Genomic DNA, 115,343 nt, shown 5'->3' on the forward strand with positions numbered 1-115,343 from the left:
CGCTCCTTTCTCATCTATTTTGCGCTTCTCGCAATAAAATTACTCTCCGGTGTTTCGTTTTGCAAGAACCTCATTAGTTCCCCTTTTTTTGCGGTCTCACATGGGAGTGAAAATTCGTGAAGCCTCAACAGCTTGTTCACGTGTTATTACCCCCCCATATAACCTATACCAATACCTACGGGGATGGGTGAACCAGCTCCCCCCCATTTTTTGAAGTTCAAATGCACGAACAACTGGGCTCAATATGCTCAAACTACCCACCCCTTTTATAGCAACGCCGGACAAGCCTTCACCAATGGAGACGGTATTTGCAGTACCCGCACGACCAATACTATTTAATTTAGCTTGCATTGCTTCTCCTTTTGCGATCTGTGATGCTGGTGTCTGCATGGGAGATATAACTTCAACTGTACTTACACTATTGTCTGACCAGACGGCTGCAACGTCAGCTCTTTGAAGGCCAGCAGCCGGATTTCCAGTGATCGCTGAAAACGGGCGATTGTAATGCACCTCTTTAGCGCCTTGTTTTGACAATTGCTCTCCAATCTTGGCACTCGCTTTGGCGTGTCCACTCCTGTCATTTGGGTCAGTTTTTTGGGGAGTTCCGTAGTGTTTACAACCATTGCCATCTGTCGTACATTCAGCTCGGCCGTTAGGATCAATATACCGATACGGATTATTAGATGCATAGACATAGCGATTAAATCCAGTTCCGGTATTAGCATCCGTGAGCACCGGATCTTCACTCAAGAATCGTCCCGCCGCAGGATCATAGTACCGCTGCTGCATATACGTCAAACCGGTGTACACGTCATTCAGATTTATTACAACCGACTACAGAACGTATACAGATGGTATACAGACGTGTTTCAAAGCGTATTCAAATGTGTTTCAACGATAGGCAGAATCGGGTTCAACAATAGACAAAGCCGGTGCTGTTGCCAACACCGGCTTTTATTTTATTGCGCACGTCTCACGATTGATCTGATGCTTTACGAGTCTGAGATGTTGGGCTTCGCTTCGTTTTTCGCCAACCTGCGTTAGCCCGGCTATGCTTGTTATGGCACATGCACAGAAAGAATTTCGAAAGCATATGCAGAGCCTTCTTCATAAACGCGCACGACCAACGCCAAATCGCTAGCTCCTTCGTCCACAGTGTACAGATCGACCAATGCATCCCAATATCCGATCATCCACTGACATGCCGACGTCCGCCACGTATCTTCTGGCAAACTGGTCAATTGAGCGCCATAGCGCTTTATGTTGCCAGCAATTCTGGCTGCATCTTCTGCGGAAATCTGGCGAACTCCTTCCACTTTTCGCACAAGATCGAAATTCTCTTCTTTCAATCCTTCCACGATGTCAGCAAAGGCACGTCTCCACGCAGTTGGAATCGAACTTTGGTTATGCTCATCTTTCAAAACAGGTACGATTTCGCTCATATTTACTTTCCATTATGAAGTTCGGTATGACAAACTTTGCAAACCTCTACGTGATTTTCTGGTGTTGTGGGTCCTCCATCGGCATGGCGTATTTCGTGATGGCCGGTCGAGTTTGACTGATCGATGTCTGTCCCACAACCGTTTCCGCATTTGTTACCTTGCTCTCCTCGTTTCGCTTCACGTTCCCCTGGGGTGAAAAAGCGCTTCGGGTCTCTTTCATCATTAGGTACGCTACCTGGCCCTGTTGGTGGCTTTGGTAAAGAGCTCGAAATACCGACATCTGCCTTCGTGTCGCTTTTATCACCTGTCTTTGGTGCATCAGATGCATCATTTTTCTTAGGCTCTGATTTAAAGACATCACTGTGAACAACATCCCAAATTACCGTCGCAATTAAACCACCAAGAATCGGTGCGCCTAGTGCTGTAGCTGTTTCGTAACCAGCCGCATAGGCCAAGCGAAGAGCCCAAGGATTTCGTCCATCAGGATCAACAAATTTGTAAGGGTTATTATTTGCGTAGACATAGCGATTAAATCCGCTACCAGTATTCGCATCCGTAAGAACGGGGTCCTCAGATAAAAACCGAGCAGCCACAGGATCATAGTAGCGCTGCTGCATATAAGTCAAACCGGTGTCAGCGTCATTCACATGACCCGTGAAACCGATCGTCGGCACGTCACTGCCCGCCACCGTCATGCCATAGGCTTCGTATTTGGTCTGGGTAAGACGAGTCCCGTTTTGATCCGTCTTCGCTACCGGACTGCCTAATCCGTCGGTGTGAACATAGATGACGGTTTCTGCGCCGACGTCGTTGGTGTGGATGATGCCTTTGCCCACAGCGCCTGAACTCGTCGTCTCGGCTAAAACCTGGCTAATCCCTCCTAGGGCTAAGCTCAGAGTCAGGATCAGGCTTATGCTCAGTCTCGAACTCAAACTAAGCAACAAGCCCGTTGTTTTAAGCGTCTGTTTTTTCATATAAGTGACGAAGCTCATTGCGTTACCTCTGCTATCACGTGACGGTTTAAATAAATGTAGTTCGTCTGCTTACCGTTATTGGGGCCACCGGTTTGTTGTATCGTGAGTAATTGTCCTGCTGGGCTGTAAATTTGTAGTTGGCTGGTGCCATCGACGTGATTGACTCTGAGGCGGTGACCCAGTGCATCATAAACATAGTCAGCTTTGCTCGTGGCACTGGTCATGCGGTTGCCTTGGTCAAAGATGTATAGCTGATTGCCTCGTTGTTTGATGTTGCCTTGGCTGTCGAAGTCGTAGCTGTAGTAAAAATTACTGATATTGCTACTGATGCTGTTGAGCCGGTTTTTTGTGGTGTCGTAGCTGTGGAGGTTGGTGCGGCTGCCAACGGTGCTTGTGAGCAGGCTGTCTAGGGTGTCGTCGCTCATGCTGCGCGTGGGGAATATTCGTTTAATCCATGACGAAAGCAGATACTCCCTCTGTTTTTCTTCTGAAATGGCTGAGTATCCATATTTTATCTAGATGTCTTTAATATGCTCATAGGGAGTATATTATTTTTTATAGTCTTCAGTCTTACCAAGACACGCTTTTACGTTTATCACAGGCATCGCATTATTGTTCTGATGCTCTAAAGGTTTGAGATGTTGGGCTTCGCTTCTAGATGCGCCAACCTAGGTTCATCTGCACTACGCTTGCTGGAAATTGTGTCTCCCAACATGCCACGAAAACATCAAAATATTTGCGGATGAGTCTGACAGGACAGGTGGCGTACATATCGAATCAGCCTGAGGTAATCCATCGCTGCGTTTCATAACGCAGTAGCAGAAATGTCGGGCTTGAATTTTATTAATTGACTATTTCATAACATACAGGAATACTATTCCCGGTTAGATATCGAAAATCTACAGACTTCCGGAGATCGCAATGTTGCATAGTATTGAAGATAGAGTTCGCGCCTGCGAACAAGAAAATGTCCGTTTACGCAAGCGGATTGCCCGTCAAAACATGTTTTGGGTGAGCGTGTTGTTGCTTGTTGCTGGCGGCGGCGCATTTGCCGGCTCCAGTCTGAAAAATGCGATTTTTGATAGTATTAAAGCGAAAGAAGTCGTTGTCGTAGATGACAAAGGTGTGGTCCGTGCCCGTATGGGTGGCGATTTGCCCAATGCAGTGATGGCTGGCGGACATGTTGCTAACAGGGGGTCGAAGGCAGCCGGTTTTATTATTTATGATGAGGAAGGTATCGAGCGAGGCGGCTATGCCACCATGGACAATGGCAGCAACGCCATGTTGACACTCGACTCAAAACATAAAATGGCTGCCATTCTCGTTGCTGGCCCATCTATAAATCAGGCAAGTGCTCTGACATTAATTACGCAAGCTAGTGCCATTGAACTTAGGTCGGATACGGACGGATCCCGTCTGACAGTGACTGATCCGAAGGTGGGTATAACATTGCAACAACCAAATATCGCCGCACTTTCTACAACTACTTGCACAGACTACAAGGAGCTAGCGACAAAATACCCTGGAGAGAAGATATGTCAGAGGAGGTTTGCGGATTCGACTTGTAATGCCTGCTTTAAAACTGAGTAAACAGTAAGCCTGCATCAGTCTGACAAAAGACCTTTCCCAAGAAACGAATCGTCGGGCATAGCGTATGTTATAAAGTACGCAATCATATGGCTAGCCCTTCGTGTGATCAATTACTGGGGGCGCCTTTGGTGCACCTAATTGAAATCTCGGTTTATCCAGGAAAGTCAGAATTTTTGCTGCACTTGAGTGCATAAATTCCAGTATAATCCGACCAACTTAGCATATGACAATGCATTAATTTCATTGAGTATTTTTTATTTTAAACGCCTCTAGGTTTTGGTTTACAACCCTTAGATTATGGGTTCAAATCCCGACCTCGCAACTAAACAATGCCTAGTCCTTGATTATTCAAACTCAAGGACTTTTTTGTTTTCTGCCTATCGCTTCTCCCTTGGAATGCATAAGCTCCCCGGGATGAGCAACTTAGCTCTCTCAGCCACGCTATCGTGTCGTGTCGTGTCCCACATTATGAGAAAAATGAGGGGAGTGCTAGACTGCGTTGTCCCTATAATTATCTGATCGCTTTCTGGAACACCTCCCATGACAAATCCTAGTTTATTCAATACCCTGCCCTTATCAGCCCCGTTACTGGCTAATCTGGAGAGTCTCGGTTATTTAGAGATGACGCCGATCCAGGCAGCGAGCTTGCCCCTGATTCTGGAGCAACGTGATGTGATTGCGCAGGCCAAAACAGGGAGTGGTAAAACAGCGGCGTTCAGTCTAGGCATCCTTGCCAAGCTCAATCCACTCTATTTTGCGGTGCAGGGTCTGGTGATCTGCCCGACGCGTGAGCTGGCGGATCAGGTATCGAATGAGTTACGTCGTCTGGCTCGCTCAGTAGAAAATATCAAAGTTTTGACCTTGTGCGGGGGTGCGCCGATGCGCCCGCAAATAGCCTCGCTGGAACATGGCGCGCATATCGTGGTCGGAACCCCGGGACGGATTCTGGATCACATCGGCCGCGGGAGTATCAATTTAAATACCGTACAGACGCTGGTACTGGATGAAGCAGATCGCATGGTCGATATGGGGTTTTATGAAGATATCTACGGCATTGTTGCGGCGTGTTCACCACGTCGCCAGACGCTATTATTTTCTGCTACTTACCCTGACGACATCCGCAAAGCCAGTGCGCAATTTTTGCGCGATCCGGCTGAAATCAAAGTGGAATCGCAACACACCGGCAGCCATATTGAACAACTGTTTTATCTGGTCACACCAGAGGAACGCAATGCGGCGGTAGCGCGCTTGTTATCGCATTACAAGCCGGTTTCGACGATCGCTTTTTGTAATACTAAGGTCCATTGCCGCGAACTGGCAGATGAATTGCAAGCGCAAGGCATCAATGCGCTAGCGCTGTATGGCGATCTGGAGCAGCGCGAGCGTGATGAAATCTTGGTCCGTTTTGCTAATCAAAGTTGTTCGGTACTGGTCGCCACCGACGTTGCTGCACGGGGTCTGGATATCCAAACTCTGGGCGCTGTCATCAATGTCGATGTCTCCAAAGATACTGAAGTCCATATCCATCGCATAGGCCGTACAGGTCGAGCTGGCGAAAAAGGTTTAGCGCTCAGTCTGGCAACACCGAGTGAGAAAAAATGGGTCAAGCTCATCGAAGAATACCAGGGGCAGTCGGTGCAATGGCATGAACTTGCTGAACTGGATACAACCTCTGACACCACCCTACAAGCACCAATGGTCAGTATTTGCATCATGGGCGGAAAAAAAGACAAGTTGCGTCCCGGTGATTTGCTCGGCGCCCTGACAGGTGATGTTGGTTTGCGCAAAGAGCAAGTGGGCAAGATCAATGTGTTTGAATTTATGACTTATGTCGCGCTAGACCGACAGATCGCTGAACAGGCGCTGGATAAATTAAGCCGCTGCAATATCAAAGGGCGTCAATTCAGGATGCGGGCGATTTATTGAGCTTAGCTATAGTCCACTCAGTTTTTTTAAACCTTATTTCATCGATTTTTAAACCCAGAGTTTTCATTGGAACAGCGACAAGTGTGCCTTTGGCGGACTGACTGGCTGCACGCGACGACGACGCAAGGCAATTTGCCAAAGGTGCAATTGTTGCGGTAGCGCTCACACTCAAATCGCGGCGGTGCTGCACCTCTGAACATCGGATGCCGTCTGCGTTTTTTGCGGAGTGGTAGCGGTCTAATAGAAAACCTGAGTTAAATATACTCCCCATTTTTATAAGCTATTTAGCCATATTCCCCAATAAATCATTGGGGATTTAAAAAATACATATAGGGAGTATCATTTTAATGATAGACAAATTGCAAACGTGTGGCGCTGCAATAAATCCTTTTCACCGATGGATCACCACCATTAGCGCCTTCGCTTCCGTCTTGCCAATATTGCGGATTGCGTGGTTCTTATCCGCCTCATACCGCGCTGTGCCGCCGACTTTGAGTTTTTTCTTGATACTGTCTACTTCTACTTCTACCTGACCATTGAGCAATGTCAAATGCTCGGTCGCACCGGGGTCATGTGAATTAGACACTAACGCACCGCCCGGAGCCAGGATCAGTTCATACCACTCATACTTACCTGCCAGTTCCATCGGGCCTAAAATTTTTAACACATAACCCGCGTGTTCACCTGGCAAAGTTGGTGTCTCATGCGGTTCCAGCATACGGATGACATCGACCTTGGGCGCTTCGGCTGACAGCAATTCGGCAATACTGACGCCTAGTGCATTCGCCAGCCGCCACGCAACGGCAATCGTGGGATTGGCTTTTTCTCTCTCTATTTGTGACAGCATCGATTTAGAAACACCGGCTGTACGCGATAAATCGTCCAGCGTCAGACCACGCTCCAGACGCATTCTTTGCAAAGTAGCGCCTACTTCTGGCGGCGTATTACTCAAAATTTTTTTCATATTGCCTCTTGCATAGTTGAACAAGCACAGATAATATCCACTATATCGAACTTTAGTTCTTCATATCGAATATTTTAATTATTTGAAAACATCTTACCAGAGCATTACGATGGGTGGGTTAGTTTTAAATCCAGGATTTGCATAAACTTGTTCCAGCAGTATTGCTGAAGCGATCTTGTGTAAGTCCTGAAAAGTCATAACATAGTTTTACACAGCCACCAGGAGCCAAACATGAGCGACATCACCGACACATCCAGTAAACAATCATTTTTTAGCGGTCTAAGCCAGAACTTGGATGGCCTGCGCGAACAAGGCTTATATAAACCGGAACGGGTGATTGCGTCGCGTCAGGGTGCCGAAGTCACTTGTGATGATGGTCGCCAACTGATTAATTTGTGCGCCAATAATTATCTGGGCTTGTCTGGTGACGAAGCGATGGTGCAGGCATCAATCAAAGCGACCGAACAATATGGCTATGGCTTATCCTCAGTCCGTTTTATCTGCGGCACACAAACGGTACATAAACAATTAGAGCGTGCGATTGCTGATTTTCTGGGTACTGAAGATACGATTTTGTATGCGGCGGCGTTTGATGCCAATGGCGGTGTATTCGAGCCTTTGTTTGATGAGAATGATGCGATTATTTCTGATGCTCTGAACCACGCATCCATCATCGATGGTATCCGTTTATGTAAAGCCGCCCGCTTCCGTTATGCCCACAACGATATGGCGGATCTGGAAGTTCAATTGCAAGCTGCGGCAAGCAAACGTCATCGCGTGATTGTGACCGATGGGGTGTTCTCAATGGACGGCACGATTGCCCAGCTCGACAAAATCTGTGATCTGGCCGACAAATATGATGCCTTGGTCATGATTGATGAGTGTCACGCCTCGGGCTTTATGGGAGCAACAGGTCGCGGTACACATGAGCATCACAACGTCTTAGGTCGCATCGATATCATCACCGGTACATTGGGCAAAGCCTTAGGTGGTGCGATGGGTGGATTCACCGCAGCGCGTAAAGAAGTGATCGACACCTTGCGTCAAAAATCCCGTCCTTATTTATTTTCTAATACCTTAGCTCCATCCATTGCAGGTGCATCGCTGGCGGTGCTGGAACGCTTATCGACTTCTACTGAATTGCGAGATCGCTTGCATGCCAATACTGCACACTTCCGTCGTGAAATTGCAGCGCTCGGATTCACTATCAAACCCGGCACACATCCTGTCGTACCAGTGATGTTATTCGATGCTCCAGTAGCACAAAAATTTGCTGCGCGTTTGTATGAATTGGGTATCTTAGTTACTGGTTTCTTTTATCCGGTGGTACCGATGGGTCAGGCACGCGTACGAGTGCAATTATCCGCAGCGCATACAACAGAACAACTCGATACCGCCCTCGCCGCCTTTGCGCAAGCAGGCCGTGAACTTGGTTTAATTTAATAAAGGACAGCACATGGAACGTATTTTAGTCATCGGCGCGAATGGTCAAATCGGTAGTGAACTGGTTGAAGCATTAGCCACACAATATGGCGCAGACAATGTCATTGCGGCAGATATCAGCCCTAACAGTTTGTATGGCGCAAAAATCTATGAAGTCATCGACGTGTTAAACACAGCCCGTCTTGCAGAGGTCGTAGAAAAATATACCGTGACTCAGGTGTACCAACTGGCTGCATTATTATCTGCCACAGGCGAGCAAGCACCGTTAAAAGCCTGGACCTTGAACATGGATGGCTTGCTGAATATTTTAGAACTGGCACGTATCCGAGGTGAAGCGGGTAAACCTTTAAAAATATTCTGGCCGTCCTCCATCGCTGCATTTGGTCCTAACACGCCAGCCGTCAACACACCGCAATATACGGTGATGGACCCAAGTACGATTTATGGCATCAGCAAATTAGCGGGTGAGCGTCTGTGCGAATATTATTTCCAAAAATATGGTGTTGATGTTCGTAGCATTCGTTATCCAGGCATCATTAGCTACAAGTCGCCACCGGGCGGCGGCACGACTGATTATGCGATTGCGATTTTCCACTCCGCTTTGCGTGGTGAATCTTATGAATGCTTCCTGGAAGCTGAGACAACATTGCCGATGATCTATATGCCTGATGCGATCCGGGCGACGATTTCTTTGATGGATGCACCTGCCAGCAAACTTTGTATACGTTCTTCTTACAATGTCGCTGGTTTAAGCTTCAATCCACGGGAATTGGCCCTTGCAATCAAACAAAATTTGCCCGACTTTGACATACACTACGCGCCAGATAGCCGCCAGGCGATTGCCGCTACTTGGCCACAGAGCCTTGACGACAGTGCCGCCCGCAAGGATTGGGGATGGCAGGCAGAGATCGGCATGACACAATTAGTCAATGACATGTTGAAGAACGTAAAGATCAGCACTGGAGCACAAGCCCAGGCTGCATAAAAATTTTTGAGACAAAGTGAGGTTTGGTATGGACATGCGTGTATTTGATTTATTTAAAATAGGTGTAGGTCCATCCAGCTCACATACCGTCGGCCCGATGCTTGCGGCGCGGCGGTTTTTACTCGAATGTCCTGAATTATTTAAAGTCAGTAAAGTACAAGTTGCCTTATACGGTTCGCTAGCGTTAACGGGGCATGGTCATGCCACTGACAAAGCAGTATTACTCGGCCTGATGGGCGAGACACCGCAAGATGTGATTCCCGATACGATTGAAGATAAATTGACTGCGCTCGCAAGCAGCGGCAGTATGAATTTGCTGGGGGAGTATCCCGTCAAGTTTGACATGATGGACGACCTCTTATGGCGCAAACAAGAAGTTTTGCCAGGACACCCAAATGGCATGCGCTTTACCTTGACGCGTAACGATGGCACTAGCTGCGATCAGGTCTTTTACTCTACTGGTGGTGGTTTTATTTCGACTGAGGCAGAGTTGCTGCAATCGGCCAACGCGGATAATGATCACGCCACGTCCTCCCGACCTTTTCCATTCGGCACAATGGCAGAGTTATTGGCACACGGTCAGCGCACTGGGCTGTCCATTGCCGCGATGCTGCGGGCGAATGAGATCACCCATTGCAGCGATGCAGAACTCGATACAGGTATCGATAAAATCTGGGCTGTAATGAAGGGATGCATCTCACGCGGCTTGCAAATCTCAGGTGAATTACCTGGCGGTTTGCACGTGAAACGACGTGCAGCAAAATTGTGGCGCAGCGCCAATGAAAGTGCGGACGTTTTACCACATGACGGCATGCATAAAGTCAGCTTATATGCGATGGCGGTAAACGAAGAAAATGCTGCAGGCGGTCGCGTCGTTACCGCCCCTACCAATGGTGCCGCGGGTATTATCCCAGCTGTATTGCGCTATTACGCAGAAGACTGCAAACCAAGTAATCCAGAATTAGGTATCCGCAATTTTATGTTAGTTGCTTCGGCAATCGGCATGCTTTGTAAGAAAAACGCTTCTATTTCTGGAGCAGAAATCGGTTGCCAGGGCGAAGTCGGCGTAGCCTGCGCCATGGCTGCTGCCGGGCTCACCGCAGCGCTGGGCGGCACTAATGAACAAATCGAGTCGGCAGCCGAAATTGGTATCGAACATCACCTAGGCATGACCTGCGACCCGATCGGCGGCCTGGTACAAATCCCCTGCATAGAACGCAACGGCATGGGTGCAGTTAAAGCGATTACAGCAGCATCACTGGCGCTCAGAGGCGATGGCACGCATCATGTCAGCCTCGATCAAGTAATAGAAACCATGCGACAGACCGGCGCGGACATGCAAACTAAATATAAAGAAACCTCACTCGGTGGTTTGGCTGTGCATGTCATCACAGTCAATCATGCTGCCTGCTAATTGCGGTACTCTGCTCTGCGACTATTGTTTTATTGCACTCATTAAGATGTGACCTCTGCGACCCGCATTTGCAACATCACACTGTGCTTAACAGCTATACCAGCATAGAAAAACTATACAACTAAACCTACACAAATAAACTTACTTTAGTCAATGAAGAAGCAGAATCAGATCCTGCTTCTTCATCGAGCTTATGCAAGTCTTATGCAAGTCGAGTAGGTCTTAGTAAATATCCTTGACTATATACTCCCCATAAAATTTCTCCAAAACCCTCTATTGTCCAATCTTTACCTGGACAATTAATATATACAGGTAGAGAGTATATTTTTAACTCTGGTCTGAATGGATTTGCTCTGTTCTCTTTTTTAACGATGAAATATAAATACGTTATCCAAAAAATAATCAAAGTTGCAGTTAAATGAAATGGGTATACGCTTAGTTATATAACTTAGCCACATCACTTAGTTTTTATCGCTTAGCTTTGTAATCTTCGATCAGGAGTACGCCATGTCATACAAGACCATACTCGTCCATGTGGATGAATCCAACCGCTCCCACCTGAGAATCCAGGTCGCGGCCGAACTTGCGATTGCAGAAAATGCTCACCTGATTGGTACTGCCGTGACTGGCGTATCGCGTTTTATCTACCAGGATGGCAACATCAGTATGGGTGACCCTAACTTAGTGATTCATTTAAACTTGCTACGTGAGCGTGCAGAAAAAGCTATTTCTGGTTTCAATAAAAGTATGCAGGAATCTGGTGTGCAATCTTTTGCCAGCATGATTGCCAATGACGAGGCTGGTGGTGGCATTGGCTTGCAAGCACGTTACAGCGATCTGGTCGTGATCGGACAAACTAATAATGATGAGCCATCGCCATCGGTTTTACCTGATTTTCCAGAATACATCATCATGAACTCTGGACGTCCTGTGCTGATCATTCCCTACACGGGTGATTTCACGTCAGTAGCAAAGCGTCCGCTTATTTCATGGGACGCCAGTCGCGAATCGACGCGCGCTGTGACTGATGCAATCCCACTGCTCAAGCGGGCAGAATTAGTACAAGTGGCGATCTTCAATCCCAAGTCCACACCCGACGCACATGGAGAGCAACCTGGTGCAGATATCGCTCTGTATCTGGCTAGACATGGCATCAAAGTTGAAGTGTCAGTACATAAAACATCTACTGATATCGGCAATGCGGTGCTGTCGCTGGCACATGATCTGGACAGTGATTTACTGGTGATGGGTGGTTATGGGCACTCGCGCTTCCGCGAGATGATTATGGGTGGCGTAACCAGAACCATTCTTAAAAGCATGACTATTCCTGTGCTAATGTCGCACTAAGCTACACTGAGGCGTACGAACATTTTTTTATAATGCGTCATTCATGCGTTGTTCACGTTTAATTTAGACCTTGTAAGAAAAGTGATTTATGTCTATTTCGGCACTACAAACTGGTCTGTCAGGACTTCAATCTTATCAACGGGCACTGGATAGCTCGGCTCACAATATTGCAAACGCCAATACGAATGGCTTCCAACCCCAGCAAGTACAATTTCAGGAAGCCACAAACGGCGGGGTAAATAGTAGTATTACCAGCTTTAGCAATAGCTCGGGAGCTACCGCGCCAAGCGCCCCTAGTGGTACCGACCTCGCCACTGAACTTGTACAGTCTTTAGAATACAAAGCGGGCTTCGATTTTTCAGCCAAGATCGTTAAAACTGCTGATCAAGTTTTAGGAACATTGATCAACATTACTGCTTAAGTTTGAAATAATATTACCGATTTTTAATTTACAACCAGAACCAAGAAACTAACATAGCCCGACTAAGCATAATAAGTATGCGAAATAAATGAATGTAATAAGTAAGTATAAAACCAGGCAATAAAAAAGCACCGCGAACGGTGCTTTTTTATTGAGCAAAATATTTTATTCAGTAGCGTTAGAAACAGGCGCAGAAATCAAAGACTTATTGATCGTTACTTTACCCTTTTGCTTCAAAGCTTCTATATAAGAATAAACATCTTGCTGCGCCAAAGCATCAGACAATTGCTGTTGCTCAGATTTACGTCTTGCTACATCAACCGTGCCAGCAGTGACCTTGCCAATACGGTAGATCGTATAACCAGCACCGGGAACATCAATACCGACAAACGCGGGTAATTTTTGGACATCCGCTTTCATCACCTCAGCAAACGCCGCTGGAGATATCTCTGGATTCTTCAAACGAGAAAACACTTTTACATCTGAAAAACCAGCTGTGCTATCAGCGGCTTTCAAGGACTTCAATTTATCTTCGCCTGCTTTTTTCGCCAGCGCCACAGATTCAGTTTGAGTGACACGGGCAACGATCAACGCTTTAACTTCATCAAAAGGACGTTTGCTTGCTGCTTTATATTCAACAATACGTCCTGAAATCAAGGTACTCGGGGCTACTTCTACTGCTTCAGTATTATGTTTTTTCTTGATGACATCATCAGAAAAAATTGCTTTTAAAAACTTAGCATTATTAAATAAAGCTGTCGCTGGCAAAGCTGGATTTGGCTGACGCGTCAACGATGATACTATTTCGATTTTTAATTTAAGTTTGTCAGCAACATCTTTCAAACTATCGGATTGCTCATACACGGAGTTTGTAAAAGTCTCGGCTGCATCTGCATAAATTTTTGCTGCTTTTTGTTTTTTGATCTCAGCAGTAATCTGAGGTTTAACTTCATCCAAAGACTTTACGCTGGCAGGCTTTATCGCAGTCAGCTGGATAACGTGATAACCGAAATCTGTCTGTACCACATCACTGATATCACCCTGCTTCAATTTAAAAGCCGTATCCTCAAAAGCCTTCACCATAGCGCCTTTGCCAAAAAAATCTAAATCGCCACCACGTTCTGCAGAACCCGGATCTTGAGAATTTTCTTTCGCTAACTTCGCAAACAATTCAGGATTCTTGCGCAAGCTTGCTAGCAAACCTTCGGCCTTTGCTTTGGCCGCTGCTTTATCAGCAGCGCTGGCGTCTTTCTTAGTCGAAATCAAGATGTGGCTGGCACGACGTTGCTCTTCAGTTGAGTACGCTTTTTTATTTTGTTCATATAGTGCTTGCACTTCCGCGTCTGTCACGGTGATTTGCGAACTCAGTGCATCGGTATTCAACACAACATATTCTGCTTTGATCGACTCAGGAATTTCAAATTGTGCAGCATTTTTTTCGTAGTACGCTTTTAAGGCTTCATCAGTAATTTTTACTTGAGCAGCAAAATCACCTGATTGGAAATTCAAAGCCTGGACTTCACGCTCTTGCTCATTGATCGCAGAAAAACGCTCGGCAACTGTCTTAGGTACAAACGCAGTTCCCTGCACTGCCGTCAACAACTGCTGCAAAGACATATCTTGACGCAAACGCTCCTGATACATCATCGGCGTCATACCTTGCGCCGCCAATAGTGTTTTGTATCTCTCATTGTCAAAACTACCGTCGGCTTTGGTTAAACCAGGCGTAGCAATAATTGTCTGCTGCAAAGTTTGATCTGCCACACTCAAATGCTGGCTAGTCAGCTCAGCCGTTAAGGCTTTACGGGAAATCAATTCATCCAAGATCGATTGACGTGCTTCTGGCGTGTTAAGTAATTTGGAGTCAAATTGAGCACCGTAGGTTTGGCGCAGACGTTCGAGCTGATCACGCTGTGCTGCATCAAACTCTTGCTGACTAATCGGCTGCCCAGCTACGGTAGCAACCGCATCACTCGCGCCGCGTGAACTTGTATAACTTTGCAATCCAACAAATGCGAACGACGGAAAAATAATGAGCAGCAAGAGAAACTGCATCAAGCGTTGGTGTGTACGAATATACTCAAACATGGTCAACCGATCACTCTGACAAACTGTTACCGAATATGAAAAAAGGTGAACTGATGTTCACCTTTTAAATTTTGGTGGATTGCACGGAACTAGCTAAAAACTGAATCCGTCTCAACGACCGCCATCATAATCAAGGACTTAGTAACAGCATTAATAAAAAGTAACAGAAAAAGTATTTTAGATTCTGTTATTACTGTTAAACGACTGCAGATTTTATCAGTGTTTCAATGATTCTTGTGCTCCAGTCATAAAAAAAGCACCTGATAACGCATTTTTATTATTAATTTGAAATTATAAAACTCAGTTGCTTATTTTTGAATTGTATTCAGTTGAATGCAGTCCAAGATATGCCAGGAAAAAGTTCGGATACTAACAAAGTCAAAAAGCAAAAAAGCCCTTAAATATCAAGGGCTTTTTCATAAAACTGGCGGAAGGTGTGAGATTCGAACTCACGGAGGACTCTCATCCTCGCCAGTTTTCAAGACTGGTGCATTCAACCGCTCTGCCAACCTTCCAAGCCCAATATTATAGCTGCATTTTATGGCTTTGAGACATTTTTCTTCGTAAGGGTTATTGTTAATCTTGGCCACTATGTAAATTACACAACAAACCGAAAATCACTTGAAAGCATTTGGGTTAATTGATCGGGGCTGACTGGGCGAGAAAACAGATATCCTTGAATTTCGTCACAGCCCGCATTTTTTAGAAAAGAGAACTGCTCCCAGTTCTCGACCCCTTCTGCGATCACTTTATGTCTAAGCTTTTTTGCCATGCTGATAATGGCATCGGCAATTGCGCAATCATCATTGTCTGTTGGTATTCCTTGGATAAATGATCGGTCAATCTTCAACGTATCGATAGGAAACCGCTTTAGGTAAGACAAGCTAGAGTAACCTGTACCGAAATCATCTAGAGATAAAGTCACACCTAAAGCGGTGATCTCGTCCATGATGGTGATAACGCTTTCGGCGCTCTGCATCAGCATACTTTCAGTGATTTCTAACTCTAGCCAAGATGGTGCAATTTGATAAAACGATAGGGCTTGGCGCACTCGACTTGGCAGGGTAGATGTAAATTCTTTTGCGGAGACATTGACAGCGATACGCAAAGGAGAAATATGTAAATCCTGCCATTTTCTGGCTTGCTCACAGGCTGTTTCTAGCACCCACGCATCAATCTGTAAGATCAGTCCTGTTTCTTCCGCAATTGGAATAAACTCTGCTGGAGAAATCAATCCCCTTTTAGGATGATTCCAACGAATTAATGCTTCGACACCAATCACTCGCCCAGTCGCAATATCGATTTTTGGTTGATAGAGTAAAGAAAATTCATCATGCTGCAATGCCCGGCGCATACCTGATTCCAGATATAAACGACCAGCAATAGTACGATTCATTTCATTATCGTAGAACGCGTAACTACCGCTAGCGCGTTCGGCGTTGCGCTTAGCCTTAAACATGGCAATGTCTGATCTCTGTAAAAGCTTGTCTGCCTCCATACCATCTTGCGGATACGTACTGATCCCGATGCTTGCTCCGATACGCAACTCCTGACCATCAATAAGGAAGGCATGATCTAAAGTTGATAATAATTTTTGCGCGACCAAACCTGCATGAAAATGCTGTGGGATTTCTAACAACGCAATTGCAAATTCATCGCTGCCCAAACGAGCGATCACGTCATTTTCGCGCAAGGCTACGCGAAATCGTTCTGCTACTTGTTTAAGTAATAAATCACCGATCGCATGTCCTAGAGTGTCATTAATTGGCTTAAAGCGATTCAGATCAATAAACAATAAAGCACCGATAGAGTTATTACGCTGAGACTGTAGCAATGCCTTATCAACTAATTTTTTAAACAAAGTGCGATTAGGTAAATCGGTCAGGAGATCGTAATAAGCCAGATGATTAATTTTCTCTTCTGCGTGCTTACGTTCAGTGATATCGCTTAAATAACCGATAATTCCCACAGGTTGAGTGTTGGCATCACACAATGGAGATAAGCTTAGACTGGCCCAAAAGACTTCGCCTGATTTTTTGCGACGGCGAACTTCCATCTGACGGCCGCCTTGCTCCAAAAAAGAATCAAACAAGCGCAGGCCGTCTAACTCTTCATCTTCATATAAAAATAAAATATTCCTGCCGATGACTTCGTTTGCACTGTAACCAAACAGCACTTCTGCGCCACGGTTCCAACTGATAATAAATCCTGCCAAATCCATGGTGATGACGGACTCATGAATTTGATCGAGAATTTGCGATTGCTGTAATTGGGTTTCTGCTGAGGCTTTATAACGTTGGTCCAGTTGTGCTTTAGAGGCAAATAAATGCGCCGTCAATTCGGCTAGTTTATTGAGCTTTGCGACATCACTTTCATTATAAATTCCGTTTTTGCCGCTCAGAACATAAAACGCTTCTGCTGATACAGCGCACTGCAACTGTTGAACATTGCTCACATCCGCCGCGGACCTCACTTGCTGAACGTAAGCAGCATCTGACGTATTGAAAATGGCCTGAACAATCCGCGTCAACTCGGTCTCTAAAGAATGGCCGTCCAGGCACAACACGGCCTCACCCAAGGCCGCGCCCAGACTCAGATCATTATCCAGATCAATGTTTAGATTACCCGTGTTCGCGCGTGACTTCATCTACATGTCCTGACAAACCTGATTAACCCAAACATAAGCCTTGGTCAGGCTGTCGTAATACATCTCTGCATCAAGACCAATTTTTTGTAATGTTGCAACATCAAGATTGGCGGTGATGCGGTCTGCCTGAGTAACGAGTTGCAGTTGCGCGCCCATAACACCCTCGTGATTTAACAGGGCGGCCAACACATCATCGATCAAATTCAATGGCAATAAAATTTCAGCTAGGGGGCTTCCAAATAAGGTATCCAGTAAAGAGAACATACCGACCATGAAAGCACTATCTTGCTGATCTCTGTTGCCGCCATTTTTTTGGCAAATCACTTCCATCAAACTGGCGCGAAATGCAGCGCGCAACATCAGAGGATTAAGTGCGCCCCCATTATCATGAGGACGGGCATACAACAGTAACTGCAACCATCGTTGTAATTGCCGCCGCCCGAGCAAATTAATGGCCTGCCCAAAGCTCGATACTTTGACTGTCTGCGCAAATGCGGCAGAACTAACCATCTTAAACAACATAAACGACAAGGTGGTGTCTTGCTTAAATAGCTCCTCCAGTTCGCGTGACTCTGCATCGCGAGATACTAATCCGAGCAATTTCAATAAACGGGTTCTGGCAGTTGCGTCGCCTGATTTATTATTCGGCGCAGGATGAAAGGCATAGTCGCCGCAAAACGAGCTAAATCCCATATCGGATGCTGCTTGCAATTGTGCTGCTGTATTCACATTTTTAGCGATATGCAGACCCTTGCTTAAACTCGCTAGCCAAGGCTTTATTGATATGGGCATGCCAGCGGTGCAATCGACACAAACAGTACTAGATCCATCCCAGACTAACGTAGTCTGAGAAGCAAAATCGTCAACGACAATTTGCACACCTTTAGACACTAAATAGTTCAGTTTGGTTTGCGCATCAGGACTATTACAACTTGCCTCTGGAATGCACAAAATAATTTTTGAGGCGGCAATACGAGTATCAATATCTGCTGGTAATGCAATGACGTCATCGATAGGCAGAAGGAGCGACAGCGAGGATAACTGATCAAAAAAATCACTACTTTTAAAGTAATGTAATAACTGCAAAGAATTTGCAAGGACAGCGGTATCAAAATGAACGCTCAAAGCAACCAGTTGCTGCTTGTTGTTAACGATCGGAGTCAGTGGAGAAATTGGTAACGTCAGGCCAGTCGCATTGGTCATATAAACAATTTTTGATCTTAGTTGGATTTTCTATTTGCTTTCTGCTGCCTGATCTTACGAAAACTGATGCAATGAGGTTTTAGCTCTTTGCAAAAAAACATTTTTACATAAGTCGTAAGCAGCTTTAAATACTAAGTTGAAAATTAATCAATTGCAATATTATTTAACGTTTTACTTTAAGTATTACTCTAGTGTTGTTCTAAGTAAGCCATGAATAAGACTGTTTTCACAACAGTGAGCTTGTAATAACCCTAAAGCATGCGAATAAAGAACAATCAGCTGTCGCGATCACTCTTGGTCTTTTAAAAACAAGGTCTGTAAATCATTTAAAAACCGTCGCCCCAACTCGGTTGGACGGACGTACTGATGATCCCGGGTAATCAATCCTTTTTGCTCTGCTATCGATAACTCCTTTTCAAGATCATTAAGTAAAAGACCTGTACGTTCATTGAATAGATTGACGGCAAAACCTTGATTTAGTCGTAAAGCGTTGAGCATAAATTCAAAGCCCATTTCATGGCGCTGTATCTCAACGCTTTCTTGCACAGCTGCTCCGCGCAGACTCTCTTCCATATAGGTTTTTGGTTGCTTATAACGGACTTGTCGCACCACTTTATGAGGGAAAGAAAGTTTGGAATGGGCGCCAGCACCGATACCCAGATAGTCGCCAAAGTTCCAGTAATTCAAATTATGACGTGATTCTTTACCTGGCTTAGCATAGGCAGAGACTTCGTAATTACCATAACCAGCTTGCGTCATTTTGGCCTGGATCAAATCCTGCATTTCTGCGCTCAGATCATCGTCGGGTATCACTGGCGGGAATTTAGCGAAGTAGGTATTCGGCTCCAGCGTCAGATGGTAGAGCGATAAATGTGGCGGTGCGCAGGCAATCGCGGTTTCGACATCGGACTTTGCCTGCTCCAAGGTTTGCCCTGGCAGTGCAAACATCAGATCAAGATTAAAATTATCAAAATATCGTTGTGCGATATCGATAGCGCGCCTAGCCTCATCGCCATCATGAATGCGCCCCAGCGATTGCAGATGCCGTGAATTAAAACTCTGAATACCAATCGATAAACGGTTGATACCGCTTTGGCGATAAGAGCGAAACTTTTCAGCCTCAAACGTCCCCGGATTGGCTTCCATTGTAATTTCAGCCGCGCCGTCAATTGGCAACAGCGTTCTGACATCCGACATCAGGCGATCCAAACCTGCTGCCGACATCAGACTAGGCGTGCCGCCACCAATAAAAATGGTGTAAATCTTACGCCCCCAAATCAGAGGCAAGGCCGCCTCTAAATCAGCACGTACGGCGTCCAGATAAAGGGCTTCATCAAAACTACTTTTTACCTCGTGCGAATTGAAGTCGCAGTAAGGACACTTCTTGACACACCAAGGAAAATGGATATATAGCGATAGTGGGGGCAGACTAGTAAAATTAAACTGTCCTGCTCCCAAAAAATGACTAACGACATCTTGCGGCACGGAAGAAAGATCGATGGTTTTTTTCTTAGGCGTCAGTAGTTGAATAGGCTTAATCGGGATCATCGTAACTTCTCTAGCAGCACACGCAAAGCTTGCCCGCGATGCGACCATTGGCTCTTTTGTTCGGGACTGAGTTCTGCCACTGTTTTACCTAAATCCGCTATCCAAAAATGCGGATCATAGCCGAAACCATTATTACCTTTTGGCTCTGCCACGATCTCGCCATGCCAAAGCCCATCTGCAATGACCGGCTGCGGATCATGTTCTGAACGCACGTAAACCAGCACGCAATAGTAATAAGCCGACTTGTCGTTTGAGGTGGCAAGCTGGCTGATCAAGTGCGCGTTATTGCGCTGATCGGATTTAGGTTCACCTGCAAACCGGGCAGAAAACACACCGGGCGCACCTTGTAGCGCATTTACACAAATCCCTGAGTCGTCGGCTAAAGCGGGCAAACCCGTCAATTTGGCAGCGTGCCTAGCTTTGGTGAGGGCGTTTTCAATAAAGGTGAAATACGGTTCTTCAGCCTCGGGCACATCAAATTCAGATTGCGCGCGCAGTGTGATGCCTAGTGGCGACAATATGTGGAAAAACTCTTTGAGTTTGCCTTGATTATTCGAGGCTAAGACAATTTTTTTGGCATTCATTTTACGATTTTTTTACTAAGATAAAACATCTTCAGAGGAGGGTCTGATAACATTTAAATCGGAGGTGCGAGCAATTCTAAAAAATATACTCATCATGAGTATATCTTAATCGTCCAGATAATTACTGGACAATAAGGCATATTCTATAAAAATAAGGGGGAGTATATTAAATCTCCCTCTATATTTACATCAATAAAATCGAGACTCCGCTGACTATAACAAGCCTAATACCTGTTTCTGCAATGCGATTAAATCCGTAATACCTTCATGCGCTAAATCGAGCAAACAATCCATGGTAGCGCGATCAAATGCCACACCTTCAGCCGTGCCTTGCACTTCAACAAACTGACCTTGGTCTGTCATGACGACATTCATATCGGTGTCGCAAGAAGAGTCCTCGGGGTAGTCCAGGTCTAACACGGGCATCCCTTGATACACACCGACAGAAATCGCTGCCACAAAATGTTTGACCGGCACGGCGGCAATCGCACCGCGCTCCACCAGTTTTGAAAAAGCATCATAAGCCGCCACCATGGCGCCGGTGATCGCGGCCGTACGTGTACCGCCATCGGCTTGAATTACATCGCAATCGATATGCAAGGTGCGCTCACCAAAGGCCTCCAGATCGAACGCTGCGCGTAAGGAACGACCAATCAGGCGCTGTATCTCTTGCGTGCGTCCGGATTGCTTGCCTTTGGCGGCTTCACGATCCATGCGAGTATGTGTTGAACGCGGCAGCATGCCATATTCAGCAGTCATCCAGCCCTGCCCTTTACCTTTTAAAAAACCAGGCACTTTATCTTCAATACTAGCGGTACAAATAACACGCGTATCTCCAAACTCAATCAATACCGAACCTTCGGCATGTTTGGTGAAGTGACGATTAATGACGACAGGACGCAGGGCATTGGCCGAGCGTCCGCTAGGACGATTTGATTGAGGCATAGTAGTAAATAAAAATTGAGTGAAATTTAAGAAAATATATAACTAGGATTAAGGCCAAGTTAGCGACAAATTCCATCAGGGCTTGGTTGTCACGCGAGACGATTTATGAATTGCGTTGCGGATTTCTGCAATCGCCTTTTCTATTTCCACCTCATTAAACGCGTCGGCCTCGGCATTGTCTGCCTCGCCAGGTGGTGGTGCTTGTATCGTCGTTGTGACTGAGCCTATAGGCAAAGTATTAGTGGAGATAATCGAGGAATCTTCAAGCTTATCATCGCCTTCCCACATCATCACCAATGCGGTCACATTATCGCTTTGTTTGCCAGCGATATCGACGGCAGACCGAATCAATTCCGGTACAGCCCGCACGATCGTGTGGTCGTTCAAACGTTGCGCGAGCATATGATCTGGCAGTACCGACCATAAACCATCTGAACACAAAAACAGCAGGTCACCAGCTTGCAATGTCGCTCTGCGCGATAGCTCCACAATCGGCGCATTTGGCGCACCTAAGCAGTTAAATAGCTTATTACGATCAGGATGAGTATGGCGCTCTGACGGATCAACCTTGCCTTGTGCGATCAATGTCTCGAGCCGTGAATGATCCTTGGTACGCAATAGGATTTGCCCTTGGCGCATCCAGTACAAGCGCGAATCGCCGCAATGCGCCCAGTAAGCATAGCCATTTTGAATCAGGCAGGCAACGATTGTTGTGCGTGGTGTTTCGGGCAGATTGTGCATCTCTCGATAGCGATGTATTTCTTGGTGCGCAGCGAAAAAACTGTCTTCCAAAAACCGCTCCGGCCGTCCTATCATTGGGTGGGCATTTTGCTGGAATAAATTACCGATTGTTTGCATCGCAATCGTCGCTGCCATTTCTCCCATAATGTGACCGCCCATACCGTCGGCCAGCAGCAACAGGATGACATCACGGGTAAAGCTATAACCCATACGATCCTGATTGACCTTACGGCCACCGATATGACTTTCTTGATAGACAGAGAAACGCATGAGGTATCTAGTGTAATTACTATTGTTTAGGTTGAAAATTACAGCAAACAAAAAATATCTGCTGCTCAAACCGATTAAAAACATATCAATATTATTGCGAAAAACGACTATACCTACCCCAGGGTATTGTCCTGTATTGTGGTGTCGTCATTGAGAGTCTTTCTTTTTTTCCCCGCAGCAAACAAGGCTGTAAGTTTGACCTTCGTTTTTTCAAATACGCTTAGTTCTTTTTGCGGCTGCTTTTGCAGTTGCAAAGCTTTTTGCAAAGCGAACACGCTTTGTGGACGTTCCAGCGGATCCATTTTCAAACACCAGCGCACTACTTCGATCAATTCTGGAGAATACAAACCGTCCAGCTTGCGGTAGTGGTTTTCCATCTTATCGCCACTTTTACGCTGATCTGAAGGTTGTGGTGGCGCACCAACCATACATGCAAAAATGGATGCGCCTATGCTATAAATATCCGTCCACGGACCAAGATTACCATTTTTAGAATATAACTCTGGAGCAGCAAAACCTGGGGTGTACATTGGATATAGCTTTGGTAAATCTGTTTTTAAGGTTTGGCGCGCCGCACCAAAATCCAACAAAATTGGCGTTCCATCAAGACGTAAATAGATATTGGCTGGCTTCAAATCCAAATGTAGTAATTTATTGGTATGCACCTCACGCAGTCCATTCATCACATGGTTAAACATGCGACGAATAAAGCGCTCAGATACCAACGGTTTCTCGCCTTTGTCGCGGCGACGCAAGATATGTTCTTGTAGCGACCGGCCCGATTCGTAGGCCATCACCATATAGACTGTCTCATTCGCACGGAAAAAATTGATCACGCTAACGACATTAGGATGTGCGATGCGCGCCAGTGCCCGACCTTCCTCAAAAAAACATTTAAGACCAATACGATAAATCGGCAGATTTTCTGACGAAATGGAGGGCACCAATTCACCTTGCTGTCGCAAAGCTAAAGAGCTGGGTAAATATTCCTTGATAGCGACGGCATTACCGTCTTCATCAGACGCCAGATAAACAATACTAAACCCGCCAGAGGCAATTTTCTTTACAATGCGGTATCCAGCAATCTCAAGACCGTCCGGCAAGGGTGCGTTATTTTGTGCGGCCATATCGTCCTATATCCATTTATATAAAGGATTGTGTTGATGTTTGGTGATTTTGTAAAGGATATAGATAAAGCAAATACAGTGGTTGCCACATTAGCGATGCTTGGTTAGCCTCGTAACTATTCTAGTTAGTGTGTGTAAATAACGCTCAAGTCAACATCGGACAGATCACCTCTGACTAGCCATCCCTCTACTTTGCTGGCTGCGCTCTAACTCTGTTCATCAATATCAAAAAAACCGCAAAATCCAAATCATTAACATCTACACAAAATTGTGTCCGCAACATACAGTAGCAAAAATAGCCCGAATCTCGAACAAGGCAAGCAAACGGCGCCATCCAGGTTCTGCGTAAGCTTTATAATAAAATTAGATGTCCGTCCAGAAACATACAGCATACCAAGGAAATAACGTGAGTATTTATAGCATGACAGGCTACGCCGCCAGCACCCAAGAAACCGATGCCGGCACGATTACTATCGAAATCAAGAGCGTCAACTCGCGTTTTTTAGATTTACAATTTCGGATTAACGATGATTTCCGCTCGGTAGAACCACTCTTCCGCGAAGCGATTTCCCGCAAATTAAGCAGAGGAAAAGTGGAATGCCGCTTCAGTTTTGGCAAAAAAACCAGTAGCGGTAATGCCAAAGCCTTGAATGCAGAGGTTTTATCGCAAATAGCTCAGTTCCAGGCCAGCATCCTTCAACAATTTCCCAATGCGGCACCGCTGACCAGCAATGAGTTACTGCGCTGGCCCGGCGTGATTGAAGAAGCAGAAATTAATGCGGAGGCTTTGCAATCCGTGATTACTAGCGGGATCAGCTCCACGCTGGATGCCTTTATTACTAGCCGTGAGCGTGAAGGTACGGCACTAGCACTGGTGCTTACCGACAGGATTGAGGCGATGGAGGCAATTGTGCTGCGAATCACCCCGCTGGTACCGCAAGTTGTTCAGCAATTCCAACAAAAAGCCACAAGTCGCATGGAAGAAGCGCTAGGTTTGGGCCAGCACGTGGGTAACGCCAGCAACCAAAGCATCACCCGGGAAGAAGCACTGGATCGTGTTCGCCAAGAAGTAACGCTTTATGGCATCCGCATTGATGTCGCAGAAGAACTGGCTCGCTTATCTGCTCACCTGACAGAAACCAGACATATTTTAAAAAAAGGCGGACAAGTCGGCAAACGTCTGGACTTTATGATGCAAGAGTTAAACCGAGAGGCAAATACGCTGGGATCAAAAGCCGCCCTCAAAGAACTGGCCGATGCCTCAATGGAATTAAAATTACTGATAGAGCAAATGCGTGAGCAAGTTCAGAACCTTGAGTGACTTTTAATGAATTTTACTATTTACATATACTGCCACCTGTATATTTTTATGTCCATATGATTACTGGGGATTAAGGTCGCTTTTACCATATACCCCCACTATTTTAATCATTTTATTAAGTAAATTCAGTGAGCCATTATGCAAACATCCACCACAACATCAGGTAGCCTGTTTATGGTTGCAGCACCATCGGGTGCTGGTAAATCAACCTTGGTAAATGCCTTGCTGGCACAAGAGCCAGCAATTAAGCTCTCGATTTCCTACACGACTCGCCCACCACGCCCGGGTGAACAAGACGGACGGGAATACCATTTCACCTCAGCAGAAGACTTTCTAAAGCGAAAAGCACAAGGAGAATTTCTAGAGTCAGCCGAAGTGCATGGAAATTACTATGGCACCTCCCGGATTATGATCGAGCGTCAAATGCAAGCTGGCACCGATATTTTGCTAGAAATTGACTGGCAAGGAACACAACAAGTTAAACGGCAATTCCCTGACGCGGTACGGATTTTTATCCTCCCGCCATCGATTCCTGCACTGGAAGAGCGGCTAAAAAAACGGGGACAGGACGAACCGCATATCATTACCAGACGTATTCTAGCTGCCGGCGGCGAAATGGCGCACGCGCCTGAGTTCGAATATGTTATTATTAATCAAGAGTTTGCAACGGCATTAGCAGAATTAAATGCCGTTGTTAAAGCGACTCGCTGTCGCTTTGCACAGCAAGCAACCCGCAATGCAGCGCTGTTTGCCCAATTGGGCATTCATGCCAATTCATAATAGAAGGAAAAAAGATGGCACGTATTACAATTGAAGACTCACTGAAAAATATCCCTAACCGTTTTCAACTGACGCTCTGTGCGACTTATCGCGCGCGCCAACTGTTGCAAGGTCATACTCCAAAAGTAGACTCAAAAGACAAACCAACCGTAATCGCTTTGCGTGAAATCGCTGAAGGCAAAATCGGTATCGAAATGTTGAAAAAAGTACCTGGTTAATTCTGTTCAGAACGACACCATGAAGCGGCTTGGAGCCGGGAACCTGACAGAATGAATCTTACTGAAACTAATTCTTCGCTCCCCGCCTCCGCTGCTGAGAAAGTAATCTCACGACGGGTTGTATCCACAAGTTCATCTGCAACACCCTCTGCAAGTTCTTCCAAAAAAAATATCGCTCCTGCCTCATCCTCCATAGCAGAAACACCTGCACCACGCGCACCTGTTGCTGGCGTCGCATCGATCACTGACTTAACCAATCGTCTTGCAGAATATCTATCGCCTGCTGATCTTAAATTGGTCAAAGAAGCGTATCGCTTTTCCGATGAGATGCATCTTGGGCAAATCAGAAAATCTGGTGAACCCTATATCTCGCATCCCATTGCGGTAGCGGAGATTTGCGCCGAATGGAAGTTGGATGTACAGGCCATCATGGCTGCGCTGCTACATGATGTGATGGAAGATCAGGATGTAAAAAAAGAAGAACTGATAGAGCGCTTCGGTGCCCCGGTGGCCTCCTTGGTCGATGGCTTATCCAAACTGGAAAAAATTGAATTCCAGAGTCAGATAGAAGCGCAGGCAGAAAACTTCCGCAAAATGTTGTTGGCGATGGCGCGCGACGTACGCGTGATCTTGGTTAAGCTTGCCGATCGCTTGCACAATATGCGCACGCTAGGTGCGATGCGGCCAGAAAAGCAGCGCAGAATTTCAGGCGAAACGATGGAAGTATATGTGCCAATCGCACATCGTTTGGGTTTGAATAATATTTATCGTGAACTACAAGATTTAGCGTTTGCGCATCTCTACCCGATGCGCTACCGCACTTTATCAAAAGCAGTAAAAGCAGCACGCGGTAACCGACGCGAAGTCGTCAACAAGATTATGGAAGCAGTCAAAACAGCGCTTAAAGACGCTGGATTAAATGCGCAGGTATATGGCCGCGAAAAAACGCTGTATGGCATTTATCGCAAAATGCACGACAAGCACCTGAGTTTTTCTCAAGTGCTTGATGTATATGGTTTTCGTATCGTTGTCGATAATTTCCCTAATAGCTATTTTGCGCTGGGGACTTTGCACGCGCTGTACAAGCCGATGCCGGGTAAGTTTAAAGACTACATCGCCATTCCCAAAACGAATGGCTATCAGTCCCTGCATACAACCTTGATCGGCCCATACGGTACGCCGGTGGAATTCCAAATCCGTACTCAAGATATGCACCACGTTGCAGAATCTGGAGTGGCTGCGCATTGGCTGTATAAAAATGAAGAAGGCAGTCTGACAGATCTGCAACAGCATACACATGCATGGCTGCAATCGTTGCTGGATATTCAAAAACAAACCGGTGATTCAGCAGAATTTTTAGAACATGTGAAGATCGACTTGTTTCCTGATTCGGTCTACGTCTTCACACCAAAATCAAAAATTATTGCGCTGCCGCGAGGTGCGACAGCACTGGATTTTGCGTATAACATCCATACAGATATTGGTGATCAGGCAATCGCCACACGCATAAATCATGAACCAGTGCCGTTACGATCTGAGTTAAAAAACGGCGATATCGTTGAAATTATTACTTCGCCAAATTCGCGCCCCACACCGAACTGGCTAACATATGTGCGGACAGGTAAAGCACGATCCGCAATACGTCATTATCTGCGTACCATCAACCTCAATGAGTCCACTGAACTAGGTAAACAATTGCTGTCGCAAGCACTACTGGATGTTCACCTCAATCCAGTGTTACCTTCCAGCTTAATTGAAAAATTACTCAATGAATCCACGGCCAAAACTCTGGATGAAATATATACCGATATTGGCATAGGCAAACGTATGGCAGCGCTGGTAGCGCGTCATATATTAGATTTGGTTGAAGACGATTCGTCATCGATTCCATTTCAAGAACTGGCTGGAGAAAAATCCGGCAAACGCGATCCTGTCATCATTTATGGCAGTGAAGGTATTTCAGTACAACTGGCGCCATGTTGTATGCCGATTCCGGGTGACGGCATTATCGGACAGCTCAAGCGCGACCAAGGATTGGTTGTTCACACAGACGACTGTGAAAATGCCAAACGCATGCAAGTCAAAGAACCAGATCGTTGGATTGATGTCAGTTGGGGAGATGAATTAAACCGTCGCTTTGACAGCCGCATTGTCGTCATGGTGAATAACGAACGCGGTGCGCTGGCAAAAATTGCAGCTGAAATTGGTGAATGCGATGCCAACATTAGCCATGTCAGCATAGAAGATGGTCAAGCCAACGATATGACCAATATCCATTTCACGATACAAATAGAAGATCGCATCCACCTGGCTCGCATGATGCGCAATATCAAGCATCTGGCGGGCGTTACCAAAATATGGCGAGAGCGCGGTTAAGTACATAGCCAATTGCGCGACTAACAATTGTGTGACTAAGTTAAAGCGACCATATTGCGCAAGCTCTCGACACTTCCTACCGCTCGTTCTGAGCTTGATACCAACTACCAAGCAACGATCTTATAAAAATTTAGCAGAACTTACAGAAATTCTCCGGATTCAATTACTCCGGATACTGCACGTCGGTAATCGTTAACTCGTCCACACCAGCAGGTGTCCGCAATGTAACGGTATCACCTGTTTTGAACTTGGTTAATGCCCGTGCAACTGGCGATACCCAACTAATTCTCCCCGCCAGCGGATCAAACTCATCAACGCCAACGATAGTAATTGTAAGCTCCTCGCCATGTTGATTTTCGTAGGTGACGGTGGCACCAAAAAATACTTGATCCAAGCCATGATGCACTCTGGGATCAACGACCTCTGCCAAATCCAAACGCTTGGTTAAAAACCGTATGCGTCTATCAATTTCACGTAACCGACGCTTACCATAAATATAGTCCCCGTTTTCAGACCGGTCGCCATTCGATGCAGCCCAATGGACAATATTCACTACCTCAGGTCGTTCTACATCCATGAGATGCAAAAACTCTGCCTTCATTTTTTGATGTCCGTCTGGCGTCATATAATTTTTTACGCCAGCAGGTATTTCAGGCATGCCAAATTCCTGATCGTCGTCCTGCTCAGTTTCTTTTACAAATGCTTTATTCATCTTTCTATTGTAACGGACTTAGGTAAAATTCTTCTGCTCTAACTACCACAGCAACATTAAGCCTTATAGAATAGGGTGGATACACTCTCTTCGTTTAGAACTAGCCCTACAAGGTCCATGCATGACAGATACCACCGCAATTAAACTTATCATCGTCGACGATCATGCAGTTATACGAGAAGGTCTAAAGCAAATTATTGGTAGCACCGAAGATATCGTCGTCGTTGGCGAGGCAGAAAACGGATTTGATGCCATTAAACTGTCACGACAGCTTGAGTACGACATTATGTTGTTAGATATTTCTCTACCAGATAAAAATGGCATTGAAGTCCTGAAACAAATCAAAAAAGAATCTCCACAAATATCCATTTTGATGTTTTCCATCCACCGAGAGGATCAATATGCGGTGCGCTCCCACAAATCCGGTGCTTCCGGCTATTTAAATAAGCAAGCCAGCGCAGATGAAATTCTGCGTGCGATACGACAACTAGCGTCGGGGCTTAAATATATTAGTCCAGAACTAGCGCAAGAAATGGCAAATAATTTAAATCAAGAGTACGAAGGTGAGCTGCATAAGACTTTATCCGACCGTGAATTCCAGACCATGACCATGATCGCCTCCGGTAAAAACGTCAGCGATATCGCACGGGAACTATCACTATCCGTAAAAACCATTAGCGAGTATCGCGCAAGAATATTACTTAAAATGAAACTACGCCATAACGCTGAATTGACTCACTACGCGATTAAGAATCAGCTGGTCGAATAAGCTAAAGAATTAAAGTCTTTTCACACAGGAATTGTACAAAACTCCATCTTAAAAATAAACTTGATTCAAAATTAGAATAAAATCTTTACGCAAGGACATTCTCTCTTACCTGAAGCATTAAGCGCGGAAGCATCATGTCAAATAATCAAAATAATTCGCAATTTAAAAACCCAGCAGATATCGCTAAAGAGACCTTTAAACGTTTGGCGATTCAAAGAATTGCACCGACACCTGACGCTTATAAAAAACTATACCAAGAAATTTCAGGTGTTACAGATCCGGTAGAACTTGAAACACCCCCTGCCCCTCAAACTCAAGAAGAGAAAACGCAGGAACCGTCTGCAGCAGAAACCCTGCTACTCAGCTTTGCGCAAAGCCTGCAACAATCTCAGGGTGATCTGGCCAACTTTGGACATCGCTTTAGCCGCGCAATAAAAATTGGGGATTGGGAGGATTACAGCAAAGGCCTGTCCCAATTGGCAGAAAAAACAATGGTAAAACCAGCTAGTTCCATCAGCTTAGTTGACCCAATTGCACCCCCAGTAGCTAACAAAATCTCTCTGGTGGATGACTTACCCTTAGAAGATGGACGTCAACGCATCTTACAAGACATGCTGTACCGCACGCTCACGCTGGCACTAGCCTCCGTACTCAAATCAACACCACAACTGGCTGCAGAGTCAGAGTCAATTGGTGTTGCAGTACGCGACGCCGATAATGAGCCTGCACTCAATGTAATAGCTACTCGCCTGAAACAACTATGCTTTCAAATTGAATTAAAAGGCGGTGATACAGGAGAGCAGCAAGAACTATTGCTTCGTCTCTTTGGACTGTTACTAGATAACGTGCACGAACTACTAGACGAAGACAATTGGTTGCGTGGACAAATCGAAGTGGTAAGAACTTTGATCGCTGGGCCAATAGACCATCGTACGCTGGAAGAAGCGACGCGCAGCTTAAAAGATGTGATTTATAAGCAAGGCGTACTCAAACATAGTATTGACGAGTCAAAAACATCCGTCAAAAATATGATGGCGACTTTCATCGATCGCTTAAGTGTAATGGCTGTGAGTACTGAGACCTATCATAGCAAGATGGATGGCTACTCCCACCAGTTGAGTAGCACTAGCAACCCCAATGAAGTCAATCAATTGATCGGTGCCATTCTCAACGAAACGCGTACCGTCCAGTCAGAAACAATGCGGTCGCATGAAATGATGCTGGGTGCGCAAAAAGAAGTCAAAGAAGCAGAGACCCGTATCAAAGAATTAGAGGACAAGCTTGCCCACATGAGCGAGCTGGTGCGAGAGGATCAATTAACCGGCAGCTTAAATCGCCGAGGTCTAGACGATGTATTTGAACGGGAAGCAGATCGTGCAGATCGTCGCGGCGCCCCGCTCTGCGCCGCCATGCTTGATCTGGACAACTTCAAAAAATTAAATGACACCTACGGTCACTCGGCCGGCGATGACGCCTTGGTGCATCTGGTACGCATCGTCAAACAAACATTACGCTCAATCGATGTGATTGCCCGTTATGGTGGAGAAGAATTTTTAATCGTCATGCCAGAAACAAGTCTCGATGAGGCTGCCTTGGCGATGACCAGAGTGCAGCGAGAATTGACCACTCATTTTTTTACTGCCAACGAACAACGATTGTTCATCACATTTAGTGCAGGTGTTGCATTACGTGCGCCCAAAGAGCCACAAGATGCGGTTGTAAAGCGAGCAGATAAAGCGATGTATGAAGCAAAAAAAACAGGGAAAAATAGGGTCGTGAAGGCGGCGTAAATAACTTGATTCTGCAATGGATGTGCGACTAAGTTCTAGAGTAATTTTTCGACTATTGCGTTAAGCACGCTTCAGAATTCTTTCCCAAGAAAGCTGATTCTGATTGTAAATACCATCATTTAGAACAAACGAAACACGCTAGTAACGGTCACTACCCGGATCAACAAATAGCGTCATATCAGCGACCCTGCAATTCAGTATTAAAAATACTCACCAGGAGTATATTTTAATCACCGATATAATATCTGGACAATAAGATATTTTTTAAAAAATAATGGGGGAGTATGTGAATCAAACTGTTTTAGTCTGCATTAATCAAACGACATTCTTTAGTGCCAATTTTTGCTTCGCTATTTATCCCACTCGCCTAAACAACTTGCATAAACAGCGCTGTTCCCATCACAAAAGCAGAACTAATCCTATGATAATTCTGAAGCAGATATTCGTCCCCCGCTTTTTTTGGCCCATCACCGTAAGGCCACACATAATCATCGATCACTATCCAACCACCTGATACAACAAACCCTGTCCACGCATCAACGTCTGCCTTTGCGGCTTCGTAACTATGATTGCCGTCGATGTGAAGAATTGCTATTTGGCCCGCATAATCAGTTGACCCGAACGACTCTGTTGTAGCATTTTTCGTTTTAACGTAGTGCGTTGCTCCCTCAGTTGAAGGCATGCGCAAATAATTAATATTATTAGCGTTGTAAGGCAATAAGTTCATTTCAAATACCCTCAGTGCCTCATCACAATCATATTGCGCAATACCACTGTCGACTAAACCGCCTTCGTCGTTTTGTACCAGATGTGCACTAGACCATGGATCGACACATAGTGTTTTCCCTATCTGGTAGCAATGTGCAAGGCGTGCCAAAACAAACGCTGACTTTCCCCACCAGCTGCCTATTTCTACAACATCGCCTGCGACGCTAAACCGGGCAATCTCGCACAAGGCACTGATTTTTTCGTCATCACACATGCCTGAGATCACATTTCCATGTCTGAAAATTGTCGCAATTTCAAGAGCGGAGATCAGCGGTTTGGAGGCAATGTCAGAGGCAACGAATAAAGGGCTGTCGATTACTTTCTTCGCCCTTGCAGATGCAACGCGATAGCCACTGAGTTCATCATTGACCGGTGAATCATTGACCATCTGGACATCAGGATTAATACCCTTCAACTCACGTTTTAAATAATTCCAGGCCACCGGATTAGGACTAAAAATGCCACCGATGCCAAGGCTTACTATGGCGAGTTTTAAAGCATCATTAAAATCTGGCTCGGTGATATAGGGCAAAAACGTCCATGCAGCATATTTATCCTTAGACACATCGTAAGCCAACGACGAAGAACCGATTACTGGCTGGCCTTCACGTTGGCATTTCTCAAGAAAATCCAATGAGCGTGGCATACCAGCGGGGAAAATCAAAATAGGTTTCAATCCAGACTGTTTAGCTGGGTTATCCATAGAGTTTCCTTGGTTAATCATTTGTAAAATAAGTTATAGAGAAGCTGTTTTTTAAAAAATGAGTTTCTTGATCAAGCGTGATTCATCAATACCAAGATCCAAAAAAGATTGATAAATTAAGGGCAAGTTTTGAACGGCAGCAATAACGACAGGAATATCTGATTTTAATAAAGTATCGGGACCTACGATTTCATGCCCCATATACCATTCCCCAATCCGCGATAGTCTGGAATCAATAAAATAAGCGACATCAACATCTTTAAAAAAAGCAGATTTTTCTATCAGGTACTTCGATTGCCAACCAGCCCCCCAAATTGCTACGGATTGGTAGTCAGAGCGGTCAGCCAGGATGTGCGACAAACCCAGATCTTGTAAGGCTTGTTTAATGATCTGTTCCGACTCGCCATGAGCATCGCTGAGACGCTGCCTCAATAAGTCATCAAAAAATACCAGAGGACAGTGCGCGTCTGATAATAAACCATACATAGCAATCATGGAAATAACCGCATCTAAGGCAATCGTCTCATGTTTAAAGTCGCAACTAATTTGAAAGTTACAATCGGTCAGCTTGTATTCATGCACTAGAGCGACAAATGCCTTCACTTCGTCTAATGAATAGTTACCTTCAGTAAAAATATATTTAACCGTCACCTGACTAGGATCGGCATCTGCATATTGATGTAAATTCGTCATGGCTTTGTACAACAGACTCGCAATACCGCGAACCTGAGTGTAGGTCGCCTCAGTACCAGCATCAATACTGGTCGTAACGGTCACTTTTTTTTCTGCGAGCAAGCGTTGCACGGTGTTGTTATGTTTTACTGCGTTCGTTAGCACGCGCTGTTTCGCATTAGGAATACGCTCTACGGTTTTGTCCAGCATCACGTCAAAATCTTTGCCTATTACAGGTTCTCCACCGCCCCAAACGATGGTGCCGCATTGATCTAGCGCATGACTGTTTAAGAACTTATCTAGCAAGCGGTTGACATCATAGTTCGCTTGTTGGCCGCCATAATATGTATCACTGCAATAGCTGCATTTAAGATTACATACAGAATGATATTCAAACGACAGATATCTCACATCTAACTTATCTAGTGCACCCCACTCCTTAAACTCTAAGAAGGGGCATTTATCACAAGCAGATGCCTCTGCACGATTAATTTTTGTATGTAAATCGCGCTTCGCTTTTAAGATACGCTCAGGTGTCACCGGAATTAATTCACCTAATGGCACATCCATCAATACAACATCGCCGCGTATTTCGCCATCGACAAAAAAGCGTTTACAGCAGGTACGTATTTGATCTGGCGCGAGAAACACCGAGTGATGCAAATCAATGCAACTCCAACTTTTATTCATCATTTGATCTATAAACTCGTGAATGGATGTAGCTCTCTGTACTAGCGAGAGATTTGTAGCTTGCATCATCCGCATAAAGTGACTGGCTATTTGACCGTATTTTGTTTGCGACAAAACCAAATCATTTTGCAGATCGGTCTGGACCGCCGCAAACTCCTTATTTGCGCCAATACGCTCAAAAAAATAGTCGTATAAGGCAGCTTCTTGCGTAGGAGAACCTGCTCTTAAATAAATCTCTCTAAGGCGCGTAGCAACAACACCCGTTGTGCCTTGACGATAATAGGAAACAAGCTCTGTCCAATTATCGATATGCACTAACTTACTAAATTCTGCAATGCTGTTCCAGGCGCGAATAAAGCCATCAATATGCTTAAACGAAATCGTATTAACAATCGACTCTGCTCGCCATTTTTTTAAGTACAGTACTTGATCAACATACGCGATCTGCCTTGCATACCAATACGCCTGATAAATATAATCAACGTCTTCATGATACCCAGCTGCAAACATCAACCGATGATCCATCATCAGTTGCCGGCGGATGGCGGTAAATATCACCGATCCATCCATATGCAAGGACAGATATTTACTTAACAAATCTCGTTTATTTAATTTGAATGCCGCTTGATCGCGTCGACCTGACGTTGGCAGCATCGTAGACGGAATGCTGAGACTGTCATCAAACGCCCAGTTATAGGCAACTATGTCCAGGTCATTGGTTTGTGAATCAATCAAACGCTTTAATGTCGTCAACGCATCCAGATCTAATGTATCGTCGCTATCAAGAAAAATGATCCATGAGCCATTTGCATGATGAATGCCAATATTTCTGGCGATCCCTGGACCGGCGTTTTCAGGCGCTGAAATTACGCTCAAATGGCTGAAGTTGCCTGCCATGTCCAATGCAATCGAAAAAGTAGCATCCGTAGAACAATCATCAACTAAGATGACTTCATAGCTGTCTCTGTCGAACGTCTGATTAAGCGCGCTGCTTAAGCAACGTTGAACATCCTTTGCTGCATTGTAGGCAGGGATCACTACCGAAAATTCTAATGAACGGTGATTAACATGCGGAATAATCGTAGCGACAGAGTTCATTTCATTTAGCCTTAGTCGTCAGCTTGTTGCGAATCAACCCGACCAAGCCTCTTACAGAGCGAAAATCGTCAGTTTCTATATCAGTCTCATTTATTTCAATATCAAATCTAGATTCCAACTCAAGAATAAATTTAATAATACCAATTGAGTCAACGATGCCTTCTTTAATAAAGTCACTGCCATCGTTAAATTTTTCAGGCAGCTTCGATTTTTTTTCTAATAATCTCAGAATGAAAGATTTGATCTCAACGTCAATAGAATTTTCACTATTTAGATTATGGTGTTGATCCGAGACATCCTGCAATGCCGCCAATACTGGAGCAAGCGCCCCGTGAGAACTTCCTACCGTTTGCCATGCGCGTGTTTTTGCTGATGCGACCATTGCCTCGAGAAAATACATTCCCTCCAACGCTAACTCTGCACTAAACACCTCCGTTGAATGCCATTCACCCTTATTCTTAAATAGCTGCAAAGCATCCGCGATATCAGCGTATAAATTGGCAAAGGCTTCAACAAAACCAGCAGGATGTCCCGCCTTAAAACGATTGTAGCGACGTTGATTGGTAACTTCGACACTTGCTGCACGGTCTAAAACCTCACGTCGACCATCTACATAGGCAAGCATCAATTCTTCAGGATGAGATTGCACCCATTCGGCAGAACCCTGATCGCCATAAATACGAATTTTTAAACCGTTTCTATGTCCTAATGCCGATTTACTAAACCATAGCTGGCCTTGAATCTCGCTGGTGTAACGACATAAACAACTCGCATTATCGACAACTCCAGAAAACCAGCCGTAATGGTTTTGATCTGATACTAACTCTAGCGGCTTTTGTTTCGTCAAATAATAAATAATCTGGTGCAAGTGCACCGCTAAATCTAAATGTAAAGTCGGAATATCGCCGTCAGATAAGCGCCAGGACTGTGGCGCTGGCTTATTGCCATGAGCATCTACCCGGATAAAACCTTCTTGCGGCATTTCTGCTTGAAAATGAATCACCTTCCCCAACTTGCCATCAGAAATTCTTTTTGCCAGTTCACGCAACATCGGATAACCAGAGTAGTTATAGGTGACAGCTAAGAACGCATTCAATTCATTGCGTACATCCAGAATCTGACGCGCTTGCTCGCTGCCAACGGCGAGAGATTTTTCACAGATGACAGCAAAACCAGCACGCATACAAGCAATGACACTCTCAGAATGATCTGGCGTCGGCGTTAATATGACGATGGCATCAAGCTGCCCTTTTTCCTTAGCCAGCATGGCTTGCCAAGTATCGTAAAGATGCTCTTTGCTGACACCATAAGCGATCGCTGTCTCATTATTTGTAGACGTATTTTTTGAAAAACATCCTGCCACTAATTGCCATCGTCTATCCATTCCGCTAGAAATGAAGTGGGAATACCCAACTGCAGAGTGAATAGAGCCGCCGATAAAACCTAGTTTTAACGGAGTTGCAGATGACGCTGAAATAGTAGTTTGCATTATTTTTATATCCTATTCGCTCTTATTACCCAGTGTCTGTACTAATTGGAATTTCATGAGCTTTCCCATGCTATTTCTAGGTAACTCATCTACGACAAAAAATTTTCTTGGCTGCTGAAAATCTGCTAAACGTTCACTGCAATAAAAGCGAAGCTGCCTTAAATCAAAACTATCTTTATTGACAGGTACGACAGCAAGCGCAACAACTTCTCCAAGCCGGTGATCGGCAAAAGCAAACGCGGCACTCTCCAACACAGTATCAAACTGTGCGACGACCTCTTCAATATCCGAGGGATAAATATTGATACCGCCAGAAATGATGATGTCCTTAGTACGTCCAAGAAAATAAAGAAAACCGTCTTCATCCAACTTACCAGTATCTCCTGTTTTAAAATAGTCTCCCCACATCGCAGCGCTGGTTAAATCTGGTCGTTTAAAATATCCTCCAAACAACATCGGCGTCTTACAAACAATTTCACCTTCTTGACCTACACCCAATACTTCGCCATTTTTATCAATGATCTTAATATCGACTCCAAGAGCAGCCGTACCTACCGATTGGAGCTTGATCTTGGCAGCAACGCCATCTAAATTTGAGGCGATGGCAATTTCAGATGCGCCGTAACACTCATGAAATTCGCAATCAAACTTTTCTAACAGATCCGCTTTTACCGAATGTTCAAGTAGTGCGGATGAAGAAACAATGCAACGTAAACTAGAAATTTGATTCGTATTGGCGTCACTCTTTTTCATTACGCTTAACTCTTCCGCGATCAATTTCAGTTGCGAAGACACAGCGATCGTAAAAGTCACCAACTCGGTTGCCACGCACTTCAGCCATGTCGTGGCGGAAAACTTAGACATCAACACGCAAGTTCCACCGGTCAATAAAGGGATCAGAACTAGTCTCTCAGCTAAAGAGTGATAGAGCGGCGTAGCGGCTAATGTCTTGTCCTCTTTTGTCACACCATAGATCGCAATTGCAGCAGAGGCACGATTAAATTTAGTCCGCTGAGTCAACACAATGGGCTTGGGATCACCCGTAGAACCAGATGTCATCGTGAGAATAAAGGCATCTTCCGCTAGCGCTAAATTGTTTGGCTGTACCTCCACTGGAATACTGTCCAGCACATGACTTAGTTGTTTCGCATGGTTAATGGCAGTGTCAACACTCAACCACAATCCATCTATTTCCAGCCAATTTAATGTGGATTCTGGTGCATTCGTGGGATCAAATAATGCTCGCAATAAGCTAGCGTTTGACACTACATGTTTTACCTCCGCCGCATCAAAAGCTCGTCGCGCTGCATTCGGCGTCAACGACGTGTTTAAAGGTACTAATACTGCACCAAGATCCGCGGCGACCAACATCAATGCGACAAACTCAATGCAGTTAGGCAAGATCACTCCAATATGATCACCTCGCTTAACATCATTGGTCAACATTCCATGCGACCAGCGACAAACTAATTCACTTAATTGTCGGTAGCTTATTGTCTCGCCCTCACACCAAATCGCTTGTTTTTCGGGTGTGCTCTTGGCATAACTAAAAAATAAGGGCGCAATTTTGGCTGTCGCTGACTCTTCAATATCCGTTTGGAGCAAAGCACCCTCCCAGCGCTGTAATCGTCCAAATCAATTCAATCAACCAAGTAATTGGCTAAATTTAAGAAATGATTGACTTTTTAATTTTAAAAGCTGACCCGCTTCTGACAAATACACCTGATCGTTTTCTGTACTTTTATTGATCAGCGTGTTTGCAGCGATAAAATTTCTAGCCCCGATGTGCACGCCATGACCTACAGAGGAATTAACACCAAAAAAACAAGCTTGCCCGATACGACATCCGCCAGCAATCGCAACACCAGAATTGATCCAGTTAAATTCATCCACATTGCAGTCGTGTCCGATATTGACATTGCTTGAAATAAAAGTACCTTGCTTGATTCTACATCCGGGGTGAATAGAAACATGATCGAGAATCACGCAATTATCCTCAATAATCACATCGTCGTGCTTGGTTACTGAAGCATGGATAAAGCTGGTAAATACATAGCCTTTGTGGATCGCTTCCAGATATTTTTTTTCGCGCAGAGCATTCATATCGACGAAGCCCATTGCCATGATCATGTTGTAATGATCGGGTGCAAATTGCTCTTCTACGCGAGTAAATGGAACTAGGGGTAAACCTAAAAAACTATCCGTATTATCAGCAATACAAATATCGTCCACTGTAAAACCTGCAATATTCATACTATGACGCGCGTATGAAAAAACTAATTTTGCGATCGCCCCATTTCCGTAGATGATTGTTTTCATAAGCTGATCATCAACTTTTAATCAGATCAATAATCCGCTCAATTTGAGACAAATTCAGATCAGGGTAAATCGGTAAACAAATCACCTCACTGGCAGCCTTGCTGGCAACTGGTAGATTAGTATGCAGGGCAGAAGGGATACTACGATACATTGGAAATTCGCTGATCAGCGGATAAAAATAACGTCGCGCATAAATTCCGGAATCACGCAATTTTTGATATAGCTCATCTCTTTTCAGCGGATAGTCTTGCTGAACCAAAATTGGAAAATACGAATAATTAGCAATGTCCTCACCAGCGTCAGGTACGCAATGGATACCAGCAATACCTACCAGCCCGCGCCGATAAGCTCTATCGACTTCCTTGCGCTGTTGCAGCGCATCATCGATACTTTTTAGTTGCAACAAGCCAAACGCAGCATTGATCTCACTCATCTTGCCGTTGATACCTGAGGCCACTACGGTTAATTCATCAACGAAACCAAAATTTTTCAGATGATCAATCCGATTTTTGGTTTTTGCATCGGGACAAATAATAGCGCCACCCTCAAACGTATTAAAAACCTTAGTCGCATGAAAACTCAAGACTGACAAATCACCATAATTCAATACGCTACCGCCTTTACATTGGACCCCAAAACTGTGAGCCGCGTCGTAAATTACTTTTAAATTATAGTCGTCTGCGATCTTTTGTATCCGGTCTACATCGCAAGGATGTCCATAGCAATGCACTGGCATAATCGCAGTAGTTGAGGTTGTAATTGCTGCTTCGATCTTGTCTGGATTCATATTAAGACTAACCGGATCAATATCGACAAAAACAGGTTTAATCCCATGCCACAACAAGGAGTGTGCCGTCGCTACAAACGAGTAAGGCGTAGTAATTACCTCCCCGCAAATTCGCAATGCCTGCAAGGCAGTTAATAACGCCAACGTGCCATTTGCAAACAGACACAAGTGTTTTACACCGAGATAATCACATAGCTCTTGCTCTAATTGCTGATGAAAAGGTCCACCATTAGTCAAAATTTTATTCGCCCAAATTTGCTCTAGGTACGGCATAAATTCCGCTAGTGGTGGCAGCAGAGGTTGCGTAACATAAATTGGGCGTGGTGGCGTGAAGTCACTCATAACTACTCCATTTTTTTGCGACATTCAATTCTGCTTCCTCAACGACAAAAGATTCTGCAGCTAAGCCCTTGCACCATCTCTGCCACATTATTTGCATCGCCCGGTCGAGACCTGCGGCGATAAGCTCAGGCTTAATCAACGGTGAGTTTCTCATCCTATCCCTTAAAGATGCTCTTAGTTGCGCCAATTCGTCCAAATGTTCAACCCAATACACACCCTCTTTAACGAATTCTTCATCATTAGATACGGCGCATCGCTGTAAACCAACATGAGATAAAAGTCCAATACCTGTCCGCGCAGACACGGTAGAACCCGCCTTGGTTAATGTCGGTACGCCCATCCAGAGTCCGTGGAGGGTGGTTGTCCCACCATTGTAGGGAAAAGTATCCAGGCAAATATCAATCTTTTGCAATTGTTTAAGATACAAAGTCATCCCGCACCGGCCAAAAAAGCTTAACCGATCGCGAGAAATCCCTCTGCTAGAGAAAGCATCAATCAAATGCTGAAAACTGGCGTCTTGTGGCATAGCGCCCAAAAACAACTTACTAGATGGCACTACGTTTAATAAGTTTGACCATACTTGAATCACATCATCCGTTATTTTCCCGATTCGATTAAAGCTCCCAAAAGTGACATAACCGTTTGTTAACGCAGGTAAATCATTTACTTCTGGAGATTCAGGCGACGGAGAAAACGGAGCAATCGCAGGTAGTCGCACTAATTTCTCCGAAAAAAGATGATCAAATTGTTCAGACGGCAAGCAGAATCGATCCGTCACAAAATAATCCATCGCACGCAAACCGGTCGTGCCTGGATAACCAATCCAGCTTATCTGAATTGGTGCGGGCTTGCGGGCAAATAATGTCAATCTGTTTAACGATGTGTGCCCTGACAGATCTATTAAAATATCGATTTTGTCGGCAACAATTTGTTTAAATGTCCAATCGTCACTCTTCAGGTGTATTTTTTTCCATTGATGAAAGTAGAATTTCAACTTGGCGGTATCTTTATCATCTTCATCATTATTATAGTAAGCGTGTAACTCAAGAGACTGGTACTTGTGCAGGTGCTCCAAGATCGGACTAATAAAGGTAGCAACGGCATGATTGTAAAAATCACCCGAAACAAAGCCGACTCTTAGAGGACGATCACTGTTTTTATCATTAGCATGTTTTGACCAGGTTGATATCAGACTCGATTCAAAACGCTCACCAAAACGCAAATGCTCCGCAAACAATGCGGTTGGAGTGACATGAGTCGCCTCACTGAGCAAGAATAACAAAGCAGTATTTGCGTAGTGATCCTTGGGATCGAGCTCTAACGCCCTTCGAAGAAATTGTTCTGATTCCTCTATCGGTTCTGCTAATAAAGTGCCTACGACGCCTAAGCATCGGCAAGCAGCGCTCATTTTAGGATTATGAATCAAGGCTTTTCTAAAACAATCTTGGGCATCTAAATACCGACGTTTTTCTAGATACACCGTACCTAAGTTATTGTAAGCCGAGGCAAAATCTGGCTTCAGCGCAATAGCTCGTTGCAGATGATCTGATGCTAGATCTAATTCTTCTAAGAGATGCAGAACTCCTCCCAGAGAATTGTGCGCCTCTGCCATGTCTGGTGCTAGCTTTAATGCCAGCATCGCTTCCGCTTTTGCTTCCTGCAAACGTTCGCTTTGTTTCAGCACATTAGCCAAATTGAGATGTGCTAAAGCAAACTCTGGCTTGTATTGAATTAAAGCCCGAAAACAAGACTCCGCCTCATCGAACTTGGATAGTGCAGCGAGTAAATTACCTAAATTATTGTATGCCTCCAACATCGCAGGATTCAAATTGATCGCTTGTTGGTAATGCTGTTCGGCTGAAGAGAAATTATTCATTTTCGCATACCCGAGAGCCAAATTAAAATGCGCAATCGGATCATTGGGCAAAATGCGTACTGCTTGTTGCATGGCAACTAAAGATGCCTCTTTGCGCTCAAGCTCCAGCAAAGCAATCCCTAAAAAGCGCCAGGCTAACCCATGCCTTGGATTTTTTTTTGTCAGCTTGCGTGCCAGACGCTCCACTTCTGAATAAATACCTTTCTCGTACAAATGAACGAGCTGACCCACTCCTTCAGACGGAATGAAGGATTTTTTTGAAGTCAGAGGTCGCGTCTTTGGGATATACAAATTCGGCAGATTATCTGCTATTGGCGGATCGTTATCCGTTTTTTGATCTGACTCAGAGGCAGTCAGGTGATCAGTGGTATCTCTTAAAAAATGCGCCCGCAAGTTCAGCGCCTCAGCGACAACACTCTCTTCACCTAATGACTTTAAAATTGCGATATAGGACGACCAATATGAGCCAGTCGCCGGAGACGCCTGGATAGCGCGCTCAAAATAAGCCAGCGCATTAAGTTGATCGTCTTGCAAAAGCTTCAATTGCCCGGCCTGGAAATTGGCGTCTGCATGCTCGGGCGCATGCGTCAAGATCAGCTCATAGCACTCCTCCGCCTTCAAAAGATTACCGCTTTGCCTGCACTGCTGTGCCATTGCCATTAGTTGATCTAGCGCTTGAGCTAAAGCTTGCTCAGGCGAAGTGAGTTCACTAAGCTCCACTTCATTTTCACTACTCATGACAAGACTTGGCTCACGTTTGATTTCCTTTTATACCAGTGAAAAAATGATGCTCAGTAAAGCTACCGAATAATTAATAGCCACCGTAAGATATAAGTGAATTTGCGTCGCTGCATGTGTTCGCAATTACTAATGGCGACTGCTCAATCCACAGATACTCCCCCACTATTTTCTTAAAATACACCTTATAGACCAATTAATACCTAGACAACTTTTAATACACCCATAGAGTATTAAATTACGGGGATAAACATCAGCAATAAATTTAAGTGAATTAGCTAAGTTCTCGATGACACAATAATATTGTCATCGCCGGACTGTCTTATACAAATTCTAATAAATGGTCAGTATTAACATTAACAATGGCAAATTGATATTAAAGCTAAGGCAGCGAACTTTGGTTTAACTTTCCAAAACGCCTAAATGCATCGTCAGCAGAATTATTTAGATGAAGATTAGCAAAATTTATAGAAAATTCATCTTGAAAATAAGATCATTTTCACCCTCAAGTAATTCGAATTGATGCCGACTAGCGGGCGAGCAAATAAAACTTTACACCCTAAATAAAATATTTACTTGGGGAAATTCATTAAACTTTTTAAGCATCCGTCCGATACCTGATAACAACGGCGGTCCTGTAGTCTTAACAAGACAGACCAAAGTTTAAGGCCACTCGCCAGTTCAAATAACTTAGGTAAGGAGTATCACCATGGCTTCATATATTAATACCAATATTGCATCGCTCAATGCGCAACGCAATTTGACAACGTCCCAAAACTCCCTCGCGACTTCCTTGCAACGTTTGTCATCAGGCTTACGTATTAACAGTGCAAAAGACGATGCTGCGGGCTTGGCAATTTCTCAACGTCTGACATCGCAAATCGGTGGTTTGAACCAAGCGGTTCGTAATGCGAATGATGGTATCTCTTTAGCGCAAACGGCTGAGGGCGACTTAACGCAAATCGGCAATAACTTACAACGTATTCGTGACCTTGCTGTTCAGGCAGCCAACGGTTCTAACAGCGCATCTGACCGTGCTGCCATTAATAATGAATCCAACCAGCTGATTTCTGAAATCAACCGTGTTGCTGGCTCTTCTAACTTCAACGGCGTGCACTTACTTGATGGTAGCTTTACATCACAAGGCTTCCAAGTTGGTGCAAACGGTACATCAAACGATCAGATCAACATCGCATCCATCGCCAGCGCTAATTCTTCCTCTTTAGGCGTAGGTTCTAACTCTAGTTACTCTACAACACTTGCTGGCAGCACTAACGCGATTGGGGGCCTTAACTCCGGCGATCTGGCCATTAACGGCTTTAACGTTGGCGCAACTAGCTCTGATGGCGTATCCAGTGCAAACTCCAGTGGTAGCGCCATTGCAAAGGCCGCTGCAATTAATGCGGTAAGCGGTCAAACTGGTGTTACTGCCAGTGCGAATGCAACGACTGTGACAGGCACTGCAACTAGTGCTACTGCCGCAATCGCCGCTGGTGATATCAAAATCAATGGTGTCGATATTGGCGCACTCGCGGCGGCAGGCTCTGTCGCAGAACGCGGTGCTCAAGTAACCGCTGCAGTCAATTCAAAAACTAGCCAGACTGGTGTAACAGCAACCTTTGACAGCACGACAGGCGCCGTATCACTAACCGCATCAGATGCTAGAAATATTACCATCACAAAATCTGCCAACGCTGGCGCCAACGATACTAACACCGGTTTAACAACAGGCATTGCTGCTGCAACAGCTGGTATTAAAACAACCGTTGGTACAGTATCGTTGTCATCGACAAGCTCTGCTGGTATTACATTAGCAAATGGTGGAACAGGTACAACAAGTGGCACAACCATCACCGGAACTAACTTCTCACTTAGCGCAGGCGACATCAATATCAACGGTGTCGATATTGGCACCGTTGGCACTGCTGCAACTGCTACAGCGCAAGGTGTATTAATAGCTGCTGCAATTAATGCCAAGACATCACAAACTGGTGTTACCGCCACTAATACAGGAGGTGTTTTAACTCTTGCCGGAGCCCAAAGCGCTGGATTTACTGTTACGACAAAAGGTAATGCAACCCTTGCAAATACTGGTCTTGCAGTAGGTACGACGACAGTAGCTGGAGCTGGTGCCACAGCGTCTGGCTTAACTGCTGGTAACACAGCGGCAACAGCAACGGCAGGCGCAGGCCTCTCTTCACTGGATTTGACCACAGCATCGGGTGCAACGTCTGCTTTGGCAACCATTGATGCTGCTCTGGCATCGGTCAATAGCTCACGTGCGTCCTTGGGTGCGTATCAAAACCGTTTTGCCTCTGCTGTCAGCAGCTTGCAAACAACGGCAGAGAATTTGACTACTTCCCGTAGCCGTATTCAGGATACTGACTTCGCTGCTGAAACTGCTAACTTGACACGTGGTCAAGTATTGCAACAAGCAGGTACAGCGATCTTGGCACAGGCAAATGCCTTGCCACAGGGTGTGTTGGCTCTGTTGCGTTAATCAATGGCAGGGGTTTAACTCTTCATTGAAAAGTGCAATCCCCTGGTCATTTTTTGACCAGGGGAATTTTACTTAAAGGAAACAATCATGGATGCTCTTTCGACTGGTAATCAACTACCATCAGGGCAAACTGTCTCAGATCGTCCCCCATCTGGCAACATCGCCCCGACATCTAATGCCAAGGCAGCAACGCCGCTAGATACATCACTAGCAGTTACTCCTGCGGGCAAAACGCAAGCAACCAGAGAACAGGTTGAGGCTGCGGTGAAAGATATTAATAAATCACTTCAATCTAGTTCACAAGGCTTAGAATTTAGTATTGATCCAGACTCTAAGCATGTTGTGGTCAAACTCATTGATCAGCAGACCAAACAAGTTCTGCGCCAGATACCAAATGAGGAAGTGCTGGAAATTTCTAAGTCTCTGGATAAACTTCAGGGACTATTGATCAAACAAAGCGCCTGAAATGCTAAAAACGTTCAGTTTTGAAATAGGCAGGTAAATCCCCTTCTAAAGTCTGGTTTGCTTTTGCCGATAACTAGATATAGTAGTTTCTTGTAAAGGGGAATCAGGTGTCCATTCAATCCACGGGTATAGGCTCAGGCCTTGATGTTAATTCACTTGTAAGTAAGCTGATGCAAGTGGAAAGTCAGCCGTTAACCAGCTTGGCAACTAAACAAGCGAGTTACCAAGCCAAAGTTTCTGCCTATGGCACTCTGAACAGTGCGCTAAGCTCATTCCAAAGTGCAGTGTCAAATTTAAGCAAGCCATCTGTATTTCAGTCTTTGACTGCCACATCAAGCGACTCTACGATTATATCTGCGACCGCTGCTGCATCAGCTACAGCTGGGACATATAATATCGCGATAAGTCAGCTGGCACAAAGTCAAAGTATTTCCAGCGTGGGTCAGGCTAGTTCTTCAGACGCAATTGGAACAGGCGCATCAACCACGGTGTCGTTCCAGCTTGGTACGATCACTGGCACTGCTACCAACGGCACCTACAGTGGTGCGACGTTTGCACAAGATACAACTCAAACAACGGGTACCATTACTATTGATAGCACGAACAATTCGCTGCAAGGCATCCGCGATGCGATCAATACGGCTGGCGTAGGTGTCACGGCATCGATTGTTGGTGATGGTAGCGCGACGCCTTACCACTTGGTACTCAACTCAAGCAAAACCGGTGTAGCTTCCAGCTTAAAAATTAGTTCAACCGGTGATGCTACGATAGCCAATCTACTTAATTATGACCCGTCGGGAACGCAAAATTTTACTGAAATCAGTAATGCTCAAAATGCCAACCTGAAAGTCAATGGGATAAATATCACCAGCGCGGCAAATACAGTCACTAGTTCACTACCGGGTGTTACTCTCAACTTAACCAAAGTAGGATCAACAACAGTTTCGGTAACGACTAACTCAGGTTCGGTACAAAATGGCGTCAATAGTTTCGTACAAGCATATAACGCTCTCAATGCAACAATTACCAGTCTTACCGCCTACAATAGCAGCACACAAAAAGGTGGCCTGCTATTGGGCGACTCGACAACTCAAAGTGTTCAAAATCAAATCCGTAACTCCCTGTCTGCCTCAGTCAACGGCTTGGGTGGTGGCTTAACTACATTATCCCAAATCGGCGTGTCGTTCCAAAAAGATGGTTCTTTATCACTTGACTCTACAAAGTTAAGCACTGCATTGACGAATAATTTTAGCGATGTAGGAGGTTTGTTCGCTTCTATCGGTAAGACCAGCGATAGTTTGACTAGTGTTGCAGGTTCTACCTCTGCGACAAAAGCAGGGACTTATGCGCTGAACGTCACTCAACTTGCTACTCAAGGCAGCTTGACGGGCGATCTTGCTTTGCCAGCCACAACGACGATTGATCCAAGTACAACTCTGAGCGTAACGTTAAATAATCTGAATGCCAGTGTTGCCATACCTGCAGGTAGTTATACGCCTGCGCAATTAGCTACCGCTGTGCAAACAGCCATCAATACTACATCAGCATTTTCGGCCATCGGATCAACTGTCAAAGCGAGTATCAATAATAGCGGGCAATTAATATTGCAATCGACTAATTATGGTTCAGCGTCTAATGTGGCAATAGCGGACGGTACCGGTACCGGAGCCGCTAGTCTCACTGGAACACAATTAACTGGTACGGCAGGGTTAGACGTTGCTGGCACTCTTAATGGCTCGCAAGTCAGCGGATCAGGGCAAACCTTGACTGGTGTGGTCGGGACGAATACTGAGGGGCTAAAAATACTGGTAGCAGGTGGTTCGGTTGGCGATAGAGGCACCGTCAATTATTCGATTGGATATGCCAGCAAATTGACCAGTCTGCTGAATGGATTTTTGGGAAGCTCAGGAACGATCGCAAGCTCCACTGATGGCGTCAATCGAAGTCTGAAAGATCTCAGCAAACAAACAGACGATCTGAACAGTCGCCTGATCGATATCGAAGCGCGTTACCGCGCCCAATTTACAGCCTTGGATTCGATCATTAGCAGTTTAAATAGCACCAGTACATTTTTAACCCAGCAGTTATCGGCACTAACAGGCAGCTCAAAATAATTACTACGCGAATTTTTTTGATTAACAAAAACAATTCAACGTATAAATCGAAGCTCAAAAGAGGAATCTACCATTATGTTTGGCTCATCACAGACTCGCGGTGCTAATGCCTACGCAAAAGTTGGAATGGAAACTGGTGTCATTGCAGCCAGTCCACATACACTGATTGTCATGCTGTTTGACGGTGCGATCACGGCCATTTCTAATGCATTGCAAAATCTTGAAGCGGGTAATATTGCCGCTAAAGGTCAATCCATTTCCAAAGCAATTTCGATTATCGAAAATGGTCTGCGCGCAAGTCTGGATAAAAAAGTCGGTGGTGAAATTGCTCTCAGTCTCGACTCACTTTATGCCTATATGGGCAATCAGTTATTAGTTGCTAATTTAAAAAATAAAGCAGAAATATTAATTGAAGTACGCGATTTACTTCGCGATTTAAAAACTACCTGGGAAGCAATCGCTCCATTAGCGGCAACTGCCGAATCAGAAACAGTCAGGCTGCCACAGCAGGTAGATGCACTTGCTCCTCGCTCATCCAAATTTCTTGAGGCTTGATGCAAATGGATAGCATGAAAATGATGTCGATTTACGAAAATGTTGCCCATATAACGGACCAAATGCTTAACGCTGCCCGAATAGGTGATTGGGATTTATTGGCTAAATTGGAGAATGATTGCTCCTCGCAAGTACAAACTTTGAGAGCAAATGAAGTAAGTGCAGAACTTCCACCAGATTTACGCAATAAAAAAATTCAGATCATTAAAAAAATCCTGGCTGACGATAAAGAAATCAGAGATTTAACTGAACCTTGGATGGCGCAATTAGCTAATTTAATGAAAAGTTCTGAATCCAGTCGTAAGCTCTCAAAAGCCTACGGCGCTAGCCGAACAGGCTAACGGCTATCATGTTGCCGGGGATTGATAACCTGCCAAGACCCGCATCCAATACAGAGGCGTTATCTGCGGCGGCCTCTGTTGGAGGGATTAAGCAAGATGTTGTTTCTAAGCTAGATCAATTAGTCATTGGTAAGCAAGTGCAAGGCGAAGCGCTGTCCCGTTTAAATGACGGGACTTTTTTTGTCAAAATCGCCGGTGTGACAGCGAGAATGGCGCTGCCGGACGATACCAAGCCCGGTGACAAATTGGCTCTGACTCTGCTCGCACTAAACCCGAGGCCAACCTTCCTGCTTGGTAGTGGAGACAATGCGATTACGACTACTGCCTCATTCTCAAGGCAAGATTTAATCGGGAAAATGTTGCAAGATGTAGGGCAACAAAACTCGATTTCCACCTCATCTAAATTACCTGTCGCAGCAGAAGATACCGCCAGGGCCGCGTTAGGACTGCTTGAGCAATATACCAGTACACCCACTAATTTAAGCACCGCTGGAAAACTGATTAATAGTATTTTGCAAGCAGCGCAACAACAAAACCTGCAACAAGGTGCGCCACTCACATTGGTCGGTAAAACTGCATTAGCACAGGACCCCAGTACCTTCGCATCACCTGAAAAATTAGCCGCCAACTTGCAGCAAGCAATATCATCCAGCGGCTTATTTTATGAATCTCATGTTGCTGATTGGGCGCAAGGCAAAATGTCTCTCAGTGACCTGATGCGGGAACCTCAGGCACAACAAGCGACGCAGCAAACAAGTCAGACAACTGATGTCAACACCTTGATGAACAAAATGGCTGACAATTCCAGCTTGGCACAAATTATTCATTTACAACTGGACACCTTAGAACAACAAAAAATAACGTGGCAAGGTAATTTATTACCTGGCATGCCAATGGAGTGGGAAATCGTAAAGGATGACAGTCAGCAAACATCAGCACAAGCAGAGGCTGTCCCGTCCTGGCAAAGTGCTGTGCGTTTTGAACTGCCCACACTGGGAGCAATCTCTGCAAAAATAAGCTTGCAAGGAAATCATTTACAGTTTTATTTACGTGCCAGTAATCCAGAAAGCGCCACGTTATTACAAAGCCATGTCAGTGCGCTGGCCGATTCTATTGAACTAGCTGGCTCTCAGCTTGACTCTTTCTCTATTAAACACGATGACAACGCCTAAGTCAGCGCCAAAATCGGAAGTGTCATCGCCAGCATCGACATCAACGATCAAACCAACGACACAAAATGCGGTTGCGATCGCTTACGAGACAGGCAGCTCTGCACCAAAAATTGTGGCTAAAGGTAAGGGAGTAATCGCGGAGCAAATTATTGCACGTGCAAAAGAGCATGGGGTGTACGTGCATCAATCCAAAGAGCTGGTTTCTTTGTTAATGAAAGTAGAGTTAGATCAAGATATACCGCCAGCACTGTATCGCGCTGTTGCAGAACTGCTCGCTTGGCTTTACCATATAGAATCTGGAAATTCGGCGTCTGCTTTACCCCCACCAAAAGGGTAAAGTAAGCAATTCACCTACTCTCTAAAATTATACTAAGAACATGCAATCCTCACCTCCAGTACTAGGCACCGAAAATCAGAGCCCCTACCAAGTTGACTCACGTCGCGAGATCATTGCATTGTTGCGTGGTTTAAAAGAGGGCAATCAGTTGATTAGTATGATGATTAACGGGGGTACAGAAGTTTTTATCACCTCCATCCTTGATGTAGATGATAGTAACAACACATTAATTATTGATAGCGCACCAAGCCAACTAGCCAATCAACGTATTGTAGAAGCGCCGCGAGTGTCGTTTGAAGGCCTGTTAGATAGAATCAGCATTCAGTTTTCATCTACTGGTGTCCAGCGAGAGACGTTTGAAAATCGTCCTGCACTGCAATTCGCGATACCCGTGAGTGTAATCCGCCTTCAACGCCGTGAGTATTATCGTATCAACACACCACTGTCCAACCCTATTCGCTGTGCGATCTCCATAGATACAGATCTTGGCACTGAAACTGCGAAGTTTTCTCTGGTCGATATCAGTTGTGGTGGTATTGCAATACTGGATGACAGAAAATTATTAGATAGCGAAATCGGTACGATCTATAAGCATTGCAAAGTTGATTTCCCTGATATCGGCTTAATCGACACTACTTTGCAAATCAGGAACGCCCAGGACTTAATCCTGCTCAATGGCAAGACCAATCGTCGACTTGGTTGCCAATTTTTAAATATGTCTAATACGGTATTAGCAAGTATTCAACGCTACATCATGAAGTTGGAAAGAGAACGTAATTCTAAAATAAACGGCACGCGATAATGTTTTTGTAAATAACTTAACCGCATCCCAATAAAAATCCCCGTCAAAAGCGGGGATTTTTATTGGGATGCGGTTAAGTCATGTATGCAGACTCGAACTAAAATCAAACAAGCCAATATCAGATCGAGGCCGCACTTTGCAGACACCGAGGTGTCTCACGTTATGATTTATACCAAGTCAAAGCGATCAAGATTCATCACTTTGGTCCAAGCCGCAGCGAAGTCATTGACAAACTTTTGCTGCGAATCACTAGAGGCATAGACTTCTGCTAAAGAGCGTAGCTGGGAGTTGGAGCCGAATACAAGATCAACAACCGTACTTGTCCATTTGATCTCTCCCGTTGCTCTATCATGCCCTTCTAACACGCCGGCCGATGCGGCGGACTTCTGCCATTTCGTGCCCATGTCGAGCAAGTTCACAAAGAAGTCATTCGTTAAAGTCTCAGGACGCTTGGTAAATACACCGTGTTTGGCATGTCCGATATTAGCATCCAGAACCCGTAAACCACCGATCAACACGGTCAATTCTGGCGCAGTCAGTCTCATCAACTGTGCTTTATCGATCAATAGCTCTGCCGCTAACCCCTCCAGACCTTTACGGATGTAGTTACGGAAACCATCTGCCGCAGGTTCCAATACAGCGAAAGATTCCACATCGGTTTGATCCTGAGTAGCATCCATACGACCAGGCGTAAAAGGAATTGTCACATCGTTACCAGCCTTTTTAGCCGCAGCCTCAACCGCAGCAGAGCCACCTAGGACAATCAGATCAGCGAGTGAAATCTTCTTGCCACCAGATTGTGATGCATTGAACTCATTCTGAATCGCTTCTAATTTAGCAAGTACTGTCGCCAGTTCAGCTGGCTGATTTACTTCCCAATCTTTTTGTGGTGCCAGACGAATACGTGCTCCGTTAGCACCGCCGCGTTTGTCACTACCACGGAATGTTGAGGCAGATGCCCAAGCGGTATTCACCAGTTGAGAAATCGACAGACCAGAACTGAGCAGCTTCGCTTTTAGTGCGACGATGTCCTGCTGTTCGACTAATTTGTGATCGACAGCGGGAATAGGATCTTGCCAGATCAACTCTTCTTTCGGTACTAATAGGCCAAGGTAGCGAGTAATTGGCCCCATATCACGATGTGTCAGCTTGAACCATGCACGGGCAAAAGCATCTGCAAACTCGTGCGGATTTTGCATAAAGCGGCGCGAGATTTTTTCGTAAGCCGGATCCATACGCATCGCCATGTCCGCAGTGGACATCATTGGCGCGTGACGAATACTTGGATCGTGCGCGTCTGGCACGGTGCCAGCGCCTGTGTCGCCCTTCGGTTTCCACTGCTGCGCACCAGCCGGGCTCTTAGTCAATTCCCATTCGTAGCCGAACAGGGTCTCAAAGTAGCCGTTGTCCCACTTAATCGGATTAGGTGTCCATGCGCCCTCAAGACCGCTGGTAATTGTGTGTACGCCTTTGCCGCTACCGAAGCTATTCTTCCAGCCCAGACCTTGCTCCTCGATACCTGCGCCCTCTGGTTCAGCGCCAACATACTCGCCCGGATCAGCAGCGCCATGGGTCTTACCAAAGGTATGACCGCCAGCGGTAAGTGCGACAGTTTCTTCATCGTTCATCGCCATGCGGGCAAAGGTATCGCGGATATCTCGTGCCGAACCGAGAGGATCTGGATTGCCGTTCGGGCCTTCAGGATTGACGTAAATCAAACCCATCTGTACCGCAGCGAGTGGGTTTTCTAACTCACGGTCACCGGTGTAACGCTGATCATCCAACCACTTGCCTTCTGATCCCCAGTAGATGTCTTCTTCTGGCTCCCAAATGTCAGGGCGTCCGCCGGCAAAGCCAAAAGTTTTAAAGCCCATGGACTCCAATGCGACGTTACCGGTCAGGACGAATAAATCAGCCCAAGACAGGTTGCGACCGTATTTTTGTTTGATAGGCCAGAGTAGGCGACGTGCCTTATCGAGATTGCCATTATCAGGCCAGCTGTTCAATGGAGCGAATCGCTGTGAACCAGAGCCTGCACCCCCGCGACCATCAGTCACGCGATAAGTACCGGCAGCATGCCATGCCATACGAATAAAGAAAGGACCGTAGTGACCATAATCCGCTGGCCACCAGTCTTGTGAATCCGTCATCAGCGCGGTTAAGTCCTTGACGACCGCGTGCAGATCAAGCGTTTTAAACGCCTCAGCATAATTAAACTCTTCATCCATAGGATTGGACTTGGAAGAATGCTGATGCAAAATATTGAGTTTTAATTGATTGGGCCACCAGTCTGAGTTCGATGGTGCGCCTTTAGCCACGGTGTGTTTGCCAGCGCCACCCGAAAACGGGCATTTTGCTTCATTTGACATGGTTATCTCCTTGATTGATTAAATATCTACTACCAAATTGATTCTAGAGATCGAATATTGATAGGTCAACTCAATTTAAATTATGTAATCGATTAGTTTTAACTATGAAAACTGGATTAACGACATACTAAGACCAATTAAGACAAATTTTCGACACGTCTCTTCAAACTCATCGCACTATGTCATCCAAAGAAACCAGAACCATCTTACCAACACCCCTTACAACCTTAATTAGCTGCTGTGCTGATTGAGCTAGGAATAAGAAAGCTAATACTGTTGACAGCGATTTATAGTATGCCAAATTCAACTCAGGCGTTTATTGATGCTACTTCTACCGCCAAACAACGATGACAAACGAAAAAAATCCCCGCATAAACGGGGATTTGAGGGATGTATTTTTGGGATTGCGAATGTTAAGAACTAAGATTCCTCAGACAACTTTTAAGCTAAAATTGTCCGATTTAAATGCAATATACTCAATACAGTATATTTAATTGTCCAATTAAAACCTCATCAACGAGGCAATTTATCGACATACTCCCCTTATTTTTATGTTTAGCATACATCACCGACAGTTCGCATGTAGCAAAATCCACCAGCTTATATTTGCATATTCATAATGTCATGATAGGCTGAAACCAGCCTGTTTCTGACCTGCACCGCCGCCTGAAAAGAGATATTGGCTTTTTGCATGGAAATCATGACGTCAGATAAACCGACGTTGTCGCTACCCATCGTAAATTGCTTACCGACTTCTTCCGCCTTGGCGCCAGTAGCATTGACTTGATCAAGAGCACCTTTAAGAGCATCTGCAAAATCCAGTTTTGCCGGAGCAGTGCTTGCACCTGCGCTCAAACCTACGCTCGCACCTGTGCCAGCAACCGGCGCAGACGATTCCATCCGTGCTGCGGCGGCTTTTAATTGCGCCACCATTGCCGTAATTTGGCTATTATCGATTCCACCTATTTTCATCACTGACTCCCAAACAATCCATCCACAATAGATCCGTATTTGATCCTGTCCTTCATTCTGTACTAACCTGAGAAGATGTAAAAACAGCGTAGGCTGGCCACATCATCCACCGCGTTACCTTAACACCGCTTACAAATCACATAACTTTGATAAGAAGGTGTAAAGACAGCTTCTTCTTAAGATTGATTTTCAAAAAGAACAGCACAATCGCTATCAAGGAAAAAACCATATATGCATCAAAATATTCATCTATGGTTAAAACAAATTTAAACGGATTTGATATGCAGCAGATTTTTTTGAAACAAGCTCACTACAAGGCACGCCATGGCAACCGCGAATGAAACTATGCTGGGCGGCGGTGGCATCTCCCCTGCGCCCGCAACTGTATCACCGGCATTCCCTACTATTTTGGGTATCCCACAGACACCTGGGATGAGGACCGTTTTGTTATCTGTAGGTGTCGCGATTACCTTAGCGATCATGGTTGGCGTCTGGCTATGGAGCCAAACTCCCGATTACAAAGTCTTGTTTTCTAACTTCACTGACAGAGATGGCGGCGCAATTGTCGCCTCACTACAACAGATGAACGTGCCGTATAAATATTCCGATGGCGGCGGCGCGATTCTGGTCCCGGCCAACCAAGTCCATGATGCACGTCTAAAATTGGCGGCGCAAGGTTTGCCAAAAGGCGGCAATGTCGGCTTTGAATTAATGGAAAACCAAAAATTAGGTATTTCTCAATTTTTAGAACAAGTTAATTTTCAACGGGCACTAGAAGGCGAATTAGCACGCTCGATTCAAGCCATTTCCGCAGTGCAAGCGGCGCGCGTGCATCTGGCGATGCCAAAATCCTCGGTTTTTATCAGAGAACAACAGAAACCAACCGCCTCTGTCTTACTAAATTTATACCCTGGGCGCACTCTCGATCAGCAGCAAGTCAGCGCGGTACTGCATCTGGTTGCCAGCAGCGTACCTGAACTGGTCGCGGCCAATGTCACCATCGTCGATCAAAACGGTAATTTGCTCTCTGACCCTAACAAGCAAATGGCCAATAACGGTCTTGATCCGGCACAACTCAAATACGTGCAAGATTTTCAGCAAAATATCATCAAGCGGATAGAGTCTATTGTCACGCCTATCGTTGGCCCCAACAATGTCAGAGCAGAAGCAACTGCCGATATCGACTTCTCGCGCACCGAACAAGCAGCCGAAACTTATCGCCCTAATTCACCGCCAGAGGCTTCTACCATCCGCAGCGTGCAGTCGAATGAAAGCTATAACAAGACAGCGAATGCGTCGGGCATTCCAGGTGCATTGACAAATCAGCCACCAGTGCCAGCCATCGCCCCGATTACTGCCAGCGCAGCGGCAGCGGCTAGCAATGCGGCGGCTAGCGGTCTGGTGCAAAAAGACTCGACCGTAAATTACGAGGTCGATAAAACCTTGCGCTACACTCAACAGCCTATGGGTGGCGTTAAGCGCATCTCAGTAGCGGTCGTAATTAACTACAAGAGCGAGACAGACAAAAATGGCAAAGTCACGACCAAACCATTAAGCGATATAGAAAAAACTCAACTAACTGATCTGATCAGAGAAGCCATGGGATTCAACAAAGATCGTGGCGATACGCTGAATGTTGTCAACAGCCCATTTGCCGGACCACAAAAAGAAACTATAGTAGAAGCACCGCTATGGAATCAGCCAGATATGTTGCAAATGGCAAAAGACATCGGTAAATATATTTTGACTGGGCTTGTGCTGCTATATCTGTTCTTTGGTTATCTGCGCCCGATGCTCTACAAAATTATGGGCAAAGAAACCAAAACCAAGGCACAAAAAGCCGCAGAAGCACGGGCAAAAGAGCGGGAAGAAGCCGCAGAATTAGCCGCTCAGGAAGAGGAAGAAGCCGCGATCGTTAACCTGTCGAAATCAAATGAAGAGACGGCCAACGCAGCAAAACAAAGTTCTGGTTACGATATCAATCTGGACATGGCAAAGCAATTGGCTAGCAGTGATCCTAAAATCGTAGCAAATGTGATTAAAACATGGGTGAGCAATGAGTGACGACGGCGTACAAAGAGCAGCAACACTGATGCTGGCACTGGGTGAAGATGGTGCGGCAGAAGTCATGAAGTACCTTGGCCCGCGCGAGGTACAAAAAATCGGTGCCGCCATGGCGACCATCGGTGCGATTCCACATGAAAGTATTGCCAAAGTGCTAGAGCAGTTTAAAGCGGCAGCTGACATCAGTTCATCAGTCGGTCTGGACTCGGATGAATACATCCGCAATGTACTGACCAAGGCCTTGGGTGACGACAAAGCATCCTCCCTGCTCAACCGTATTCTGGGTGGCAAGGATGCCAGCGGGATAGAAAGTCTGAAATGGATGGACTCCCCGTCAGTCGCCGATCTGATCAAGAACGAACATCCACAAATTATTGCAACCATCCTGGTGCATCTGGAAAGTGATCAGGCATGCGAAATTTTAAATAACTTTACCGAGCGTTTGCGTAATGACGTCGTACTGCGTATTGCAACGCTGGACGGTATCCAGCCAGCAGCTCTGCGCGAATTAAATGATGTACTGACTAAACTCCTCACCGGCAATGAGAGTCTGAAGAAAAAATCTATTGGTGGCGTGCGTGCAGCAGCAGAAATTCTCAACTTTATGAGTGGCGATAATGAAGCCTCAGTGATGGAGAATTTACGCAAATATGATGGCGATATGGCCGAAAAAATCATGGATGAGATGTTTGTCTTCGATAACATTCTGGAGATTGACGACAAAGGCATACAGTTGCTGCTGCGCGAAGTACAGTCCGATTCTCTGATCATCGCACTCAAAGGTGCCAACCCTGACATGCGGGAAAAAATCTTCAAAAATATGTCGCAACGTGCGGCAGAAATGATGCGCGAAGATTTAGAGTCCAAAGGGCCAGTTCGTCTGTCAGAAGTCGAAACCCAGCAAAAACAAATTCTCTTGATTGTGCGGCGTCTGGCGGACGAAGGCCAGATCATGTTAGGCGCAAAAGGCGAAGATTCGTATGTCTGATGTGACTGAAAAAATACCGCCAAAAAACCTCCCCAAGGGGCAGATGTCCGCTTTCCAGCGCTGGGAAATGGCATCCTTCGGCGATGAGCGTCCGGCCCATGTAGCAGAGCAACAAGTAGCTACCAACCTGGCCGCCAGAATCAATCGTGAAGAGCTGGCCAAGCTCAAAGAAATCACGAGCCGCGAAGCCTATGCAGCCGGTTACCAGGAGGCTTATCTGGTCGGATTACAAGAAGGCAAAGACGCTGGCTTCGCCGCCAGTAAAGCTGAGATTGATGTCCAGGTAGAACAGATGAAGCAACTAATCAGCAGCACTGCCGAGCAAATTTCTGCTGCCAGCGCAGTGATGGGTAAGGACTTGCTGAGTCTGGCGATAGAGTTGGCAGAGGCGATGTTAAAAGTGCGCATAGCGATTGATCCAGAAGTGATTTTGCCCATCGTGCAAGAAGCCATCGATCAACTGCCCTCGGTGCAGCAACCGGCGCAAATTATGGTCAACCCAGAAGACGCCGACATCTTAAAAAATCGCATCGGTGAAGAGTTAAGCAAAACTGGCTGGCGGGTCACTGCCGATTATCATATTGAACGCGGCGGCTGCCGTTTAGAAACCGGACAAAATAGTGTCGATGCGACTTTAGCCACACGCTGGGATCGCTTGACGGCCGTATTGAAAAAAACGACGGCTGAATAGGTTGACTTAAATTAAGGCTTCAATTCGGACTTAGATTTAATGGAGTAAATATATATACTCCCATTCCGTATATTTTAGTTGTCCATAAAAAGTCTGGGCAATACGGCATTTTTAGTAAAAATAATGGGGAGTATATTAAAACCATTGTTTTTTTAAGCTTCAATATTTGTCTTAGGACTAACGCAAAATTGTTCCGGCAAGGAGTGGCGACGAAGACCGCCTTTAACCCAGATTTTCAATTGGAACAGCGACAAGTGTGCCTTTGGCGGACTGACTGGCTAGACGCGACGACGACGCAAGCTGCATCTTACTAGGAGGAGCAACAACGCCAGGCAGTTCGCCAAAGGCACACTTGTCGCTGTAGCGCTCGCACTCAAATCGCGGTGGTACTATTTCTCTGAACAGCGCATGCCGCCTGAGTTTCTACTAAGTGATAGCGGTCTAATGGAAAATCTGGGTTTAAGTACCAACGACGCAGCTAGGGCAGTTTTGAGTAAGCCCTGTATTTGAATAAACCGTAGTTTCATTGCTTAGTCATCACTCTCTTACATCAGCCAATAAAAACATCATGCAAGCAGCACTTTCAGACTCATGGCAAAAACTGCTTAGTAACGGCAAACAACAAATTGCCGATGTGAAGCCGATGCTGGTGTCCGGTCGCGTGACCAAAGTGACCGGTCTGGTGATGGAGGCGGTTGGCCTCAAGCTCCCGGTCGGCAGCGCCTGTACTGTTCACTTACAAGGTGGCGCCATCATTGATGCCGAAGTCGTCGGCTTTGATGGTGATCGTCTATTTTTAATGCCACATAGCGACCTAAGCGGCGTTACACCAGGCACACTGGTGTATGCCGAGGAGGATCAGTATCACGGCGACGCCAAGCACCCAAGACGCCGCCCCAGCGACCGCACCCGGCATTTGCCTGTCGGCTGGCAATTATTAGGTCGTGTTTTAGACGGTAACGGCAAACCTCTGGATACGCTAGGCCCGCTGATGACGACCGAATCCGCTCCGTTAGGCGCGCGGATTTACAACCCATTATTACGCTCGCCAATTACTGAAAAACTGGATGTCGGCGTGCGCGCGATTAATAGTATGTTGAGCGTCGGGCGCGGTCAGCGTCTTGGCTTGTTCGCGGGCTCTGGCGTCGGTAAAAGCGTATTACTTGGCATGATGGCGCGTTACACCACTGCTGACGTTATCGTGGTGGGACTGATTGGTGAACGTGGCCGGGAGGTTAAAGAATTTATCGAGCAAATTCTAGGGGAAGAAGGCCTCGCGCGCGCCGTCGTCGTTGCCGCACCGGCAGATGCACCACCCTTGCTGCGCTTACAAGGTGCGGCGTACGCGACGACCATTGCAGAGTATTTCCGTGACCAAGGCAAAAGTGTTTTGCTGATTATGGATTCACTTACCCGCTATGCCATGGCACAACGGGAAATCGCCTTGGCGATTGGCGAGCCACCAGCGACCAAAGGCTACCCGCCGTCGGTATTTGCAAAATTGCCGATTTTAGTTGAGCGCGCTGGTAATGGTGTGGATGGCGGCGGCTCTATCACCGCTTTTTACACCGTATTGACCGAAGGCGATGATCAGCAAGACCCGATTGCCGACGCAGCCAGAGCGATTCTTGACGGACATATTGTGCTGGACCGTGGTTTGGCAGAGAGCGGACATTACCCGGCGATTGATATTGAACAATCGATTAGCCGCGCCATGCATAGCATTACCTCGCCAGAACATCAAAAGTTAGCGCGCCGTCTTAAACAGCTGTATTCAAGATACCAGCGTAGCCGCGACCTCATCAGCGTCGGTGCGTATTCGGCCGGATCAGATCCACTGCTAGACGACGCGATTCGCCTGTATCCTCAAATTAATGCTTTTTTGCAACAAGATATCAATGAAAAATCCACCATACCCGAGAGCTTGCAGGGACTTTCTGCTCTGTTCGGGGGATAGACTCTTGTTTTAGCTGACTATAATAAACAGAGACAATGCAAAAATCCCCTATTAGCACACTCATAGAGATTGCGGAAAGAGATACCGAAGAGGCTGCCAAATATTTAGGCAAAACGATACGTGCTCATGAGGACTCTGAGAAGCAGCTAGCCTTGCTGTCGCAGTATCGGGAGGATTACATTAACCGTTTTCAAAACAGTGCAGCACAAGGTTTAAGTATTGCCCAGTACAGCAATTTTCAATCCTTCATCAATAAACTGGACACGGCAGTCGATGGGCAAAAGAAAATTGTTGCGGACGCGTCCAACAGAATCAAAATAGCGCGCAACCAATGGCAAGAACATGAAAAAAAACGGCTCTCTTACGGAATTTTAGACAAGCGCGCCAAAGTGAGCGTGCAGAAAAAAGAAGCCAAGCAAGATCAAAAGCAAACAGATGAACATGCAGCAAGAGCATTCTTTTATAAGTCATAGCACTGAGAGACTAAGTTAGAACAACTTTATTTTTGTATTATTTTTTTGGTGACATCATGCAAACGGCAATTATCCCCACCTCGACTGACAATTTGCAAAGCTCCGCCAAATCTGCCAGCGCCAGTAGTGCATCGGCGGTTACGCCGTTTAACCAAGTATTAAATAAAGAAATTTCTCAACAAAATAGTAAGAGTGCGCAAACCACTCAAACCACACCCAAAGCAAATCCTCAGGATCAGTCGCAACAGCCACAACAGACAGCAAATCTAGTTAATACGACCACAGCGGCAACTCCAGTAGACTCAAAAACACTCAAAGACACGGGCAAAACCCTTCAAAAAAATCAAGACGCAACAGAAGATCAAACCAATGCAGTCAAAGCAGATCAATCAAATAATGTGCAGCTACTTGCTTTTGTCGGTAGCGTGGGACAACTTGCAACAGATCTGAAAAAAGTTGACGCTACAGCGAAAGACAATACGCAAAACTTGGTGATAGACGCTAATTCCAAGATCGATACTACCGACAACAAAATTAACGGTAACGAGCTTGGGACGGGGTCGGTTTCATTGAATAAAAGTTCAGATGTAATGAACAAAGATATTAATTCGAAAAAACAAATTCAAACCAGTGATTTATCTAAAGTAAAAATAAGTAAAAACGAACTTGCATCAACAGCGGAGCTAACAGCAGGTGCAGACGGTAAGCTAATTGCAGGTGATGCGGCAAAATCGACGCCTCCTGCATCGGCGAATGCGACAGCGGAGCAAATTACTCCCGGCCAAGCCGCAATGCGAGGCAGCGCGCCAGCAAACAGCGGTCTAACAACAGAGACCTCTGGCAACACTGCTATTGATAAAACATTGATACCGACAAAATTATTGGTATCAGACACTACCCTTGCGACACCGGGTGTTGCTGCTGATAAAACACCTGTATCAATAAATTTATCTGTATCTGATGTAATCCAAACCGCAGCGCCAACATCGGAAAAGATATTGGCAACGCCAAGTATTAACTTAGTTACCTCAGATAAAGTACCTGTATCAACAAATTTATCTGCATCCGATTCGACAAAAACATCATTTCCAATTACAAACGGTAATGTACAAAAACAAAGTATCAATGCCAATGAAATAGTCAGTGATGAGGGCAATCCTGTTATCGGCGATAAAACACAAATATCATTTGTAGCCGAAGCCGCCACAAGCGTCTTACCAATTTACAATCAAGTACAGAATGCAAACCTTACGAAAATTGACAAGGACAAAATTGATATAGTTAAGATTAATATAGTTAAAATTGATACGGGCAATTCGGTCGCCGCCGATAAAACGCTCACATCTGATGTACCGACAAATATTGACGCGATACAAAACAGTATCGGCGTAAAATTACCCGGAACAGAAAAATCACTAGATAGCGCATCAGGTGTTGCCTCGATAACGCAGGGGACTGCGCAGCAAAATATCAAAAATACTAAGTCCGCGCTCAATAATAGCAATGCCATTACAGAAGACAAATCCCAAAAAACTGTGGCGTCACAAATAACCAATACGATTACTAATGCGATCGAAAATAACTCAGCTATAAAAACTGCCGGACTTGAGAAAATGCAAGATACAGCGGTTGCAATAGCACCAGCGCCTCAGAGCTTCGCTCAACAATTAGCGGTAAGTACTAATTCCGCTGCAGGCGCTGCAGCAGAACATCTCGCGCCACGAGTCGGCAGCCCGGCATGGGATCAGGCCGTGGGACAAAAAGTAGTCTGGATGGTCGCGGGCGGTCAGCAAACTGCGGAGCTGACGTTGAATCCACCTGATCTAGGGCCATTACGCGTCGTATTAAGCGTCAACAACGATCAGGCTAGCGCGACCTTTACATCGGCTCAGCCAGATGTCAGAGCAGCTTTAGAAGCTGCTTTGCCAAGACTACGCGAAATGATGAGTGATGCGGGAATGCAGTTATCTAATTTTTCTGTCAACTCACAGTCATTCCAGCAAGGAAACACGCCTCAAGACGGGCGACCTGGCTCGCAAAGATCGAATAACTCACAGACATCATCCAATGAATCAGGCATCTCCAGCCTGACATCCACCAAAACTAACGCATCAACTCCAGTTGGCATAGTTGATACTTTTGCTTAAAACTCATCGAAGAATTCATCTGAGAATTCAAGTAAGTTAAGCATGTAGAATGCGATAGATGGATTTATACAAAATTGCTCTCACAAGAGCTGAGCGATTCAGACAGTACTTGAGTAATCATCAGCGCTGCATGCCATTTGAGGCGATTTTGCGTCAGTCCTGAAAAGATAGTTGGTGCAAACTCATGCGCTACGCTATAAATTTAAACTAATTTAGTGGTAATTCATCTGAAATGAGAGAGATGGTCTGAAATAGCCCCTCTTTTTCGCAGATGAGATCGATAAATAATTACAGATAATGGCCTAATACATGCAATGTGCCTTTATGGCACATCCAGCGAGAGGAAAAAAATGTCGAAAGCACCAGCGAAGCCTGCAGCAGTAGCAGCAGATGCGCCACCAGTCAAAAAGTCTAAGAAAAAACTGATTATTATGATCGTAGCAGGTGTTCTGGTATTGGGTGGCGTCGGTGGCGGTGCTGCCATATTTTTAGCGAAAAAGAATGCCCCTTCTAAAGAAAAAGAACACAAAGCAGAGCCTGCCAAAGCACCGGTATTTTTGGCATTAGAGCCATTCACGGTCAACCTCCAATCGGATGCTGGAGATAAATATTTGCAAGTGAGTATGACGCTCAAAGTGCCGGACGAAGAACAAGTTAATTTGATCAAAACCAATATGCCACAGGTGCGCAGCAGGTTATTAATGTTACTGTCCAGCAAAGACTCCAACGAGATACTGACTGGTGATGGCAAGAAAAAACTGGTTGAAGAAATTATCGAACAAGTGAATTTACCATTCGCCCCAAAAGGTGAGCCGCAAAAAGCAAGTGATGTGTACTTCACTTCGTTTGTCATTCAATAAATAGTATTTTAAAAGTACGCCAATAAACTATGTCTGATAATTTTCTCTCACAGGAAGAAGTTGATGCCCTACTTAAGGGTGTCACGGGAGATCAGGATGACTCTCAATCGCAGGAGGACACCTCAGGTGTCCGCCCGTATAACCTTGCGACCCAAGAGCGTATTGTCCGCGGACGTATGCCAACGCTGGAGATCATCAACGAGCGTTTTGCGCGATTGTTGCGGATAGGTTTGTTCAATTTTTTACGCCGTAGTGCCGAGGTATCTGTCGGTACCGTGCGTGTATCCAAATATAGTGAATTTATCCGTAATCTGGTGGTACCGACCAATCTCAACCTGACGCACATGAAGCCCCTGCGCGGTACTTCTTTGATCGTGCTGGATCCGGGCTTGGTATTTTTATTAGTTGATAATTTATTCGGCGGCGATGGACGCTTTCATACCCGGGTTGAGGGGCGTGATTTTACTCAAACTGAGCAACGGATTATTCAGCGTATTTTAGAAATTATTTTTGAAACTTATGCCAAATCCTGGGAGCCGGTTTACCCAGTTGAATTTGAATATATTCGTTCCGAAATGAATACCCAGTTCGCCAATATTGCGACCCCAAATGAGGTCGTTGTCTCGACTACATTTACGATAGAACTTGGCCCCGTCAGTGGCGAAATGCATATGTGCATGCCCTACTCCATGATAGAACCGATCAGAGATATTCTGACCAGTAGCTTGCAAGGTGAAACGCTGGAGGTCGATAAGCGTTGGGTGCGTTTGATGACACAACAAATCCAAATTGCCGAAGTAGAAATCGTAGCCGATCTGGGCACGGCCAAGGTAACATTGGGCGATATTTTAAATATGAAAGAGGGCGATGTGATTCCGATTTCGATACCGGATATTGTGTCAGCCAAGGTAGATGGTACGCCAGTGATGGAATGCAAATACGGTGTATTTAATGGTCAATATGCTTTGCGTGTAGAAAAGCTGATTAGCTCCAGCGTCAGCGAAGTAGCGCAGGGAGAAAAATAATGGACGGTACAAATGGATGATACTAACGACACACCAATCAGTGAAGATGATTGGGGCGCGGCGATTGCAGAACAAGAGAAGGCAGATGCGGCAGCCGCTGCGGCTGCTAGTGCACCGCCTGCTGCTGGCGGTGGTGCGGCTATTTTTAAAGAATTTAGTGGCAAGGGCACGCATACCGAAACCCATAATGATATCGACTTCATCCTGGATATTCCGGTACAGCTCACGGTGGAATTAGGACGAACCAAAATCGCCATTAAAAATCTTTTGCAATTGGCACAAGGCTCGGTAGTGGAGCTAGATGGTATGGCCGGCGAACCGATGGATGTACTGGTCAATGGCTGTCTGATAGCGCAAGGCGAGGTGGTGGTGGTGAATGATAAATTCGGTATTCGCCTGACAGATATCGTGACGCCGGCCGAACGAATACGCAAACTCAATAAATGATCCGCTCCACTTTTCACTTGCAACGACATCGCTATTTTTGTGGTTCCCTATGCGGCACTTTTATTGGACTGCTGTTTGTCAGCGATCAGGCATGGGCATCGGCGGAAACCAAAGCGATTTCGCCGACAACTGGTTTTTTGCAAATTTTATTGGGCTTAGGCGCAGTACTGGCATTAATGTTATTTGCCGCATGGCTGTTCAAACGAATCGGCCCGGCAGTAACTGGAAATAAAATACCGGTGAATATTATCGGTGGCGTCAATGTTGGCAATCGTGAGCGCATCATGGTGGTGGAAGTGGCAGACCAATGGATCGTCGTTGGCGTAACCGCCCAGCAGATCACCACCTTATCAACCATGCCAAAACAAGAACAAATAGTTGCAGAGCAATTGGCAAAACAAACGAGTACTCAGGTAGCAAATCCTTTTTCGGCATGGTTGGCGAAAACGATAGAAAAGCGCAACAACGGTATTAATGGTGTGATTGGTAGTAGCAGTAACCATAAGGCGCCAGAATGATTTTTTTATCGGCTAAGTTACCAGCTAAGCTACAAGATCAATACGGTATGAAAATAACTCACTTATTCAATCGCACTGTCACATCAATGTCCAAGCCAACAACGGTATTCATGGGTTACGCACTGATGCTGATGTTGGGTCTTGCACTCCTGCTCCCAATACATGCCATGGCTGAAACTACCGACGGTCTGCAAGCAATTACGGCTACGCCAGCAGCAGGTGGCGGACAGAATTACTCTTTAAGTATTCAAACATTACTGTTCTTAACAGCGCTGTCTTTTATACCGGCGGTGTTGTTAATGATGACCAGCTTTACCCGAATCATTATCGTGTTGTCCTTGTTGCGTCAGGCGCTGGGAACACAATCAGCGCCTCCAAATCAGGTAATGGTTGGCTTGGCACTGTTCTTGACTTTATTTGTGATGGGACCGGTGTTCGATAAAATTTATGCAGACGCTTACCTACCGTTTTCAGAAAATAAAATATCAATGTCGGAGGCGATGGACAAAGGTGTCGCGCCATTGAAAAAATTCATGATGAAACAAACACGGCAAAGTGATTTAGCCTTATATGTAAAACTGTCAAATACGCCAGAATTACAAGGTCCGGAAGACGTTTCTTTGCGGATTTTGATCCCCGCATTTATCACTAGCGAATTAAAAACTGCATTCCAGATTAGCTTTGCAATTTTTATTCCTTTTTTGATTATCGATATGGTGGTTGCCAGCGTGTTGATGTCTATGGGGATGATGATGGTGTCGCCGGCCATCGTGTCATTACCATTTAAGCTCATGCTATTTGTATTGGTTGACGGCTGGCAGTTATTGATTGGTTCGCTGGCGCAGAGTTTTTATTAGCAGACCGTATTAAAAATATTTTAAAACAAGAGGAAAAGTATGAGCCCAGATAGCGTCATGTCACTCGGCCGCCACGCAATGGAAGTTACTCTGATGGTGTCTGCGCCGCTGTTATTAGTCGCGCTTGGGATTGGTTTGATCGTCAGTATTTTTCAGGCGGCAACCCAGATCAATGAAACGACCTTGTCGTTCATCCCTAAGTTAGTCGGTATTTTTGTCACCCTGATTATTGCTGGACCTTGGATGCTGTCGGTTTTAACTGATTACATGCGTGAGATGTTTACCAGCATCGCTACTCTGGCGAGCTAAGTTTTAATACATCAGCCAGTCCCTCAGCAGATCGTTCAGCACAACTACGAATTAGATAGTCCTATGGTTTCCTTTTCAGGAAATGACCTGATCGCATTAATCGCTTCTTTTATCTGGCCTTTAACTAGAATTTTGGGGCTAATTGTGATCGCCCCTCCCTTCGGCAATAACAGCGTCCCTGTGCAAGTGAAGCTAGTACTTGGCATCACGATTGCGTTGATCGTTACGCCTATCATTCCCCCTCTTAAGAATGTAGACATGATCTCTCTAACGGGGATCATGATTTTGACGCAGCAATTTGTGATCGGCTCCGCAATGGGTTTTATGATGCGCGTCACCTTTGCCGGTATTGAGATGGCCGGTGAAGTGATCGGCCTGACTATGGGCTTAGGCTTTGCGACGTTCTTCAATCCTCAGACCCAGGGCCGCTCATCGGCGATCAGTCAGTTTATGGTGCTGCTGGCGACCTTACTTTTTTTAACCTTAAATGTACATCTGTCGCTAATTGCTACCTTGGTTGATAGTTTTAAGACGATTCCAATTTCTACTTCGTTGACGATGGGATTTAGTTTTCAACGTTTAGCGTTGTGGGGCGGCGAAATTTTTAGCATCGGTATGCGTTTGTCTTTGCCCATTGTTGCGGCCTTACTGATCACTAATATTGCGTTGGGGATTTTGACTCGCGCTGCGCCGCAACTCAACTTGTTTGGTATCGGCTTCCCGATTACGATCGGCGTCGGATTTTTAATGCTGAGTATGGTGCTACCGTATTGGATGATTCCGTTCGAGAATTCGTTCCAAAAAACGATTGAGGCTATACTGTCTTTGGGACTCCCGATAAATCCCTAGCCCCGTAAGCCAACCGAGCGCCTCTTTAGTATAAATCTATATGATGCAGACCGATACTCTCTCCTCCTCAGCATCACTGCCGATATCCTTCAGCGCCTTATATTCAACGGAGGAAATCCGTGCCATCGAATCAGCATCGCTTGTGACCTCACCGAAAGGCAACTTGATGCATGCCGCTGGTGTAGCCGCCGCAGCGCTGGCAAAAACTTTAATTGCAAATCATCCAGCTATCCCTACAAGCGTTGAACCAACAGCAAGCTCGACCTCGAATTCAATTGACGTACTAGTATTAGCAGGTCCGGGCAACAACGGCGGTGACGCGTTGCAAGTAGCGTATTTATTAGCCGCATCAGGCGAGAGGGTATCGGTCATTATCACCCATGGAATCGAGCACTATTCTGCGGAAGCAAAAGAGAGTCTAGTACAAGCGCAATCAAGCCAGGCACATTTTTTTGGCTTGGATTATTTAGCTCAAACATCGGGGAAGCGTTGGTCACTGGTGATCGATGGTTTGTTTGGAATTGGGCTAACACGTCCGATCGAGGGCAAAACCTATGCGCTGATCCAACAGCTCAATCAATATGCCGCAATTGCCAGAATTCCCGTCCTAGCGCTCGACGTACCTAGTGGCCTAGATGCCGATACCGGTCAAGTCATCGGTAGAAATGGGATTGCGGTGCGGGCAACCCATACAATTACTTTTATCGCCAACAAACCAGGTTTATACACCGCAGCAGGCAAAGATTATGCAGGTATCGTTAAAGTTGCAGATCTGGGTATTGAACCATCTTTATATCCAACACCGCAAGCACGCTTATGTCATCCAGCGACGCTGATGGCCGCACTCAGTCCAAGGAGGCAAGATAGCCATAAAGGGAATTTTGGCGATGTGTTTGTGATTGGTGGTGCAGATGGAATGGCAGGTGCGGCATTATTATCTTCCCGTGCAGCGTTGCATTGTGGCGCGGGTCGGGTGTTTATCGGCAGTATGGCGATACCTCCGCTAACGTATGACCCGATCAATCCTGAGTTAATGTGCCGCAACGCTGACGATGTGCATTTTAAAAACTGCGCTATCGTCATTGGGCCTGGCTTGGGTCTATCGGATAAAGCCCGGTTATTGCTGGAACAATGCCTGCAAGAAGCCAGCGCCATCGTGATTGATGCGGATGCATTGAATTTAATTGCCAATAACGGATCGCTGCAATTACTCGCCCATGCAAGGTCGGGCAAAACAGGCATCCCTGCTAAAACTGCACTAAACACTTCAAACAAAATAGATCAGACCATACGCACCATCCTCACACCACATCCGCTAGAAGCCGCACGGCTGCTTGGCATCAGTGCAGAAGCAGTACAGGCAGACCGCTTACAAAGTGCGCGCAAGCTGATGAATAAGTTCAATGCGACAGTCATCTTAAAAGGTTCGGGAACAATCATCGCTACACCAGATGAGCAGATCATCATCAACACTAGCGGCAATCCCGCTTTAGCCGCAGGCGGAACCGGCGACGTATTAGCAGGCATCTGCGGAGCATTGCTAGCGCAAGGATTAACGGCGCAAGCAGCGGCAGGGTTAGCGGTCTGGCTGCATGGCAAAGCGGCTGATCTGCTAGTAGAACAAGGTATAGGTCCGGTAGGCTTAACCGCCAGCGAACTCATTATGATGGTACGGCACTGCATTAACCGTCATGACTAAACTTATGACATCAGGCGAAATGAGGTAAATTACCTGAAAAAATTAATATACTCAGTTAGAGTATAACCAATAATCATAGGTATTGCCCATATTATCTCTAGATAATTAAATATACTCCCCTATTTTATCAAAATTAAATTCCATGTGTTATTGCAAAAATACTATGAATTATAGTCACCGTATCAAAGTCACCGCATCAAAGTCACCGCATCAAAGTCACATTATCAAAGCACAAAGCATCAAATTCCCAAATCTAAACGGCCTGCGGTGATTTTTATGGTGCGGGCGCAGCGCGCCGCAATCGACAAATCATGCGTCACCAAGACTAAAGTTGATCCACGTTCCCGATTGAGCGCAAACATTAACTGGATTACTGCCTCGCCGGTCACAGCATCCAAACTCCCGGTCGGTTCATCGGCAAACAGTAAAGGCGGCTCAGTCACAAAAGCACGTGCCAATGCCACCCGCTGCTGTTCACCGCCAGATAAATATTTTGGATAATGCTGCAAGCGGCTAGATAAGCCCACCCGCCCTAGCATCTCAGTTGCCTTATTCCGTGCTTGAGAATCACTACGTAACTCCAGCGGCAGCATGACATTTTCCAGCGCGCTTAAATGCGCTAATAACTGGAAGGATTGAAAAACAAAACCTAGTTTTTCTTTTCTAAACTGCGCCCTTCCATCTTCATCCAAGGAGAAAATATCAATCCCGTCCAAGATCACTTTACCTTCGCTCGGTGTATCCAGTCCAGCTAAGATACCAAGCAAAGTTGATTTACCCGAGCCAGAAGCACCAACAATCGCAAGCGTCTCCCCCTCTTGCGCGGTAAAATCAATTTCTCGCAAAATATTAAGGGTACCGGTTGCATCGCTGACCTGCTTGGATAACTGTTTGACTTCAATAGAGAGTCGTAAATTAGTATTCTGATTCGCTGATGCGTTCATTGTTAGGTCCACAGGCAATTCTTTAGGAAGATTCATGCTTTTTTCAAATAAAAAAAATGTGCTGAAATTATGCAGCAAATTGACTCGTTCATTAGCTAGATTATTTAGCGAGATCGTCATGTTAAGGCGCAACTTAGTTGCCCGCTCGTCGATCAACTTATCGACCAACTTATCGACCAACTTATTGACCACTTTATCGATCAGCTTACTAGCGACAACAGTGATGGCAAATTCAGCACCCATAGTACATGCAGCAAATCATTCTGCATCAAAAACTGTGCTCGTGCTTGGCGATAGCTTATCTGCAGAATACGGCTTAACACGTGGTACCGGCTGGGTCGCATTATTAGAAAAACGGTTGCAAGAGAAAAAAATTCCTGCCACCGTCATCAACGCCAGTATCAGCGGCGAAACCACTAGCGGTGGCAAAGCTAGATTAGATAAACTGCTGACCCAATATCATCCCGACGTGGTGGTGATCGAACTTGGCGGTAACGATGCGTTGCGCGGTCTGGCATTGGGTGCATCAGAAACAAATTTTCGTGACATGGTGATCGCCAGCAAAAAAGCAAAAGCCAAAGTGGTATTGATTGGTATGCAAATTCCACCCAATTATGGTCGTGATTACACAGAACGATTTTTCTCTATCTATGCCAAAGTCGCCAAAGAACAGCAAACCAATTTAGTCCCATTTCTATTAGAAGGCGTTGCGGACAAGCCCGAGCTATTCCAGGCTGATCGCATTCACATGGTCGCTGCAGCACATCCAGCGATACTCGACAATGTCTGGCCTCAATTGAGTCCATTAATTGGCTCCCCAATAAGCTCATCTATCAAGCAATCAACGACGCCAGTGACTACATCAGGTAAAAAATAATTCAATGAAATATCCAGAACTCATCAGCTTCAATGATGTAATGCCTAGACTTAGTGAGTTTGACGCTATCATTGATGCTCGCAGTCCGTCTGAATTTGCCGAGGATCACATCCCAACTGCCATCAATTGTCCTGTTTTAATTGACGAAGAACGTATTCGCATTGGTACCATTTATAAACAGGTCAGCGCATTTGAGGCTAAAAAAATCGGTGCAGTCCTTGTGGCAAAAAATATCGCCAACCATGTAGAGGCCAACTTTTTAAACATGCCAAAAGATTGGAAGCCCTTGATCTACTGCTGGCGTGGCGGTAACCGTAGCGGATCAATGGCACATATATTTGCCAAGATAGGCTGGCCAGTCGTGCAGCTTGACGGCGGCTATAAAAACTATCGTCAGCACGTTAACCAAGCGCTACCAACGATAGCAGATACGATACGATGGCAAGTGATTTGTGGCACTACTGGCAGCGGCAAAAGTCGTTTATTACAGACCCTAAAAACCCAAGGTGCGCAAGTACTAGACCTGGAACAGCTAGCCATGCATCGTGGCTCAGTTTTAGGACATTTACCGAGCCAGCCACAACCCTCACAAAAAATGTTTGAAAGCCAGATTTGGCAAACACTACGACACTTTGATCCAGACCAGCCCGTGTTTGTGGAATCAGAAAGTAAAAAAGTAGGCAACCTTCGCGTACCAGATCAAATCATACAAACTATGCGAGCCGCGCCCTGTATTGCACTTAGTTTGACAACTACCGACCGGGTGCAGTTATTGATGCAAGACTATGTTCATTTTGTAAAGGACGCAGAAAATTTAAATCGCCAGCTGGATTGCCTGGTCAGCTTACACGGCAAAGAAAAAATCCAGCATTGGAAACATTATGCAAGCAATGGCCAGATGGAAAATTTGGTCGAAGAACTGCTGCAACAGCATTACGACCCAGCTTACTTACGGTCTATCGATAAAAATTTTTTACAATATCCGCAATCAGATGCCATCTTGCAGACGGGCATAGAAACGCAAAATTTTGAGGCGACTGCGAGCCGTATTTTAGAGAAAATAGTTTGATTTAAAAATGGTGGCGAGCTGACAAAAATTTCTAAACGTAAAAAACGGTGGCATTGCACCACCGTCTTTTTGTCCTTGTGTCAGCGACATTATGAGGAATCGTAGAGACCTCTAATCCGCTATTAAATACGGAATGATATTACACAAATTGTAGGTGTTACTTGTATTACTAAGGTAATTGCAATTTCAAAAAAACTACATGAAACCCGATAGAGCATTACTACTCATTCCACCTCATAATAACCGGAACGCTAAAAAGAACCGGAACTCACTCGATCCAACTTGGGTATGAAAAAGTTCTTGTCGTTCGCTGTTGTCGTTTATCGATATCGACCTCCTTCTTTGAACCAGTTACGCACCTAATATATAACAAGGTTTAGCGATGAAGAAGATAAAAATAACTATCGATTTCAAATCAAGATTAAAAAAATCAACCAAACAATATTGCTGAAATTGATCTGAGTTTTTAATCTGAATTTGCGAGTATTTACTGATTGCGCATTAACGCAAACCCGGTGCCTTCACTTTGGTCATTGCAGAAATTGCGCCGCTTCCGATAGACGCGCCAAACTTCTTAAGCACACGTTCTGGCAAGCCTTCTTTTTGCGTGTAATCAACAATATCTTCTGCTTTTAAAACGTCGCGTGCAACACTGTCAATTGTGCCAAAATCATCGGCCAAACCCATCTCAACAGCGCGGCTACCGATCCAAAATAAACCGGAGAAAGTTTCTGGCGTTTCTTTCAAACGAGATCCTCGACCTTGACGCACAGTTGCAATAAATTGCTGATGGATATCGTTTAACATCTCCTGCGAAAACGCTCTTTGTTTTGTGGTCTGAGGAGAAAATGGATCCATAAATCCCTTGTTCTCACCAGCAGTCATTAAGCGTCGCTCTACGCCCAATTTTTCCATCAATCCGGTAAAGCCAAAACCATCCATCAACACGCCGATAGAACCAACCACACTAGCCTTATTGACGAAAATTTTATCTGCCGCAACAGCAATATAATAACCACCGGAGGCGCACATTTCATCCACCACCACATATAGTTTCTTCTGTGGATACAGCTTACGTAATCGTTGTATTTCATCATTGATCATGCCGGCCTGTACTGGACTGCCGCCAGGACTATTGATGCGCATAATAATGCCGACCGAACCTTCGTCAGAAAAAGCCCGGTCGAGCGCGGGGATAATCGCTTGTGCGCTGGCATTACCTTCTGAATCAATCTCACCATTAATCTCAACCAATGCTGTATGCCGGCCAGGATTATCCATTTCTGAAGTACGATAATCACTAAAGAAATAGAAACCGCCGAGTATCAGTGCGACAAAAATCAATTTAAAAAAGATACCCCAACGGCGACGTAAGCGTTGCTCTTTTAATGATTCGCTCGCCAGCTTTTCTAAAAAAGTCCGCTCCCAGCCAGATTGAGACAAGCTATTTGTCGCAGAACTTGGGGTGTTATTTTCGGGAATCATAGAATTTTCTGTCATACAATTTTTTAAGAATAATTTTTAAAAAAATCAGGCAATTACTGGTGTGACGTAATCATCCGGGTACCAGACAATTTTTCCCTCTTGCTCATTGATATTGAGTTTTCTCAAGCGACCGCCACGGCATGGACCACCCGTACAATTGCCAGTATCCGGCGTATAGATTGCGCCATGAGTAGCACACATAATATATAAACCGCTGGATTCAAAAAACTCACCGTGGTTCCAATCCAGCTCAATCGGAACATGCGCACAGCGATTTAAATAGGCATGCGCGGCACCTTTGTAACGAATCACGAATCCAGTCGCATCATGACCACCGGCAGTCACTGGAAAACGTATCCCATTGCCACCTTCTTTAAGATCAGCCGAGGCGCAAATCGTAATTTCAGTCATGACTCCGTCCTGTCAGATCTTCAAGATAATAAGCCTTAGGCATTGCAGCTCAACCATGCATGCAACTCGCCAACTGTTTTTGCAGAATATAAGGGGTTTAAAATATGTAAGGATGCTGCATCATGCGCGCCATATTCCACTGCAATTGCCGCAGCACCTGCATTACTCGCCATCAACAAATCATGTGATGTGTCACCAATCATGACGGTGCGCTGCATGTCTTGCCCCAACTCCCGGGTCAGCTCTTGTAACATTGCTGGGTGCGGTTTAGAAAACGTTTCGTCAGCACAACGAGTCGCATCAAATACCGACAGCAAATTCGCCGTATGCAAAGCACGGCTTAAACCTACGCGCGTTTTGCCCGTTGCTACCGCAAGGAAATAACCTTCTTGCGACAATTCCGTCAGCATTTGCCGTACACCGGGGAACAGAGGCAACTCGTGATCTTTTGCCAGATAGTGGTGACGATAACGCTCAACCATGCGGGGATAATATTTAGGATCAATATCAGGCATCGCCGATTGCATGGCGTCCATGAGCGACAATCCAATCACATAGGATGCTGCTTTCTCGTCGGGTACGGGCAAACCAAGATCTTTTGCTGACGCCTGGATACAGTGAACGATGGTTGCCGTGCTATCCATCAAAGTACCGTCCCAGTCAAACACGATAAAATCAAATTGCTTTTTTGCCATATTCTTTATTCACCGCAAACCGCATAATTCTTTTTGCAAATCATCAACATTGAAGTACCAAGCTACTGAACTTAAGGCAGCAAGACGAAGACAACAATGGGACTAATAATTTAGAAATGAATAAGCTTTTCTGCCGACTATTTGATGTTGTGGAAGTAAGTATTTTACTATTAAATTATTTCAATAATAATAAAATATTAAGCTTATTGGGTTTATGAAGTTCTGATCAGCTTTTATTTTAGCCTTTAAGCGTTTTCAAAAAATCCTCACATTCTTTTGGCAACTTGGCGTTAAGCGTCATTGACTCGCCTGTTTCCGGATGCATAAAAGTAATCTGATGTGCATGCAAAAACATTCTCTTCAAAACGCCGCGATCTGCGCTCGGCTTTAATAGAGCACGATTTAGCGCAAAGTCACCGTACTTATCGTCACCTGCGATCGCAAAACCGCTAGAGGATAAATGCACGCGGATTTGATGTGTGCGTCCGGTTTTTAATTCAGCCTCTAATAATGCGTAGTCTTGATATTTTTTCTTTAGAGAAAATACCGTATGCGACTCCATGCCATCAGCCTGCACCCGAACCCGTCGCTCACCCTCAGCGGTCGTGTATTTATGTAGCGGCAGCTTAATATGCTGACGCGCATTTTTCCAGTCCCCATGGATTAAGGTCAGGTAACGCTTGTCGGTACTGCCGTCACGCATTTGCTCATGCAAATTAGTCAAGGCCGACCGTTTTTTTGCTAACAGTAAAACACCTGAGGTTTCTCTATCCAGTCTGTGAACTAGCTCCAGGAATTTAGCATCCGGGCGAGAAGCGCGCAGTTGCTCAATCACTCCGTAACTAACACCAGAACCACCATGCACGGCAACGCCAGCAGGTTTGTCGATAATCAAGAGCTGTTTATCTTCAAACAAGATAGTAAATTCTGCCCCCGGTACGACTTGCGTTGATGTTTCTGCAATACGGACTGGTGGAATACGCACCACGTCGCCCTCTTTAAGGCGATATAGCTGATCTATACGACCTTTGTTTACTCTGACCTCACCCGAGCGCAAAATCCGGTACACATGACTTTTTGGTACGCCTTTACAGATGCGTATCAAATAGTTATCGATGCGCTGACCTGCGTCCTCTTCTTCGATAGTAACGAGCTGAACCTGCGGCTGAACTTGCGACGACGCTTGTGAGGGATGGCTGGAAGTACTTTCTTGCGCCTGTTTTTCAGGTGGCTTCCTATTATTTATCGCTAAGTCCTTCATTTTGAATATATAATCATTTTCGCTTCAGCTTTAGGCTGTAGTAGGTGTAGGAATAAATGGTGGAACAAACGCGTATTCTACACAGGGGCATGTCCGTCGGCCTCGCCAATTTGCAAATTCGATGGAAAAGATGTGTATGCACATCATTATGCTGGTCAGGGTTACAACCAATTGTGGTAATCGGATTTTGCGTAATGATTTGGATCAGAAGGTTTGAATTGTAAGGATAAGTCCAGCAAGAGATGTCTGTATATTTATTACAGGTGTGCTTGCAGGTTGATAGTTTTAATCCAGTGTGATCGATCCTGCCAAACACAATTTTATTAAAGATGGTTTGGCGCTCATCAAGTTGCTCATCGCCTGGCGTTGTCTTCCTGTTGCAACAAAAAATAGGAATCAGATAACGCGGGGGACATGTGCACTCGATCCACGGTTGAAACTATCCGCGCCTAGTGCGCAATAGAACAATGAGAAGAATGATGGCAGTACTGAAAAGATGCAGCGAAAAATATCCTCGCTCACTCGTTTAGCTACTCGCCCAGCAATTTTTATTTCTGTTGCGCCTGAGGCATTTCCCGCCCCCTCAAACTCTCCGTTCTCGCATACATCCCCAATGTAAGCAAGTTGCCAGCCTCACTCTATAGAGGTAGCAACAAAAGATGACCATAAGGTCACGGAGTAAAAAATGAAACGCATGCTATTTAATGCAACGCAGCAAGAAGAACTGCGCGTCGCCATCGTCAATGGGCAAAAACTCATCGACATCGATATCGAAACCGCCGGACGTGAATTACGTAAGTCCAATATTTACAAAGGCGTTATCACTCGTATTGAACCCTCACTTGAAGCCTGTTTCGTCAATTACGGCGAAGAACGTCACGGCTTTTTGCCTTTTAAAGAAGTCGCCCGCGGCTACTTTAAAGAAGGTATCGACGTCCGTAACACCAGCATCAAAGATGCGTTACGTGAGGGCCAGGAAATCATGGTCCAGGTCGAAAAAGAAGAGCGTGGCAATAAAGGCGCTGCCCTTACCTCTTTCGTCTCTTTGGCAGGTCGCTATTTAGTTCTGATGCCAAATAATCCGCGTGGCGGTGGTGTGTCCCGTCGCGTGGAAGGCGAGGATCGTCAAGAACTACGCGAAACCATGGACAAACTGGATCTACCAGGCGGTATGTCCGTGATTGCCCGTACCGCAGGTATTGGTCGTAATGTCGATGAATTGCAATGGGATTTAAATTACCTGATGCAACTTTGGCGTGCGATTGAAGGTGCAGGTAAATCTTCTGCTGGCGCCTTCCTAATTTATCAAGAATCCTCACTCGTGATCCGCGCGATCCGCGATTATTTCCAACCGGATATCGGCGAAATCCTGATCGATACTGACGAAATCTACGAACAAGCTCAGCAGTTCATGAGCCACGTTATGCCAGACATGGTGCACCGTGTTAAGCGTTACAGTGACGACGTGCCGCTGTTCTCCCGTTTCCAGATCGAACATCAGATCGAAACCGCCTACAGCCGCACAGTACCATTGCCATCGGGCGGCGCAATCGTGATTGATCACACGGAAGCCTTAGTCTCAGTTGACGTCAACTCTGCGCGCTCTACCCGTGGTGGCGATATCGAAACAACGGCTTTCAATACGAATTGCGAAGCAGCCGAAGAAGTAGCGCGCCAGTTGCGTTTGCGCGATTTGGGCGGATTGATCGTGATCGATTTTATCGACATGGAAAACGCTAAAAACCAGCGTGAAGTCGAAACCCGCTTAAAAGATGCCCTGCGCTATGACCGCGCACGCGTCCAGATGGGGAAAATTTCGCGCTTTGGTCTGATGGAATTGTCCCGTCAACGTCTGCGCCCTTCCCTGTCGGAAGGTAGCCATGTTACTTGCCCGCGCTGCAATGGTACAGGTCATATCCGCGATACCGAATCATCTGCTTTACAAGTCCTGCGCATCATCCAGGAAGAAGCAATGAAAGAAAACTCAGCAGCGATTCATGTGCAATCGCCTGTTGACGTTGCAGCCTTCTTACTGAATGAAAAACGTGGTGAAATTCTGAAGATAGAAACGCGTCATCGCGTCACTATCATCCTGATCCCGAACACGCATCTGGAAACACCTCACTACAAGTTAGAACGTCTGAAACATGACGATCCGCGCTTGGAAGAATCTCACGCCAGTTATGCAATGGCAGAGCAGGCAGACACTGACATCGGCTACAGCAAGCGTCAGAAAGAAGACATCAAGCCACGCCAAGAAGCGATGGTCAAGAGCATTACACCTGACACTGCACCTATCGTAGAACGTAAGGAAATCGTCGCACCAGTGCTTGTCGCACCTGTAGCAGCAAGTGAAGGCTTCTTCACTAAGTTTCTGAATCTGTTCCGCTCTAAACCGACTGAACCTGCTGTCGCTAGCGTTGTAACAACGGATGCAACACAAACTCGCGAGCGTTCAGACCGTGGTGAGCGCGATCGTAATAATCGTGGCAGTCGTAATGGCAATCGCAATGGCAACCGCAACGGCAATAATCGTGGACGTGATCGTGATGATAAAGAAGAACGCCCGGTCAATGCACGTGCTGATAAAGAAGTAAAAGACGAAGCGACAAAAACTGCTGCGCCAGAACAAGCTCAGCCACAACAGCAACGCCAACCAAAGCAAGCGCGTCCTCCACGTGAAGACCGCGAGCCGCAAGAAGGCCGCACTGAAGCTAAAGAAGGCAAACCGGAAGGACGTCGTGATCGTCAGCCACGCCAGCGTGGTGAGCGCAAAGACAGCGTAGCTACTGAAACAATGTCTTTGGATACAACTGCCAATACCCAAACAGCAGCACCGGCAGTAGTTACGCCAGGCGCGGTGAATAATGAAGCCGTGGACAACACCAATCTCGCCTTAAACGCCAACGGCAATCCGGTTGACGCTGAGACCAGCGAGCAAGGCGAAAGCCGTCGTCGTCGTCGTCGCGGTGGTCGCAATCGTAATCGTCGTGATCGTGAAGCTGGCGACACTACGGATACTAATGAGAGCAATGACAACCAAGAAGCAAATGACCATCATGAAGGGCATGAGGCGCATAAGACCCGTCAGCATGTTGAGGTAGAGCAAGCACCTGCACCGATATTATCATTGGTAACGCCAGCGATATCGCCGACTGCGGTGCCTGAAATTGTTACAGCGCCGGTTGCTGTATTTAGTACGGCATCCGGTATGGCAGCTACTCCTGCTGCCACTCCTGCAACTACTCCGGTTTCTGCACCTGATCCTGTTTCAACACCCATCTCTATGCCAGAATCTGCAACCGAACCTGTAACAGCAGTCACTTCTGCGCCGGTTACTGTCGCCACGGTTTCTATAGACAAAGCAGCAGAGCCAGCAATCGTCAATCATGTTGTGACTACTGCTGAAGCTGCGCCAGTTGCAATAGTATCTGCACCTGAGACTCCTGCACCGGTGCAAGCTAGTCTTGATCTTGTATCAGCACCAGCGTTGTTAGTGCCAGCAGTGTCGGCGACTGAAGTAGCGCCAGCGTCTGCCAAGCCAGCTGAAACTATCGTCAGTGCCGCTAGCTCTGATGTGGCAACTGAGGTTGCAAGTAATGTTACAGCTGACATTGCAACGCCGGCTGCGTTGCATCAGGCGGTTTCGGTCGAAGCAGCAACACCAAGTGCGCCTGTTATGAAACCGGTTGCACCTGTCGTTATGCCTGTAGAAAGCTTAAATACTATGTTAGAGCAAGCAGGTTTAGCTTTGGCGAGCACCGATCCAGAAAAATTGCGTGCGGCACAAGCGGCAGCGGCAACCGTTAATGTTGCACCGCGTGTACCACGCGAACGCAAACCGGTGGTGCCAGTCTCATCAGAACCCTTAGTAATGATGGAAACTAAGAAAACACCTGCACCGTAAATGCGCTGTTTGTATTTTTATCGTATTCATTAGCGTCTAAATTCAGGTACTGGATACGGTTCTTAATACAGATCTAAATGCAGATCTAAATGCATACAAATAACGACTCGATAACAGCAATGTTGTCGGGTCGTTTTTTTGTATTCAACCAGTTATTCCATCTCGTGGTATCTTTTTGCTCTGCACATCATTTGATCACCCGGTTGGATTGATTCCGCTTCGCTAATTTTGCCCAACCAGTTTTGTCTGACTAATTGTGTTTGGCTGATTTGATTCATCGGTTCTGATTCGCTAACACTGCACCACTTATTTTGAATTCAATGTCTGAAAAATTTATCCCACTAGCCGACTTCCGGCAACGACAGCCAGCGCTGATCGTTCCAGGTTTATTAGAGCAACCAAATGGACAGTTGCTTGATAGCCTGCAACGTCCTTTGCATGACCTCCGCATCTCGGTAACAGATCGTTGTAACTTCCGCTGCGTATACTGCATGCCGAAAGAAGTTTTTGATAAAGACTATCGGTTTTTACCGCATACATCGCTGCTCAATTTTGAAGAAATAACCCGCATCGCCCGTATCTTTATCTCCCACGGCGTGAGTAAAATCCGCTTGACCGGCGGTGAGCCCTTGTTACGTAAAAATATCGAAAAGCTGATCGCCATGTTAAGCAGTTTAAAAACACTGGACGGACGCGATCTTGATCTGACCCTAACCACCAACGGATCATTGCTGGCGCGCAAAGCACAAAGTCTGAAAGACGCTGGTTTAAGCCGTGTCACGGTATCGCTGGACTCGCTCAATGATGCCACTTTCAAACAAATGAATGATGTCGATTTCCCGGTGTCCGATGTGCTTGAAGGCATCGCGGCAGCGCATCAGGCGGGGCTTGGTCCAATCAAAGTTAACATGGTCGTTAAAGCGGGTTTAAATGATCAGGAGATCGTGCCAATGGCACGCTATTTTAAAAACACGCCCCATATTTTGCGCTTTATAGAATACATGGATGTAGGTGCCTCAAATGGATGGAAGTTAGATGAAGTCATCCCATCGGCAGAGGTAGTAAGGCGCATCGACGCTGCCGGCATGCCGCTCCAGGCAATCGATGCAAATTACACAGGCGAGACCGCCGCCCGCTGGCGCTATGTCGATGGTAGCGGTGAAATCGGCCTGATCTCCAGCGTCACACAAAGTTTTTGCCACGATTGCAGCCGCGCCCGGCTATCTACCGAGGGCAAGCTGTACACTTGCCTGTTCGCCAGCCATGGTCATGATTTACGCGCCTTAATCAGAGATGATGACAAGCAGCACAGTGATCTTGCCATCACCAATGTCATCAAACAACTATGGCAGCAACGTACTGATCGTTATTCGGAATTACGTAGCCAAAATACGGATGAACTTCAGATCACCAGGAAAAAAGTGGAGATGTCTTATATTGGAGGCTAACTTCGGTGGCTAACTTCGGTAAGCGACTTCGGCGGCTGTTAATAAGTAAATATACTCCTACCAGGTATATTTTAATCCTCCATATAATATTTGGTCAATAAGGCATATTCTATAAAAATAATGGGGAGTATATTTGTATGCCACCATTATTTGATCTATAACAAAGGATAAGAATGTCTCTGGGTTTAACCCAGATTTTCCATTGGAACAGCGACAAGTGTGCCTTTGGCGGACTGACTGACTGGCTAGACGCGACGACGACGCAAGCTGCATCTTGCTAGGGGGAGCAACAACGCCAGGCAGTTCGCCAAAGGTACAATTGTCGCTGTAGCGCTCGCACTCAAATCGCGGTGGTACTATTTCTCTGAACAGCGCATGCCGCCTGAGTTTCTACGAAGTGATAGCGGTCTAATGGAAAATCTGGGTTTAAGCTTATTCGCATAAGCTCCAGTAACTTCCAGAACTTAAATCGCAACACATTCCATGGCTCGCAGACATGACCAGCATAGATAAGCAACTCATTACCGGACTGATACTCGCAGGTGGTCGTGGTACACGTATGGGCAGCGTGGACAAAGGTTTGCAGACTTTTCGCGGTTTGCCGATGGCGATGCACGTGTTGCAGCGCCTCTCGCCACAAGTCGGCAATATGCTCATCAATGCCAACCAAAACTTACTCACTTACGAGCGTTTTGGTGCGCCAGTCTGGCCAGATCACGCCGAGAATGATGATAATCACTTTTTAGGTCCTTTAGCCGGATTACAAACCGGCCTGACTCATTGCAAAACGCCCTATCTAGCCAGTGTGCCATGCGACTCGCCATTTTTACCCGTCAATCTGGTAGAGCATCTGGCAGCAGCGTTATTGCAAGAAAACGCGGATCTTGCCGTCGCTGTCACAATGGAATCCAATGGCAACGTCATTGCCAAGCAGGCGCACCCGGTATTTTCTTTAATGAAAATTTCCTTGCTGCCGCAGCTGAGTGATTTTTTACGACATGGCGGGCGTAAAGTAGATGCCTGGCATGCAAGCCTGCATTGTGTCGAAGTGGTATTTGAAGATGTCGCCGCCTTCCGTAATATCAATACGCTGCAAGATTTGCGACAATTTGAAGCCTGACTAAATTCACACTCCAACCTGACCCGATCTAACTAAATCGAATCTAACTAAGTCGAATCAAACTATTTTATGAGCGCCAACACTCCAGCCGCAAACCTGCATCATCTCCTTAGCTGTTTGTCGGATTACGACCCAAACTCCCTACCCGTCGCGCAGGCACAGCAGATCATCCAGCAGTTTGTGACGCCAATTGACTCGGTAGAAAAACTCGCCATACGTCAAGCGCTTGGGCGTGTACTTGCCGCCGATGTTCTGTCTGGCATTAACGTCCCTGCTTATGATAATTCTGCCATGGACGGCTATGCGTTTATCGGTAGTGATTTACAAAAAAAAGCTACAGACCATAGCGATACAACAAACCAAACCCTCACATTAAAAGTCGTCGGCGCCGCTTATGCCGGACGCGCGTTTGAAGGCGCAGTACAACGAGGGGAATGTATACGCATCATGACCGGCGCAGTGATGCCAAGCTCCTGCGACACAGTGATTCCACAAGAATGGACTGTTGAGATAAGCGACAGTAAGCAAGCGACAGAATCAAAGCAAATCCGCATACCAGCGGCAAAAATAAATGCTGGCGATAACCGTCGCCTCAAAGGCGAAGACTTAGCGATTGGCACAACAGCGCTAAGCAAAGGCAAAATTTTACGGCCTGCCGATCTCGGTTTATTAGCGTCGTTAGGCGTGGCTGAAGTGGCCGTACAACGCCGCTTGCGTGTCGCTATTTTCTCAACTGGTGACGAACTGCGATCGCGGGGAGAAACCCTCGATTTAGGCTGCGTATATGACAGCAACCGCTACACCTTATATGGGATGCTGACCCGGCTCGGCTGCGAGATCATCGATATGGGCGTGATCAAAGATGATCCGATATCGCTGGAAGCCGCTTTTCGTTCCGCTGGCGAAAACGCAGATGCCATCATTACCTCTGGTGGCGTGTCGGTCGGCGCAGCGGATTACACCAAACAGATGATGGAAAAATTAGGCGATGTCGCCTTCTGGAGTATCGCTATGCGTCCAGGCAGACCAATGGCATTTGGCAAAATTCAGTCAAATAAGTCTGATCAGTCTGAGCAGACTAATGGAAAAGGCGCGTATCTGTTTGGCCTGCCAGGCAACCCCGTCGCGGTGATGGTCAGTTTTTATTTTTTCGTCCGCGATGCACTGTTGCAGATGATGGGTGCCGTGGCAGTATCAACATCGTCATCAACATCGCTGCCGCTGGTGCCAGCCATCTCAAGCGTCGCTCTGCGGAAGCGCGCCGGACGCACCGAATACCAGCGCGGCATCGTCTCGGTCGCAGCCAATGGACAACTACAAGTGAGTATCACCGGATCGCAAGGCTCCGGGATTTTACGTTCCATGTCAGAGGCCAATTGCATGGTGGTGCTACACCACGATCAGGCCGATATCGCCGCCGGTGAAAAAGTTGATATTTTATTGTTTGAGGGATTGATCTGAAGTGCCAACTAAAGTGGCTACCTTCAGGTGCGAATTAACATCTAAAATGAAGCTCGCATTTAAAAATTTACACAAGTAAAAATCGATATATTAAATATACTCCCCATTATTTTTAATAAAAATATACCAAAGACCAATTAATACATGGATAGAAAATATATACTCACTATAAGTATATGTAAAAATTTAATATTCCCAATCGATAATATTAAACTCATGCTTCCATACAAATACCATCTAGCTTGGCATCCTCTGCGTCTATATAATGATTTGCTTTAGATGTTTCCTGTATTCAGTGACAAATAAAAAATGCTTAAAATGCCTAGGCAAGACATAGGCAACACAACAATCAACGCACTATTTCAGCACAAATAAGCACTCAGACTGGCGCAATACTGCGTCTTTTAAACATTAGATATTTTTCAGGAGAAGATTTTGAAAGTGCTCAACTGGTTAGCAATTACCACCGCAAGTATTAGCTTGTTAAGTTTACTAAGCGCCTGCGGAGGCGGAAGTAGCAGCAGCGACTCTGGCAGCACCTCGGCAACCGTGTCCGTCACCAGCGTCACTACAGATCAACTGGTCTATCGCAAAACGACTAATCTGACAGTTAAAGGAGTAAACCTCGACAAAGGTATCAACATCTCCAACCCCGCCTGCCTGACCATCACCGAAGTCGCGGGTGGCACCGCCACACAACGCGTATTTTCTTGCAAGATCGTCTCTGTAGGTACGGTGGCGTTATCGATCACTGCTGGCAATGGATCGTCGCTTTACTCTGGCACGCTGACTGTCCCGCTGGCAGCGCAACCTCAAGTGACCATGGTGACATCGATGGGTACAATCGTGATTGAGTTGAACCCAGCCAAAGCACCGATTACGGTCGATAACTTTTTACAGTATGTAGAGAGTGGCTTTTACGTGAATAAAATTTTCCATCGGGTCATCAGCAATTTTGTGATTCAGGGCGGCGGCTACACCAGCAGTTTTCAATTGCCAGCGACCCTCGCAGCCATTCCACTAGAATCCAATAACGGCTTAAGCAATCTGCGCGGGAGTATTGCAATGGCGCGTACTAGTGTGGCCAATTCTGCGACATCCCAATTTTATTTTAATGTGGTTGATAACACCTCGCTGGATTACGGCAACGCCGCCAATCCAGGCTATGCAGTATTTGGTAAAATTGTTAGCGGTCTCAATGTAATGGATTTGATTAAAGCAGTACCTACTGGTGCTACTAACGGACTGACCGATGTGCCGGTTACACCAATCGTGATTAATTCAGCATTGCAAACCCAATAAAGTAATCGTTTTAGATTCACGAAAATTACCTGGCTGTCGTCCTATATAACCATGTAATTTTCGTTGATAGTACGGTATAGATAATTGCCCATTGTTTGCGCTGTGATCTGGTTTTCTCCTCGCTTATTTTTAAAACTTAGAACTTAGAAATCAACAACTACCTGACTAATCGTTGGGTATCACAAAAGGGTAATCATGAACAAACTACTGAAATCGCTACTATCACTAATGCTATTCACCGCCTCTTTATTTGCCGTCAGTATCGCTCAAGCTAAAGATGACCCTAAAAAAGCCTCGGTCTCAGCATCTGCGGCCACTGCGTCGGCCAAAGTTGAGCTGCTAGATATTAATAGCGCGACAAAAAAAGAATTATCAGAATTACCTAAAATTGGCGATGTGCGTTCGGACGCCATCATCAAAGGTCGTCCATACAATGGCAAAGATGATTTATTAAATAAAAAGATTTTGCCCGCAGATGCTTATAACAGCATCAAAGATCTGATCATTGCGAAACAAAAAACGGATGCAAAAAAGAAGTAATTTCTCATATGCAAAAACAGGATGACAAACACTTCAAAAGGCTGATCTAAACGTCAGCCTTTTTATTTAAATAAGATTCACAAGAATTTACATAAAGTCGCCCAGACTGCTACGTAACCCTCTGAATAAAACACCCCCAAATATGTACTGTTCTGCGCGGACAAATAGACTGATCTTTCTTAGCAAAACAATGTTTATTTGCTATAAAAAGAAGCAAAAATCAATAGTTGTCAGTGAGTTTTTAGATGTGTAAGATAAAGCTCGGTGTGTTTTAAACTTATTCGACAGAAAATGCGATCCTATGCTGGATGTGATTGTTCGACGATGTCTTTTACTTTGCTGCTGGCTATTATGTGTTCAACAGGCACAGGCAGCGGACGGCGACAAACCCTTCACAATCAGCGGTTTTGGCACGGTCGGTGCTGTGTACAGCGATACTGGTCAAGTCGATATCGTGCGAGATTTGTTGCAAGCCAGAGGCGTAGGCTACTCTAGCCAGCTCGATTTTGGCGTTGATTCCCTGCTAGGTCTGCAACTCTCCACCTCCATTCTTGACAATTTGGACGCCTCAGTCCAAGTCGTCAGCCGCCGCTCACAAACTGGCTTCGACCCTGACGTTACCTGGGCGTTTCTTAAATATAACCCGAACGATAATTTGCAATTGCGTGCAGGTCGCCTGGGTTTTGATGTCTACCTCTTGGCCGACTCGCGCAATGTCGCCTACTCTTATTTATGGGTACGTCCGCCCATCGATTATTTTGGTAACTTGATCGTGTCGTATATCGATGGTGCGGATATGGTCATCAAATATCCGGTCGGCCCGGGGATCGCCCGTTTCAAAGCCTTTGCGGGTAAAGCCAGAGAAAAAACCTATACCGGTGTGCCAGATCAATATTTCTCATTAAAAGGTTCGGATGTTGTAGGCGGACATGTCGAATATCAAACTGAAAGTTGGATGTATCGGGTTGGTTATAGCCAGATACGTTTCAAAAACGAGTTCCCTGGTTTTCAGGGCTTGATTGATGGTTTACGTTCCCCTGCAATTAACGCGATCAGCCCGTTAGCCGCGACCGTCGCTGGTAATATTGGATTCCAGGATAAAGCCATCAACTACCTCTCCGCAGGTATCGCCTATGATGAAGGCCCCTTGCAAGCACAACTGATGTTAAGCCAGACCAAGTCGGCAATACTGCCTTACCCAGGATTCAAGGCGGGATATTTCACAGCAGGTTACAGAATTAAAAAATGGACGCCCTACTTTAGCTACTCCGCCGCCACGCCAGAACATCGACAAAGCAATGGCAACACCGGCTTACCGTTTGGCATTAACCCCAATATCGACATTCTGATTCTTGGCGCGAATGCGCTAGCCAATACCGTAGTCAATAAGCAAAGCACCTTATCACTCGGCGCACGCTACGACTTGGGGGATAAAATTGATTTAAAAATACAAGTAGATCATGTTGATAGTACCAGTCCACAAGTAACCCGCAACGCTCAACCGGGTTGGGATGGCAAAGCCAATTTGCTCAGCGTCTCAGTCAATTTTGTATTTTAGGGATAGATCATGAAAACCCTAGTACATCGCGCACTCCTGCCTGGCCTAGCACTCGTCTTATTTATAATGGTTGGCGGCAATCAAGCTTTTTGTGCTGATTTTGTGGTGATTGCTAATCCCGATAGCGGGATAGAAAAGATGAGCAAAGATGATGTCGTCAATATTTACATGGGCAGATATCGCAAACTGCCATCAGGCATTAAAGCCATGCCGATTGATCTCAACACGCCTATCTCAGAAAAGACTAAATTTTACGCCAGCATGGTCAATAAGGAATTACCAGAGATCAATTCCTACTGGGCTCGTCTGACTTTTTCCGGACAAGGTTCGCCACCGCGCCAGGCGGATAGCGTAGAACAAGTACTGGAAATTGTTAGTAACAATAAAGGCGCGATCGCGTATATTGATAGAAAGAAATTAGATAAACGGGTCAAAGTTATTTTTGACTCTACGCCTTAAATTAATCAGCGCACTTAGCTTACTTAGATCCAAGCAAACCGTTAATAAGTTACACCGAAGTTATATCGAACTTACATCAGTAAGCACCAGTAAATACCAACAAACGAATACAAGCAAAACTAACTACTTAAAATACCGACTATGCTCAAACTACTGCGTACCAGCATTATTTATCGCAGCACATTTATTGTGCTGGGAATTGCGCTCCTAGTCGGTAGTTTTTTTGCGGTGTTCACTTATTACTGGACTTCGCATTTAGAGCAAGAGCAGGCAAAAAGCAGAATGGGCAACTTGCTCAGCACTGTAGAAAGTACTACCAGTATTGCCTGCTACTTGTTAGATATCAATTTGGCGGCAGAGGTTAGCCGGGGATTACTCAAGAATGAAGATGTTTACAGCATACGGATTTTTACCCCAGCGACGAAGTTAGCACAGGCAAGCAAATTGGCTAAAGCAAAACTAGCTACGCTGCCATCATCAGATATTCGGATTACCCGAGATGTGTTTTCCCCGTTTAATACTGCGGAAAAAGTATGTCAGATCGAGCTGGTACCAGACATGGCCTTCATTCAGAAGCAAGTCAATAGCAAGGCGAATTTCACCACCTATTTGCTAATACTACAAACCATTTTGATGGCACTGGCCTTGGTCTATGTCGTGATTAAGATCATCGCCAGACCGATCAAAACCATCTCCGATCGCTTGCATGATTTATCCCCGGAAGCAGGAGCAAGACTGTCGCTCCCTCTCGGTAATGAGCGAGATGAGATCGGCCAGCTCGTGCGCGACGTCAATACCATCGTCGGCAAACTGGTCAATATTCTGGAAGATGAGCGGCATCTGCGCATCAAGCATGAGATTGGCGAGAAAAAATTCCGCACTATTTTTGATAACGCCGAGACCGGGATTTTTTTACTCAAAACGTCGGGCGAAGTCACCTCCTACAACACGGCCTTTTTACGCTTGCTGGCGCTATCGCCAGACACCACCTCAGACAATATCAGCAGTGGCTTGATGTCTGCGCTAGAGGGGCAAGAGTTACGGCTGCACATGATGATCGACACCGCAACTAATCAAGATCAGATCTTATCGGAAGACTTTTCGATTGAAATTGGTACACCGCCTGTACGCAAGTGGTTGCACATTGTGTTAAGCCCGATCGAAGATGGTGTGCTACAAGGCCTGCTCAATGATATTACCGATCATAAAACCGGAGAGGAAGCAGCAAACCAGCTGGCCGTCACAGATTACCTTACAGGCGCATTTAATCGTCTGGGTTTTGATAACGAGATCGCCAGCTTAAAACGGTCGATACAAAAAACTGGTAGTGGATTTTTCTTATTACTCATCGATCTGGATGGATTTAAATCCGTCAATGAAACTCACGGTCATGATGCCGGTGACAAAATACTCTGTCACTTCACACAGATATTATTCAAAATAGTCAGACGATCGGACTTTGTCGCCAGACTCGGCGGGGATGAGTTTGTCGTCTTACTAAAAGATTTACAAGACGCCGATAAAGCAAAAGAAATCGCCTGGAAAATCATCACGCTCACCTCGGCTCCGATTGATTTAGACGTCGGTACCCAGACAGAAATTGGTGCCAGCATCGGCATTACTTATGTAGGCGATGCCGATTTCGATAAAAATGACGTAATGCGACAGGCAGATGACACTATGTATGCAGTCAAAAAATCGGGTAAAAATAATTATCGTCTGTACGATCCAGACGATAAATCCTAATTACCAGTACAACGGCGCGACCATCAGTTATTAAGATCGAAAGCAGATTTTCAGTTGGAACAGCAAGTGCCATCCGCGTTACTAATAGGCGATAGCGGCTAACAGAAAATTTGGATTGAAATTGGCGCTCAATTTTAAAATCAGACGTCCAATAAAAATGCGCCTCCCAAGCCAAAAAGTGCTCGGAAGGCGCATTTTTATTGGGCGATCGAATTTAACTCATATTTTCCATTAGACCGCTACCACTTCGCAAAAAACGCAGACGGCGTGCGGTCTTCAGAGGGATACCAACAGCGCGATTTGAGTGGGAACGCTACAGCGACAATTGCACCTTTGGCGAACTGCCTGGCGTTGTTCCAATGGAAAATCTGGGTTTAATTTTTACTAAAATTAAATTCGGCTCTCTCAATGGCTGGAGTCGGAAAAGTTAGGATTTCTGGGCAGGGTGCGCCATGCGCACCATGTTGTAATTAGACGGTTACCCCAAGTAGGTTGGTGCGCATGGCGCACCCTACAGGTGGTGCAATTATGATTTTCCGCTTATGTGACGACCGGAACGTATCAATACATCAACCAGCAGTGCCTACATCCCCCGGCTCATCCAAACCCAAATCTCCGTCCACACCTAACAGGCTCTGGGCAGAATCGGATGGTAATGCCTCTACCGACTTCAACTTTCTGGTCATTTGACGGGTGCGCACTTCTGCCTTGTCGATGTTGTCTGCGGCTCTGACCAGGGCGGCTTTGGTGGAGGCAAGTACGTCGCCAAATTTGCCGAACTCGGTCTTGACTGCGCCTAATACTTGCCAGACTTCTGATGAGCGTTTTTCTAATACCAAGGTACGGAAGCCCATCTGCAAACTGTTCAGCAATGCCGATAAAGTGGATGGGCCAGAGATGCTGACGCGGTAGGTGCGTTGTAATTCATCTGCCAAACCCGGGCGGCGCATGACTTCGGCGTACAGACCTTCGGTCGGTAAAAACAAAATCGCAAAATCGGTGGTTAGTGGCGGCGACAGATATTTCTCTGCAATGGTCTTGGCTTCGCCACGGATTGCGCGTTCTAATTCTTTACCTGCCTGCGCAACGCCTTCGGCATCTGCGCGCTCGGCGGCGTCAATCAAACGCTCATACTGCTCTTTAGGGAACTTGGCATCAATCGGCATCCAGACTGGTGCTCTGCCATCTTCTTTGCCTGGCAATTTCACTGCAAACTCTACCCGCTCTCCAGAGCCTGGCACGGTCTCGACGTTCTTGGCGTATTGCTCTGGTGTGAGCATTTGTTCCAACACCATTTCTAGCTGCACCTCGCCCCAGGTTCCGCGGGTTTTTACATTGGTCAGTACTCGTTTCAGATCGCCGACACCAATGGCTAATTGCTGCATTTCGCCCAGACCTTGATGCACTTTTTCTAAACGGTCTGAAACTTGTTTAAAGGATTCGCCCAAACGCTGCTCCAGCGTGGCATGCAGTTTTTCATCAACGGTCTTACGCATCTCTTCGAGCTTGGCGGCATTATCGTCTTGCAGATGTTTGATCTTCTCTTCCAGAGTCGCCCGCACTTCGGCCATGCGTAAGGCATTGGATTCGGTCAGCGTTGCCAGACTTTGGTTTAAGGTATCGCCAAACCGCTTCAGGCTAACTGCCTGTTCATCGCGCGAGTTTTGGCTTTGCTGTATCAACGCCAGCCGCACCTGTTCCAACTGCTGCGCATTGGATTCCGTCAGCTTAATCAGCTGCTGCGAAAATGCATCAATCTGATTATTTTGCAGAGTCGCTACGCTGGTTAATTGCGCTGCCAATGTTTGCTGAAGCTGAGAAAAATTCCCGCCTAATTCTTGTCTGGTCGCTTGTGCAGTGGATTGCACTTGCTCACGCAAAGACCGCTCGGAACGCTCCTGCGCCTGCTGCAATTGAGTTTGCTGCTGTTGTCCCTGTTGCAGTGATTGTTGTAATGCAAGCAGTTGAGGGCCGACATCGTTGCCGCTACTCCGTAATAAAACGAGCAAGTTAATCACTAGCAAAATAGCGAGCGTGATGAGCACCAAAATTTCTATCAAATTCATATCGTAGATTTTATTTATTGTTTGTTATAGATTCAGGCTTAGTGCATTAAATGAAGCAGGCGAACGTTTCATCTTCCCCCATCAAGGAAAAGATGCTTTTGAATCGAAATGGATGCCCCAATAGCGATTAGCCTTGCTTATTCCGCATCCAATCCGCCGTCTGATAAAACGACTGCATCAGATGTTGCTGCAAGTCCGCTGCGATCCCGACATCTTGCATTGCCCATGCCATGCAACGCAACCATTGATCGCGCTCGCTGCTGGCGATGGCATAGGGCAAATGGCGTGCGCGCAGGCGTGGATGCCCGAATTGCTCAATATAAAGATTCGGACCGCCCATCCAGCCGGACAAGAACCAAAATAACTTATCGCGTGAGCCATCCATTGGTATCGGATGCAAAGCGCGGATGCCAGCAAACTCGGGCTCTAGCTCCATCAAATCATAGAAACGATCTACCATTTGACGGAGTTTGTTGGCGCCGCCAATGAGTTCGTAAAGCTTGGACGCTTCCTCTTCCGGTTGAGTATCTTGCGTATTGCTGTTTGATTCTGTCGTCATTACTGTGAAATTTTTCTTAGGTGAAGAATGATCGTTACGAGGCGTTTTATGCAGGCGATTTAGCCCTCACGCAAACTCAATAAAGGTGGTTGATTCAGCACATTGCGCAAACCCAGCCAGCCACCGATTAGCGCGCAAGCAGCGCCGACAAATAGTCCTACGATCCATACTACCGGACTGAATTGCCACTCAAAATTAAAGCTGAAATGCGCCAGTGCCCAACCAATTGCCGATGCGCCGCTAGCGGCTAATACACCAGCCAATCCGCCGACCAGCAAAAACTCTATCCACTGTGCTTGCGATAATTGTTTGCGGGTTGCGCCCAAAGCGCGTAGCAAGGCCGCTTCGCGCATGCGCAGGTCCTGCGATCCGGCAAGTGCGGCGTACAACACCAGCACACCAGACGCGAGGGTGAATAGGAATAAAAATTCTACCGCCGTAATTACCTGATCGAGCACGCTTTGTACTTGCTTGAGCATCGCGCCAACATCGACCACCGTCAGATTAGGATAATCCAGCGTGAGCTGATTGACGAAGCGCTGATCGCTTTCCGGCAAATGAAACGCCGTTATCCAGGTTTGCGGTAAATCGACAACCGCTTTGGGATTGATGATCACAAAAAAGTTGACCCGCATTGATCCCCAATCTAGCTTACGCAAACTGGTAATCGGCGCAGTAATTTTTTGGCCGGCAACATCGAAGGTGAGCTTGTCGCCTAACTTTAATCCCAAAGTTTTGGCAATACCCTCTTCTACTGAGGCTTCTGGCTGTGTGTCTTGATACCATTTACCCGCGACCAATGTATTACTTGCGGGCATATCGGTCATGGTCGACAGGTTGAATTCTCGGTCGACCAAGCGTTTTGCACGATCGTCGGGATAAGTACTGTCGGTAATCGCCTTGTTGTTCACTTCAATTAGTCTGCCACGTATCATCGGGTAAAGCACGGGTTCGGCAACTTGGTTTAAGCGCGTAGCGACGTCGTTCTTTTGATCTGGCTGGATGTTGATCACAAATTGATTGGGCGCGTCTGCCGGAGTAGAGCTCTTCCAAGCGGTAATTAAATCGCCACGAACAACCGTCAGTAGCAACAACGCCATCAAGCCCAAGGCAAGCGACACGACCTGAATTACCGTAGCACCAGGACGACGTTGTAAGGCAGTGACAGCAAAGCGCCAAGCGGTGTTCGTGCTTAAGTTACGCAGCCGCTTCAATGATGCCACGCCCAACCAGGAAACGAGGGCAAATACTAGCAAACCGATCAAGAAACCACCCGCAGTCAGCAAACCCAGTTTGACATCACCAGCTTGCCATAATAATAGCCCGATAAACATGCCCAGTCCGAGCAAATAGGTCGCCAACGTCAGGGCTTGTGGTGCGTCTTGCTCACGACGAATGACGCGGTTATGCGGCACATTGCGCAGTTGCAAAATCGGTGGCAGTGCAAACCCGACTAACAAAAGTAAACCCGTTGCAATCCCTTGTAACGCGGGTTGCCAGGTGGCGGACGGTAAATCGTTCGAGACTAACTTACCCAGCCACTCCAGCAAAACATAATGTCCGGCAAAACCGACAATGACTCCAGCGGCGCTGCCGACAATACCGATCATTAAAAATTCAATCAGGTACATGCCAGTGACCTGGTTCTGCGTTTGTCCAAGACAGCGCAGCATTGCACAAGCGTCCAGATGACGTAGCATAAATCGCCGCGCTGCCATTGCCACTGCAACGGCGGCTAGCATGGCAGATAGCAAGCCAACCAGCGATAGAAATTGTTCAGCTCGATCTAGCGTGGCGCGCATTTCTGGCCGGCCTGATTCCAAAGATTCTAGCCGTACACCTTTGGTTTGATTGCGCTCGATTCCCTCTTGCAGCCATTTTTGAAATTGTGTAATCGCAGCCGCTGGCCCGGCCAGTAATAATCGATAAGTGACACGCGAGCCATTTTGGATCAGGTTAGTCGCGGTCAGGTCTGCCATATTCACCATCACACGCGGCGCAAAGTTCATAAAACCAGCGCCACGATCTGGCTCATTGGCAATCAGTTGTGTAATGTTGAGAGTTTTATCGCCGAGTTTGAGTTGATCGCCAATCTTCAGCTTCATGCTAATCAGCAATGCTGGATCAATCCAGACCGTGCCGGATGGCGGCACAATTTTGGTAATGACTTCAGCACCTTGCTGGGTCTGACTCAGTTTGAGATTGCCGCGTAACGGGTAGCCAGGTGTAACCGCTTTGAGTGAGACCAGCTTAGTAGCGACATTGTCACCCTCGCCTGCAATCGCCATGCTAGGGAAGACAACCGTCTCGGCCATCGTCAAGCCGCGTTTTTGTGCCTCACTGCGCCATGCCGGATTGATCGCCTGATCAGCACTGATCAACAAATCCGCCCCCAGCAATTGATGCGCATCGCGGTTGAGTCCGTTGCGCATCCGGTCCACAAAAAAACTGACTGAAGACAAAGACGCCACAGCGATCATCAAAGCAACTAACAGAAAGCGCAGCTCACCAGCCCGCCAGTCACGTAAGGTCATACGAAGCGAAAGACGTAACATCGGCACTTTCCAGTTAAAAACCGCAATATAGAAAAAATGGGGAGTATCTAAAATGGTTAGCCTATAGCCCAATAATTATATGGACAATTTAGCACAAGCAATCAATACACCTATCCAGTATCGTCACAAAGATACGACCAAATAGCATCCGCTATTCAGACAAAGCCTGCTGAAAATCATCTAGCAAATCTTGAGTATCTTCAATCCCTACCGAGACCCGGATCAGCGAATCTGCAATTCCCATGGCACCGCGCCGCTCTGCTCCCATTTCAAAGAAGATGGTGTGGGCGACCGGGATCACAAGTGTGCGAGTGTCACCCAGATGGGTTGCAGAAATTGCCAGCTTGAGGCGATTTAAATAATCGAAGCAATCAATCTCTGGCTTAAGCTCAAAACTAAATAATGCGCCGTAGGCTAAAAACAGCTCGCGTGCAATCGGATGCTGCGGGTGTGACGGCAAGCCCGGATAATGAACAACGGCGACGCGCGGATCGTTTTCCAACATCATCGCCAGTGCCATCGCATTGGCGCACTCGCGCTCCAGACGTAAAGCGATCGTCTCGGCACCAACGGCAATCTGGTGTGCCGCCTCGGGCGACAAGGATGCGCCAAAATCCCGCAAGCCCTTAGCGCGAATCTGGGTCATACCCCATTGCGGCGTTGGGAATTTTTTGAAATTCTGGGCAATATGGGGAAACTGGCTCCAGTCGTACACACCCGTGTCAGTCAAAGCACCACCGAGAACATTGCCGTGCCCCGCAATCGACTTCGTCAGTGAATTCACCACCAGACCCGCGCCCACGACTTTAGGGCGGAACAGGTAGGGCGAAGTCATTGTGTTATCTACGACAAACAAAATACCATGCTCCTTGCACAAGGCGCCGATACGCTTGAGATCCGCAATCTGAGTACGCGGATTGGCAATGGTTTCCACGAAGATAATACGAGTTGCGGGCGTGATCACGGCAGCGACATTTTGCACATTGGTCGCATCGACAAAACTAACATCAACGCCCTGTCCAGCAACCGTTTGCCACAAACTGTTGGTATTACCGAACAAGAAAGACGAAGAGACAACATGATCGCCTTGACGCAATAAAGCCTGAAACACGGCGCCAATCGCCGCCATGCCAGTAGCAAAACAAATACTGGAATGCCCGTCTTCCATCTTCGTCAGTTTGTCTTCCAAGGCAGAAACCGTGGGATTACCCTGACGACCGTAGCGATAACCAGATTGTTTCCCCTGAAATACTGCTGCAAGATCACGTGCATCTTTATAACCGAACAGCACGGACGTGTGGATAGGTTTGTGCACAGAGCCGTGCTCAATCTCTTTTTGACGGTCGTTATGCAGAATAGTAGTGGTGAAGCCGTACGATGCTTTTTCGCTCATGATGAAATGGATACTGTAGTGAGGGACTGCGTTAAAAAGGAACGCACTAAGGAATGCTGTAAGTTTAACCGAGATTCTTTGAGGACAGGCTAGTGTGAATACGCTAGCAGACGATCATCATGGCCGATGTCATTGCACATGACTTTGACTAAGGCGCCAAGTGTTGGAGGTTCGCAGACTACTACATGCGCCACAACAACAATCGTGCGCGATCCTTATTCAACATTAACTCACTTTTTCCCTGAAGCCTTGAATGAGGTGACTGCTTCTGAATATTCCCTGGAGGCTTTCAGTCGATCAAGATAACGAATTTTTCTTTTGCTACTTTTCGCTATCAAATAATCGGACAAACTGCCACGCACACCGCAATAGTTTCTGCATGTTGCACCGCCTTGCGGCGTATCCCTATCGGTAATCCGCAATTTGTTTGCCAAGGTAGATATTCTCAAGGTGCAGGCTGGTTCTCCTGCGAGTGGTGTTGTCGGATCATGGTAGACAAATTCACCGTTCTCTTCGCCTGCAATACCGTAGATACCACATGTATGACCGTTATAAAACTGCAGTTCGGCACGGAAATAGATGTGCGTCTGATCATATCGAACGATCTCAACAATATCTTCCGATTCATAAGGCTGGTCTGCCTCGCCTGGCGCTTTGCCAGGAGTGATCGTGCCATTCATAAAACGGTGCTTATACACACCCTCTATTTCGCTGATCGGATTACCGAACGCTGGCTCTGCACTCCAGGCGCTTGCGCTGAGCATCATTAAGAGGAAAAAGAGTTTCATGTTGTGGGAGCTTTAAAACAGGAATGTCGTAATTCAATTAATCGGTCACCACTTACAGACACCATTATCACTCAACTCAACATCACCGCTTTCAGAAAAACTCATCGTCGCTCCGGTACGTTTGTTTTTATAGACAAAATTATTGATCAGAGCGCCCTGGGTTGCGACTTCATACGTTCCGGTAATTTGGTCTCCGACGACTTCTAGCCAGATCGTCGTAAATTCTGCCGGGCGACCTGCGATCAATTCTTCGCTTGATGTCTTTTGGACTACCAGCGTGATCGGTTTTCCATTCTTACCATATTTGACAAAGGCACCGCTCCAGCCAGTTGCATCATCACCTACCGTGCTGAACTGTAGTTTGATCGCTTTTTTGCTGGCATCGGATGACAGACAGCGTGTTGAGAAAGGTGACACCTCTTTGGCGACGGACAAGCCCGGCAAGAATGCCAGCAATAGTAATGTAACTAGAATTTTCATTTTTACTTTCCGTTCTAGCGATTAATGATCTGGCACGGCTGTTGATTCAATACTGTCACTGTCTAAGCAAGTAAAAATTGCTCGATTAATTCTGCCAAAATTTCTGGCTGATCATGATGCAGCATGTGACCAGCGTTTTTTATCATTTCCTTTTGTAGCTTGGGGATATGCGCCAGACGCCGGTCAATCTCTGTGCGAGCTTCTGATTTTGGTCCCATCCAATGCCAGACATTGGTGTCGTCCGCCTCAAACCACAATACTGGCGCGGTGATTTTTTCCCAGCAGGCCATCACTTCTTCTACATGATAAAGCAAGGGACTGGTGAGTTTATGAGCGGGGTCGCCGAGGATTTCCCACTGACCCTCGGCATTTTGTTTAGCCCAGTGTTGCGATAAAAAATTAGCGCGTTCGTCGGACAACCGTGGATTCGTTTTTTGTAAGCGTCCTGCCACTTCTGCCTGGCTTGCATAAGTGCGCAGTACCGGTGTCTGGCGCAACTCATCCAGCCATTTTAAATAGCGACCTGGCGCCTGGCCTGGTGTGGTCACTGGCATGCCAAAGCCCTCCAGATTGACAAACTTTTTTATCCGCTCTGGTCGTACACCGGCAAAAATACCAGCGACATTTGCCCCCATACTATGTCCAATTAAATTGACAGCCTCGTCTGGGGAATAATGCTGCAAAATCGCATCCAGATCGCCCATATAGTCCGGGAACCAGTAACAATCAGCATTTGGCGTATCGGTTAAACCAAAGCCACGCCAATCGGGGGCGATGACGTGCCAATCTTGTTTCAGGCAGTCCACCACAAATTGAAAAGAGGCAGACACATCCATCCAGCCATGCAGCATGAAGATTTTAGGAGCGGATTCATCGCCCCAATGGCGCACATGGTATTGCAATCCACGGATGGCGATAAATTCGGAGCGGGAAGATTTGATCATGAGATTAAAATTTTGGGTGAACACATATCATCGCATTTCTCATCGACAATCATGCAAATTTTGGATTAGGATTGGTCTATAAGTCGATAGATAATAGCACGATCGTTCTATAAAAAACCGGAGACAGAATGACTAAGCAAAAAGCAATTCCAAAGATCGCAAAGATCGCAAACATCGGAAATGTAGATCATTATCAAGAGTTATATCAGCGTTTTCGCTGGGATGTACCGGGCGATTTCAATATGGCGCAAGTATGTTGCCAGCGCTGGAGTAAAGATAGCGAGCGCATCGCTATCCATTATGAAGATGCCGATGGCAATACAGCGACGCTAACTTACGCAGAATTACAGCAACAGGCAAATCAGCTATCCAATCTGTTGCGAGAGCAAGGTGTAAAACAGGGTGACATCGTCGCCTACATTTTGCCGCAACGTCCAGAGACTGCCATCACGGTGATGGCATGTCTGCAAATGGGTGCGATTGCAATGCCTTTATCGTTTTTATTTGGTCCCGAAGCATTGGAATACCGCCTACAGAACAGCGAGGCGGTTGCGCTGGTGGTAGATCAAAGCGGGATAGAAGCATATTGGCAAATCCGCGGTAGTTGTCCTGCGCTGACCACACTCATTACATTAAAGTGCGGCGCTGAAGATTGTCTGCGTTGGGAGAATACAATCCCGGAAATGTCAGATCAGTTTGATCCCGTCAAAACTGCCGCAAGCGACGCCGCCATTTTGATCTATACCAGCGGCACGACCGGTGCACCTAAAGGCGCGCTCATCCCCCACTCTGCGATCATCGGCAACCTGACAGGTTTTGTAGCCTCGCAAAATTGGTTTCCTCAGCCCAATGACGTGTTCTGGTCACCAGCAGATTGGGCCTGGACTGGTGGCTTGATGGATGCACTGCTGCCCTGCCTGTATTTTGGTCAACCTATCGTCGGCTACCAAGGACGCTTTACTGCTGAGACAGCGTTTTATTTATTGGAAAAATATCAGGTCACGAACACTTTCCTGTTCCCGACAGCGCTAAAAATGATGATGAAGGCTTGCCCAGAACCGCAACCGCAATACAAGCTCAAACTGCGGGCGATTATGAGTGCAGGCGAAGCAGTTGGTGATGCCGTCTTCAACTGGTGTCAACAATCACTGGGTGTCATACCGAATGAAATGTTCGGCCAGACAGAAATGAACTATATCGTCGGCAATAGCCATCTGCAATGGCCCGCTAAACCCGGTAGCATGGGACGTCCGTATCCTGGACACCGCGTTGCGATTATTGATGACGATGGTAATGAAACCGCTGTCAATCAAGTCGGAGAGGTAGCCATGCACCGCTACGATATTCATGGCGACCCTGATCCGGTATTTTTTATCAGCTATTGGAAAAACTCAGAAGCAACCAACAATAAATTTACCGGCGACTGGTGCAGAACAGGTGACTTAGCCTTGCGCGATGAAGACGGTTATCTTTGGTACCAAGGACGAGCAGATGATATGTTTAAAGCCGCGGGCTACCGCATCGGACCATCCGAAATCGAAAACTGTCTGGTCAAACATCCGGCAGTCGCCAATACCGCCGTCATACCCAAGCCAGACAAAGAACGCGGCAATATCGTCAAAGCATACATCGTTTTAAGCGCCGGTTTTATCGGCAGTGCAGAACTCATCTCAGAACTACAAGCGCATGTGCGAGGCAAACTGGCACCTTATGAATATCCGAAAGAAATCGAATTTATAGCGGCACTGCCGATGACGACCACTGGCAAAGTGCAGCGCCGTGTGCTGCGTTTGTTGGAGGAGGAACGAGCTAAGAAGTAGGTAAACATTGTGTTTGGTACATTTGCCTGCTGTTTTAACTATCTGATTTCATCTCTGTCGTTTTAGTCTCAGCAGGCAAAGCATCTAAATCATGGATGATTAATTTTGCGGCCTGATCAATCAATACATCGATTGCTTTGCCATACGTGGTATTTAAAAATGCACCGCTGCCAAACGCTTTGTCACGACCGATAATGACGTCTTGCTGCGCGATATTACTCAGTGTGTGGTGACTTAATAAGACACCTGTTGTGGTGTCATATAAATCAATATCCAAATCGATAAAGCGTCTTTTATTTTCGATCAAACCCAAATATTTTTTGTCGGTGATTACGCTATCGTCGCGGACTTCTCCAGAGATGACAAATTGGCTGTCATATTGCGTGCCCAATTGCCGCAATAATTTTATTGAGGGAACACCAACCTCGGTGTTAAAAGAAAGTAAGCCTGGCGAAATTTTAGTGACATATTTTCTGGATAAAGCGAGTCTGCTAATCAGCTCGCGCGGAAAACCATGTGCGATGTCATCAACATCCTCTAGCTTGGCTGATTTACTGACGACAAATGCGGTGGCCAGAACTTTTTTCTTTACGATGGGCTCAGTGACAGGTGCCTCCATCGCTGGCGCTGACATTGATGGGACGGTTTCTGCAGGAGTCAGATTTTGTATAGTTTTGCTTATGCTTTTTCCTGTGCTAGTTTGAGCGCTTACATCATTGAGGAACATGCAGAAAATCACGAGCGCCAACAACAGCATGAGGTAAGGTGCGAAGCAAAATCGGATCAGATTATTTTTCATCATGTCGCTCAAAAAACGAAGTTGAAAATCAAATACATGCGAACTTTGACCTGCATTTAAAAACTAACTTTAGCTTTGCAGCACCAAAAGTTCTTCTTCACTAAAGCCGGCAGCTCTTCTTGCATCCAGATTAAAAGGACCCCGCATTTGTGGCGCTTTGTATTGCAACGCCAATTGTGCGTAAGTCGCTACAGGCTCCAGATCACGCATCTCACAAAGATAGCCAAACCATCGATTTCCGATCATCACATGACCGATCTCATCGCGCAAGATAATGTCAAGAATCTCTGCGGCAGCAATATCTTTGGCCTGCGCCAGTTTGGCTCGCACGGCAGGCGTTGCATCAAGGCCACGCGCCTCCATCGTGCGTGGGACCAAGGCCATTCTTGCGAGCACATCTTCTTGTGTTTTTTCTGCTAGTTCCCACAAGCTATGATGTGCCGGAAAATCGCCATATTGATATCCCAAGCTAACCAGATGATCGGCCAGCATGCCAAAATGATAGGCCTCTTCTTGCGCGACCAGCAACCAATCCGAGTAATAATCCACGGGCATATCAGCAAAGCGCCAGATCGCATCCAAGGCAAGATTGATCGCATTAAACTCGATGTGCGCCAACGCATGGATCAGCACTGCACGACCTTCTACTGTGTTCATTGCGCGCCGCTTAACTTCCAGCGGCGGAACCAGCGCAGGCTTAGCTGGCCGGCCAGGAATCAATTGATTAGCGTGCAAGACTGTGGCGGCATCTAGCGCTACCTCTCCTCGTTGCCATGCAGCGCGCAGTCTGGCAGTACCTTCTGCTTTGGCCTTGGTATCAGGTTCTGCCAGCAAAGCTAACGCCGCTCTGCGCAAATCTGAAAATGAAGCCGCTCCCTCTAAAGTGGCCTTATCAGCAAAATCAGCAAAATTAGCAATATCAGCAGGTTTAGCAACTAGATTTGCAGTCGCATTTGTATTAGGGAACGATGGGTTCATAAGATGAGCGTTAAAATAGCGATAATAAATCATAGGACTTACGCAAAATTGTCCCAGCAAGGCGCAGCGACGACGACAGCCTTCAGTGCGGCTAGGCGCTGCAACACAGTTGGGGCGATTTTGCGTAAATCCTAAATCAGTCACCCTATTTTACGGAAAAATCATGACCATATACCAGTTAGGCGACATCGCACCTGAAATTGATCCCGGCGCTTACATTACTGACAGCGCCAATATCATCGGAAAAGTAAAGATCGAAGCAGGCGCCAGTATTTGGTTTGACGTCACCATCCGAGGTGACAATGAGCTGATTACCGTCAGTGAAAACAGCAACGTACAAGAGGGATGCATTTTGCACACCGATCCTGGTCATCCGCTGACGATAGGTAAAAATGTGACGATTGGTCATCAAGCCATGCTGCATGGTTGCACAATCGGTGAAGGCTCCTTAATTGGGATTCAGGCAGTCATTTTGAACGGTGCAAAAATTGGTAAAAATTGTCTGGTCGGCGCTGGCGCCCTGATCACTGAGGGAAAAGAATTTCCAGACAACTCTTTGATTATCGGCTCACCTGCCAAAGCGGTACGCACTTTAAATGAAGAAGATATTTTGCGGATGCACGGCAATACGTTGAATTATGTCCGCCGCGCCCAAGCTTATAAAACTGAATTGAAAAAGATCGGCTAACTAGCAACTATTTTCAGATTCAAGAGCAGATTAAAAACGTCGTCAAAGTAAAGAAACTTATGCAAGATACCCTACAAAAATTTATGTTCGAACACGCTGGCGTGCGCGGTGAATTAGTTGAAATTTCTAACGCCTGGCAACAAATCCAGGCGCGTCACGAATATCCCGCCGCCGTCAAAACCATACTTGGTGAGCTAACCGCCGCCTCTGCTCTGTTGTGTGCCAATCTCAAGTTTAACGGCACCATGATCATGCAAATTTACGGTGATGGTCCGGTCAAATTATTGGTGGTGGAATGCGATGCAGAATTGCGCATCCGTGCTACTGCCAAGTTATCACCAAACGCAGTGATTACCGACAATGCCAGTTTGACTGAATTAGTACATGCGAACGGGCAAGGTCGCTTTGTCATCACGCTAGACCCTAATGACAAGCTACCCGGTCAACAGGCATATCAGGGGATCGTGCCGATTGATGGCGATAGCATTGCTGGCATCATAGAAAATTACATGATGCGTTCTGAACAGTTAGATACCAAACTTTGGCTGGCGGCGGATGACAAGATTGCCAGAGGCATGTTGCTGCAAAAACTACCGAAACATGGCGGCATAGAAGCCAAAGTGGAAGATGAGACAGAAGCCTGGAATCGCGCTATCTCATTAGGTGGCACACTCAAACAAGATGAATTGCTGACGACCGATATCGAAACTTTATTGCATCGATTATTTTGGGAAGAAACCATCCGCATTTTTGATCCGCAACATCCACAATTCCACTGCAACTGCACCCGTGAAAAAGTCGGCAATATGCTGCGCATGCTGGGCGAGCCTGAGATTAATACCGCCATTGCAGAATTAGGACGACTCGATATTAATTGCGATTTTTGCGGTAAGCACTATGGCTTCGATCAGGTCGATTGCGCACAATTATTTGTGGCGAACACCTTAGCTGAAGCGACTAGCGTAGCGAACGACAGCAAGCATTAATTATTTAATCCCGCACGATTTTTCATCAAAATATCAGGTGAATTTAATTTAGGCTTAATATACTCCCCCCATATTTACTAGAAATGACCTTAATGACCAGAGAATACCTGGACAATTAAAAGTACTGGTGGGGAGTAATTAAAATCAATGCCAAATCAGCGATGTAGAATTTATCGGCGGATTCGTCTAAAAAGCGTGAGTAGAGTGTAACTGGAATACCGTTGAAATTAGCGGCAAGCTAATGATTTATAGATGGTGCCGTTTTTTCTTTTGGCGGTTTTGGATCGTTGAGGTTCGATGTTTGCGCAGATGACGCTGCGTTTAAGATTTGCACGAAGATCTCGTCTTTTTTAATCATGCCCAGTTCAAAGCGCGCATGTTCTTCTACTGCGCCTGTGCCTGTTTTTAAATCTTGTACTTCTGAGTCGAGCTTGCTGTTCCGCTCTTTCAACTCATCATTATGCTTTTGAGCTTGGGTAACTTGTTTATCTAACTCCCATACACGCAACCAGCCGCCTTTACCCAACCAGAGCGGGTATTGTATGAGTAGCAGCAGCGCTGTAAGTGATAACGCGATCAGACGCATCAGTATTTAGAAATATAGGTTAAAAAACGAACATTGAATTAAACCGAGATTAGTAAAAAGGGGAACGCCGTTCCCCTTTTTTGCATCTTCTTGCAGCTTATTTCAGATTATAAAAAGCATCACGACCAGGGTAGCTGGCAATGTCGCCTAAATCTTCTTCAATACGCAGCAATTGATTGTACTTTGCCATACGATCTGAACGAGACATCGAGCCAGTTTTAATTTGCAAGGCGTTCATACCAACAGCGATATCCGCAATGGTGCTGTCTTCTGTTTCGCCAGAACGATGCGAAATAACAGCGGTATAACCAGCACGTTTTGCCATTTCAATCGCAGCAAACGTCTCAGTCAAAGTACCGATTTGATTGATCTTGATCAGGATAGAATTAGCGATTCCTTTTTGAATGCCTTCTTTCAAAATCTTGGTATTGGTGACAAATAAATCATCGCCAACGATCTGTACTTTTTTGCCCAGACGTTCCGTCAGAATCTTCCAACCGTCCCAATCGCCCTCTGCCATACCGTCTTCAATCGAGATGATAGGATATTTATCGACCCAGGTAGCGAGTAAATTAGTGAAATCCGCTGATGACAACGTCAGACCTTCGCCTTCAAGATGATATTTACCCTCTTTGTAGAACTCACTTGCGGCACAATCCAGACCCAACGCGATTTGTGTACCTGGCTCGTAGCCAGCCGCCTCAATCGCTTGGATAATCATCTTGATTGCTTCTTCGTGGTTATCGACGGAAGGTGCAAAACCACCTTCGTCGCCCACAGCCGTGGTCAAACCTTTGTCGTGCAAGATTTTTTTCAGTGCATGAAAAACTTCAGCACCGTAACGCACCGCTTCGCGGAAGGATGGCGCGCCAATTGGAATAATCATGAATTCCTGGATGTCCAGGTTATTGTCTGCATGCGCGCCGCCATTGATGACGTTCATCATTGGCACGGGCAACTGCATTGCGCCAGAACCGCCGAAGTAACGATACAGCGGCAGGCCCGCCTCTTCTGCGGCTGCTTTGGCAACCGCCATTGAAACTGCCAACATGGCATTTGCACCGAGACGCGCTTTGTTTTCTGTGCCATCCAGATCGATCAGCGTGCGGTCAAGGAAGGCTTGTTCGTTCGCATCCAGACCCATGATCGCTTCGGCGATTTCGGTATTGATATGTTCGCAGGCTTTTAAAACGCCTTTGCCGAGGTAACGAGATTTATCGCCATCACGCAGCTCTATCGCTTCACGAGAACCAGTTGATGCGCCGGACGGTACAGACGCACGCCCCATGACGCCGGATTCCAGCAATACATCACACTCAACTGTTGGATTGCCGCGCGAATCAATAATTTCACGACCGATAATATCAACGATAGCACTCATTCATTTCTCCTAAACATGCAATATAGTGAACAAACTATTTAAATCGGATTTACGAAAAACCGCCCTAGCTGCGTTGTAACTCCTAGCTGGGATAATTTTGCGTAAGTCCTGTTAAAAAATATTTGCCAATACGCTAGTAAGCGTCTTGACTAAGCAAAACTAGACTCAAGGAATCCATTCTTTTTAACGACGCGATCCAACTCGATCAATGTAGACAGCAATTCTTTCATACGACCTAGCGGTACCGCATTTGGGCCATCTGACATTGCTTTGGACGGATCTGGATGGGTTTCCATAAACAAACCAGAAATACCCACCGCCACCGCAGCACGCGCCAGTACTGGCACAAATTCACGTTGACCACCTGAGGTCGTACCCTGACCACCTGGCAATTGTACAGAATGCGTCGCATCAAATACCACCGGACAATTGGTCTCACGCATGATTGCTAGGGAGCGCATATCAGATACAAGATTGTTGTAGCCGAATGAGACACCGCGCTCGCACGCCATAAAATTATCCTCAAGCAGACCGGCAGATTTTGCTGCGGCACGTGCCTTGGCGATGACATTGACCATGTCATGTGGCGCAAGGAACTGCCCTTTTTTAATATTGACTGGCTTACCAGAACGGCCACAAGCCTCAATAAAATCAGTCTGACGACATAAAAAAGCAGGCGTCTGCAATACATCAACCACCGCAGCAACTGCCGCTATCTCATCAATCGCATGGATGTCTGTCAGCACCGGGACCTGCAATTGTTTTTTAACATCAGCCAAAATCTCTAAACCTTTTTCCATTCCCAAACCACGGAAACTAGAACCTGACGAGCGATTGGCTTTATCAAAAGACGACTTATAAATGAAAGGGATACCTAAAGCTGTCGTCATCTCTTTTAAAGCACCTGCTGTGTCAAGCGCCATTTGGTGCGACTCGATAACACAAGGACCTGCGATTAAGAAAAAGGGCTGATCCAGACCAACATCAAATCCACAGAGCTTCATAATTATTGTCCGTTCGCTTTTTGGTTTGCCAATTTGTGCGCAATAGCAGCTTTAGCAAAGGAGATAAATAGCGGATGTCCCTCACGCGGCGTCGATTTAAACTCAGGGTGATATTGCACACCAAGATACCAAGGATGTGAATTTGGACCTGTACGTGGCAACTCCATGATTTCGCATAAATCTTCGGTTGGCGTACGCGCAGAAACGATCAGTCCAGCTTGCTCAACACGTGCCAGGTAATGATTATTGGCTTCATAACGATGACGGTGACGCTCAGTGACGACATTGCCATAAATCTCTGATGCCAAAGTATTTGGCTTGACCGCACAAGTCTGTGCGCCCAGACGCATGGTACCGCCCAGATCAGAGTTTTCATCACGGGTTTCTACCTTGCCGTCATGATTTTGCCATTCGTTAATTAATGCGACGACTGGCTGTTCTGTCTGCTGATCAAACTCGGTTGAGTTTGCTAATGTCAAACCAGCTTTGTTACGTGCGTATTCAATTAAAGCGACTTGCATACCAAGGCAAATACCGAGGTAAGGGATTTTGTTTTCACGTGCATAACGGGCTGCAATAATTTTGCCTTCTACACCGCGCTTGCCGAAACCACCCGGAACCAAAATCGCGTCGTACTTTTCTAATGCGCCAGTACCTTTTGCTTCGATTTCTTCTGAATCAACGTACTCGATATTCACACGACTTTCGGTATGAATACCCGCATGACGCAAAGCTTCAGTCAAGGATTTATACGATTCAGTCAGGTCGACATATTTACCGACCATACCGATGGTGACTTCTTCTTTTGGATTTTCTAATGCATAAATCAGTTTGTCCCACATTTCCAGATTGGCTGGTTTTGGTGACAAAGCAAGTTTTTCACAAACGATACGATCCAGACCCTGGTCATGCAGCATTTGTGGAATCTTGTAAATCGTGTCCGCATCCCAGACAGAGATGACACCCTCTTCCGGCACGTTAGAAAACAAGGATATTTTTGCGCGCTCATCATCCGGGATAGGGCGATCGGCACGACACAGCAAAGCATCTGGAGAGATACCTATTTCACGCAGTTTTTGTACGCTGTGCTGTGTTGGTTTGGTTTTTAATTCACCGGCAGAGGCCAGATACGGTACCAAAGTCAAATGCACAAATGCTGCAGCATGGCGGCCAGCACGCAAACTTAATTGACGTGCAGCTTCAAGGAAAGGTAAAGATTCAATATCGCCAACCGTGCCACCGATTTCGACCAGTGCTACGTCAAAACCATTTGCACCGCGATGGATGTAATCTTGGATTTCGTTAGTGATGTGCGGGATAACCTGAACAGTTTTGCCCAGATATTCGCCACGACGTTCTTTGCGGATCACGGATTCATAAATCTGCCCGGTGGTGAAGTTATTCACCTTTTTCATTTTGGCAGTAATGAAACGCTCATAGTGTCCCAAATCGAGATCAGTCTCAGCGCCGTCGTCGGTGACGAAAACTTCACCGTGCTGAAACGGGCTCATGGTGCCTGGATCCACATTGATGTAGGGATCAAGCTTGAGCATGGTAACTTTGAGGCCGCGAGATTCAAGAATCGCAGCAAGGGAGGCGGCAGCAATGCCTTTGCCTAGGGAGGACACGACGCCCCCGGTAACGAATACAAACTTAGTCATTGCAGAAGGTGCCAGACGGCACGAGCGGGAAATTCGAATTATACCCCAAACAGCGCCGCTCTCCAACGAGTCATGAAAAAATCATGACTCAATTATTCAAGAATTACATCGCATAAAAGAATTGCAAGCGAGCAAAGCTCTGAGCACCGATACTATTAGAAAGCTCTTTAATTTCATTACTGCGCCGCAGCACAGATGCACTTATGCCATAAGCAGGAGTGCGCCAAAAATAACCTAATTCAAGCTCTCCAACTGATCGCTTTGGCGTGATACCCGTATTTTGTTCATCACGTTGATGATTAAAATAACCGCCTTGAAGCGTGGCGTTATAAGCGACTTCCTTGGCCTCTCCTCTTAAAAATGCATAGTGTGCAGGCTGTTGCGGCAAGGCATTAAGCGCACCGACACGCAAAGTCATATCGGCACCTACATCGGTAAAAATGTTCCCAAATCGAGCCTTGATTCTGGGACTAATATCCACGATTGATGAAGCCGTCCAGCGCAGTGGCGTCCATTCGCCAGACAGAACAAAACCTGGCTCGTTGGACACTTGAGTACTCCAGGCTTGCGGCAACGGCTGCTTAATAATTCTATGTAAATTGTTTTGCGTCCAGGCACCGCCCGCGCAAGGCCCTAGACAACCAAGCTCTAATCCTACTTTGCTGTCTTGGCCTTCTGTATTAGCTACCTCACGATAAATTCCGCCAAATAACCAACCAGCATAGGGGTGATCGTTTTTCGGGATTTGCGCAGGTGTCAGCTTGATATCAGACGCCGTATATAAATCTTGTCCGACTTGCCAGGTATAGCTAACTTCTTGATTTGACGTCTTCAGAAAAAAAGTTTGCGATAAATGATTGCCGCTAGTATAAAAACGATCTTTATCGGTCAGTAACAAGCTATCGTTATCAATCGTTATTTGCAAAAATGCGCTTCCTTTTGCATGTACATCTTGCCATTCACTCCACGACAAATCACTTGCCTGAGATTGAACAGAGCTAAGCGCGCTTAAGACAAACAAAGATAGGCACAGATTGTTTTTGCTTAAAATTGACATCATATTAAATTAGCTAAAAAAGATAAAAAAAACTAAGGCGTCTGAGCCAAGCTTGATCCTATAGTCTATTGACTAAACTCTACGCACTACCAATCAGAGACAAAATCATCGCATGGGTCGCCGCAGCTGTTTGTGCTGGCGACTCCATCGGGATTAAATGTCCGCCAGCGATTTGCACAAAATGATTACCGACCAATTTTTTAGTCGCATCCAAACCCGCTTGTTTGCACTCCACTGACTCAGTACCACCGACAAAACCAACAGGCACATCCAAACCTGTGCGAGCCAGATAACCAAGGCCATGCGGCAAAGTGGAATAAATGGCCGTCTCCACCTCACGCGTAAAACGCAAAGTGACACCATCACCATGCTGATTCGGTGTGATGCCCGCATTAATGTAATCACGCAGCACCTCTGGCGGCCAAATGGCGAACATTTCTTTGCTGGCAAAATGTTGATATGCCTCCTCAGCATCTTTCCACTGATTTCTGCGTTTTTCTGAAAAACGAGAAGGCGAGAATTTTTTATCTATACCTAAAGCTTTAAACCAATGCAACAACATCGCACGCCAACCAGCCACCAATGGCGAGTCTAATAACACTACACAACGGACTAAATCCGGTCGCGCTTTTGCGGCCATCGTCGCTAACATTCCACCCAGAGAATGCCCCACCAAAATAACCGGCTCTTGATAACTAGCTTGCAGGGTATCAACTAATTCTTGCACTAAATACGGCCAGCTATCCGTCACAGGATAAGCAGGATTATGTCCATGTAAAGGTAAAGCCCGTACATCGTAATGCTGACGTAAATGCTCAAAAAAAACGCGATAGGTCCCGGCTGGAAAACTATTAGCATGAGCAAAATGAAGCGCAGGCTTAGTTAATTCCCTCAATTCTGTAGATTCTGTTGGCATAAGATAAGTGGTAAGTCAGTAGGTAGGGCAATCACCTTTGATACCAATAACGACGATGCTCGCTACGATATTCAGAAAAGCGCAATTCAGTGCCGAATTGTAATGTGATTGCACCAGCCTCGTCTGTTCTTAGACGTTTTATTCCAAAATCGGCATATCGTTGAAATACTTCTGGTTTGGGGTGATGGTAACGATTTAAATAACCGACCTGAAATACTGCTAACTGAGGCTGCACTGTCTGTAAAAATGCGGGAGTGGAAGACGTCCCGCTACCGTGATGCGGTGCGAGCAATACATCGGCATGCAATTTAGCTGGGATGCTATTCACCAGCTCATCTTCTTGAATTGCCTCGATATCACCCGCCAACAACATCGAATGGGTTTTGGTAGAAATTTTTAAAGTACAACTACGGGCGTTTGGCTTCCACTTCTGGCTTTCATAACTGGCTGGTGCTGGCTGCAAAACCTCAAAATTTACACCGTCCCAAGACCACGCTTGCCCAGCTAAACAACGACGATGATTTATGGCAGCCAAAACCACAGGGCTATCACTAGCTAATGAACTACTCACCCACGTAATTTGCATCTCTTTAAAAATACTTAAAGCACCACCAGAATGGTCGCTGTCATTATGCGAAATCATCACACCATCCAAAGATGAAATCCCCCTCGCGCGCAAGTAAGGCACGATCACGCGACTACCTCCGTCCGACTCTGGCGAATATGAAGGACCGGTGTCATATAACAAGCGATGGTGAGCTGTCTCTATCAGCAGACTCATACCCTGCCCTACATCCAGTGCGGTTACCGTCATTTCACCTTCAAGTGGCTGACTTGCCTGGTGTAAAATTAATGGCAAACAACAGAAAATACCCAGCCAGCGCAAAGGCCAACCACGTGGTGCCAGTAACCATAAAATACCTAGCATCGCCACCCCAGCCATCCATAGCGGCGGCATTGGCGTAGTAAATACCGCAAAACTTTGGGTGCTTAAATAATCTAAAAATCGGGCAAGAAACTCGACACAAACATGCGCAAGCTCCAGCACCCAAGAGCTCATCGGTGCAGGTAACACGCTACCCAATAAAGCGAGCGGAGTCACGACAAAACTGACTAAGGGAATCGCCAGCATATTTGCGATCGGGCCTACAAAAGATAGCTGTCCAAACAGTAATAAGGTCAAAGGTACCAAGCCAATGGTCACCACATATTGGGTGAAGGTCGCGGCACGCAACATGCTAAATAGACGACCACGCCAGCTGACTGGTTTTGAAGAAGAAATACGACCAACAGACGCAAATAAAATAATCCCAACCGCACCGAACGACAACCAAAATCCCGGCCACAATACCGCCCAAGGATCAAGCACCACAACCACACCCAAGGCTAAACAAAGCACATGCGAAATACTCGTCAGACGTCCACACCACAAGGCCAGTGCAACCACACTCAGCATGTACAAAGTGCGTTGTGCAGGCACACCAAATCCTGCCAAAGCGACATAGGTCAGTGCCATTAACACACCCGCTAATGCTGCCGCTTTTTGCGCAGGTAAGTGAATCGATAATGGTTTTTTTAAAACATGACTAAGAAAAAATGAATGACGCCATAACCAATAGATCAAGCCAGCAAACAAACCCGCCACCATCGTAATATGCAACCCTGAGATAGAGAAAAGATGCCCTACCGACGTTCTGTTGAACACTTTCCAGTCAGATTGCGCGACCTCGCGCTGGTCACCCACCACCAACGCCACCAGCACGCCGGCATAAGTGTGCGCAGGCAAAGCTGCATGGATACGGGCACGCAAAGCTGCTCTGCCGCGCTCAACCAGATTGCCAATACTCCATACAAATGGCGTTATACGCTGATTGGAGTTAGCCACTGTATTAGTCGGTGAATCAGTCACTGAATTAGTCACCGAATCAGTCAGTGCAGGATCAGTCACCATAGGATCGGCAAGCACTAAATTATTACTAGCCAAGCTATTGCGTACCGTTCCGGTAGCGCGTAAGCCTTGCTCCAGCAGCCACACCTCATAATCAAAAGAATCAGGATTTGCGTTGCCATGCGGTCGCTTCAGACGGACAGTCAGCCGCCAGCGTTCTCCCGGCTGCACCGCAGCGACGGTACTATTTGATGATCTGAGAGGTGCATACCAGGACAAGGCAATTTTAGATGGCACGACTGGTTTTTGCTCATCTCCATCACTACCGGCAAGAACTTGCTCCACCAAAAAATTGAAGCGTACTCCCTGTTCGAATTGAAATGGCAAGCTGTCTATCGTACCAACCACAGTGATATCTTTGCCCTCCCAAACGTTGGGTAATTCTTGCGCTAGATAAAAATGGGCAAACGTGCTTGCCCATACAAAACCCAAGCCAGCGGCACCTACACATTTAGCGCATAAATTGAAGGCGCGATAAAAAACTGAAGAAATAATCCGCTCAGAAAGCCATGAATTGATGATAGGACTCAGCAAAGAATTGAGCACTATGCACATCAGGCTAATCACCGCCAGCACAGTCAAGTCAAAACTGTCCAGCAGCGCCGCCTGTTGCTGCAAGCAAGCAACACCAATGACAAAACTGATGATCGCTGCCCGCATCGTTTACGCTAAGAGTGAACGAAGTGAGCGCGGCAACCGGGGTAAAACTTCCAGCGCGTTGGCGGTAGACTGCGCGGCAATTTGCATGGTCGTCATCCCGCGCAACTCTGCCAATACTGCACCGATCTGCGGTAATTCTGCTGGGCTATTGATCGCTGGGTGCAACCAACTGGGAGAGATATCCGGCGCATCTGTTTCCAGCACGATGGCAGACAGCGGCAAGTTGCTTGCCATGCGCCGGATCTGAAGAGCGCGGGTATAAGTCATCGCGCCGCCAAAGCCCAGTTTAAAATTTAAATCAATAAACGTCTGCGCCTGCTGCTGGCTGCCATTAAATGCATGCGCAATGCCGCCAACGACTTTAATTCTGCGTAAATATTTGAGTATCTGATCTTGCGATCGTCTGACATGCAACAACACCGGCAAGCCAAAATCACGTGCGATTTTTAATTGCTCGACATAAAAAAATTCCTGCTTTTCGCGCAGGGGACTTTGGGTTAACGCCGGCACAAAAAAATCTAAGCCGATTTCACCGATTGCCACAAACCGCGTTATTGCGCCGTCCTCTGTAATGCCTACATCACGTGACATGATTGTTAACACCTTTTCACGCAATAGCTGCAAATCACTCTCTTGCGAAGTCGGTACAAACATTGGATGAATACCCAGGGCATAAAAGCAATCGCTGCGTTGCTGCGCCAGGTTTTTCACCGCCTCAAAATTACTCGGATGAATAGCAGGAATCACAATCGCCGACACGGCTTTTTGTGCGGCAGCATCAGCCACCGCTAGCGACGCGCCATCGAATTCCATCGCATCTAAATGGCAGTGCGTGTCTATCCACATGGCATTGCCTTGGCTTGATCTTGCTTTTGATCTTGATATGCAGGATGAATTGGATTTGGGAGCATCCTAGGATTATACCGCCTGATCTTGCTAACTAATCATCGATACCCAGAGGAAAAATAAATCATATCGTCAATGAACTTCTAACGATTTCGCAACAAGCATTATAAATATACTGGTAGTAGGTATATTTATATTGTCCATATAATCATTGGACAATACAGCATTTATTAAAAAATATTAGGGGAGTATATTGAATTAGTATTGAAAGTAATATTTGACGAGAGATGCAAAATCTTCCGCACCAAGATGACTACCAGAGATTGATATAAAAACGCAACCTCTGGCAGCTCTAACTCTCTAAGGCTTACCTCAGCAATAATTTAGCTCAGCAGCAATCCAGATGCTCCTCATGATCCGCTACGCTTGCTCGTAAGAGTTTGGCGGCTTGTACCATGTTTTCTAACGCAGCCATTGTCTCAGGCCAGTCGCGAGTCTTCAGTCCACAGTCTGGATTTACCCAAAGCCGGCGGTCTGGTAAAACGCTGCGCGCTTTTTGCAGCAGCCTTTGCATTTCGCTGACCTTGGCTACGCGTGGCGAATGGATGTCGTAGACGCCCGGGCCGATATCGTTGGGATAAGCAAAATCGCCAAAACCATCTAGCAATTCCATATCCGAGCGCGAGGTTTCTATCGTGATGACATCGGCATCCATGGCGGCGATCCAAGGCAAAATATCATTGAATTCTGAGTAGCACATGTGGGTGTGGATTTGCGTATCATCGGGCACGCCGGATGCGCTGATTTTGAAGGCACGTACTGCCCAATCCAGGTACGCGGGCCAATCGCTGCGGCGTAATGGCAAGCCTTCGCGGAAAGCGGGTTCGTCAATTTGTATCATGCCGATGCCTGCTTTTTCCAGATCACAGACCTCATCACGTAATGCCAATGCAATTTGCAAAGCGGTCGTAGCGCGTGGCTGGTCGTCGCGTACAAACGACCATTGCAACATCGTCACGGGGCCGGTCAGCATGCCTTTCATGGTTTTATCCGTCAGACTCTGGGCATAGGCGCTCCAGGCGACTGTCATGGCTTCTGGTCGATACACGTCGCCATAAATAAATGGCGGCTTCACACAGCGGGAACCATAACTTTGCACCCAGCCATTTTGTGTGAAACCATAACCCCACAGCTGCTCACCGAAATATTCCACCATGTCGTTACGTTCTGGCTCTCCATGCACCAGCACATCAATGCCCAGTTGCTCTTGCTTCTCTACCACCAGACTGATCTCAGCACGCATAGTGTCTAGATAATCCAGATGACT

Annotated in this window: 95 protein-coding genes and 1 tRNA gene (1 of these 96 running past the window's edge); 49 read left to right on the plus strand and 47 right to left on the minus strand. The window is 46.2% G+C overall.

All coding sequences use genetic code 11. The features are described from left to right. Nucleotides 1-96 precede the first annotated feature (96 nt). The 4 genes from QN395_RS01130 to QN395_RS01145 form a co-directional block, all read right to left on the minus strand. Nucleotides 97-810 carry an RHS repeat-associated core domain-containing protein gene (locus tag QN395_RS01130; protein WP_323491844.1) on the minus strand — a complete coding sequence of 238 codons (714 nt, stop codon included), beginning with the start codon at nucleotides 808-810 and terminating at the stop codon, nucleotides 97-99. A 248-nt stretch (nucleotides 811-1,058) separates the two neighbouring features. After that, nucleotides 1,059-1,442 carry a hypothetical protein gene (locus QN395_RS01135; protein ID WP_322118255.1) on the minus strand — a complete coding sequence of 128 codons (384 nt, stop codon included), beginning with the start codon at nucleotides 1,440-1,442 and terminating at the stop codon, nucleotides 1,059-1,061. Between the two features lie 2 nt (nucleotides 1,443-1,444). Then, nucleotides 1,445-2,434, minus strand: a complete 990-nt coding sequence (locus QN395_RS01140) for an RHS repeat-associated core domain-containing protein (RefSeq protein WP_322118254.1) — start codon at nucleotides 2,432-2,434, stop codon at nucleotides 1,445-1,447. Further along, nucleotides 2,431-2,841 carry a hypothetical protein gene (locus tag QN395_RS01145; protein WP_322118253.1) on the minus strand — a complete coding sequence of 137 codons (411 nt, stop codon included), beginning with the start codon at nucleotides 2,839-2,841 and terminating at the stop codon, nucleotides 2,431-2,433. Before QN395_RS01145 ends, QN395_RS01140 begins: the two co-directional genes overlap by 4 nt. Before the next feature lie 496 nt (nucleotides 2,842-3,337). On the opposite strand from QN395_RS01145, the gene QN395_RS01150 reads away from it, so the two are divergent. Both QN395_RS01150 and dbpA read left to right on the plus strand, forming a co-directional pair. Further along, nucleotides 3,338-4,006, plus strand: a complete 669-nt coding sequence (locus tag QN395_RS01150) for a hypothetical protein (protein WP_323491845.1) — start codon at nucleotides 3,338-3,340, stop codon at nucleotides 4,004-4,006. A gap of 540 nt (nucleotides 4,007-4,546) precedes the next feature. Further along, the gene (dbpA, locus tag QN395_RS01155) at nucleotides 4,547-5,932 is read left to right on the plus strand and encodes an ATP-dependent RNA helicase DbpA (RefSeq protein WP_322118251.1); all 1,386 of its coding nucleotides are present in this window, start codon (nucleotides 4,547-4,549) and stop codon (nucleotides 5,930-5,932) included. 391 nt (nucleotides 5,933-6,323) lie between these two features. On the opposite strand, the gene QN395_RS01160 is transcribed toward dbpA, so the two are convergent. Continuing rightward, nucleotides 6,324-6,896: an XRE family transcriptional regulator gene (locus QN395_RS01160; protein ID WP_322118250.1), complete on the minus strand. Its 573-nt coding sequence runs from the start codon at nucleotides 6,894-6,896 to the stop codon at nucleotides 6,324-6,326. 231 nt (nucleotides 6,897-7,127) lie between these two features. On the opposite strand from QN395_RS01160, the gene kbl reads away from it, so the two are divergent. The 5 genes from kbl to QN395_RS01185 all read left to right on the plus strand — a co-directional run bounded on the left by kbl (nucleotide 7,128) and on the right by QN395_RS01185 (nucleotide 12,506). Further along, nucleotides 7,128-8,339, plus strand: coding sequence for a glycine C-acetyltransferase (gene kbl, locus QN395_RS01165; RefSeq protein ID WP_322118249.1), 1,212 nt, complete (start codon nucleotides 7,128-7,130; stop codon nucleotides 8,337-8,339). 13 nt (nucleotides 8,340-8,352) lie between these two features. Next, nucleotides 8,353-9,324 carry an NAD-dependent epimerase/dehydratase family protein gene (locus QN395_RS01170; RefSeq protein WP_322118248.1) on the plus strand — a complete coding sequence of 324 codons (972 nt, stop codon included), beginning with the start codon at nucleotides 8,353-8,355 and terminating at the stop codon, nucleotides 9,322-9,324. A gap of 28 nt (nucleotides 9,325-9,352) precedes the next feature. Beyond that, nucleotides 9,353-10,738 carry an L-serine ammonia-lyase gene (locus QN395_RS01175; protein ID WP_322118247.1) on the plus strand — a complete coding sequence of 462 codons (1,386 nt, stop codon included), beginning with the start codon at nucleotides 9,353-9,355 and terminating at the stop codon, nucleotides 10,736-10,738. Between the two features lie 507 nt (nucleotides 10,739-11,245). After that, nucleotides 11,246-12,085, plus strand: a complete 840-nt coding sequence (locus QN395_RS01180) for a universal stress protein (RefSeq protein ID WP_322118246.1) — start codon at nucleotides 11,246-11,248, stop codon at nucleotides 12,083-12,085. A gap of 88 nt (nucleotides 12,086-12,173) precedes the next feature. Next, on the plus strand, nucleotides 12,174-12,506 hold the full coding sequence (locus tag QN395_RS01185) for a flagellar basal body rod C-terminal domain-containing protein (protein WP_322118245.1): 333 nt from the start codon (nucleotides 12,174-12,176) through the stop codon (nucleotides 12,504-12,506). Nucleotides 12,507-12,671: 165 nt separating this feature from the next. On the opposite strand, the gene QN395_RS01190 is transcribed toward QN395_RS01185, so the two are convergent. From QN395_RS01190 to QN395_RS01230, 9 genes are all read right to left on the minus strand, one after another. After that, nucleotides 12,672-14,594, minus strand: a complete 1,923-nt coding sequence (locus QN395_RS01190) for a SurA N-terminal domain-containing protein (protein WP_322118244.1) — start codon at nucleotides 14,592-14,594, stop codon at nucleotides 12,672-12,674. A 425-nt stretch (nucleotides 14,595-15,019) separates the two neighbouring features. Then, nucleotides 15,020-15,109 (minus strand) — tRNA-Ser (locus QN395_RS01195). Between the two features lie 83 nt (nucleotides 15,110-15,192). Further along, nucleotides 15,193-17,241, minus strand: a complete 2,049-nt coding sequence (locus QN395_RS01200; RefSeq protein WP_322118243.1) for a putative bifunctional diguanylate cyclase/phosphodiesterase — start codon at nucleotides 17,239-17,241, stop codon at nucleotides 15,193-15,195. After that, the gene (locus QN395_RS01205) at nucleotides 17,242-18,444 is read right to left on the minus strand and encodes an EAL and HDOD domain-containing protein (RefSeq protein WP_322118242.1); all 1,203 of its coding nucleotides are present in this window, start codon (nucleotides 18,442-18,444) and stop codon (nucleotides 17,242-17,244) included. Between the two features lie 288 nt (nucleotides 18,445-18,732). Then, nucleotides 18,733-19,992, minus strand: coding sequence for a radical SAM family heme chaperone HemW (hemW, locus tag QN395_RS01210; protein WP_322118241.1), 1,260 nt, complete (start codon nucleotides 19,990-19,992; stop codon nucleotides 18,733-18,735). Continuing rightward, on the minus strand, nucleotides 19,989-20,576 hold the full coding sequence (rdgB, locus tag QN395_RS01215; RefSeq protein WP_322118240.1) for an RdgB/HAM1 family non-canonical purine NTP pyrophosphatase: 588 nt from the start codon (nucleotides 20,574-20,576) through the stop codon (nucleotides 19,989-19,991). The genes hemW and rdgB overlap by 4 nt, the downstream gene beginning before the upstream one ends. Nucleotides 20,577-20,789: 213 nt before the next feature. Then, a complete protein-coding gene (gene rph, locus QN395_RS01220) occupies nucleotides 20,790-21,521 on the minus strand; it encodes a ribonuclease PH (RefSeq protein WP_322118239.1) in 732 nt (243 codons plus the stop codon). A 75-nt stretch (nucleotides 21,522-21,596) separates the two neighbouring features. After that, a complete protein-coding gene (locus QN395_RS01225) occupies nucleotides 21,597-22,532 on the minus strand; it encodes a PP2C family serine/threonine-protein phosphatase (RefSeq protein WP_322118238.1) in 936 nt (311 codons plus the stop codon). A 113-nt stretch (nucleotides 22,533-22,645) separates the two neighbouring features. After that, on the minus strand, nucleotides 22,646-23,659 hold the full coding sequence (locus QN395_RS01230) for a serine/threonine-protein kinase (RefSeq protein WP_322118237.1): 1,014 nt from the start codon (nucleotides 23,657-23,659) through the stop codon (nucleotides 22,646-22,648). A gap of 421 nt (nucleotides 23,660-24,080) precedes the next feature. Between QN395_RS01230 and QN395_RS01235 the strand changes: the two genes are divergently transcribed. The 4 genes from QN395_RS01235 (at nucleotide 24,081) to QN395_RS01250 (ending at nucleotide 28,354) form a co-directional block, all read left to right on the plus strand. Then, nucleotides 24,081-24,980, plus strand: a complete 900-nt coding sequence (locus tag QN395_RS01235; protein WP_322121550.1) for a YicC/YloC family endoribonuclease — start codon at nucleotides 24,081-24,083, stop codon at nucleotides 24,978-24,980. 138 nt (nucleotides 24,981-25,118) lie between these two features. Next, a complete protein-coding gene (gene gmk / locus QN395_RS01240; protein ID WP_322118236.1) occupies nucleotides 25,119-25,760 on the plus strand; it encodes a guanylate kinase in 642 nt (213 codons plus the stop codon). Between the two features lie 14 nt (nucleotides 25,761-25,774). Beyond that, a complete protein-coding gene (gene rpoZ, locus QN395_RS01245; protein WP_322118235.1) occupies nucleotides 25,775-25,978 on the plus strand; it encodes a DNA-directed RNA polymerase subunit omega in 204 nt (67 codons plus the stop codon). Nucleotides 25,979-26,029: 51 nt separating this feature from the next. Further along, nucleotides 26,030-28,354 carry a bifunctional (p)ppGpp synthetase/guanosine-3',5'-bis(diphosphate) 3'-pyrophosphohydrolase gene (locus QN395_RS01250; RefSeq protein WP_323491846.1) on the plus strand — a complete coding sequence of 775 codons (2,325 nt, stop codon included), beginning with the start codon at nucleotides 26,030-26,032 and terminating at the stop codon, nucleotides 28,352-28,354. Between the two features lie 163 nt (nucleotides 28,355-28,517). Here the strand turns inward: QN395_RS01250 and greB are convergent, their stop codons facing one another. Next, nucleotides 28,518-29,066, minus strand: a complete 549-nt coding sequence (gene greB, locus QN395_RS01255) for a transcription elongation factor GreB (protein ID WP_322118233.1) — start codon at nucleotides 29,064-29,066, stop codon at nucleotides 28,518-28,520. A gap of 121 nt (nucleotides 29,067-29,187) precedes the next feature. Here greB and QN395_RS01260 point away from each other — a divergent pair, with 121 nt between their 5' ends. Both QN395_RS01260 and QN395_RS01265 read left to right on the plus strand, forming a co-directional pair. After that, a complete protein-coding gene (locus tag QN395_RS01260) occupies nucleotides 29,188-29,835 on the plus strand; it encodes a response regulator transcription factor (protein WP_322118232.1) in 648 nt (215 codons plus the stop codon). A gap of 134 nt (nucleotides 29,836-29,969) precedes the next feature. Then, nucleotides 29,970-31,625, plus strand: coding sequence for a GGDEF domain-containing protein (locus QN395_RS01265; protein WP_322118231.1), 1,656 nt, complete (start codon nucleotides 29,970-29,972; stop codon nucleotides 31,623-31,625). Nucleotides 31,626-31,992: 367 nt separating this feature from the next. Here the strand turns inward: QN395_RS01265 and QN395_RS01270 are convergent, their stop codons facing one another. The 7 genes from QN395_RS01270 to QN395_RS01300 are packed head-to-tail and all read right to left on the minus strand — an operon-like array spanning nucleotide 31,993 to nucleotide 43,107. Further along, nucleotides 31,993-33,096 carry a class I SAM-dependent methyltransferase gene (locus QN395_RS01270; RefSeq protein WP_322118230.1) on the minus strand — a complete coding sequence of 368 codons (1,104 nt, stop codon included), beginning with the start codon at nucleotides 33,094-33,096 and terminating at the stop codon, nucleotides 31,993-31,995. Nucleotides 33,097-33,147: 51 nt separating this feature from the next. After that, nucleotides 33,148-35,556 (minus strand): glycosyltransferase, encoded by a 2,409-nt coding sequence (locus QN395_RS01275; RefSeq protein WP_323491847.1) that lies wholly within the window; start codon nucleotides 35,554-35,556, stop codon nucleotides 33,148-33,150. 1 nt (nucleotide 35,557) lies between these two features. After that, nucleotides 35,558-37,045 (minus strand): Gfo/Idh/MocA family oxidoreductase, encoded by a 1,488-nt coding sequence (locus QN395_RS01280; protein ID WP_322118228.1) that lies wholly within the window; start codon nucleotides 37,043-37,045, stop codon nucleotides 35,558-35,560. A gap of 12 nt (nucleotides 37,046-37,057) precedes the next feature. Further along, nucleotides 37,058-38,650 carry a class I adenylate-forming enzyme family protein gene (locus QN395_RS01285; RefSeq protein WP_322118227.1) on the minus strand — a complete coding sequence of 531 codons (1,593 nt, stop codon included), beginning with the start codon at nucleotides 38,648-38,650 and terminating at the stop codon, nucleotides 37,058-37,060. Nucleotides 38,651-38,689: 39 nt separating this feature from the next. Beyond that, nucleotides 38,690-39,364: an acetyltransferase gene (locus tag QN395_RS01290; RefSeq protein WP_322118226.1), complete on the minus strand. Its 675-nt coding sequence runs from the start codon at nucleotides 39,362-39,364 to the stop codon at nucleotides 38,690-38,692. A gap of 10 nt (nucleotides 39,365-39,374) precedes the next feature. Next, nucleotides 39,375-40,493 carry a DegT/DnrJ/EryC1/StrS family aminotransferase gene (locus QN395_RS01295; RefSeq protein WP_322118225.1) on the minus strand — a complete coding sequence of 373 codons (1,119 nt, stop codon included), beginning with the start codon at nucleotides 40,491-40,493 and terminating at the stop codon, nucleotides 39,375-39,377. Then, nucleotides 40,486-43,107: a tetratricopeptide repeat protein gene (locus QN395_RS01300; protein ID WP_322118224.1), complete on the minus strand. Its 2,622-nt coding sequence runs from the start codon at nucleotides 43,105-43,107 to the stop codon at nucleotides 40,486-40,488. The genes QN395_RS01295 and QN395_RS01300 overlap by 8 nt, the downstream gene beginning before the upstream one ends. Before the next feature lie 709 nt (nucleotides 43,108-43,816). Between QN395_RS01300 and QN395_RS01305 the strand changes: the two genes are divergently transcribed. From QN395_RS01305 to QN395_RS01340, 8 genes are all read left to right on the plus strand, one after another. Further along, entirely contained in the window at nucleotides 43,817-45,607 is a 1,791-nt protein-coding gene (locus QN395_RS01305) for a flagellin (RefSeq protein ID WP_322118223.1), read from the plus strand. 87 nt (nucleotides 45,608-45,694) lie between these two features. Continuing rightward, nucleotides 45,695-46,072: a flagellar protein FlaG gene (locus QN395_RS01310; RefSeq protein ID WP_322118222.1), complete on the plus strand. Its 378-nt coding sequence runs from the start codon at nucleotides 45,695-45,697 to the stop codon at nucleotides 46,070-46,072. Nucleotides 46,073-46,179: 107 nt separating this feature from the next. Further along, nucleotides 46,180-48,186 (plus strand): flagellar filament capping protein FliD, encoded by a 2,007-nt coding sequence (gene fliD, locus QN395_RS01315; protein ID WP_322118221.1) that lies wholly within the window; start codon nucleotides 46,180-46,182, stop codon nucleotides 48,184-48,186. 75 nt (nucleotides 48,187-48,261) lie between these two features. Next, nucleotides 48,262-48,741, plus strand: a complete 480-nt coding sequence (gene fliS / locus QN395_RS01320) for a flagellar export chaperone FliS (protein WP_322118220.1) — start codon at nucleotides 48,262-48,264, stop codon at nucleotides 48,739-48,741. Nucleotides 48,742-48,746: 5 nt separating this feature from the next. Next, nucleotides 48,747-49,082, plus strand: coding sequence for a flagellar protein FliT (locus QN395_RS01325; RefSeq protein WP_323491849.1), 336 nt, complete (start codon nucleotides 48,747-48,749; stop codon nucleotides 49,080-49,082). Nucleotides 49,083-49,090: 8 nt separating this feature from the next. Next, nucleotides 49,091-50,254: a flagellar hook-length control protein FliK gene (locus QN395_RS01330; protein WP_322118218.1), complete on the plus strand. Its 1,164-nt coding sequence runs from the start codon at nucleotides 49,091-49,093 to the stop codon at nucleotides 50,252-50,254. Beyond that, a complete protein-coding gene (locus QN395_RS01335) occupies nucleotides 50,241-50,591 on the plus strand; it encodes an EscU/YscU/HrcU family type III secretion system export apparatus switch protein (RefSeq protein WP_322118217.1) in 351 nt (116 codons plus the stop codon). The genes QN395_RS01330 and QN395_RS01335 overlap by 14 nt, the downstream gene beginning before the upstream one ends. Before the next feature lie 40 nt (nucleotides 50,592-50,631). Then, nucleotides 50,632-51,393, plus strand: a complete 762-nt coding sequence (locus tag QN395_RS01340; protein WP_322118216.1) for a flagellar brake protein — start codon at nucleotides 50,632-50,634, stop codon at nucleotides 51,391-51,393. Nucleotides 51,394-51,560: 167 nt separating this feature from the next. Here QN395_RS01340 and katG read toward each other — a convergent pair whose 3' ends face one another. Then, nucleotides 51,561-53,762: a catalase/peroxidase HPI gene (gene katG, locus QN395_RS01345; protein WP_322118215.1), complete on the minus strand. Its 2,202-nt coding sequence runs from the start codon at nucleotides 53,760-53,762 to the stop codon at nucleotides 51,561-51,563. A 600-nt stretch (nucleotides 53,763-54,362) separates the two neighbouring features. Further along, nucleotides 54,363-54,734 carry a flagellar hook-basal body complex protein FliE gene (fliE, locus tag QN395_RS01350; protein ID WP_322118214.1) on the minus strand — a complete coding sequence of 124 codons (372 nt, stop codon included), beginning with the start codon at nucleotides 54,732-54,734 and terminating at the stop codon, nucleotides 54,363-54,365. A gap of 345 nt (nucleotides 54,735-55,079) precedes the next feature. Between fliE and fliF the strand changes: the two genes are divergently transcribed. From fliF to QN395_RS01420, 14 genes are all read left to right on the plus strand, one after another. After that, nucleotides 55,080-56,798 (plus strand): flagellar basal-body MS-ring/collar protein FliF, encoded by a 1,719-nt coding sequence (fliF, locus tag QN395_RS01355; RefSeq protein WP_416200149.1) that lies wholly within the window; start codon nucleotides 55,080-55,082, stop codon nucleotides 56,796-56,798. Next, nucleotides 56,791-57,786: a flagellar motor switch protein FliG gene (gene fliG / locus QN395_RS01360; protein ID WP_322118213.1), complete on the plus strand. Its 996-nt coding sequence runs from the start codon at nucleotides 56,791-56,793 to the stop codon at nucleotides 57,784-57,786. Before fliF ends, fliG begins: the two co-directional genes overlap by 8 nt. Further along, complete coding sequence (locus QN395_RS01365) at nucleotides 57,779-58,477, plus strand: flagellar assembly protein FliH (protein ID WP_322118212.1); 699 nt, start codon at nucleotides 57,779-57,781, stop codon at nucleotides 58,475-58,477. The genes fliG and QN395_RS01365 overlap by 8 nt, the downstream gene beginning before the upstream one ends. Nucleotides 58,478-59,120: 643 nt before the next feature. Further along, nucleotides 59,121-60,434 (plus strand): flagellar protein export ATPase FliI, encoded by a 1,314-nt coding sequence (fliI, locus tag QN395_RS01370; RefSeq protein WP_416200148.1) that lies wholly within the window; start codon nucleotides 59,121-59,123, stop codon nucleotides 60,432-60,434. A gap of 35 nt (nucleotides 60,435-60,469) precedes the next feature. Then, a complete protein-coding gene (gene fliJ, locus QN395_RS01375) occupies nucleotides 60,470-60,907 on the plus strand; it encodes a flagellar export protein FliJ (RefSeq protein WP_322118210.1) in 438 nt (145 codons plus the stop codon). Nucleotides 60,908-60,963: 56 nt separating this feature from the next. Beyond that, nucleotides 60,964-63,054 (plus strand): flagellar hook-length control protein FliK, encoded by a 2,091-nt coding sequence (locus QN395_RS01380; RefSeq protein WP_322118209.1) that lies wholly within the window; start codon nucleotides 60,964-60,966, stop codon nucleotides 63,052-63,054. 350 nt (nucleotides 63,055-63,404) lie between these two features. Beyond that, on the plus strand, nucleotides 63,405-63,914 hold the full coding sequence (fliL, locus tag QN395_RS01385; RefSeq protein WP_322118208.1) for a flagellar basal body-associated protein FliL: 510 nt from the start codon (nucleotides 63,405-63,407) through the stop codon (nucleotides 63,912-63,914). 29 nt (nucleotides 63,915-63,943) lie between these two features. Then, a complete protein-coding gene (fliM, locus tag QN395_RS01390; protein ID WP_322118207.1) occupies nucleotides 63,944-64,939 on the plus strand; it encodes a flagellar motor switch protein FliM in 996 nt (331 codons plus the stop codon). A gap of 12 nt (nucleotides 64,940-64,951) precedes the next feature. Then, nucleotides 64,952-65,386: a flagellar motor switch protein FliN gene (gene fliN / locus QN395_RS01395; protein WP_322118206.1), complete on the plus strand. Its 435-nt coding sequence runs from the start codon at nucleotides 64,952-64,954 to the stop codon at nucleotides 65,384-65,386. Beyond that, on the plus strand, nucleotides 65,383-65,904 hold the full coding sequence (gene fliO / locus QN395_RS01400) for a flagellar biosynthetic protein FliO (protein ID WP_322118205.1): 522 nt from the start codon (nucleotides 65,383-65,385) through the stop codon (nucleotides 65,902-65,904). Before fliN ends, fliO begins: the two co-directional genes overlap by 4 nt. A 110-nt stretch (nucleotides 65,905-66,014) precedes the next feature. Next, nucleotides 66,015-66,761, plus strand: a complete 747-nt coding sequence (gene fliP / locus QN395_RS01405) for a flagellar type III secretion system pore protein FliP (protein ID WP_416200147.1) — start codon at nucleotides 66,015-66,017, stop codon at nucleotides 66,759-66,761. Nucleotides 66,762-66,800: 39 nt separating this feature from the next. Then, nucleotides 66,801-67,070, plus strand: coding sequence for a flagellar biosynthesis protein FliQ (gene fliQ, locus QN395_RS01410; RefSeq protein ID WP_322118204.1), 270 nt, complete (start codon nucleotides 66,801-66,803; stop codon nucleotides 67,068-67,070). 63 nt (nucleotides 67,071-67,133) lie between these two features. After that, the gene (gene fliR, locus QN395_RS01415) at nucleotides 67,134-67,919 is read left to right on the plus strand and encodes a flagellar biosynthetic protein FliR (protein WP_322118203.1); all 786 of its coding nucleotides are present in this window, start codon (nucleotides 67,134-67,136) and stop codon (nucleotides 67,917-67,919) included. A 40-nt stretch (nucleotides 67,920-67,959) separates the two neighbouring features. Continuing rightward, nucleotides 67,960-69,618: an NAD(P)H-hydrate dehydratase gene (locus QN395_RS01420; protein ID WP_323491850.1), complete on the plus strand. Its 1,659-nt coding sequence runs from the start codon at nucleotides 67,960-67,962 to the stop codon at nucleotides 69,616-69,618. Between the two features lie 239 nt (nucleotides 69,619-69,857). On the opposite strand, the gene QN395_RS01425 is transcribed toward QN395_RS01420, so the two are convergent. After that, entirely contained in the window at nucleotides 69,858-70,562 is a 705-nt protein-coding gene (locus QN395_RS01425) for an ABC transporter ATP-binding protein (RefSeq protein WP_322121547.1), read from the minus strand. Nucleotides 70,563-70,596: 34 nt separating this feature from the next. Between QN395_RS01425 and QN395_RS01430 the strand changes: the two genes are divergently transcribed. After that, nucleotides 70,597-71,439, plus strand: coding sequence for an arylesterase (locus tag QN395_RS01430; protein WP_416200097.1), 843 nt, complete (start codon nucleotides 70,597-70,599; stop codon nucleotides 71,437-71,439). Nucleotides 71,440-71,443: 4 nt separating this feature from the next. Beyond that, nucleotides 71,444-72,508, plus strand: a complete 1,065-nt coding sequence (gene mnmH / locus QN395_RS01435; protein ID WP_322118201.1) for a tRNA 2-selenouridine(34) synthase MnmH — start codon at nucleotides 71,444-71,446, stop codon at nucleotides 72,506-72,508. Nucleotides 72,509-73,009: 501 nt separating this feature from the next. On the opposite strand, the gene QN395_RS01440 is transcribed toward mnmH, so the two are convergent. The 4 genes from QN395_RS01440 to QN395_RS01455 form a co-directional block, all read right to left on the minus strand. Beyond that, nucleotides 73,010-74,008: a S49 family peptidase gene (locus QN395_RS01440; protein WP_322118200.1), complete on the minus strand. Its 999-nt coding sequence runs from the start codon at nucleotides 74,006-74,008 to the stop codon at nucleotides 73,010-73,012. 30 nt (nucleotides 74,009-74,038) lie between these two features. Beyond that, nucleotides 74,039-74,404, minus strand: a complete 366-nt coding sequence (locus QN395_RS01445; RefSeq protein ID WP_322118199.1) for a Rieske (2Fe-2S) protein — start codon at nucleotides 74,402-74,404, stop codon at nucleotides 74,039-74,041. A 35-nt stretch (nucleotides 74,405-74,439) separates the two neighbouring features. After that, entirely contained in the window at nucleotides 74,440-75,099 is a 660-nt protein-coding gene (locus QN395_RS01450) for an HAD-IIIA family hydrolase (protein ID WP_323491851.1), read from the minus strand. Nucleotides 75,100-75,337: 238 nt separating this feature from the next. Then, nucleotides 75,338-76,360, minus strand: a complete 1,023-nt coding sequence (locus tag QN395_RS01455; RefSeq protein WP_322118197.1) for an RluA family pseudouridine synthase — start codon at nucleotides 76,358-76,360, stop codon at nucleotides 75,338-75,340. A gap of 685 nt (nucleotides 76,361-77,045) precedes the next feature. Here QN395_RS01455 and QN395_RS01460 point away from each other — a divergent pair. From QN395_RS01460 to QN395_RS01500, 9 genes are all read left to right on the plus strand, one after another. Beyond that, nucleotides 77,046-80,267 (plus strand): Rne/Rng family ribonuclease, encoded by a 3,222-nt coding sequence (locus QN395_RS01460; protein WP_322118196.1) that lies wholly within the window; start codon nucleotides 77,046-77,048, stop codon nucleotides 80,265-80,267. A gap of 320 nt (nucleotides 80,268-80,587) precedes the next feature. Next, on the plus strand, nucleotides 80,588-81,715 hold the full coding sequence (gene moaA / locus QN395_RS01465) for a GTP 3',8-cyclase MoaA (RefSeq protein WP_322118195.1): 1,128 nt from the start codon (nucleotides 80,588-80,590) through the stop codon (nucleotides 81,713-81,715). A 496-nt stretch (nucleotides 81,716-82,211) separates the two neighbouring features. Beyond that, nucleotides 82,212-82,835, plus strand: coding sequence for a molybdenum cofactor guanylyltransferase MobA (gene mobA / locus QN395_RS01470; RefSeq protein ID WP_322118194.1), 624 nt, complete (start codon nucleotides 82,212-82,214; stop codon nucleotides 82,833-82,835). Nucleotides 82,836-82,904: 69 nt separating this feature from the next. Then, a complete protein-coding gene (glp, locus tag QN395_RS01475) occupies nucleotides 82,905-84,296 on the plus strand; it encodes a gephyrin-like molybdotransferase Glp (RefSeq protein WP_322118193.1) in 1,392 nt (463 codons plus the stop codon). A gap of 441 nt (nucleotides 84,297-84,737) precedes the next feature. Beyond that, nucleotides 84,738-85,598 carry a peptidylprolyl isomerase gene (locus QN395_RS01480; RefSeq protein WP_322121545.1) on the plus strand — a complete coding sequence of 287 codons (861 nt, stop codon included), beginning with the start codon at nucleotides 84,738-84,740 and terminating at the stop codon, nucleotides 85,596-85,598. Between the two features lie 195 nt (nucleotides 85,599-85,793). Beyond that, nucleotides 85,794-86,138 carry a ComEA family DNA-binding protein gene (locus QN395_RS01485; protein ID WP_322118192.1) on the plus strand — a complete coding sequence of 115 codons (345 nt, stop codon included), beginning with the start codon at nucleotides 85,794-85,796 and terminating at the stop codon, nucleotides 86,136-86,138. A 301-nt stretch (nucleotides 86,139-86,439) separates the two neighbouring features. After that, on the plus strand, nucleotides 86,440-87,696 hold the full coding sequence (locus QN395_RS01490; protein ID WP_322118191.1) for a porin: 1,257 nt from the start codon (nucleotides 86,440-86,442) through the stop codon (nucleotides 87,694-87,696). A gap of 9 nt (nucleotides 87,697-87,705) precedes the next feature. Continuing rightward, entirely contained in the window at nucleotides 87,706-88,155 is a 450-nt protein-coding gene (locus tag QN395_RS01495; RefSeq protein ID WP_322118190.1) for a hypothetical protein, read from the plus strand. A 141-nt stretch (nucleotides 88,156-88,296) separates the two neighbouring features. After that, nucleotides 88,297-89,901 carry a diguanylate cyclase domain-containing protein gene (locus QN395_RS01500; protein ID WP_322118189.1) on the plus strand — a complete coding sequence of 535 codons (1,605 nt, stop codon included), beginning with the start codon at nucleotides 88,297-88,299 and terminating at the stop codon, nucleotides 89,899-89,901. A 569-nt stretch (nucleotides 89,902-90,470) separates the two neighbouring features. On the opposite strand, the gene rmuC is transcribed toward QN395_RS01500, so the two are convergent. The 7 genes from rmuC to QN395_RS01535 all read right to left on the minus strand — a co-directional run bounded on the left by rmuC (nucleotide 90,471) and on the right by QN395_RS01535 (nucleotide 98,686). Then, entirely contained in the window at nucleotides 90,471-91,967 is a 1,497-nt protein-coding gene (rmuC, locus tag QN395_RS01505; RefSeq protein ID WP_322118188.1) for a DNA recombination protein RmuC, read from the minus strand. A 127-nt stretch (nucleotides 91,968-92,094) separates the two neighbouring features. Then, nucleotides 92,095-92,526, minus strand: a complete 432-nt coding sequence (locus QN395_RS01510) for a group II truncated hemoglobin (protein ID WP_322118187.1) — start codon at nucleotides 92,524-92,526, stop codon at nucleotides 92,095-92,097. A 59-nt stretch (nucleotides 92,527-92,585) separates the two neighbouring features. After that, complete coding sequence (locus QN395_RS01515) at nucleotides 92,586-95,081, minus strand: ABC transporter permease (RefSeq protein ID WP_322118186.1); 2,496 nt, start codon at nucleotides 95,079-95,081, stop codon at nucleotides 92,586-92,588. Nucleotides 95,082-95,232: 151 nt separating this feature from the next. Beyond that, nucleotides 95,233-96,474, minus strand: coding sequence for a cystathionine gamma-synthase family protein (locus QN395_RS01520; RefSeq protein WP_322118185.1), 1,242 nt, complete (start codon nucleotides 96,472-96,474; stop codon nucleotides 95,233-95,235). 230 nt (nucleotides 96,475-96,704) lie between these two features. Beyond that, a complete protein-coding gene (locus QN395_RS01525; protein WP_322118184.1) occupies nucleotides 96,705-97,262 on the minus strand; it encodes a hypothetical protein in 558 nt (185 codons plus the stop codon). A gap of 45 nt (nucleotides 97,263-97,307) precedes the next feature. Then, on the minus strand, nucleotides 97,308-97,742 hold the full coding sequence (locus tag QN395_RS01530; protein ID WP_322118183.1) for a hypothetical protein: 435 nt from the start codon (nucleotides 97,740-97,742) through the stop codon (nucleotides 97,308-97,310). A 62-nt stretch (nucleotides 97,743-97,804) separates the two neighbouring features. Continuing rightward, nucleotides 97,805-98,686: an alpha/beta hydrolase gene (locus QN395_RS01535; protein ID WP_322118182.1), complete on the minus strand. Its 882-nt coding sequence runs from the start codon at nucleotides 98,684-98,686 to the stop codon at nucleotides 97,805-97,807. Between the two features lie 128 nt (nucleotides 98,687-98,814). Between QN395_RS01535 and QN395_RS01540 the strand changes: the two genes are divergently transcribed. Continuing rightward, nucleotides 98,815-100,506 carry an acyl-CoA synthetase gene (locus QN395_RS01540; protein WP_323491852.1) on the plus strand — a complete coding sequence of 564 codons (1,692 nt, stop codon included), beginning with the start codon at nucleotides 98,815-98,817 and terminating at the stop codon, nucleotides 100,504-100,506. A 34-nt stretch (nucleotides 100,507-100,540) separates the two neighbouring features. On the opposite strand, the gene QN395_RS01545 is transcribed toward QN395_RS01540, so the two are convergent. Then, entirely contained in the window at nucleotides 100,541-101,308 is a 768-nt protein-coding gene (locus QN395_RS01545) for a flagella assembly protein FlgT middle domain-containing protein (RefSeq protein ID WP_323491853.1), read from the minus strand. 66 nt (nucleotides 101,309-101,374) lie between these two features. After that, complete coding sequence (locus QN395_RS01550) at nucleotides 101,375-102,283, minus strand: ferritin-like domain-containing protein (RefSeq protein WP_322118179.1); 909 nt, start codon at nucleotides 102,281-102,283, stop codon at nucleotides 101,375-101,377. A 163-nt stretch (nucleotides 102,284-102,446) separates the two neighbouring features. Here QN395_RS01550 and QN395_RS01555 point away from each other — a divergent pair, with 163 nt between their 5' ends. Both QN395_RS01555 and hslO read left to right on the plus strand, forming a co-directional pair. Beyond that, nucleotides 102,447-102,971, plus strand: coding sequence for a gamma carbonic anhydrase family protein (locus QN395_RS01555; RefSeq protein ID WP_322118178.1), 525 nt, complete (start codon nucleotides 102,447-102,449; stop codon nucleotides 102,969-102,971). 59 nt (nucleotides 102,972-103,030) lie between these two features. Further along, nucleotides 103,031-103,957: an Hsp33 family molecular chaperone HslO gene (gene hslO / locus QN395_RS01560; RefSeq protein ID WP_322118177.1), complete on the plus strand. Its 927-nt coding sequence runs from the start codon at nucleotides 103,031-103,033 to the stop codon at nucleotides 103,955-103,957. 238 nt (nucleotides 103,958-104,195) lie between these two features. Here hslO and ftsB read toward each other — a convergent pair whose 3' ends face one another. The 9 genes from ftsB to metE all read right to left on the minus strand — a co-directional run. Then, the gene (ftsB, locus tag QN395_RS01565; protein ID WP_322118176.1) at nucleotides 104,196-104,543 is read right to left on the minus strand and encodes a cell division protein FtsB; all 348 of its coding nucleotides are present in this window, start codon (nucleotides 104,541-104,543) and stop codon (nucleotides 104,196-104,198) included. Nucleotides 104,544-104,640: 97 nt separating this feature from the next. Beyond that, nucleotides 104,641-105,924 (minus strand): phosphopyruvate hydratase, encoded by a 1,284-nt coding sequence (gene eno / locus QN395_RS01570; RefSeq protein WP_322118175.1) that lies wholly within the window; start codon nucleotides 105,922-105,924, stop codon nucleotides 104,641-104,643. 149 nt (nucleotides 105,925-106,073) lie between these two features. Beyond that, nucleotides 106,074-106,928: a 3-deoxy-8-phosphooctulonate synthase gene (gene kdsA, locus QN395_RS01575; protein ID WP_322118174.1), complete on the minus strand. Its 855-nt coding sequence runs from the start codon at nucleotides 106,926-106,928 to the stop codon at nucleotides 106,074-106,076. A 2-nt stretch (nucleotides 106,929-106,930) separates the two neighbouring features. Then, a complete protein-coding gene (locus QN395_RS01580; RefSeq protein WP_322118173.1) occupies nucleotides 106,931-108,589 on the minus strand; it encodes a CTP synthase in 1,659 nt (552 codons plus the stop codon). Between the two features lie 103 nt (nucleotides 108,590-108,692). Continuing rightward, on the minus strand, nucleotides 108,693-109,649 hold the full coding sequence (locus tag QN395_RS01585) for a lipid A deacylase LpxR family protein (RefSeq protein WP_323491855.1): 957 nt from the start codon (nucleotides 109,647-109,649) through the stop codon (nucleotides 108,693-108,695). 76 nt (nucleotides 109,650-109,725) lie between these two features. After that, nucleotides 109,726-110,562: an alpha/beta hydrolase gene (locus tag QN395_RS01590; RefSeq protein ID WP_322118171.1), complete on the minus strand. Its 837-nt coding sequence runs from the start codon at nucleotides 110,560-110,562 to the stop codon at nucleotides 109,726-109,728. Nucleotides 110,563-110,593: 31 nt separating this feature from the next. Further along, nucleotides 110,594-113,170, minus strand: a complete 2,577-nt coding sequence (locus QN395_RS01595) for a DNA internalization-related competence protein ComEC/Rec2 (protein ID WP_323491856.1) — start codon at nucleotides 113,168-113,170, stop codon at nucleotides 110,594-110,596. Between the two features lie 3 nt (nucleotides 113,171-113,173). Beyond that, entirely contained in the window at nucleotides 113,174-114,016 is an 843-nt protein-coding gene (locus QN395_RS01600; protein ID WP_322118169.1) for a TatD family hydrolase, read from the minus strand. Nucleotides 114,017-114,404: 388 nt separating this feature from the next. Further along, nucleotides 114,405-115,343: the 3' end of a 5-methyltetrahydropteroyltriglutamate--homocysteine S-methyltransferase gene (gene metE, locus QN395_RS01605; RefSeq protein ID WP_322118168.1), read on the minus strand. It continues 1,383 nt past the right edge of the window; 939 of the gene's 2,322 nt are visible here — the last part of the coding sequence; its start codon lies off the right edge, out of view; it ends in the stop codon at nucleotides 114,405-114,407.

It is taken from the genome of Undibacterium sp. RTI2.2 (assembly GCF_035018705.1).
GTDB lineage: Bacteria > Pseudomonadota > Gammaproteobacteria > Burkholderiales > Burkholderiaceae_D > Undibacterium.

Coding starts and splice junctions, on each gene's coding strand:
- fliG (WP_322118213.1), top strand. CDS start 56,791: ATGAGTGACGACGGCGTACAAAGAGCAGCAACACTGATGCTGGCACTG.
- kbl (WP_322118249.1), top strand. CDS start 7,128: ATGAGCGACATCACCGACACATCCAGTAAACAATCATTTTTTAGCGGT.
- QN395_RS01420 (WP_323491850.1), top strand. CDS start 67,960: ATGATGCAGACCGATACTCTCTCCTCCTCAGCATCACTGCCGATATCC.
- ftsB (WP_322118176.1), bottom strand. CDS start 104,543: ATGCGTCTGATCGCGTTATCACTTACAGCGCTGCTGCTACTCATACAA.
- rmuC (WP_322118188.1), bottom strand. CDS start 91,967: ATGAATTTGATAGAAATTTTGGTGCTCATCACGCTCGCTATTTTGCTA.
- fliL (WP_322118208.1), top strand. CDS start 63,405: ATGTCGAAAGCACCAGCGAAGCCTGCAGCAGTAGCAGCAGATGCGCCA.
- QN395_RS01200 (WP_322118243.1), bottom strand. CDS start 17,241: ATGAAGTCACGCGCGAACACGGGTAATCTAAACATTGATCTGGATAAT.
- QN395_RS01440 (WP_322118200.1), bottom strand. CDS start 74,008: ATGACAGAAAATTCTATGATTCCCGAAAATAACACCCCAAGTTCTGCG.
- fliF (WP_416200149.1), top strand. CDS start 55,080: ATGCTGGGCGGCGGTGGCATCTCCCCTGCGCCCGCAACTGTATCACCG.
- QN395_RS01295 (WP_322118225.1), bottom strand. CDS start 40,493: ATGAGTGACTTCACGCCACCACGCCCAATTTATGTTACGCAACCTCTG.
- fliO (WP_322118205.1), top strand. CDS start 65,383: ATGATCCGCTCCACTTTTCACTTGCAACGACATCGCTATTTTTGTGGT.
- mobA (WP_322118194.1), top strand. CDS start 82,212: ATGACCAGCATAGATAAGCAACTCATTACCGGACTGATACTCGCAGGT.
- QN395_RS01175 (WP_322118247.1), top strand. CDS start 9,353: ATGGACATGCGTGTATTTGATTTATTTAAAATAGGTGTAGGTCCATCC.
- dbpA (WP_322118251.1), top strand. CDS start 4,547: ATGACAAATCCTAGTTTATTCAATACCCTGCCCTTATCAGCCCCGTTA.
- fliS (WP_322118220.1), top strand. CDS start 48,262: ATGTTTGGCTCATCACAGACTCGCGGTGCTAATGCCTACGCAAAAGTT.
- QN395_RS01515 (WP_322118186.1), bottom strand. CDS start 95,081: ATGTTACGTCTTTCGCTTCGTATGACCTTACGTGACTGGCGGGCTGGT.
- QN395_RS01205 (WP_322118242.1), bottom strand. CDS start 18,444: ATGACCAATGCGACTGGCCTGACGTTACCAATTTCTCCACTGACTCCG.
- QN395_RS01485 (WP_322118192.1), top strand. CDS start 85,794: ATGAACAAACTACTGAAATCGCTACTATCACTAATGCTATTCACCGCC.
- QN395_RS01580 (WP_322118173.1), bottom strand. CDS start 108,589: ATGACTAAGTTTGTATTCGTTACCGGGGGCGTCGTGTCCTCCCTAGGC.
- QN395_RS01310 (WP_322118222.1), top strand. CDS start 45,695: ATGGATGCTCTTTCGACTGGTAATCAACTACCATCAGGGCAAACTGTC.
- QN395_RS01510 (WP_322118187.1), bottom strand. CDS start 92,526: ATGACGACAGAATCAAACAGCAATACGCAAGATACTCAACCGGAAGAG.
- QN395_RS01555 (WP_322118178.1), top strand. CDS start 102,447: ATGACCATATACCAGTTAGGCGACATCGCACCTGAAATTGATCCCGGC.
- fliJ (WP_322118210.1), top strand. CDS start 60,470: ATGCAAAAATCCCCTATTAGCACACTCATAGAGATTGCGGAAAGAGAT.
- moaA (WP_322118195.1), top strand. CDS start 80,588: ATGTCTGAAAAATTTATCCCACTAGCCGACTTCCGGCAACGACAGCCA.
- katG (WP_322118215.1), bottom strand. CDS start 53,762: ATGTCAAATGAAGCAAAATGCCCGTTTTCGGGTGGCGCTGGCAAACAC.
- QN395_RS01170 (WP_322118248.1), top strand. CDS start 8,353: ATGGAACGTATTTTAGTCATCGGCGCGAATGGTCAAATCGGTAGTGAA.
- QN395_RS01445 (WP_322118199.1), bottom strand. CDS start 74,404: ATGACTGAAATTACGATTTGCGCCTCGGCTGATCTTAAAGAAGGTGGC.
- QN395_RS01305 (WP_322118223.1), top strand. CDS start 43,817: ATGGCTTCATATATTAATACCAATATTGCATCGCTCAATGCGCAACGC.
- kdsA (WP_322118174.1), bottom strand. CDS start 106,928: ATGAAGCTCTGTGGATTTGATGTTGGTCTGGATCAGCCCTTTTTCTTA.
- QN395_RS01545 (WP_323491853.1), bottom strand. CDS start 101,308: ATGATGAAAAATAATCTGATCCGATTTTGCTTCGCACCTTACCTCATG.
- QN395_RS01330 (WP_322118218.1), top strand. CDS start 49,091: ATGTTGCCGGGGATTGATAACCTGCCAAGACCCGCATCCAATACAGAG.
- QN395_RS01530 (WP_322118183.1), bottom strand. CDS start 97,742: ATGAAAATTCTAGTTACATTACTATTGCTGGCATTCTTGCCGGGCTTG.
- eno (WP_322118175.1), bottom strand. CDS start 105,924: ATGAGTGCTATCGTTGATATTATCGGTCGTGAAATTATTGATTCGCGC.
- QN395_RS01145 (WP_322118253.1), bottom strand. CDS start 2,841: ATGAGCGACGACACCCTAGACAGCCTGCTCACAAGCACCGTTGGCAGC.
- hslO (WP_322118177.1), top strand. CDS start 103,031: ATGCAAGATACCCTACAAAAATTTATGTTCGAACACGCTGGCGTGCGC.
- QN395_RS01230 (WP_322118237.1), bottom strand. CDS start 23,659: ATGGCCGCACAAAATAACGCACCCTTGCCGGACGGTCTTGAGATTGCT.
- rdgB (WP_322118240.1), bottom strand. CDS start 20,576: ATGAATGCCAAAAAAATTGTCTTAGCCTCGAATAATCAAGGCAAACTC.
- QN395_RS01260 (WP_322118232.1), top strand. CDS start 29,188: ATGACAGATACCACCGCAATTAAACTTATCATCGTCGACGATCATGCA.
- fliN (WP_322118206.1), top strand. CDS start 64,952: ATGGATGATACTAACGACACACCAATCAGTGAAGATGATTGGGGCGCG.
- QN395_RS01180 (WP_322118246.1), top strand. CDS start 11,246: ATGTCATACAAGACCATACTCGTCCATGTGGATGAATCCAACCGCTCC.
- QN395_RS01290 (WP_322118226.1), bottom strand. CDS start 39,364: ATGAAAACAATCATCTACGGAAATGGGGCGATCGCAAAATTAGTTTTT.
- fliQ (WP_322118204.1), top strand. CDS start 66,801: ATGAGCCCAGATAGCGTCATGTCACTCGGCCGCCACGCAATGGAAGTT.
- fliI (WP_416200148.1), top strand. CDS start 59,121: ATGCTGGTGTCCGGTCGCGTGACCAAAGTGACCGGTCTGGTGATGGAG.
- QN395_RS01160 (WP_322118250.1), bottom strand. CDS start 6,896: ATGAAAAAAATTTTGAGTAATACGCCGCCAGAAGTAGGCGCTACTTTG.
- fliE (WP_322118214.1), bottom strand. CDS start 54,734: ATGAAAATAGGTGGAATCGATAATAGCCAAATTACGGCAATGGTGGCG.
- QN395_RS01425 (WP_322121547.1), bottom strand. CDS start 70,562: ATGAACGCATCAGCGAATCAGAATACTAATTTACGACTCTCTATTGAA.
- QN395_RS01550 (WP_322118179.1), bottom strand. CDS start 102,283: ATGAACCCATCGTTCCCTAATACAAATGCGACTGCAAATCTAGTTGCT.
- QN395_RS01335 (WP_322118217.1), top strand. CDS start 50,241: ATGACAACGCCTAAGTCAGCGCCAAAATCGGAAGTGTCATCGCCAGCA.
- QN395_RS01525 (WP_322118184.1), bottom strand. CDS start 97,262: ATGAAACTCTTTTTCCTCTTAATGATGCTCAGCGCAAGCGCCTGGAGT.
- QN395_RS01490 (WP_322118191.1), top strand. CDS start 86,440: ATGCTGGATGTGATTGTTCGACGATGTCTTTTACTTTGCTGCTGGCTA.
- QN395_RS01600 (WP_322118169.1), bottom strand. CDS start 114,016: ATGTGGATAGACACGCACTGCCATTTAGATGCGATGGAATTCGATGGC.
- QN395_RS01365 (WP_322118212.1), top strand. CDS start 57,779: ATGTCTGATGTGACTGAAAAAATACCGCCAAAAAACCTCCCCAAGGGG.
- QN395_RS01270 (WP_322118230.1), bottom strand. CDS start 33,096: ATGGATAACCCAGCTAAACAGTCTGGATTGAAACCTATTTTGATTTTC.
- QN395_RS01150 (WP_323491845.1), top strand. CDS start 3,338: ATGTTGCATAGTATTGAAGATAGAGTTCGCGCCTGCGAACAAGAAAAT.
- QN395_RS01450 (WP_323491851.1), bottom strand. CDS start 75,099: ATGGCAAAAAAGCAATTTGATTTTATCGTGTTTGACTGGGACGGTACT.
- QN395_RS01595 (WP_323491856.1), bottom strand. CDS start 113,170: ATGCGGGCAGCGATCATCAGTTTTGTCATTGGTGTTGCTTGCTTGCAG.
- QN395_RS01140 (WP_322118254.1), bottom strand. CDS start 2,434: ATGAGCTTCGTCACTTATATGAAAAAACAGACGCTTAAAACAACGGGC.
- fliR (WP_322118203.1), top strand. CDS start 67,134: ATGGTTTCCTTTTCAGGAAATGACCTGATCGCATTAATCGCTTCTTTT.
- QN395_RS01590 (WP_322118171.1), bottom strand. CDS start 110,562: ATGCCAACAGAATCTACAGAATTGAGGGAATTAACTAAGCCTGCGCTT.
- QN395_RS01325 (WP_323491849.1), top strand. CDS start 48,747: ATGGATAGCATGAAAATGATGTCGATTTACGAAAATGTTGCCCATATA.
- QN395_RS01135 (WP_322118255.1), bottom strand. CDS start 1,442: ATGAGCGAAATCGTACCTGTTTTGAAAGATGAGCATAACCAAAGTTCG.
- QN395_RS01185 (WP_322118245.1), top strand. CDS start 12,174: ATGTCTATTTCGGCACTACAAACTGGTCTGTCAGGACTTCAATCTTAT.
- mnmH (WP_322118201.1), top strand. CDS start 71,444: ATGAAATATCCAGAACTCATCAGCTTCAATGATGTAATGCCTAGACTT.
- hemW (WP_322118241.1), bottom strand. CDS start 19,992: ATGATCCCGATTAAGCCTATTCAACTACTGACGCCTAAGAAAAAAACC.
- QN395_RS01520 (WP_322118185.1), bottom strand. CDS start 96,474: ATGAGCGAAAAAGCATCGTACGGCTTCACCACTACTATTCTGCATAAC.
- fliM (WP_322118207.1), top strand. CDS start 63,944: ATGTCTGATAATTTTCTCTCACAGGAAGAAGTTGATGCCCTACTTAAG.
- QN395_RS01455 (WP_322118197.1), bottom strand. CDS start 76,360: ATGAAGGACTTAGCGATAAATAATAGGAAGCCACCTGAAAAACAGGCG.
- QN395_RS01300 (WP_322118224.1), bottom strand. CDS start 43,107: ATGAGTAGTGAAAATGAAGTGGAGCTTAGTGAACTCACTTCGCCTGAG.
- gmk (WP_322118236.1), top strand. CDS start 25,119: ATGCAAACATCCACCACAACATCAGGTAGCCTGTTTATGGTTGCAGCA.
- QN395_RS01280 (WP_322118228.1), bottom strand. CDS start 37,045: ATGCAAACTACTATTTCAGCGTCATCTGCAACTCCGTTAAAACTAGGT.
- rpoZ (WP_322118235.1), top strand. CDS start 25,775: ATGGCACGTATTACAATTGAAGACTCACTGAAAAATATCCCTAACCGT.
- QN395_RS01190 (WP_322118244.1), bottom strand. CDS start 14,594: ATGTTTGAGTATATTCGTACACACCAACGCTTGATGCAGTTTCTCTTG.
- rph (WP_322118239.1), bottom strand. CDS start 21,521: ATGCCTCAATCAAATCGTCCTAGCGGACGCTCGGCCAATGCCCTGCGT.
- QN395_RS01540 (WP_323491852.1), top strand. CDS start 98,815: ATGACTAAGCAAAAAGCAATTCCAAAGATCGCAAAGATCGCAAACATC.
- QN395_RS01585 (WP_323491855.1), bottom strand. CDS start 109,649: ATGATGTCAATTTTAAGCAAAAACAATCTGTGCCTATCTTTGTTTGTC.
- QN395_RS01500 (WP_322118189.1), top strand. CDS start 88,297: ATGCTCAAACTACTGCGTACCAGCATTATTTATCGCAGCACATTTATT.
- QN395_RS01430 (WP_416200097.1), top strand. CDS start 70,597: ATGCTTTTTTCAAATAAAAAAAATGTGCTGAAATTATGCAGCAAATTG.
- fliP (WP_416200147.1), top strand. CDS start 66,015: ATGGGTTACGCACTGATGCTGATGTTGGGTCTTGCACTCCTGCTCCCA.
- greB (WP_322118233.1), bottom strand. CDS start 29,066: ATGAATAAAGCATTTGTAAAAGAAACTGAGCAGGACGACGATCAGGAA.
- QN395_RS01535 (WP_322118182.1), bottom strand. CDS start 98,686: ATGATCAAATCTTCCCGCTCCGAATTTATCGCCATCCGTGGATTGCAA.
- QN395_RS01460 (WP_322118196.1), top strand. CDS start 77,046: ATGAAACGCATGCTATTTAATGCAACGCAGCAAGAAGAACTGCGCGTC.
- QN395_RS01275 (WP_323491847.1), bottom strand. CDS start 35,556: ATGAACTCTGTCGCTACGATTATTCCGCATGTTAATCACCGTTCATTA.
- QN395_RS01265 (WP_322118231.1), top strand. CDS start 29,970: ATGTCAAATAATCAAAATAATTCGCAATTTAAAAACCCAGCAGATATC.
- glp (WP_322118193.1), top strand. CDS start 82,905: ATGAGCGCCAACACTCCAGCCGCAAACCTGCATCATCTCCTTAGCTGT.
- QN395_RS01340 (WP_322118216.1), top strand. CDS start 50,632: ATGCAATCCTCACCTCCAGTACTAGGCACCGAAAATCAGAGCCCCTAC.
- QN395_RS01250 (WP_323491846.1), top strand. CDS start 26,030: ATGAATCTTACTGAAACTAATTCTTCGCTCCCCGCCTCCGCTGCTGAG.
- QN395_RS01495 (WP_322118190.1), top strand. CDS start 87,706: ATGAAAACCCTAGTACATCGCGCACTCCTGCCTGGCCTAGCACTCGTC.
- QN395_RS01380 (WP_322118209.1), top strand. CDS start 60,964: ATGCAAACGGCAATTATCCCCACCTCGACTGACAATTTGCAAAGCTCC.
- QN395_RS01225 (WP_322118238.1), bottom strand. CDS start 22,532: ATGCGTTTCTCTGTCTATCAAGAAAGTCATATCGGTGGCCGTAAGGTC.
- QN395_RS01235 (WP_322121550.1), top strand. CDS start 24,081: ATGACAGGCTACGCCGCCAGCACCCAAGAAACCGATGCCGGCACGATT.